Annotated in this window: 115 protein-coding genes, 2 tRNA genes and 3 pseudogenes (2 of these 120 cut by a window edge); 55 read left to right on the plus strand and 65 right to left on the minus strand. The window is 66.6% G+C overall.

Annotated features, from left to right (window positions below):
* The 4 genes from C8D03_RS24970 to C8D03_RS24985 all read left to right on the plus strand — a co-directional run.
* A protein-coding gene (locus C8D03_RS24970; RefSeq protein ID WP_108050682.1) for a class I adenylate-forming enzyme family protein crosses the window boundary here: on the plus strand, positions 1-625 show its 3' portion. 914 nt of this gene lie to the left of the window's left edge; 625 of the gene's 1,539 nt are visible here — the last part of the coding sequence; the start codon falls outside the window, past its left edge; it ends in the stop codon at positions 623-625.
* Positions 626-960: 335 nt separating this feature from the next.
* Entirely contained in the window at positions 961-2,553 is a 1,593-nt protein-coding gene (locus C8D03_RS24975; protein ID WP_108050684.1) for an ABC transporter substrate-binding protein, read from the plus strand.
* A gap of 43 nt (positions 2,554-2,596) precedes the next feature.
* Positions 2,597-3,544, plus strand: a complete 948-nt coding sequence (locus C8D03_RS24980; protein ID WP_108050686.1) for an ABC transporter permease — start codon at positions 2,597-2,599, stop codon at positions 3,542-3,544.
* On the plus strand, positions 3,544-4,431 hold the full coding sequence (locus tag C8D03_RS24985) for an ABC transporter permease (RefSeq protein ID WP_108050688.1): 888 nt from the start codon (positions 3,544-3,546) through the stop codon (positions 4,429-4,431). The genes C8D03_RS24980 and C8D03_RS24985 overlap by 1 nt, the downstream gene beginning before the upstream one ends.
* Before the next feature lie 108 nt (positions 4,432-4,539).
* Here C8D03_RS24985 and C8D03_RS24990 read toward each other — a convergent pair whose 3' ends face one another.
* The 3 genes from C8D03_RS24990 to gcvA all read right to left on the minus strand — a co-directional run bounded on the left by C8D03_RS24990 (position 4,540) and on the right by gcvA (position 8,703).
* Positions 4,540-6,825: a CaiB/BaiF CoA-transferase family protein gene (locus C8D03_RS24990; protein ID WP_108050690.1), complete on the minus strand. Its 2,286-nt coding sequence runs from the start codon at positions 6,823-6,825 to the stop codon at positions 4,540-4,542.
* A complete protein-coding gene (locus C8D03_RS24995) occupies positions 6,822-7,631 on the minus strand; it encodes an enoyl-CoA hydratase/isomerase family protein (RefSeq protein WP_108050692.1) in 810 nt (269 codons plus the stop codon). Before C8D03_RS24995 ends, C8D03_RS24990 begins: the two co-directional genes overlap by 4 nt.
* Positions 7,632-7,785: 154 nt before the next feature.
* Positions 7,786-8,703 carry a transcriptional regulator GcvA gene (gene gcvA / locus C8D03_RS25000; RefSeq protein ID WP_181301240.1) on the minus strand — a complete coding sequence of 306 codons (918 nt, stop codon included), beginning with the start codon at positions 8,701-8,703 and terminating at the stop codon, positions 7,786-7,788.
* A 263-nt stretch (positions 8,704-8,966) separates the two neighbouring features.
* Here gcvA and leuC point away from each other — a divergent pair, with 263 nt between their 5' ends.
* From leuC to C8D03_RS25040, 8 genes are all read left to right on the plus strand, one after another.
* The gene (gene leuC, locus C8D03_RS25005; RefSeq protein ID WP_108050695.1) at positions 8,967-10,379 is read left to right on the plus strand and encodes a 3-isopropylmalate dehydratase large subunit; all 1,413 of its coding nucleotides are present in this window, start codon (positions 8,967-8,969) and stop codon (positions 10,377-10,379) included.
* Between the two features lie 16 nt (positions 10,380-10,395).
* Positions 10,396-11,037: a 3-isopropylmalate dehydratase small subunit gene (leuD, locus tag C8D03_RS25010; RefSeq protein ID WP_210203962.1), complete on the plus strand. Its 642-nt coding sequence runs from the start codon at positions 10,396-10,398 to the stop codon at positions 11,035-11,037.
* Positions 11,034-11,915: an isocitrate lyase/PEP mutase family protein gene (locus C8D03_RS25015; RefSeq protein ID WP_108050699.1), complete on the plus strand. Its 882-nt coding sequence runs from the start codon at positions 11,034-11,036 to the stop codon at positions 11,913-11,915. The genes leuD and C8D03_RS25015 overlap by 4 nt, the downstream gene beginning before the upstream one ends.
* An 85-nt stretch (positions 11,916-12,000) precedes the next feature.
* A complete protein-coding gene (locus tag C8D03_RS25020; RefSeq protein WP_181301242.1) occupies positions 12,001-13,014 on the plus strand; it encodes an ABC transporter substrate-binding protein in 1,014 nt (337 codons plus the stop codon).
* A 2-nt stretch (positions 13,015-13,016) separates the two neighbouring features.
* Complete coding sequence (locus C8D03_RS25025; RefSeq protein WP_248308617.1) at positions 13,017-13,829, plus strand: ABC transporter ATP-binding protein; 813 nt, start codon at positions 13,017-13,019, stop codon at positions 13,827-13,829.
* On the plus strand, positions 13,826-14,578 hold the full coding sequence (locus C8D03_RS25030; protein ID WP_108050704.1) for an ABC transporter permease: 753 nt from the start codon (positions 13,826-13,828) through the stop codon (positions 14,576-14,578). The genes C8D03_RS25025 and C8D03_RS25030 overlap by 4 nt, the downstream gene beginning before the upstream one ends.
* 8 nt (positions 14,579-14,586) lie before the next feature.
* Positions 14,587-15,324 (plus strand): ABC transporter permease, encoded by a 738-nt coding sequence (locus tag C8D03_RS25035; RefSeq protein WP_108050706.1) that lies wholly within the window; start codon positions 14,587-14,589, stop codon positions 15,322-15,324.
* 533 nt (positions 15,325-15,857) lie between these two features.
* Positions 15,858-16,760 carry an MBL fold metallo-hydrolase gene (locus C8D03_RS25040; protein ID WP_108050708.1) on the plus strand — a complete coding sequence of 301 codons (903 nt, stop codon included), beginning with the start codon at positions 15,858-15,860 and terminating at the stop codon, positions 16,758-16,760.
* Positions 16,761-16,794: 34 nt separating this feature from the next.
* On the opposite strand, the gene C8D03_RS25045 is transcribed toward C8D03_RS25040, so the two are convergent.
* From C8D03_RS25045 to C8D03_RS25065, 5 genes are read right to left on the minus strand one after another with little or no spacing between them, the layout of a single operon-like run.
* A complete protein-coding gene (locus tag C8D03_RS25045) occupies positions 16,795-17,589 on the minus strand; it encodes a sulfite exporter TauE/SafE family protein (protein WP_108050710.1) in 795 nt (264 codons plus the stop codon).
* Between the two features lie 57 nt (positions 17,590-17,646).
* Positions 17,647-18,540 (minus strand): MBL fold metallo-hydrolase, encoded by an 894-nt coding sequence (locus C8D03_RS25050; RefSeq protein WP_108050712.1) that lies wholly within the window; start codon positions 18,538-18,540, stop codon positions 17,647-17,649.
* Positions 18,541-18,564: 24 nt separating this feature from the next.
* Positions 18,565-19,023 carry a DUF6691 family protein gene (locus C8D03_RS25055; RefSeq protein ID WP_108050715.1) on the minus strand — a complete coding sequence of 153 codons (459 nt, stop codon included), beginning with the start codon at positions 19,021-19,023 and terminating at the stop codon, positions 18,565-18,567.
* Between the two features lie 7 nt (positions 19,024-19,030).
* On the minus strand, positions 19,031-19,459 hold the full coding sequence (locus tag C8D03_RS25060) for a YeeE/YedE family protein (RefSeq protein WP_108050717.1): 429 nt from the start codon (positions 19,457-19,459) through the stop codon (positions 19,031-19,033).
* Position 19,460: 1 nt separating this feature from the next.
* Entirely contained in the window at positions 19,461-19,682 is a 222-nt protein-coding gene (locus tag C8D03_RS25065; protein ID WP_108051971.1) for a YgaP family membrane protein, read from the minus strand.
* A 262-nt stretch (positions 19,683-19,944) separates the two neighbouring features.
* On the opposite strand from C8D03_RS25065, the gene C8D03_RS25070 reads away from it, so the two are divergent.
* A complete protein-coding gene (locus C8D03_RS25070; RefSeq protein ID WP_181301244.1) occupies positions 19,945-22,122 on the plus strand; it encodes a methyl-accepting chemotaxis protein in 2,178 nt (725 codons plus the stop codon).
* 32 nt (positions 22,123-22,154) lie between these two features.
* Here the strand turns inward: C8D03_RS25070 and C8D03_RS25075 are convergent, their stop codons facing one another.
* From C8D03_RS25075 to C8D03_RS25085, 3 genes are read right to left on the minus strand one after another with little or no spacing between them, the layout of a single operon-like run.
* A complete protein-coding gene (locus tag C8D03_RS25075; RefSeq protein ID WP_108050721.1) occupies positions 22,155-23,234 on the minus strand; it encodes a YeeE/YedE family protein in 1,080 nt (359 codons plus the stop codon).
* A gap of 33 nt (positions 23,235-23,267) precedes the next feature.
* Positions 23,268-23,648 carry an ArsR/SmtB family transcription factor gene (locus C8D03_RS25080; protein ID WP_108050723.1) on the minus strand — a complete coding sequence of 127 codons (381 nt, stop codon included), beginning with the start codon at positions 23,646-23,648 and terminating at the stop codon, positions 23,268-23,270.
* Positions 23,645-23,965: a thioredoxin family protein gene (locus C8D03_RS25085; protein WP_108050725.1), complete on the minus strand. Its 321-nt coding sequence runs from the start codon at positions 23,963-23,965 to the stop codon at positions 23,645-23,647. The genes C8D03_RS25080 and C8D03_RS25085 overlap by 4 nt, the downstream gene beginning before the upstream one ends.
* A 238-nt stretch (positions 23,966-24,203) precedes the next feature.
* On the opposite strand from C8D03_RS25085, the gene C8D03_RS25090 reads away from it, so the two are divergent.
* Positions 24,204-24,773: a thioredoxin family protein gene (locus tag C8D03_RS25090; protein WP_108050727.1), complete on the plus strand. Its 570-nt coding sequence runs from the start codon at positions 24,204-24,206 to the stop codon at positions 24,771-24,773.
* Between the two features lie 7 nt (positions 24,774-24,780).
* Here the strand turns inward: C8D03_RS25090 and soxX are convergent, their stop codons facing one another.
* Both soxX and soxA read right to left on the minus strand, forming a co-directional pair.
* Positions 24,781-25,395 (minus strand): sulfur oxidation c-type cytochrome SoxX, encoded by a 615-nt coding sequence (gene soxX, locus C8D03_RS25095; protein ID WP_108050729.1) that lies wholly within the window; start codon positions 25,393-25,395, stop codon positions 24,781-24,783.
* A 13-nt stretch (positions 25,396-25,408) separates the two neighbouring features.
* On the minus strand, positions 25,409-26,200 hold the full coding sequence (soxA, locus tag C8D03_RS25100; protein WP_465246486.1) for a sulfur oxidation c-type cytochrome SoxA: 792 nt from the start codon (positions 26,198-26,200) through the stop codon (positions 25,409-25,411).
* Positions 26,201-26,417: 217 nt separating this feature from the next.
* On the opposite strand from soxA, the gene soxY reads away from it, so the two are divergent.
* The 13 genes from soxY to C8D03_RS25165 all read left to right on the plus strand — a co-directional run bounded on the left by soxY (position 26,418) and on the right by C8D03_RS25165 (position 37,345).
* On the plus strand, positions 26,418-26,882 hold the full coding sequence (gene soxY / locus C8D03_RS25105) for a thiosulfate oxidation carrier protein SoxY (protein WP_108050731.1): 465 nt from the start codon (positions 26,418-26,420) through the stop codon (positions 26,880-26,882).
* A 56-nt stretch (positions 26,883-26,938) separates the two neighbouring features.
* Positions 26,939-27,268, plus strand: a complete 330-nt coding sequence (soxZ, locus tag C8D03_RS25110; protein ID WP_108050733.1) for a thiosulfate oxidation carrier complex protein SoxZ — start codon at positions 26,939-26,941, stop codon at positions 27,266-27,268.
* A 135-nt stretch (positions 27,269-27,403) separates the two neighbouring features.
* Positions 27,404-29,101: a thiosulfohydrolase SoxB gene (soxB, locus tag C8D03_RS25115; protein WP_108050735.1), complete on the plus strand. Its 1,698-nt coding sequence runs from the start codon at positions 27,404-27,406 to the stop codon at positions 29,099-29,101.
* A 73-nt stretch (positions 29,102-29,174) separates the two neighbouring features.
* Positions 29,175-30,506: a sulfite dehydrogenase gene (soxC, locus tag C8D03_RS25120; protein ID WP_108050737.1), complete on the plus strand. Its 1,332-nt coding sequence runs from the start codon at positions 29,175-29,177 to the stop codon at positions 30,504-30,506.
* Positions 30,490-31,233, plus strand: coding sequence for a c-type cytochrome (locus tag C8D03_RS25125; protein ID WP_108050739.1), 744 nt, complete (start codon positions 30,490-30,492; stop codon positions 31,231-31,233). Before soxC ends, C8D03_RS25125 begins: the two co-directional genes overlap by 17 nt.
* Positions 31,234-31,584, plus strand: a complete 351-nt coding sequence (locus C8D03_RS25130; RefSeq protein ID WP_108050741.1) for a c-type cytochrome — start codon at positions 31,234-31,236, stop codon at positions 31,582-31,584.
* Between the two features lie 105 nt (positions 31,585-31,689).
* Complete coding sequence (locus C8D03_RS25135; protein ID WP_108050743.1) at positions 31,690-32,967, plus strand: NAD(P)/FAD-dependent oxidoreductase; 1,278 nt, start codon at positions 31,690-31,692, stop codon at positions 32,965-32,967.
* Positions 32,968-33,061: 94 nt separating this feature from the next.
* Positions 33,062-33,448, plus strand: a complete 387-nt coding sequence (locus C8D03_RS25140; RefSeq protein WP_108050745.1) for a c-type cytochrome — start codon at positions 33,062-33,064, stop codon at positions 33,446-33,448.
* A 241-nt stretch (positions 33,449-33,689) separates the two neighbouring features.
* Complete coding sequence (gene modA, locus C8D03_RS25145; protein ID WP_108050747.1) at positions 33,690-34,490, plus strand: molybdate ABC transporter substrate-binding protein; 801 nt, start codon at positions 33,690-33,692, stop codon at positions 34,488-34,490.
* A gap of 12 nt (positions 34,491-34,502) precedes the next feature.
* Complete coding sequence (modB, locus tag C8D03_RS25150) at positions 34,503-35,201, plus strand: molybdate ABC transporter permease subunit (protein ID WP_108050749.1); 699 nt, start codon at positions 34,503-34,505, stop codon at positions 35,199-35,201.
* On the plus strand, positions 35,198-36,286 hold the full coding sequence (modC, locus tag C8D03_RS25155) for a molybdenum ABC transporter ATP-binding protein (protein ID WP_108050751.1): 1,089 nt from the start codon (positions 35,198-35,200) through the stop codon (positions 36,284-36,286). Before modB ends, modC begins: the two co-directional genes overlap by 4 nt.
* 139 nt (positions 36,287-36,425) lie before the next feature.
* A complete protein-coding gene (locus C8D03_RS25160) occupies positions 36,426-36,827 on the plus strand; it encodes a winged helix-turn-helix domain-containing protein (protein WP_108050753.1) in 402 nt (133 codons plus the stop codon).
* On the plus strand, positions 36,824-37,345 hold the full coding sequence (locus C8D03_RS25165; RefSeq protein WP_146170285.1) for a ComEC/Rec2 family competence protein: 522 nt from the start codon (positions 36,824-36,826) through the stop codon (positions 37,343-37,345). Before C8D03_RS25160 ends, C8D03_RS25165 begins: the two co-directional genes overlap by 4 nt.
* Before the next feature lie 109 nt (positions 37,346-37,454).
* On the opposite strand, the gene C8D03_RS25170 is transcribed toward C8D03_RS25165, so the two are convergent.
* A complete protein-coding gene (locus C8D03_RS25170; RefSeq protein ID WP_348981711.1) occupies positions 37,455-38,336 on the minus strand; it encodes an acetoacetate decarboxylase in 882 nt (293 codons plus the stop codon).
* 579 nt (positions 38,337-38,915) lie between these two features.
* Between C8D03_RS25170 and ppk2 the strand changes: the two genes are divergently transcribed.
* A complete protein-coding gene (gene ppk2, locus C8D03_RS25185) occupies positions 38,916-39,815 on the plus strand; it encodes a polyphosphate kinase 2 (RefSeq protein ID WP_108050759.1) in 900 nt (299 codons plus the stop codon).
* A 272-nt stretch (positions 39,816-40,087) separates the two neighbouring features.
* Here the strand turns inward: ppk2 and C8D03_RS25190 are convergent.
* A protein-coding gene (locus C8D03_RS25190; protein WP_108046102.1) for an IS5 family transposase occupies positions 40,088-40,842 on the minus strand; the annotation gives its coding sequence in 2 pieces (ribosomal slippage) (positions 40,088-40,509 and positions 40,509-40,842; 756 coding nt in all).
* A gap of 214 nt (positions 40,843-41,056) precedes the next feature.
* Here C8D03_RS25190 and C8D03_RS25195 point away from each other — a divergent pair.
* Positions 41,057-41,287, plus strand: coding sequence for a DUF2798 domain-containing protein (locus tag C8D03_RS25195; RefSeq protein ID WP_108050761.1), 231 nt, complete (start codon positions 41,057-41,059; stop codon positions 41,285-41,287).
* Here the strand turns inward: C8D03_RS25195 and C8D03_RS25200 are convergent.
* Positions 41,247-42,464, minus strand: a complete 1,218-nt coding sequence (locus C8D03_RS25200) for a YeeE/YedE family protein (protein ID WP_108050763.1) — start codon at positions 42,462-42,464, stop codon at positions 41,247-41,249. The two genes, C8D03_RS25195 and C8D03_RS25200, sit on opposite strands and share 41 nt — an antisense overlap.
* A gap of 141 nt (positions 42,465-42,605) precedes the next feature.
* On the opposite strand from C8D03_RS25200, the gene C8D03_RS25205 reads away from it, so the two are divergent.
* Positions 42,606-43,106, plus strand: coding sequence for a DUF302 domain-containing protein (locus C8D03_RS25205; RefSeq protein ID WP_210203963.1), 501 nt, complete (start codon positions 42,606-42,608; stop codon positions 43,104-43,106).
* 33 nt (positions 43,107-43,139) lie between these two features.
* Here the strand turns inward: C8D03_RS25205 and C8D03_RS25210 are convergent, their stop codons facing one another.
* Positions 43,140-43,655: a GlcG/HbpS family heme-binding protein gene (locus C8D03_RS25210; RefSeq protein ID WP_108051974.1), complete on the minus strand. Its 516-nt coding sequence runs from the start codon at positions 43,653-43,655 to the stop codon at positions 43,140-43,142.
* A 115-nt stretch (positions 43,656-43,770) separates the two neighbouring features.
* The gene (locus tag C8D03_RS25215; protein WP_108050767.1) at positions 43,771-44,679 is read right to left on the minus strand and encodes an alpha/beta fold hydrolase; all 909 of its coding nucleotides are present in this window, start codon (positions 44,677-44,679) and stop codon (positions 43,771-43,773) included.
* A 181-nt stretch (positions 44,680-44,860) separates the two neighbouring features.
* On the opposite strand from C8D03_RS25215, the gene C8D03_RS25220 reads away from it, so the two are divergent.
* Positions 44,861-45,448, plus strand: coding sequence for a CGNR zinc finger domain-containing protein (locus C8D03_RS25220; RefSeq protein ID WP_108050769.1), 588 nt, complete (start codon positions 44,861-44,863; stop codon positions 45,446-45,448).
* A 76-nt stretch (positions 45,449-45,524) separates the two neighbouring features.
* Positions 45,525-46,043: pseudogene (locus C8D03_RS25225) on the plus strand (quinone oxidoreductase family protein); the annotation flags it as partial.
* Positions 46,044-46,070: 27 nt separating this feature from the next.
* Here the strand turns inward: C8D03_RS25225 and C8D03_RS25230 are convergent.
* The 3 genes from C8D03_RS25230 to C8D03_RS25240 form a co-directional block, all read right to left on the minus strand.
* Complete coding sequence (locus C8D03_RS25230) at positions 46,071-46,496, minus strand: DoxX family protein (RefSeq protein ID WP_248308618.1); 426 nt, start codon at positions 46,494-46,496, stop codon at positions 46,071-46,073.
* An 84-nt stretch (positions 46,497-46,580) separates the two neighbouring features.
* Entirely contained in the window at positions 46,581-47,048 is a 468-nt protein-coding gene (locus C8D03_RS25235) for a tetratricopeptide repeat protein (RefSeq protein ID WP_108050773.1), read from the minus strand.
* Positions 47,049-47,111: 63 nt separating this feature from the next.
* Entirely contained in the window at positions 47,112-48,083 is a 972-nt protein-coding gene (locus C8D03_RS25240; RefSeq protein WP_108050775.1) for an MBL fold metallo-hydrolase, read from the minus strand.
* 200 nt (positions 48,084-48,283) lie between these two features.
* Here C8D03_RS25240 and C8D03_RS25245 point away from each other — a divergent pair, with 200 nt between their 5' ends.
* Both C8D03_RS25245 and C8D03_RS25250 read left to right on the plus strand, forming a co-directional pair.
* Positions 48,284-48,844: a sigma-70 family RNA polymerase sigma factor gene (locus tag C8D03_RS25245; protein ID WP_108050777.1), complete on the plus strand. Its 561-nt coding sequence runs from the start codon at positions 48,284-48,286 to the stop codon at positions 48,842-48,844.
* Entirely contained in the window at positions 48,834-49,631 is a 798-nt protein-coding gene (locus C8D03_RS25250; protein WP_108050779.1) for an anti-sigma factor family protein, read from the plus strand. Before C8D03_RS25245 ends, C8D03_RS25250 begins: the two co-directional genes overlap by 11 nt.
* A 285-nt stretch (positions 49,632-49,916) precedes the next feature.
* Here the strand turns inward: C8D03_RS25250 and C8D03_RS27025 are convergent, their stop codons facing one another.
* The 3 genes from C8D03_RS27025 to C8D03_RS25260 all read right to left on the minus strand — a co-directional run bounded on the left by C8D03_RS27025 (position 49,917) and on the right by C8D03_RS25260 (position 51,389).
* Complete coding sequence (locus tag C8D03_RS27025) at positions 49,917-50,048, minus strand: hypothetical protein (RefSeq protein ID WP_282568608.1); 132 nt, start codon at positions 50,046-50,048, stop codon at positions 49,917-49,919.
* Between the two features lie 58 nt (positions 50,049-50,106).
* Positions 50,107-50,763, minus strand: a complete 657-nt coding sequence (locus C8D03_RS25255) for a peroxiredoxin-like family protein (RefSeq protein ID WP_108050780.1) — start codon at positions 50,761-50,763, stop codon at positions 50,107-50,109.
* Between the two features lie 68 nt (positions 50,764-50,831).
* A complete protein-coding gene (locus C8D03_RS25260; protein WP_108050782.1) occupies positions 50,832-51,389 on the minus strand; it encodes a carboxymuconolactone decarboxylase family protein in 558 nt (185 codons plus the stop codon).
* A gap of 128 nt (positions 51,390-51,517) precedes the next feature.
* Between C8D03_RS25260 and C8D03_RS25265 the strand changes: the two genes are divergently transcribed.
* Positions 51,518-52,426: a LysR family transcriptional regulator gene (locus tag C8D03_RS25265; RefSeq protein WP_248308619.1), complete on the plus strand. Its 909-nt coding sequence runs from the start codon at positions 51,518-51,520 to the stop codon at positions 52,424-52,426.
* 131 nt (positions 52,427-52,557) lie between these two features.
* Here C8D03_RS25265 and C8D03_RS25270 read toward each other — a convergent pair whose 3' ends face one another.
* Positions 52,558-53,409 carry an arsenate reductase/protein-tyrosine-phosphatase family protein gene (locus tag C8D03_RS25270; RefSeq protein ID WP_248308620.1) on the minus strand — a complete coding sequence of 284 codons (852 nt, stop codon included), beginning with the start codon at positions 53,407-53,409 and terminating at the stop codon, positions 52,558-52,560.
* Positions 53,410-53,465: 56 nt separating this feature from the next.
* Positions 53,466-53,984 carry an arsenate reductase ArsC gene (locus C8D03_RS25275; protein WP_108050788.1) on the minus strand — a complete coding sequence of 173 codons (519 nt, stop codon included), beginning with the start codon at positions 53,982-53,984 and terminating at the stop codon, positions 53,466-53,468.
* Positions 53,985-54,118: 134 nt separating this feature from the next.
* On the opposite strand from C8D03_RS25275, the gene C8D03_RS25280 reads away from it, so the two are divergent.
* Positions 54,119-55,162, plus strand: a complete 1,044-nt coding sequence (locus C8D03_RS25280; protein WP_108050790.1) for an ArsJ-associated glyceraldehyde-3-phosphate dehydrogenase — start codon at positions 54,119-54,121, stop codon at positions 55,160-55,162.
* A 4-nt stretch (positions 55,163-55,166) separates the two neighbouring features.
* Complete coding sequence (arsJ, locus tag C8D03_RS25285; RefSeq protein ID WP_108050792.1) at positions 55,167-56,426, plus strand: organoarsenical effux MFS transporter ArsJ; 1,260 nt, start codon at positions 55,167-55,169, stop codon at positions 56,424-56,426.
* Positions 56,427-56,447: 21 nt separating this feature from the next.
* Here arsJ and C8D03_RS25290 read toward each other — a convergent pair whose 3' ends face one another.
* The 7 genes from C8D03_RS25290 to dctP all read right to left on the minus strand — a co-directional run bounded on the left by C8D03_RS25290 (position 56,448) and on the right by dctP (position 62,375).
* Positions 56,448-56,849 (minus strand): hypothetical protein, encoded by a 402-nt coding sequence (locus C8D03_RS25290; protein ID WP_146170287.1) that lies wholly within the window; start codon positions 56,847-56,849, stop codon positions 56,448-56,450.
* A 118-nt stretch (positions 56,850-56,967) separates the two neighbouring features.
* A tRNA-Glu gene (locus tag C8D03_RS25295) sits at positions 56,968-57,042 on the minus strand.
* A gap of 145 nt (positions 57,043-57,187) precedes the next feature.
* A complete protein-coding gene (recJ, locus tag C8D03_RS25300) occupies positions 57,188-58,990 on the minus strand; it encodes a single-stranded-DNA-specific exonuclease RecJ (protein WP_248308621.1) in 1,803 nt (600 codons plus the stop codon).
* An 80-nt stretch (positions 58,991-59,070) separates the two neighbouring features.
* Positions 59,071-59,514: a type II 3-dehydroquinate dehydratase gene (locus C8D03_RS25305; protein WP_108050796.1), complete on the minus strand. Its 444-nt coding sequence runs from the start codon at positions 59,512-59,514 to the stop codon at positions 59,071-59,073.
* A 33-nt stretch (positions 59,515-59,547) separates the two neighbouring features.
* Positions 59,548-60,843: a TRAP transporter large permease gene (locus C8D03_RS25310; RefSeq protein ID WP_108050798.1), complete on the minus strand. Its 1,296-nt coding sequence runs from the start codon at positions 60,841-60,843 to the stop codon at positions 59,548-59,550.
* Positions 60,840-61,358: a TRAP transporter small permease gene (locus C8D03_RS25315; protein ID WP_108051977.1), complete on the minus strand. Its 519-nt coding sequence runs from the start codon at positions 61,356-61,358 to the stop codon at positions 60,840-60,842. Before C8D03_RS25315 ends, C8D03_RS25310 begins: the two co-directional genes overlap by 4 nt.
* Positions 61,359-61,385: 27 nt before the next feature.
* Positions 61,386-62,375: a TRAP transporter substrate-binding protein DctP gene (gene dctP, locus C8D03_RS25320; RefSeq protein WP_108050800.1), complete on the minus strand. Its 990-nt coding sequence runs from the start codon at positions 62,373-62,375 to the stop codon at positions 61,386-61,388.
* 216 nt (positions 62,376-62,591) lie between these two features.
* Here dctP and C8D03_RS25325 point away from each other — a divergent pair, with 216 nt between their 5' ends.
* Complete coding sequence (locus tag C8D03_RS25325) at positions 62,592-63,278, plus strand: GntR family transcriptional regulator (protein ID WP_108050802.1); 687 nt, start codon at positions 62,592-62,594, stop codon at positions 63,276-63,278.
* 22 nt (positions 63,279-63,300) lie between these two features.
* On the opposite strand, the gene C8D03_RS25330 is transcribed toward C8D03_RS25325, so the two are convergent.
* The 6 genes from C8D03_RS25330 to C8D03_RS25355 all read right to left on the minus strand — a co-directional run bounded on the left by C8D03_RS25330 (position 63,301) and on the right by C8D03_RS25355 (position 69,053).
* Positions 63,301-63,957, minus strand: a complete 657-nt coding sequence (locus C8D03_RS25330) for a hypothetical protein (RefSeq protein WP_108050804.1) — start codon at positions 63,955-63,957, stop codon at positions 63,301-63,303.
* A 183-nt stretch (positions 63,958-64,140) separates the two neighbouring features.
* The gene (gene glpX / locus C8D03_RS25335) at positions 64,141-65,139 is read right to left on the minus strand and encodes a class II fructose-bisphosphatase (protein WP_108050806.1); all 999 of its coding nucleotides are present in this window, start codon (positions 65,137-65,139) and stop codon (positions 64,141-64,143) included.
* Positions 65,140-65,195: 56 nt separating this feature from the next.
* Entirely contained in the window at positions 65,196-66,542 is a 1,347-nt protein-coding gene (locus C8D03_RS25340; protein WP_108050808.1) for a homoserine dehydrogenase, read from the minus strand.
* Between the two features lie 57 nt (positions 66,543-66,599).
* Entirely contained in the window at positions 66,600-67,031 is a 432-nt protein-coding gene (locus C8D03_RS25345) for a hypothetical protein (protein WP_108050810.1), read from the minus strand.
* 115 nt (positions 67,032-67,146) lie between these two features.
* A complete protein-coding gene (locus tag C8D03_RS25350) occupies positions 67,147-68,367 on the minus strand; it encodes an LL-diaminopimelate aminotransferase (RefSeq protein WP_108051978.1) in 1,221 nt (406 codons plus the stop codon).
* 230 nt (positions 68,368-68,597) lie between these two features.
* Complete coding sequence (locus tag C8D03_RS25355; protein WP_108050812.1) at positions 68,598-69,053, minus strand: hypothetical protein; 456 nt, start codon at positions 69,051-69,053, stop codon at positions 68,598-68,600.
* Between the two features lie 117 nt (positions 69,054-69,170).
* Here C8D03_RS25355 and phaC point away from each other — a divergent pair, with 117 nt between their 5' ends.
* Entirely contained in the window at positions 69,171-70,994 is a 1,824-nt protein-coding gene (gene phaC, locus C8D03_RS25360; protein ID WP_108050814.1) for a class I poly(R)-hydroxyalkanoic acid synthase, read from the plus strand.
* A gap of 99 nt (positions 70,995-71,093) precedes the next feature.
* Here phaC and C8D03_RS25365 read toward each other — a convergent pair whose 3' ends face one another.
* Positions 71,094-72,431: an OmpP1/FadL family transporter gene (locus tag C8D03_RS25365; RefSeq protein WP_181301250.1), complete on the minus strand. Its 1,338-nt coding sequence runs from the start codon at positions 72,429-72,431 to the stop codon at positions 71,094-71,096.
* Positions 72,432-72,860: 429 nt separating this feature from the next.
* Here C8D03_RS25365 and C8D03_RS25370 point away from each other — a divergent pair, with 429 nt between their 5' ends.
* Positions 72,861-73,709 carry a fumarylacetoacetate hydrolase family protein gene (locus C8D03_RS25370; RefSeq protein WP_108050818.1) on the plus strand — a complete coding sequence of 283 codons (849 nt, stop codon included), beginning with the start codon at positions 72,861-72,863 and terminating at the stop codon, positions 73,707-73,709.
* A gap of 97 nt (positions 73,710-73,806) precedes the next feature.
* Here the strand turns inward: C8D03_RS25370 and argC are convergent, their stop codons facing one another.
* The 8 genes from argC to C8D03_RS25410 form a co-directional block, all read right to left on the minus strand.
* A complete protein-coding gene (gene argC, locus C8D03_RS25375) occupies positions 73,807-74,742 on the minus strand; it encodes an N-acetyl-gamma-glutamyl-phosphate reductase (RefSeq protein ID WP_108050820.1) in 936 nt (311 codons plus the stop codon).
* Between the two features lie 288 nt (positions 74,743-75,030).
* Complete coding sequence (speB, locus tag C8D03_RS25380; protein WP_108050822.1) at positions 75,031-75,987, minus strand: agmatinase; 957 nt, start codon at positions 75,985-75,987, stop codon at positions 75,031-75,033.
* Positions 75,988-76,020: 33 nt separating this feature from the next.
* Positions 76,021-76,302, minus strand: a complete 282-nt coding sequence (locus tag C8D03_RS25385) for a hypothetical protein (RefSeq protein WP_108050823.1) — start codon at positions 76,300-76,302, stop codon at positions 76,021-76,023.
* Between the two features lie 232 nt (positions 76,303-76,534).
* Positions 76,535-77,290 carry an SDR family oxidoreductase gene (locus C8D03_RS25390; RefSeq protein WP_210203964.1) on the minus strand — a complete coding sequence of 252 codons (756 nt, stop codon included), beginning with the start codon at positions 77,288-77,290 and terminating at the stop codon, positions 76,535-76,537.
* A 106-nt stretch (positions 77,291-77,396) separates the two neighbouring features.
* Positions 77,397-77,876 carry a 30S ribosomal protein S9 gene (rpsI, locus tag C8D03_RS25395; RefSeq protein WP_056802602.1) on the minus strand — a complete coding sequence of 160 codons (480 nt, stop codon included), beginning with the start codon at positions 77,874-77,876 and terminating at the stop codon, positions 77,397-77,399.
* Position 77,877: 1 nt separating this feature from the next.
* Complete coding sequence (gene rplM / locus C8D03_RS25400) at positions 77,878-78,339, minus strand: 50S ribosomal protein L13 (RefSeq protein ID WP_054207811.1); 462 nt, start codon at positions 78,337-78,339, stop codon at positions 77,878-77,880.
* 190 nt (positions 78,340-78,529) lie between these two features.
* Entirely contained in the window at positions 78,530-79,279 is a 750-nt protein-coding gene (locus tag C8D03_RS25405) for a sulfite exporter TauE/SafE family protein (RefSeq protein ID WP_108050825.1), read from the minus strand.
* Positions 79,280-79,293: 14 nt separating this feature from the next.
* Entirely contained in the window at positions 79,294-79,710 is a 417-nt protein-coding gene (locus C8D03_RS25410) for a PaaI family thioesterase (RefSeq protein ID WP_248308622.1), read from the minus strand.
* A 119-nt stretch (positions 79,711-79,829) separates the two neighbouring features.
* On the opposite strand from C8D03_RS25410, the gene C8D03_RS25415 reads away from it, so the two are divergent.
* The 4 genes from C8D03_RS25415 (at position 79,830) to C8D03_RS25430 (ending at position 84,018) form a co-directional block, all read left to right on the plus strand.
* Positions 79,830-80,642 (plus strand): enoyl-CoA hydratase, encoded by an 813-nt coding sequence (locus C8D03_RS25415; RefSeq protein WP_108050829.1) that lies wholly within the window; start codon positions 79,830-79,832, stop codon positions 80,640-80,642.
* A 206-nt stretch (positions 80,643-80,848) separates the two neighbouring features.
* Positions 80,849-81,379, plus strand: coding sequence for a CoA-binding protein (locus C8D03_RS25420; RefSeq protein WP_108050831.1), 531 nt, complete (start codon positions 80,849-80,851; stop codon positions 81,377-81,379).
* Between the two features lie 11 nt (positions 81,380-81,390).
* Positions 81,391-82,668, plus strand: coding sequence for an FAD-dependent oxidoreductase (locus tag C8D03_RS25425; RefSeq protein WP_348981712.1), 1,278 nt, complete (start codon positions 81,391-81,393; stop codon positions 82,666-82,668).
* Positions 82,669-82,740: 72 nt separating this feature from the next.
* Positions 82,741-84,018, plus strand: a complete 1,278-nt coding sequence (locus C8D03_RS25430) for an O-acetylhomoserine aminocarboxypropyltransferase (RefSeq protein ID WP_108050833.1) — start codon at positions 82,741-82,743, stop codon at positions 84,016-84,018.
* A gap of 110 nt (positions 84,019-84,128) precedes the next feature.
* Here the strand turns inward: C8D03_RS25430 and C8D03_RS25435 are convergent, their stop codons facing one another.
* Positions 84,129-85,196: a COX15/CtaA family protein gene (locus C8D03_RS25435; protein WP_248308623.1), complete on the minus strand. Its 1,068-nt coding sequence runs from the start codon at positions 85,194-85,196 to the stop codon at positions 84,129-84,131.
* 191 nt (positions 85,197-85,387) lie between these two features.
* Here C8D03_RS25435 and C8D03_RS25440 point away from each other — a divergent pair, with 191 nt between their 5' ends.
* On the plus strand, positions 85,388-85,597 hold the full coding sequence (locus C8D03_RS25440) for a DUF2842 domain-containing protein (protein ID WP_108050835.1): 210 nt from the start codon (positions 85,388-85,390) through the stop codon (positions 85,595-85,597).
* A 120-nt stretch (positions 85,598-85,717) separates the two neighbouring features.
* Here the strand turns inward: C8D03_RS25440 and C8D03_RS25445 are convergent, their stop codons facing one another.
* Positions 85,718-86,770 (minus strand): polysaccharide deacetylase family protein, encoded by a 1,053-nt coding sequence (locus C8D03_RS25445; RefSeq protein ID WP_108050837.1) that lies wholly within the window; start codon positions 86,768-86,770, stop codon positions 85,718-85,720.
* Positions 86,771-86,904: 134 nt separating this feature from the next.
* Between C8D03_RS25445 and C8D03_RS25450 the strand changes: the two genes are divergently transcribed.
* A complete protein-coding gene (locus C8D03_RS25450; protein ID WP_181301252.1) occupies positions 86,905-88,182 on the plus strand; it encodes a GNAT family N-acetyltransferase in 1,278 nt (425 codons plus the stop codon).
* Between the two features lie 80 nt (positions 88,183-88,262).
* Here C8D03_RS25450 and C8D03_RS25455 read toward each other — a convergent pair whose 3' ends face one another.
* On the minus strand, positions 88,263-90,437 hold the full coding sequence (locus tag C8D03_RS25455) for a GumC family protein (protein ID WP_108050841.1): 2,175 nt from the start codon (positions 90,435-90,437) through the stop codon (positions 88,263-88,265).
* Between the two features lie 192 nt (positions 90,438-90,629).
* Here C8D03_RS25455 and C8D03_RS25460 point away from each other — a divergent pair, with 192 nt between their 5' ends.
* Both C8D03_RS25460 and C8D03_RS25465 read left to right on the plus strand, forming a co-directional pair.
* Complete coding sequence (locus tag C8D03_RS25460; RefSeq protein ID WP_108050843.1) at positions 90,630-91,202, plus strand: polysaccharide biosynthesis/export family protein; 573 nt, start codon at positions 90,630-90,632, stop codon at positions 91,200-91,202.
* Positions 91,203-91,323: 121 nt separating this feature from the next.
* Entirely contained in the window at positions 91,324-92,487 is a 1,164-nt protein-coding gene (locus tag C8D03_RS25465; RefSeq protein WP_108050845.1) for a glycosyltransferase family 4 protein, read from the plus strand.
* Between the two features lie 13 nt (positions 92,488-92,500).
* Here the strand turns inward: C8D03_RS25465 and mdtI are convergent, their stop codons facing one another.
* From mdtI to C8D03_RS26305, 3 genes are all read right to left on the minus strand, one after another.
* The gene (mdtI, locus tag C8D03_RS25470) at positions 92,501-92,839 is read right to left on the minus strand and encodes a multidrug/spermidine efflux SMR transporter subunit MdtI (RefSeq protein WP_108050847.1); all 339 of its coding nucleotides are present in this window, start codon (positions 92,837-92,839) and stop codon (positions 92,501-92,503) included.
* Positions 92,836-93,192 (minus strand): DMT family transporter, encoded by a 357-nt coding sequence (locus C8D03_RS25475; RefSeq protein WP_108050849.1) that lies wholly within the window; start codon positions 93,190-93,192, stop codon positions 92,836-92,838. Before C8D03_RS25475 ends, mdtI begins: the two co-directional genes overlap by 4 nt.
* 196 nt (positions 93,193-93,388) lie before the next feature.
* Positions 93,389-93,700 carry a hypothetical protein gene (locus tag C8D03_RS26305; RefSeq protein ID WP_146170288.1) on the minus strand — a complete coding sequence of 104 codons (312 nt, stop codon included), beginning with the start codon at positions 93,698-93,700 and terminating at the stop codon, positions 93,389-93,391.
* Positions 93,701-93,762: 62 nt separating this feature from the next.
* Between C8D03_RS26305 and C8D03_RS25480 the strand changes: the two genes are divergently transcribed.
* The 4 genes from C8D03_RS25480 to C8D03_RS25495 are packed head-to-tail and all read left to right on the plus strand — an operon-like array spanning position 93,763 to position 97,235.
* Complete coding sequence (locus C8D03_RS25480) at positions 93,763-95,319, plus strand: undecaprenyl-phosphate glucose phosphotransferase (protein WP_108050851.1); 1,557 nt, start codon at positions 93,763-93,765, stop codon at positions 95,317-95,319.
* Positions 95,316-96,578: an O-antigen ligase family protein gene (locus C8D03_RS25485; RefSeq protein WP_108050853.1), complete on the plus strand. Its 1,263-nt coding sequence runs from the start codon at positions 95,316-95,318 to the stop codon at positions 96,576-96,578. Before C8D03_RS25480 ends, C8D03_RS25485 begins: the two co-directional genes overlap by 4 nt.
* A 53-nt stretch (positions 96,579-96,631) precedes the next feature.
* Positions 96,632-96,922 (plus strand): ribbon-helix-helix domain-containing protein, encoded by a 291-nt coding sequence (locus C8D03_RS25490; protein ID WP_108050855.1) that lies wholly within the window; start codon positions 96,632-96,634, stop codon positions 96,920-96,922.
* Positions 96,909-97,235, plus strand: a complete 327-nt coding sequence (locus C8D03_RS25495) for a type II toxin-antitoxin system RelE/ParE family toxin (RefSeq protein ID WP_108050857.1) — start codon at positions 96,909-96,911, stop codon at positions 97,233-97,235. The genes C8D03_RS25490 and C8D03_RS25495 overlap by 14 nt, the downstream gene beginning before the upstream one ends.
* Positions 97,236-97,298: 63 nt before the next feature.
* On the opposite strand, the gene C8D03_RS25500 is transcribed toward C8D03_RS25495, so the two are convergent.
* Positions 97,299-98,117, minus strand: coding sequence for a class I SAM-dependent methyltransferase (locus tag C8D03_RS25500; protein ID WP_181301254.1), 819 nt, complete (start codon positions 98,115-98,117; stop codon positions 97,299-97,301).
* Positions 98,118-98,323: 206 nt separating this feature from the next.
* Between C8D03_RS25500 and C8D03_RS25505 the strand changes: the two genes are divergently transcribed.
* Positions 98,324-98,401: transfer RNA gene (locus tag C8D03_RS25505), tRNA-Pro, on the plus strand.
* Positions 98,402-98,852: 451 nt separating this feature from the next.
* Here C8D03_RS25505 and C8D03_RS26920 read toward each other — a convergent pair.
* A pseudogene (locus tag C8D03_RS26920) lies at positions 98,853-99,419 on the minus strand (SOS response-associated peptidase family protein); the annotation flags it as partial.
* 150 nt (positions 99,420-99,569) lie between these two features.
* Here C8D03_RS26920 and C8D03_RS25515 point away from each other — a divergent pair.
* Positions 99,570-100,604 (plus strand): annotated as a pseudogene (locus C8D03_RS25515) (IS110 family RNA-guided transposase).
* Between the two features lie 227 nt (positions 100,605-100,831).
* On the opposite strand, the gene C8D03_RS25520 reads toward C8D03_RS25515, so the two are convergent.
* Positions 100,832-101,586 (minus strand): IS5 family transposase gene (locus C8D03_RS25520; RefSeq protein ID WP_108046102.1). Its coding sequence is split into 2 segments (ribosomal slippage): positions 100,832-101,253 and positions 101,253-101,586, totalling 756 coding nucleotides; the frame shifts between segments, so codons are not numbered across the junction.
* Positions 101,587-101,910: 324 nt separating this feature from the next.
* Positions 101,911-102,195, minus strand: coding sequence for a DUF7696 family protein (locus C8D03_RS25525; RefSeq protein ID WP_108050861.1), 285 nt, complete (start codon positions 102,193-102,195; stop codon positions 101,911-101,913).
* Positions 102,196-102,666: 471 nt separating this feature from the next.
* Between C8D03_RS25525 and C8D03_RS25530 the strand changes: the two genes are divergently transcribed.
* The gene (locus tag C8D03_RS25530; RefSeq protein WP_108050863.1) at positions 102,667-103,545 is read left to right on the plus strand and encodes a class I SAM-dependent methyltransferase; all 879 of its coding nucleotides are present in this window, start codon (positions 102,667-102,669) and stop codon (positions 103,543-103,545) included.
* Between the two features lie 75 nt (positions 103,546-103,620).
* Here C8D03_RS25530 and C8D03_RS26565 read toward each other — a convergent pair whose 3' ends face one another.
* From C8D03_RS26565 to C8D03_RS25560, 7 genes are all read right to left on the minus strand, one after another.
* Positions 103,621-103,785, minus strand: coding sequence for a hypothetical protein (locus C8D03_RS26565; protein ID WP_181301258.1), 165 nt, complete (start codon positions 103,783-103,785; stop codon positions 103,621-103,623).
* Between the two features lie 447 nt (positions 103,786-104,232).
* Positions 104,233-105,048, minus strand: coding sequence for an ABC transporter permease (locus C8D03_RS25535; RefSeq protein ID WP_108050865.1), 816 nt, complete (start codon positions 105,046-105,048; stop codon positions 104,233-104,235).
* A 2-nt stretch (positions 105,049-105,050) separates the two neighbouring features.
* The gene (locus C8D03_RS25540; protein ID WP_248308624.1) at positions 105,051-105,965 is read right to left on the minus strand and encodes an ABC transporter permease; all 915 of its coding nucleotides are present in this window, start codon (positions 105,963-105,965) and stop codon (positions 105,051-105,053) included.
* Positions 105,962-107,044: an ABC transporter ATP-binding protein gene (locus C8D03_RS25545; protein WP_108051983.1), complete on the minus strand. Its 1,083-nt coding sequence runs from the start codon at positions 107,042-107,044 to the stop codon at positions 105,962-105,964. The genes C8D03_RS25540 and C8D03_RS25545 overlap by 4 nt, the downstream gene beginning before the upstream one ends.
* Before the next feature lie 62 nt (positions 107,045-107,106).
* Positions 107,107-108,162: an ABC transporter substrate-binding protein gene (locus C8D03_RS25550; protein WP_181301260.1), complete on the minus strand. Its 1,056-nt coding sequence runs from the start codon at positions 108,160-108,162 to the stop codon at positions 107,107-107,109.
* Between the two features lie 150 nt (positions 108,163-108,312).
* Entirely contained in the window at positions 108,313-109,611 is a 1,299-nt protein-coding gene (locus C8D03_RS25555) for an NAD(P)/FAD-dependent oxidoreductase (RefSeq protein WP_108050867.1), read from the minus strand.
* Between the two features lie 23 nt (positions 109,612-109,634).
* Positions 109,635-110,703: the 3' portion of an aldehyde dehydrogenase family protein gene (locus tag C8D03_RS25560; protein ID WP_108050869.1), read on the minus strand. 425 nt of this gene lie beyond the right edge of the window; 1,069 of the gene's 1,494 nt are visible here — the last part of the coding sequence; its start codon lies off the right edge, out of view; the stop codon is at positions 109,635-109,637.

Here is a 110,703-nt window from a genome sequence, read left to right on the forward strand (position 1 = left end):
CGAGACCGACGCCTGGTATGCCGAGGGCGGCACTGACGCCGATGCCTGTGTCGGCTGGCCTGCGACCGGGGTCGAGGTCGTGATCAGGACAGACGACGATCGTCAGGCCGCGCCCGGCGACGTCGGCGAGATCCTGCTGCGCGGCCACCAGATGATGGCGGGCACGATCACCACTGGCGGCCGCTACGAGCCGCTGCCGCCCGACGGGTTCCACGAGACCGGCGATCTCGGCTATCTCGATACGCAGGGCCGCCTGCATCTGTCCGGCCGCAGCGCCAACATGATCAAGACCGGCGGCTACAAGGTCGCGCCCGAGGAGATCGAACGCCCGCTTGCCGCGGCGCTGGGTGGCGGCGAGATCGTCGCCTTCGGCGTCCCCTCTGAATATTGGGGCGAGGTCATCGTCGCCGTCGCCGAACGGCCGCAGCCGGGCTGGGAAGCGAAACTTGCCGGCGCCGTCGCGGCGATGACGAGCTACAAGCGCCCGCGCGCGCTGCTCGCCTTCGAGGACCTGCCGCGCAACGCCATGCTGAAGGTCAGCCACAACGCGGCGCGGCAGCATGTGCTGGCGACCCACGAGCTGATCGACGGCCCTCATCCCCGGCTCGTGCCACGCACGCCGTAGGGGCCGAGCCGCAGGGCCCGCCGACGTGAGAGCGTGCCATTCCCGGAACCACGGCCTCGACCCGGATCGGCGCCGCTGCATTCCGCCCGGGAGGACACCGTCCGTCCACAAAACCACACCGACATGAGTTGCCGGACCGCACGCCGATCAGGCGAGTGCATGCGTCCTTGCGACCTGCGCCCGGATCACCGCGTCCACTTGCCGGGCCGAGCGTGCTTGACAGCCGGACGAACGTCCTCTTAGTCTGAACATATAAAATGCATCATCGGCCGTGACGCGACGCCTGAGGCGCCGTGCGCGTTGCCGGAACAGAATGCGACACCGGGGAGGACTGCATGATGGCCTTTGGACACACCCTTCGAAATGTTCTGTCGGCTTCGTTGCTGGCTTTGGGGCTGGCAGCCGCCGTTGCGCCCGCCGACGCTGCGTCGGACAAGACGCTGCGCGCCGTGGTCAACGCCGATCTCAAGATTATCGACCCGACCTGGTCGACGGCCTATGTCACCATCCGCCACAGCTATCTGGTCTATGACAACCTGTTCGCGCTGAACTCGAATTTCGAGCCGAAGCCGCAGATGGTCGACACCTTCACCGTCAGCCCCGACAAGATGAGCTACAGCTTCACCTTGCGGAAGGGCATGAAGTGGCATGACGGCGCGCCCGTGACGGCGGCCGACTGCGTAGCCTCGCTGAAGCGCTGGGCCCAGCGCAATGCGATGGGCCAGCACATGGTCCGCGCCATGGAAGGCTTCGAGGTCGTCGACGACCTCACCTTCAAGATCAAGCTCAAAGACCAGTTCGGCCTGGTGCTGGAAGCGCTGGCCGGCGCCGAGGCCCCCGCCTTCATGATGCCGGCGCGCATCGCCGAACAGCCGATCGACAAGCAGATCACCGACCCCATCGGCTCCGGCCCCTTCATGATGAAGCGCGACGAATGGCAGCCCGGGCACAAGGCGGTCTATGTCCGCAACCCCACCTACATCCCGCGCAACGAGCCGGCCGATTATCTGGCCGGCGGCAAGGTCGCGAAGCTCGACCGCGTCGAGTGGCTCTACATTCCCGACAACAACACCACGCTGTCGGCGCTGCAGGCCGGCGAGATCGACTATTTCGAGGCGCCGCCGCTCGACTTCGTCCAGTTGATGAAGAGCGACCCGAACATCACGGTGCTGACCATCGACAAGCTCGGCGTCCAGATGATGGCGCGCCCGAATGCGCTCTTCCCGCCGTTCGACAATTTCAAGGCCCGCCAGGCGCTGCTGCATCTGGTGAACCAGGCGGATTCGATGCAGGCCGTGGTCGGCGATCCCGATTACTATCGCAAGAGCTGCGTCACCTTCTTCATGTGCGGCTCCGAGAACGAGACCACGGCCGGGGTCGTCGGGCTGACGCCCGATTTCGAGAAGGCCAAGGCGCTGCTCAAGGAGGGGGGCTACAAGGGCGAGCCGATCACCGTCCTGCTGCCCACCGACCGGCCGCAATACCAGGCCGCCGAGAACGTGCTGATCGCCAATATGCGCAAGGCAGGCATGAACCTCGACGTGCAGTCGCTCGACTGGGCGACGATCACCGCGCGGCGTGCCAAGCGCGATACGCCGGACAAGGGCGGCTGGCATCTGTTCGTCACCTCGGCGGGCGGACCGGACGTCGCCTCGCCGCTGGCCAATATCTGGTTCAACTCGCAATGCGCCAAGGCCAATGTCGGCTGGCCCTGCGACGAGGAGCTGACCAAGCTGGTCTCCGACTGGGCCAAGGAAACCGACGCCACCAAGCGCCGCGCCATGGTCGATGCGATCCAGACCCGCGCCTTCGTCTCGGTGCCCTATCTGAACCTGGGGCAATACGTCCAGCCGATCGCCTTCCGCTCCAACATCAAGGGCGTGGTGAAGGCCGGGGTGCCGGTCTACTGGAACATCGAGAAGCAATGAGCGGCTACGGGGACCACCCGACACGCTGGAGCTTCGCCGTCTCATGACCGCCTTCGTTCTGCGCAAACTCGGCTCGACCGCCATCGTCATGATGGTGGTCGCAGTCATCGTCTTCATCATGATCCGGGTCGGCCCGGGCGATCCGGCGGCGGTGATCGCGGGAGAGCACGCCCACACCGAGGATCTCGAGCGCATCCGCAGGAGCCTCGGCCTCGACGAGCCGCTGGTCTTCCAGTTCTATCACTGGGTGCTCAGGCTGCTCGGCGGCGATCTCGGCCAGTCGCTGTTCAGCCGCAAGCCGGTGCTCGAGCTGATCGCCGGGAGGCTCGAACCGACGCTCTCGCTGGCCGCGACCACCATGACCTTCGCGGTCTGCACCGCCGTCCCGCTCGGCATCGTCGCCGCCTGGCAGGTCGGGCGCTGGCTCGACCGCGTCATCATGGCACTCGCAGTCGCAGCCTTCTCCTTCCCGATCTTCATCATCGGCTACGGGCTGGTCTGGGCTTTCGCGCTCAAGCTGCGCTGGCTGCCGGTGCAGGGTTTTCGGCCCCTGTCGCAGGGGCCGGCGCTCTATCTGAACCATCTCGTGCTGCCGTCGCTGACGCTCGGCCTCGTCTTCATGGCGTTGCTGACGCGCATGACCCGCTCGACCATGATCGACGTGCTGGGCGAGGATTATATCCGGACGGCTCGCTCGAAGGGGCTCGGCCAATTGCCCGTCCTGTTCAAGCACGCGCTGAAGAATGCCGCGATCCCGATCGTCACCACCATCGGCAGCGGCATCGCCCTGCTGATCGGCGGCGTCGTGGTCGTCGAGAGCGTCTTCGCCATTCCCGGCATCGGCCGCCTGACCATCGAGGCCGTGACGCAGCGCGACTACCCGGTCATCCAGGGCGTGCTGCTGCTCGCCTCGCTCGCCTATGTCGTGATCAACCTTCTCGTGGACCTCAGCTACGGGCTGTTCGATCCGCGCATCCGAAGTCTGTCGTAATGAATACTGCCAACATCCAGGCGCCGGTCGCTCTCGACTTCACCCCGAAGCGCGCCCATTGGCTGCTCCGCGGCGCCGCGCGCCATGTCACGGTCGTGATCGGCGGCACGCTGATCGCCGCGCTGATCGCGGTCTCGGTGTTCGCACCCTGGATCGCCACGCATGATCCGATCGCGCTGGACGTCACCCAGCGCCTGCGTGCGCCGAGCGCGACGCATTGGTTCGGCACCGACAATCTCGGCCGCGACGTGTTCAGCCGTACCGTCTATGGCGGACAGATTTCGCTGCTCGTCGGACTGAGCGTCGCGTTGCTCACCAGCCTGATCGGCATCGTCTTCGGGCTGCTCGCCGGCATGTATCGCTGGTTCGACGCGGTCATCATGCGGATCATGGACGGGCTGATGGCGATTCCGGCCATCCTGCTCGCCGTCTCGATGATGGCGGTGGCGAAACCCGGTCTGCTGACCGTGATCATCGCCATCACGGTGCCGGAGGTGCCGCGCATGGTCCGGCTGGTCCGTTCGGTCGTGCTGATCATCCGCGAACTGCCTTATGTCGAGGCTGCGACCGCCATCGGCGCGCGCACGCCGCGCCTGCTGTTCCGGCATATCCTGCCCAACGCGCTGACGCCGATCATCGTCCAGGCAACCTATGTCGCCGCCTCCGCGGTGCTGCTCGAATCCTATCTCGGCTTCCTCGGCGTCGGCATCCCGCCGGAAACGCCGAGCTGGGGCAACATCCTGTCCGACGGCCGCAGCTATGTGCAGCTCGCCTTCTGGATCATCTTCTTCCCCGGCATGTTCCTGGGCTTCATGGTCCTGGCGATCAACATGCTCGGCGACGGCCTGCGCGACATGCTCGATCCGAAGCTGGCCCGGCGGTTCTGATGTCATGGCGGGCCTTGTCATGGCGGGTCTGCGGCCCGCCAGATGCGACCTTCGCCTTCGACGGCGCCTTGCACGAAGCGCCCTCGCCCCGCTGAAGCCGTCGACAGCTCAGGGACGCTGCCAGCACTCCGCGGCGCCGGCCGCGACGAGCCGCGCGATCTCCTCCGGCGAGAAACCGCCGACCTCGCCCAGCACCCGCGCCGTGTCCTGGCCGACATGCGGCGCGTCGGCGAAGACCGTCAACGGCGCATGGCGGAGCTGGAACGGGAAGCCCTTGGCGAGCCGGTTCTCTGGCCCCTCGGCCAGCGCGTCGCGCCAGCGCGTGCCGCGCCCGGCCAGCACCTCGGCACCGTCGAGCACCGGCGCCGCCGCGATGCCCTTCGCCGCCAGCACCCGCACCGCGTCCTCGCGGCGCATCGCGCAAATCCAGCCGGCCGGATCGGGACCCAGCGACGCGAGCGCGGACAATTGCTCCGGCGGCACGCTGAGCGCGATCCAGCCGTCGCGTGCCAGGAAGCAGTCCTGCAGCCAGTAGCCGGCCTCGGCATTGCCCCGGCGCGGCGGTTCCGGCGGCTTGACGAAGGCCTCGCCCGCCAGGAAGGCGGTGAGTTCGCGCTGCGAGAGATCGAGATGGGCGCCCTCGCCCGTCCGCCGGCGCTTGAGCCAGGCGGCGGCGACCATGCCGGCGGCGAAGATCGCCACGACCTGATCGGGATAGTTGAGATCCTTGCCGGAGACGACCGGGCCGCCATCGGCATAGCCGGTGAGCCAGGCGAGACCGGCCATCGCCTCGAGCGTCGTGCCATAGGAGACGTAGTTCGCGTCCGGGCCGGTCTCGCCCTGGCTCGACAGCGACGCGAAGATCAGCGCCCCGTTCACCGCGCTGAGTGCAGGATAGTCGATGCCAAGCCTGGTCATGACGCCACGGCGGAAATTCTCCACCACCACGTCCGACTGTGACACGAGCCGCAGGAAGGCAGCGCGCCCCGCCTCCTGCTTCAGGTCGAGGCTGGTGCCGGATTTGTTGCGGTTGGTGTAGCGGAAGAAGGTCGGCAGATCGCTGTCGACGCCACCGTCATCGCCCTGCCAGAACCGGAACGGATCGCGATAGCCGGGCGATTCGAGCTTGATGACCTCGGCGCCGAGATCGGCCAGCAGCGCGCTGGTGGCGGCGCCGGCCGTGATGATGCCGAGATCGAGAACCCGGCAACCCGCCAGCGGCAAGGCGCGGCTTGCGGCGCGCGACCGCGCGGGCATGGCAACCGCAGCCACCGGCTGCGCGTCATCGCAGAGGTCCGCTTCAGCTCCGAGCGCCGGCACGGCTCCCACTGCGAGCACCTCGCCATCCCAGAGCAAGGGCAGGCGCGGCATCGCCACGGCGCCGCCTGTCCCGCTCGCACCGACCATCTGCAAGAACTGGCGCGCGACCAGATGCGGATCCTCGATCAGCTCCGCCACACTGGAAACTGGCCCCAGCGGCAGCCGCGCCGCCAGCGCGCGATCATGGATCTCGTGCCGCGTCAGCTTGAGCAGATGCTCCTCGGCGATGCGGCCGATCTCGCCGGTGCGGCCACGCCGCCCGGCGGCGGTCGCGAAAGCCGGGTCGGCAAGGCGCGGATCGTCGCCGGCAAGCTTCCGCAAGGCCGGCCAATCGGCGTCCTGATAGACCAGCGCCACCCAGCCATCGGCGCAACGCACCACCGGCCAGTCGCCAGCCTGACCGGAGCGGCGCGGCACCGGCTCGCCGGCCGCCGCACAGGCCACGCTCTTCCAGTTCAGCCAGATCGCGGTTTCGAGCAGGCTGACCTGGACGATTTCCGGAGCGCGCGCGCCGCCCTGCTGTCGTGGCGGCAGGCACAAAGCGGCGACGAGCCCGGTCAGTGCCGAAAGCCCGGCCGAATAGGCGAGCTGGTGTCCGCCGAGCCGCAGCGGCTCGCGCGCCGGATCGCCGACGATGTCGAGCATGCCGCCCAGCGCCATCACCGTGAACTCACTGGCCGGCACCCCGGGCGGCACGTCGGCGCCGAGCAGCGAGACCGCGACCACGGCTGTCGGCCGATCGAGCGGCAGTGCCGCGCCGGGCGCGCCGATCTGGGCGGCCGTCGCGGCGTCGGCGATCAGCGCATCGGCTCCGTCCAGCAGGGGCCCAAGCGCCTGGCCATCCGCGGCGATATGCGAGTGCTTGCCGGCGGTGAGGAAAGTGAACAGCCCGCTGTTCTCGCTCGCGCTCTCCCCTGCCCGCAGTGGATCGCCGCCTGGCGGCTCGATCATCAGCACCGTGGCGCCAAGATCGGCGGCGATGCGGCCGGCGAGCATCACCGCCAGGCGCTCGCCGGGCCGAGCCGCCGCCCCGGCGCGCTCGACGATGCGCAGGCCGGCGAGCGGGCGCGTCAAGACTGCCTGCCCTGGCCGAGGTTCTTCTCGCCGGCTGCGAACCGGCCGAGGCCGTCGCGCTGGGCCGTGCTCTTGGCCCGGATCGTGGCATTCGTCGACAGGCCCAGTTCGAACCCGGTCGCGAGATCGCTGATCTGGCCGGGAATCAGGCTGAGCGCCTTGCGGCTTTCGGCGAGCGCCGTGGCGTCGAACTGGCCGATCCGGCGCGCCAGCGCATCGGCCTCCTCCAGCAGATGCGCCCGGGGCACGCTGCTGTTGACCACGCCCCAGCGTTCGGCGGTTTTCCCGTCGATACGGCTCGCGGTCAGGATCATATAGGCGGCATGCTTGGGCAGCAGGCGCAATTGCGCCGCCGGCCCGGCCATGCCGGGATAGGTGCCGAAGCCCATTTCCGGCATGCCGATCTCGGCCTCGTCGGCCGCGATCGCGAGATCGCAGACATGGATCAGCGTGCTTCCGCCGCCGAGTGCGAAACCGTTGACGGCAGCGATGAACACGGCCGGATGGCGGTGGATCGCCATCAGCACCGAGATCCATTCGCGCGAGGGAACCTCGCGGGCATAGTCGGTACCCGTAGCCTCCGCCTCGGCTGCCTCCTTGAGATCGACGCCGCTGCAGAAGCCGGGACCGTTGCCGGTCAGGACGACGACCTTGTGCGTGCCGTGAAGCTGCCCGAGGCGGGCTAGCAAGGCCTGACGCGCGGCCGAATTCATCGCGTTGCGCTTGTCGGGCCGGTTGAGGCGAAGCAGCGCATAGGCGCCGTGATCCTCGAACTGGACGAGATCGTCGCCCGCACTGGAAGTCATTGTCACGGCGTCATTTATCCTGCGGCGGTCAACACAAATATATTATGCATTGTGTATGGCGGAAAGCTAGCCCGTCGACCGGGCTCCGCGGGACAAGCTAGACGAGACGCGACGCGGTACGGCGCCCTTCGACGGTGCCCGATCGCCTGCGGGCCTACACCGCCCCCTCCATCTCCGCCGTCTCTTCCATCTCGGCGGTCTCCTGGACGATCCACTCCTCGAAGGCCCGGATCAGCGGCGAATTCTGGCGCGCCCGCGAGAAGGCGAGGTAATAGGCGTTGGAGGTGCGCACCCGGAGCGGGAGCGGCGCGACGAGCCTGCCGGTGCGCAGATCCTCCTCGACGAAGGCCCGCTGCGCCATGACGATGCCGAGCTCGTCGATCGCGGCCTGATAGGCCAGGGCCGAGTTCTCGAATTTCAGCCCGTTGTTGCCGTCGACGGTGTCGAGTTGCGCCGCCTTGAGCCAGTCTGGCCAGTCGGCGGCCCGGTGCATCGAGCAGAGCAGGACGAAACGGGCGAGGTCGGCGGGCTCTCGTGGCGCCGCGGCGCGAAACAGCCCCGGGCTGCCGACCGGCAACAGGATCTCGCCGAACAGCTTGCGGCAGATCGCGCCGGGAAGCGGAGCCGATCCGGAGTGGATGCACAGGTCGATGTCGTCGCGCTCGAACTCGACCGGCTGGTGCGAGGTCGTGATCTGCACGTCGATATGGCGGTGCAGCGCGTGGAACCGCGCCAGCCGCGGCACGAACCAGCGAATTGCGAAGGTCGGCGGCAGCTTGATGCGCAGCGTGTTGTCATTCGAGCGCGCCCGCAGGCGCTGCGTCTGCGCCTCGATCTGGTCGAAGGCGGCGCGCAGGGCCGCCGCATAGGCTGCCCCCTCCGGCGTCGTCTCGATGCCGCGCCGCAGACGCAGGCACAGCCGGACGCCGACCCAGCTCTCGAGCTGGGTGACATGCCGGCTCACCGCCCCCTGCGTGACCGACAATTCCTGCGCAGCCCGCGTCAGGCTGCCGTTTCGGGCGGTGGCCTCGAAGGCCCTCAAGGCGTTCAGCGGTGGCAATCGGCGTGTCATCTGCTCTGAGTTTTTCTCATGAAATTCTGCGTAAATTGTGCCTTTGCGGCAGCGACGCACAAGATTACGCTCATTCCAAATCAGCCTGCAAATTCCGATCAGATCTCGACGATCGGACGCAAGCCTCAAAAATGAGCCGATGCGGTAAAGCATCGGATCGGGAGGAAAAGTCATGCCACCCCTGTCTGGGGCAAAGGAAGCCTGCGCGCGCCTGTGCTCACCCGAGGGCTTCGCCGGTCGCTTGCGCCATGGCGTCTGACGCGATGGCCGCGCCCGCCACGAGCTTCGACAAGATCTGGGCCGCCCATCTGGTGGCGCGGCTCGACGACGGTCGCGACCTGATCTTCGTCGATCGCCACGTCCTGCAGGAGACGACCTGCGCGGTCGCCTTCGCCGGGCTGAAGCGCGCCGGGCGGAGCGTCGCCCACCCCGAACTCACGATCGCGACGCAGGACCACATCGTCTCGACCGATCCAGGCCGTGACGAGGACAGCAATCCCGGCGGCCGCGAACTGCTGACACTGATGCGGAGCAACGCCTATGCCAGCCGCATCCGGCATTTCGGCGTCGGCGATCCGCGCCAGGGCATCGTCCACGTCATTGCGCCCGAACTCGGATTCGCCCTGCCAGGCAGCATCCTGGCCTGCGGCGACAGCCATACCTCGACGGTCGGCGGCCTCGGCGCACTCGGCATCGGCGTCGGCACCAGCGAGGTCGAGCATGTGCTGGCAACGCAGACGCTGGCCTTGACCCGGCCCGCCAATATGCGCGTGCGCTTCGAGGGCAAGGTTGGCCCCGGCATCACCGCCAAGGACCTGATCCTGCGGGCGATGGGCGAACTCGGCGTCGCCGGGGGACGCGGCTGCGCGGTCGAATATGCCGGCTCCGCCATCGAGGCGCTGACGGTCGAAGCCCGTTTGACCTTGTGCAACATGTCGATCGAACTCGGCGCGCGGCTCGGCCTGATCGCGCCCGACGAGAAGACCTTCGCCTATCTCGAAGGCCGTGAGTTTGCGCCGCGCGGCGAGGCCTTCTCCCGCGCCGTCGCAGCCTGGCGCGGCCTGCGCAGCGACGAGGACGCCGTTTTCGCGCGCGACGTCCTGATCGATTGCGACACGATCGCGCCGCAGGTGACCTGGGGCACGACCCCGCAGGACGTGGCGGGGATCGGGGAGCGTGTGCCGGACCCTGCCGGATTCGCCGATGCGCGGCGTCGCGAGAGCGTCGCGCAGGCGATCCGCTATATGGGGCTCGAGCCGGGCATGAAGCTGGCCGGCATCCCGATCGACGTCGCCTTCATCGGCTCCTGTACCAATTCGCGCCTCTCCGACCTCGAAGCCGCCGCCGCCGTGGTGCGCGGGCGCCGGGTCGCCCCCGGCGTGCGCGGCCTCGTCGTGCCGGGCTCGATGTCCGTGAAGCGCGAGGCGGAGGCCCGCGGCCTGCACGAGATTTTCCGAGCGGCCGGGTTCGAGTGGCGCGAGGCCGGCTGCTCGATGTGCGTCAGCATCAACGAGGACGTCGTCGCGCCCGGCCTGCGCTGCATCGCCACGACCAACCGCAATTTCGAGAACCGGCAGGGCCCGCAAGCCCGCACCCATCTGGCGAGCCCCGCCATGGTCGCGGCCGCCGCGCTCGCGGGGCGGATCACCGATGTGCGCGAGGTGCCCCTGTCATGACCCTGGAGCCTGTCGCGTGAGAGATCCGGTCAGCAGCGTCGAAGGCGTCATGGCGGTGATGCCGCTCGCCAACGTCAATACCGACGCCATCATTCCCTCGGTCTGGTTGCGCACCGCCACCGCCGATCTCGGCAAAGCCCTGTTCGGCGGGCAGCGCTATGACGAGCATGGCGCCGAGCGGCCCGATTTCGTCCTGAACCGCGCGCCCTTCCGGCAGGCGCGCATCCTGCTCGCCGACGAGAATTTCGGCTGTGGCAGTTCGCGCGAGGCGGCGGTCTGGGCGCTGGCCCAGTTCGGCATCGGCTGCGTGCTGGCGCCGAGCTTCGCCGACATCTTCTACGAGAACGCCTTCAAGAACGGGCTCGTGGCCGGGCTGATCGAGCCCGCCACCTATCTCACCCTCAAGGCCACGGCGGACGCCCATGCCGATGCGCCGGTCTTCCGCGTCGACCTGCGCAGCACGACGGTCACCGGCCCCGACGGTCTGTCGCACGCTTTCAGGATCCCGGCCTCCCGGGCGCAGGCGCTGATGCGCGGCGACGACGAGATCGCGATCACGCTGCGCGAGACCGATGCGATCGAGGCTCACTACGCGGCGGCGCGGGCCCGCGCCGACTGGCTCTTCCCACCGGCCCTGGAGCGCGCGCGCACCTCATGACACGTCTCAGCATCCGCGACGCGCTGGCGCGCGAAAATCCGCTGGTCACCCCCCTCGCCCATGACGCGCTCTCGGCGCGGATGATCGAGCAGGCCGGCTTCCACGCCTTCGCCATCGGCGGCTCTGCCCTGCTCGCAGCGCGCCACGCCTATCCCGATATCGGCCTGATCGGCCTGACCGACATGGTCTCCGGCATCAGGGACATCGCCGACGCCTCCAGCATCCCGTTCATCGCCGATGCCGACGACGGCTATGGCGACGTCAAGAGCGTCGCCCGCCTCGTCACGGCCTACGAAGCGATCGGCGTCGGTGGCTTCCTGGTCGAGGACCAGGACCGCGACCGCAAGCAGCAGCGTGCCGACAAGGCGGCGGCCGTCGTCGACGAGGCGGTGATCGAGGCCAAGCTGCGTGCCGCCATGCGGGCCAGGACCAACCCAGAGACCTTCGTCATCGGGCGCACCGACGCCTACGGCCCGCTTGGGCTGGACGCCGCCATGCGCCGCGCGGAGCGCTTCTTCAAGCTCGGCGTCGACGGCGTCTTCATCGCCGGCCTGCGCACGGAGGCGGATTATCGCCGCGTCGGCGCCGCCTTCAAGGGCAGCTACCTGTCGGCCGCAATGTTCGAAGGTGGCGACACGCCCTGGCTCAGCCCCGCCGAACTCGGCGCGATGGGCTTCACGCAGGTCTCGTTTCCGGCGAGCCTGATCTTCCGGGTCGTCGCGGCGATGCGCGACGGGCTGGCGGAGCTGCGCGGCCATGCCGACGGCACCCGGCCGCTCAAGGCCTTGCAGCAGGGCCCGGCCATTCGCGATACCCTGGACAAGGCGGTCGATCTGGCGCGCTGGCGCGCGGTCGAGACGGCGCAGGACCAGGATTGACGGAGACGAAGCGACGACGAAGACGGCCGCCGACCGGCGGCTGGACCATGAAACGATCCGCGCAAGACGGACACGGGAGGAAACCATGACCATGCAGACAGACACGAATCGCAGAATCGACCGGATGGCAGTGCTCGCCGGCGCGGCCCTGTTCGGCCTGGCCCTCGCCGCGCCCGCTTCGGCCGAGGAAATCGTCGTCAGCAATTACGGCGTCTCGGCCAACGGCATGCCCTATGCCGTCGCCATGGAGAAGGGCTTCTTCAAGGAGGAAGGCGCCAACGTCACCGGCATCCTGACCTCCGCCGGCGGCGGCACGACGCTGCGCAACATGCTCGCCGGCAACGCGCCCTATGCCGAGGTCAACCCCAATGCGGTGATCGCGGCGGTGCAGCAGGGCGCCGACATCAAGATCGTCGCCGGCACCGTCCTGACGGTCGCCGAGTTCATCTGGGCGGTGAAGCCTGATTCCCCGATCAAGTCCGTCAAGGACCTGAAGGGCAAGAAAATGGGCTACACCAACCCGCGCTCGACCAGCCAGGCGCTGGCGACACTGGTGCTGCAGTCCGGCGGGCTGAAGACTGAAGATGTCGAACTGGTCAAGACCGGCGGCTTCGGCGAGGGCGTCGCCGCCCTCGATATCGGCCTGGTCGACGTCACGCCGATCCCCGAGCCGCTCTGGGCGAAGTTCCAGTCGAAATACCGCGCCATCGCCAAGGCATCCGACCTGCTGCCGCCGATGGCCAACGTGCTCGGCGTCGCCGCCGGCGCGGGCGCCGCCGGCAAGGACGACTTCATCAAGGGCGTGATCCGCGCCCGCCGCCGTGCCGTCGACTACATGGCCAAGAATCCGGATGAATCCGGCGACATCATCGCCAAGGTCTACAGCCTGGAGCCGGCGGTCGCGCGCGCAGCGGTCAGGAACCTGATCAGCAGCAAGACCAACGGCATCGAGTACTGGGGCGCGGGCTATATCCACATGGAAGGCCTGCAGCGCGCCATCGACGTGCAGAAGATGGTCGGCGCGATCAGCGGCGACATCGACACCGCCAAGCTCGTCGACACCCGCTATCTGCCCGACGACCTGAAGGCCTTGAGGTGACCGTGTCTGCAACTGCGCAAGTCTCGCTGCGCGACGTCGACAAGCTGTTCAGCCGGTCCGGGCGACCGGCTGACACCGTCCACGCGCTCGGCCCCATCAATCTCGACCTGCGGCAGGGCGAGTTCTTCGCCGTGGTCGGCCCCTCCGGCTGCGGCAAGTCGACCTTGCTCGAATTGGTCGCCGGGCTTTCGACCGCGACGCGTGGCGAGGTCGCCTTCGAGGGCAAGCCGATCCGCGACAGGATTCCCGACGGCGTTGGCGTCGTCTTCCAGGAGGATGCCTCGTTCCCCTGGCTGACGGTGCGCGACAACATCGCCTTCGGGCTCCGGCGGATGAAGTTGGCACCGGAGGAGAAGGCCCGGCGGATCGCGAGCGCTCTCGAGATGATGGGGCTCGTCGCCTTCGCCGACAGCTATCCGGCCCAGCTCTCCGGCGGCATGCGCCAGCGCGTCTGCATTGCCCGCACGCTGGTCACCGAACCGCGCCTGATCCTGCTCGACGAGCCCTTCGGCGCGCTCGACCAGCAGACGCGCCTGCTAATGGGCGACGAGGTGCTGAACCTCTGGCGCAAGACCGGCGCGACGGTCTTCCTGATCACGCATGCATTGGACGAAGCCGCCATGCTGGCCGATCGCATCGGCGTGATGTCGGCGCGGCCCGGCCGCCTGATCGACATCGTCGAGACCGGCTGGCCGCGCGAGCGCGACAGCCGGATCGTGCAGGAGGAGCATTTCGGCGCGATCACAGCCCGACTCTGGCGCTCGCTGCGCGCGGAATCGATGAAAGCGATCGGCAAGACCGGGGCGGCGGCATGAGGAGCCCCGTCCTCTGGCGTGTCATCATCATCGCCGGCTTCGTGGCCCTGCTCGAGGTGCTGTGCCTGACGCGTGTGATCGACCGGCTGACGATGCAGCCGCCACACGCCATGATCGCCGACCTCGCCAGGATGCTGCTGTCTGGCTCGCTCAACGCCGCCATCGCCAAGACGCTCGGCAATGCCATGGTCGCCTTCGTCATCGCCATGGTCATGGGCGTGACGAGCGCGATCGTGATCCACCGGCTGAAGCGCGTGCGCGACACGCTGGAGCCGCTGTTCGCGACCTATTACGCCATCCCGGTCTTCGCCTTCTACCCGCTGCTCATTGTCCTGCTCGGGCTGGGCGACGCGCCGCAGATCTTCATCGGCGCGATGCTGGGCGTGGTCGCGGTGATCGTGAACACGCTGAACGGGCTCGACCGGGTCCCCGGCGTCCTCCTCAAGACCGCCCGGATCAACCAGATGACCGCGGCCGAGACCGCCGTCAGGATCACCCTGCCCTATGCCTCGCCCTATATCCTGACCGGCGCAAAACTCGCCGTCGCCTATTCGCTGATCGGCATCATCGGCGCCGAGTTCATCATGTCCAATGGCGGCATGGGGTACGAAATCAGCTTCGCCTACAATAACTTCGACAACGCGACCATGTATCCGCTGATCCTGCTGATCCTGCTGGTCTCGATCTCGATCAACATGCTCCTCGCCCGTTGGGAGAAGGCGCTGATGGTACGGCGGGGACTGCGATGAGATCCGGCATGAACCCGCTCCTGCGCAATACCCTGACGCTCGCGGCGACCGTGCTCGTCGCCTGGCAGGCTCTGTACTGGATCGTCGGCGACGTCGCCCTGCGCTCGCCGCTCCAGACCTTTGCCTTTGCCGGCAAGCTCGTCGCCACGCCGCAATTCGCGGCCCATCTCGCCGAGACCGGCAAGGCCTTCGGACTCGCCCTGCTGCTGGCGATCGCGATCGGCCTCGCCATCGGCTTCACCCTCGGCATGAACCGCTTCCTGAGCGAGGTGCTGGAGCCCGTCCTCGTCGCGCTCTATTCGGTCCCCAAGATCACGCTCTACCCGATCCTGCTGCTGGCCTTCGGGCTCGGCATGTCGGCGAAGGTCGCCTTCGGCGCGATCCACGGCGTCATCCCGATCGCGCTCTTCACCATCACCGCGGTGCGCAACGTCAAGCCGGTCTACATCAAGACGGGCAGCGTGATGGGCCTGAGTCCGCTCGAAACGGTGCGCCGCATCATCCTGCCCGCCGCCCTGCCGGAAATCTTCGCCGGCCTCAGGATCGGCTTCTCGCTGACCCTGATCGGGACGCTGCTGGGCGAGATGTTCGCCTCGCAGCGCGGCCTCGGCTTCCTGCTGATGAGCGCGATCGGCCTGCACAATGTCGAGCTGATCATGGCACTGACACTGCTCCTGACGCTGTTTGCCGGCACGGCCAGCATCGTCCTGCTGGCGCTGAACCAGCGGCTCTATTCCAGGCTCTGAGCTCTCCCGCCGGGCGGCGGGCCGGGATGACGGGCGTCGGTCCAGGGCGCGACAGGTCATCGCGAACACGGCCTGCACGCAAAGCCCCGTCCGGCCTTCGCCGCGGGGTTTTCGATGAGCGATCCCGCAGGGGATGCGCGGAGCCGGGCGACGCGGCTCTTGCCGCGCGCCGGTGTCGAGTGTCGGTGTCGAAGTGTCGAGGCGACGCCAGCTGAGCGCCGCCCGGCTCCGCGCGCGGGTGTCTTTGGCCCGGCGCCGGCCCCCATCCTTGCCTATGGGATGGTGAACCCTCGCCGTCTCCGCGATATCCGGCCTGCGACGGCCGATCCTCGCGAACCCCGCTCCTGCACCCGGCCGCACGACGCCTCGCGACAGCCCCCTTGGTCGGGCACAGCGTGGGCAGAATAGGCATGGAAACGAAGCCCGGGGATAAACCCGGGCGCACTCGCCGCGGATGAACGCAGACGGCAACTCGCTTGCCCGAGCGCTGAAAGCAGATATATTCAGATGTAACGATATATTGGGAGGACGACATGCCAAGCCGACGCGAGATCATGCTGGGTGGCGCGGCCATCGCGCTGGCGGGTTCCGCGCCGGGGGCCATCGCCCAGGTGGTCGCCACGGCCCGGCAAGGGCAACGCGCGATCTCGGTTCTCAGCGACGGCAGCTTCGAGATGCCGCTGTCGATGCTGGCACGTGACGTCGCGCTCGACGCCATCGTGAGCGGGACGGGAAGGACAGGCCCCGTCACCAGCGTGCTGAACGTCACCTGCTTCAGGCAGGGCGATCAGGTCGTCGTGTTCGACTGTGGCTCGGGCGCCCATTTCCTGCCCGGCACGGGCAAGCTCGCCGCCAGCCTGGAGGCAGCCGGTATCGCGCCCGACAGCGTGACGCATGTGCTGTTCACCCATCTCCATCCGGATCACTTCTGGGGCGCGCTCGACGATTTCGACACGCCGCTTTTCCCGAACGCGCGCTGGCTCGCGAGCCGGCGCGAGATCGCCTTCTGGTCGGACCCGGCGATCTATCAGCGCCTCCCCGAGGACCGGCACGCCTTTGCCGCCGGCGCGCAGCGCATCATCAAGGCGCTGGGCGACACGCTGGAACAGCACGACCCCGGCTCCGACTGGCTTCCCGGCGTGGCGGCCTTCGATACGGCCGGTCATACGCCCGGCCATGTCTCGTTCGAACTGAAGGACGCGGACGGGCCGGTCTTCGTGCTCGGCGATGCCCTGACGCATCCGGTCGCATCCTTCGCGCATCCGGAATGGCGCCCGGCCTCGGATTTCGACGCCGATCGGGCGGTCGCGACACGACGGGCCGTGCTCGAGCGGGCAGCGGCCGAACAGGCGCAGGTGATCGGCTACCATCTCGATGGCGGGATCGGACGCGTCGAACGCGCCGGGACCGCCTATCGCTTCGCGCCGGCGCGCTGACATTGGTGGTGTGGCGGACAGCCCCGATGCGGGCTCAGGCCACCAGGCTGGCAAAGCCGCGCCACACGACATAGGCGCCGACGAGCGCGACGATGCCGGCGAAGACCCGCGTCAGCACGGTCTTCTGCGCGGCGAGCCGGTTGGCGACGCTCGTCCCGGCGATTCCGCCCACGAGGCCGCCGCCGATGAACAGCGCGGCGACATGCCAATCAACCAGCCCCGAGAGCGCGTAGGACGTCGCCGTGGTCAGGCCGAAGGCCGTGACCGCGACCAGCGATGAGCCGATCGCCGCGATCATCGGCATATGCGCCGCGCCCATGAGACCCGGCACGATGAGGAATCCGCCGCCGATACCGAAGAAGCCGGACATGCCGCCGACGAGGCCGCCGACGCCGAGAAGCCGGGGTAGCAGGCCGGGCGCACTGGCGCGGGTCAACGGCCTGAAGGCGTCGCCGCTCGCCGGCTTGCGCAGCAGCATGACGCCCGCGATCACCAGCATCAGCAGCCCGAACAGGAGGAGGAGCTTCTGGCCGTCGAAGCGCTTGCCGATGGCCGAGCCGGCCGCAGCGCCGGCGATTCCGGCCGTCGAGAACACCAGCGCGCAGGGCCAGCGGACATTGCCGGCGCGCGCATGGCCGACGAGGTTGGCCAGCGCACTCAGCGCGACGGCGACCGCGCTGGTCCCTATCGCGACATGCGGCGACGCCACGCCGACGACATAGACCAGCAGCGGAACGGCCAGAATGGAGCCGCCGCCGCCGATCAATCCAAGAACGAATCCGACCAGGGAGCCGGAGCCGAGCGAGGCGATGTCCGCTCCGCCGATCATGTCGCGATCTCCGCGCGGCGGCCGAGCCGCCGTGCCATCGAGTTGGGGAAAGACGTTTCAGAGGCCGTTGATCGGCACCTTCAGGAAGCGCTTGCCGCTCTCGTCGGGCTTGGGCAGTTCGCCGGCCTTCATGTTGACCTGCAGCGAGGGGATGATCAGCCTGGGCATATCGAGCGTCGCGTCGCGCGCCTGCCGCATCTTGACGAACTCGTCCTCGGTGATGCCGTCGCGGACATGGATGTTGTGGGCGCGCTGCTCCGCGACCGTCGTCTCCCAGCGGATATCGCGGCCGTTCGGGCCATAGTCGTGGCACATGAACAGGCGGGTCTCGCCCGGCAGAGCCAGGACGCGGCAGATCGAGCGATGAAGCGTGCGAGCGTCGCCACCCGGGAAATCGGCACGGGCCGAGCCGCCATCGGGCATGAACAGCGTGTCGCCGACGAAGGCGGCATCGCCGATGACATGCGTCATGCAGGCCGGGGTGTGGCCGGGCGTGTGCATCGCGAAAGCGGTCAGCCCGCCGATCCGGTAGGTGTCGCCATCCTTGAACAGCCGGTCGAACTGGCTGCCGTCGCGTTGAAACTCGGTGCCCTCGTTGAAGACCTTGCCGAAGGTCTCCTGGACGATGGTGATGTTCTCGCCGATGCCGATCTTGCCGCCGAGCTTCTTCTGCAGATAGGGCGCGCCCGAGAGATGGTCGGCGTGAACATGGGTCTCGATCAGCCATTCGACCTTGAGGCCCTGCGCCGTGACGAAGGCCGCGATCTCATCGGCGGATTCATAGGCGATGCGGCCGGCCGCATAGTCGATGTCCATGACGGAATCGACGATGGCGCAGGCGCTGGAGGCCGGGTCCCTGACGACGTAGCTAACCGTGTTGGTCGCCGCGTCGAAGAAGGCGGTGACCTCCGGCCTGGTCTGGAGGTCGACGGCGTGGGGAATGGCGGACATGACGGTCTCCGTTCTGCGACAGGTTCAGGAGGAGGAACGCGGCAGGAGGGCTTGCGTCCCCTGCGTTCGGGCGAGCCGGCGCGCTGCCGCCATGCCGGCCAGCATCGCCAGGATGAAGACGAGCGCCTCGGCCGTGCCGTAGCCGAGCGCCGTCAGCGCCGGGCCGGGGCAGAACCCGGCCAGCCCCCAGCCGATGCCGAAGATGGCAGGGCCGGCCAGGATGCGGGTGTCGACCGCCGTCGCCGTCGGCAGGCTGTAGCGCTCGGCGAAGACGGGATGCGGACGCTTCAGAACCAGGCGGAACCCGATGAAGGCCACAGCAATGCCGCCGGCCATGACGAAGGCCAGGCTCGCATCCCAGGTGCCGGCCGGGATCGCCGCCAGATCGAGGAAATTGAGCACCTTGGCGGGGTCGGACATGCCAGCGACGAGCAGGCCGACGCCGAAGACCAGGCCGGTCAGGAACTGAAGCAGGACGGGCATCGACGTCTCACAGAAGATGGCGGGTGACGAAGACGGTCGCGATCGCGGTCGTCATGAAGACCAGCACGGCGACGAGCGAGCGCAGCGACAGCCGCGACAGGCCGCAGATGCCGTGACCGGAGGTGCAGCCATTGCCCCAGACGGAGCCGAAGCCGACGAGCAGCCCCGCCAGCACCAGCAACGGCCAGCCGGCCTCGACCGTCTGGACGGGGAACGACCCGGTCACGCCGGCATAGGCCAGCGGGGCGGCGACGAGCCCGGCGACGAAAGCGAGGCGACCGGCGAATGCGCCGTCGGAATAAGGCGGCAGCAGGCGCGAGGCGATGCCGCTGATGCCGGCGATGCGCCCCTCGAATGCCATCAGCATCACGGCGGAGAGGCCGATGAGCCCGCCCCCGACCAAGGAGGCGAGCGGCGTGAAGGCGGTCGCCGTCATGTCAGCGCCGCTCGACCGGGCAGGTGCGGATGCCGAGCAGCGTGTAGGCCGGACAGAAGCGGAAGGCCGCCGTGCCGAGCATCACCAGGCCGACCACGGTCAGCGCGTATTTCCACGAGCCCCAGCCGGCAACCATGCCGGCCAGCGGCGGAACGAAAACGGCGGCGACGAGGACGAGGCCGAGAGCGAAGCGCAGAGCGCGATCAAGGGTGCCGACGTTCATGGAACGATCCTTTCCGAGTAAACATATTTACATTCATATGTTTGAATTCTTCATTGTCAAGCTGCGAGGCAACCGCGCGCATGGCTCCTACGTTCTGCCCGGGTTCGCATCACGATCCGGCACGCCCGTCCGCATCGCGACCCGGCGCGTATCCCGGAGCCGGCGGGCACGCATTGATGCGCCGAGATGCGGCATAAGGCTACAGTTAGGCCTTTTCGAATATCTTCAGTGGCACATCGCCGCAGCATCCCGGAAAGAGCCCATGACCGACATCCTCACGGCCCGGAGTGCGCGCAAGGCGCTGGGCGTCGGCGCCATCATCGGGATCGTGCTCGCGGGCGCCGTGGGTCTCGTCGCGGCGTCCGGCGCCCTGTCGACGCAGTTGCTCGGAAACCGGATCCTGAGCGAGACGATTTCGCGCGAGATGACGAGTTCGCAGGAGATGCTGGCGACGAGCCTCGGCAGCGAGGCCAGGCGCGCCCTGTCGATGGCCAACACGATCGCGAGCAACGCGCAGATCCAGGCGCTTTTCGCCGCAGGAGATCGCGCCGGCCTCGCCGCGGCGACCGTGCCGGGCTTCGGCGCGCTCAAGAGCGCGGATGGCGTGACGCAGCTTCAGTTCCACCTGGCCCCCGCGACATCCTTCCTTCGCGTGCATCGCCCGGAGAAATTCGGCGACGACCTCTCCTCCTTCCGGTTCACCGTGGTGGAGGCCAACAAGACGGGACAGCCGATTCATGGGCTGGAGAACGGGGTCGAAGGCCTCGGTGTCCGCGGCGTCATGCCCGTCCGAGCCGGCACCCGGATGATCGGGACGGTCGAGGTCGGGCTCAGCTTCGGGCAGTCCTTCTTCGAGACCTTCAAGAAGGCGTCCGGCAGCGACATCGCCTTCTTCGTCAAGACCGGCGACGCCCTCGCCCCCTTCGCATCAACCCTGCCCAAGGACACGCAGCTTTCGGAGGAGATGCTGCGCCGCGGCCTCGGCGGATCGACCGAGATCCAGCGCATCGCGCTCGGGGGCCGCGCCAGCGCGATCGTCTATGCGCCGGTCCGCGACTATCGCGGCGACGTGATCGGCAGCTATGCGCTGATTTCGGACATCTCGAGCTTCAGCTCCATCATGGATGCCGCCGCGGTCGCCTCGGGCGTCGTCGCGCTGATCAGCCTGATCGCCGCCATCGCCTGCGCCTGGATGCTGAAGCGCTGGATCGCCAATCCGATCAACCGGATGACGCGCACCATGACGGTGCTGGCGCGGGGCGACCGGAGCGTCGAGGTTCCCTCCCTGTCGCGCCGCGACGAGGTCGGCGAGATGGCGCAGGCGGTGCAGTTGTTCAAGCTCGCGGCGATCGAGAAGGAGCGCATCGAGAGCGCCAAGCTCGACGCCGAGCGCGAGGCCGAGACAGAACGCCAGTCGGCCGAGAGCGAGCGCCAGCGCAACGAGGCGCATCGACAGGAGGCGACGCATCAGCTCGGCATCGTGGTCGAAGGGCTGGGACAGGCGCTCGAGCATCTCGCCGATGGCGACCTGGCCCACAGGATCGATGCGGCGTTCTCGTCCGACTACGTCAAGCTCAAGGCGGACTTCAACGGAGCGATCACCAAGCTCGCCGACACGATGCGGCAGATCGCCTCTAACACGGACAGCATGAAGGCCGGCTCCGGCGAAATCCGCCAGGCGGCCGACGATCTCGCCGGCCGCACCGAGCAGCAGGCGGCCTCGGTCGAAGAAACCGCGACCGCGCTCGACGAGCTGACGGCCACCGTCAGGCAGACGGCCGAGAGCGCGCGCCTCGCCAGCCAGGCGACGCATCAGGTCAAGTCCGAGGCCGAGCAATCGACCGCGATCGTGCGCGAGGCAGTGATCGCGATGGGCGGCATCGAGACATCGGCAGGCGAGATTTCCCAGATCGTCGGCGTGATCGACGAGATCGCCTTTCAGACCAACCTGCTCGCGCTGAACGCCAGCGTCGAAGCCGCCCGCGCCGGGGATGCCGGCAAGGGCTTCGCGGTCGTGGCCTCCGAGGTCCGGGCGCTTGCGCAGCGTTCGGCGACCGCCGCCAAGGAGATCAAGACGCTGATCGAGAGTTCAGCTCTCGAGGTGGCGAAAGGCGTTGCGCTGGTCGGCCAGACCGGCGGCGCGCTCCAGCGCATGGCCGACGGCATCGGCCGCGCGACCGCGCTCGTCGCCGAGATCGCGAACGCGGCCCAGGAACAGGCCTCGGGTCTCCAGGAGGTCAACACCGCCGTCAACGAGATGGACCAGGCAACCCAGCAGAACGCCGCCATGGCCGAGCAATCGACCGCCGCCGCGCATTCGCTCTCGCAGGAGGCGGACAGGCTGGCGCGCCTCGTCTCCTATTTCCGGGTCGAGGACGCTCCCGGCCAGTCGTCCCGCTCCGGCGAAGAGATGCCAGCCGCCTATCGACACGTGGCATGAGGCGCGTCGGATAAGGCGCGCCGCAAACGAGATCAGCGCCAGCGGCTGAGCCAGAGCCCGCGCAAGGAGCCCTCCATCAGGAAGGCGATGCCGAGCCTGGCGCCGATCATCATGCCGGCGATCGCCAGCGGCCAGGACAGTGCCATCATCGAACCCGCCGAAACGCCCTGGCCGATGGTGCAGCCGCCGGCGAGGATGCCGCCGCCCCCCATGAACACGGCGCCGACCAGATGCCGGCGCATCTCGTGGTGATCGTCGAAAGCCTCCCAGCGGAATTCGCGGTCGAACAGCGCCGAGGCGAAGGAGCCGGCGACGACGCCGACGATCGTGCCGATGCCGAAGTCGAGCAGTCCGGCCGGCGTCGTCAGCACGGCGTAGAGCGCCCTGCCGATCGGCGAGACGAAGGTCAGGCTCTGCGCCCGGGGATTGGCGGCAAATTCATCGACGGCAACCCCGGTCGCCCACCATCCCAGCACCACGCCGAGGCCGAGCGTCAGCCCGGCCAGCAGCAACCGCGGCGAGCGCCGCAGGCGTGGATCGACCAGGACGACGGCGACGAGCAGGCCGGACGCCGCAATCGCGATGGCGAGCCTGACATCGCCCGCCCCGAGCCATTTCAGCACCGAGGGCAGATCCCCTTGCACCGAGCCCGGCACGGCCAGGGCGATGCGCTCGATCACGTCGATGCGCAACGGCGCAAGCATGCCGCGCAGCGTGGCATAGGCGGCGGCGCCGAAGACGATCATCACGATCAGGCTGCGCAAATCGCCCGTACCGAGGCGGATAAGCGAACCGAAGCTGCAGGTTCCAACCAGCGCCATGCCGATGCCGAAGAGCGTGCTGCCGAGGAGGATGGCGAACCAGGGCACGGCATTGGGGACATAGGTCGAAAAGCCGGGCGTCAGTTCGCCGCGCCAGACGAGCCACTGCGTGCCCAGCAGCGCCACGGCCAGCGCCAGACCGAAAATCCGCAGCCGCCGGGTATCCCCGCCGATCCAGACATCCTCGATCGCACCAAAAGAGCACAGCCTGGCGCGGCGCGCGGTGAAGCCGCAGGCGGCGCCGATCGCCGCGCCGACCAGCGTCACGGCCCAGGGCGGCAGGGGCGCCATGGGATCAGCGGGATCGCCGCAGGAGGCGGCCGCTCATCGCTCCTCGGCCGCAGGCTTCGGTGGGCCGCAGAAGATGTCGTAGATCACGGAGATCATGCGACGGACATCGTCATTGGCGAGGCTGTAATAGATCGCCTTGCCGTCGCGGCGCGTCGTCACGAGCTGGTCGAGCCGCAGGCGGGCGAGTTGCTGCGAGACCATGGGCTGGCGCAGCGAGAGGATGTTCTCCAGCTCGGTGACCGTGCGCTCGCGCTCCGCCAGAAGGCACAGCAGCAGCAGCCGGTTCTCATGCGAGAGCGCCTTGAGGAAGTCGCTCGCCTTGCGCGCCTTTCTCATCAGAACATCGAGCTCCGGGGAAAACTCCTCGCCGTCGCGCAGTTCGGCTTCGAGGGCCTTGGATACAATCGCGCTCATGGTCGTTCCGTGATCGAGGCTGCGCCGCTCGTGCGCTGGACCGGGTGTGCCATGCCGGCGAGCATCTTGCCAAGCAAGCCCCAGAAGGCGTCGTCCCCGAGATAGCCGGTGATCCGGCCGATCTCGCGGCCCTGGTCCATCAGGACGAAAGTGGGCGCCGCGACGACCGGCTCGTTCAGCCCGGGGCGGCTGTCGCCGCCGGGCCTGACCTCGACACGCTGCAGCGGCGCCTGCCGTCCCTCCGGCGTCAGCGCGTAGACCGGCGCGACCTCGCGCTCGAAGCGCGCGCACCAGGGACAGCCGTCGCGCGTGAACATGACAAGTTCGGCGGCGATGGCGGCCGGCGGCGAGGCAAGCCAAAAAGCCGCCCCGAATACGGCGGCAAGAGCAACGGCGCGCGGAGCGCGGCCAGGGTCTGGGCTCGACATGCCGTTAACATAGTCGTATTCGTATATTTATTCCAGTGCACCCGGCGGGAAGGCTTGCGATCGCCATGACGGCTCGCAGCGGCCGCTTCCGCGGCGGCGGCTCGGGACGACAAGCGGGACGAACGCCATGCTCACGCGCCGCAGCATCCTCGCTACCGGGCTCGCCGCCGGACTGACCGGACCAGCACAGGCCCGCGCGACGCTGGGCGAGGACGGGCTCTACAAGCTGGACTGGTATCTCGAGAGCTTCCTCGACCTCGGCGAAGACCTTGCAGCCGCGACCGCGGGCGGCAAGCGCTTCGCCATTCTCTGGGGTCTCAAGGGCTGCCCGGCCTGCCGGCGCATGCACGAGGTCCATCTCGCCGACCCGAAGACCGAGGCCTATCTCCGCGAGAATTTCGAAATCCTGCATCTGAATATTCTCGGCCAGCGGCCGGTGACCGATTTCGACGGCAGCAAGCTCGGCGAGAAGGCCTTCGCCGCGCGCTACGCCATCGCCGGGACGCCCTCGATCCAGTTCTTTCCGGAGGCCGCGGATGGGCTGGCGGCGCGGGCGCCCGGCGCCCGCGAGGTCGCGCGCATGCCGGGCCTGCCCGATCCGCGCGAATTCCTCGCCATGTTCAGGTTCGTGCGCGAAAATGCCTACCAGCGCGAAGCCTTCGCCGACTGGCTGCAGCGAATGCCAGTCGGCGGCTGAGGCGAGGCTATTTGTTCACCGGCGATTCCGGATCGAACAGATAGGCCATGACATCCTTGATCTGCTGCTCGTCGAGCACCTTGTTCGTGCCGAAGCGCGGCATGTTCGAGCAGGGCACGACGGCCATCGAATTGTAGATCTTGGTGTAGGCGTCCTTCATCGTCTCCGGATCATATTTCCGGTCCTTGCCATAGGCGGCAAGGCTCGGGCCGAGCGTGCCGTAGCTGACCTCTTTCGGATCGAGCTGGTGGCAGGCGAAGCAATTGCCGCCCGCGACCGTGCCCGGCGGGTCGGAGAACTGCCCTCCCCGGCCGTTATTGGCCACAGCATAGCCCTTCTTCCAGTCGCCGAGCAGCTTGCCGTCGGCCGGATAGGAGACCCTGGCCAGCTCGCGCTTGATGATGGCGTCAGACTCCGCCGAAGAGACATTGTTGCGCCTGATGTTGCAGGCCGCCAGCGATTCGTCCGGCGCGATCCGGGCCTGCCATTCCGGCGAGGCCTTGCCGAAGGTCGCCTTGACATAGGCATCGACGGTGGCCTGGTTCGGCTTCTCCTGGGCGAGCGCCGGGCCGCCGATCAGGAGTACGGCACAGGCCAGGGTGACGAAAGCGGTTCTTGTCATCGGTCCCGTCCTCTCAGCGCTTGATCGAAGGCACGTTGATCTCGCCGCCGGCGGCCTGCTTCTGCAGGAAGACGGTCAGCGCGGTCAGGCTGTCGGAGCCGAAATCGGGCACCGGCCAGCGCTGCTGGCGATAGCAGTCCCAGAGCCGGTGCTGCATCGTGCGCAGCGCGCTCTGCGAGACGCGATAGGTCGGCCAGGACGCCATCGTCGCCTGCGCCGCGGGGCCGGGCACCGAGAGGTTCGGCAGCCCCTGCAGACGGATGCGCTTGCCTTCGTCGGCATGGCAGGTGGCGCAGGAGAAATCCATTACGCCGCCGCGGCGGTAGAACAGCTCCTCGCCGACCGCCGCCATCTCCAGTTCCTTGGCGTGAGCGAGCTGCGGCTCGATCTTCATGCCGCTCGACTTGTTGGCGATGAACGCCGTGAGATCCTCGAGATCGGACGCCACGCCCGGCCCCGAGAAACGCCGCTTGACGATGTCGGCCGTGTCGAGCCCCTGCAGCTTGTCCATGCACCAGAGCAGACGCTGCTCGGTGTCCATGACGCGGTCGGCGTCGGCAAAGTGGCGCGGCAGCCTGGCGAAGGCGCCATCGACCTTGCCCGGTCCCTCGCCGAGATCGCAGGCTTCGAGCGAGACCTTCTTGGAACCGCGCGGCTCGGCCCAGAGCGCCTCGCCACGGTCGACCGCGAGGAAGCCGGGATTGGAGAACGGATCCGACAACATCTGCCGGTAGCGCTCGATCTCCTTTTCGCTGTCGTCCAGCGGCGGCGACTGCGCGGTCAGGTGCCCGGCAGCCAGTGTCATGGCAGCCGCCAGCACAGCCGCTCCGATGGTGGGGAGCTTCATCCCTTGCCCTTTCGTTTCCTCGGCCGCCAGCAGGTCGCGGCCTTCGTTACGCATCCCTCTCTGTCGGAGGGACTTTACATTCATAGAAAACAATATCACGATACGTGCAAATGATGATCGCGTGCCGGCCCCGCCGTCAAGAGCGAGACAAGAACATTTCAAAGGAGGAATTCGGATGCCATCCCGCATAACGGGGCTCACCCGCCGCAGCACCCTCACGGCCGGAGCCATGGCCGCCCTCGCCGGGCTGCTGGGGCCGCGTCTCGCCTTCGCCGACGAAAAGACGGTGATGGCGGAGATCAAGAAGCTCTATGGCGACAAGCCGATGGGCACGGGCAAGATCAAGCTCGACGTGCCGGAGATCGCCGAGAACGGGCTGGTCGTGCCGATCAATGTCGAGGTCGAGAGTCCGATGACGGAAGCCGACTACGTCAAGGCGGTCCATGTCTGGGCGGACGGCAATCCGCAGCCCGGCATCGTCAGCTACAGCTTCACGCCGGCTGGCGGGAAGGCCTCGGCGGCGACCCGCATGCGGCTGGCGCAGACGCAGAACATTGTCTGCGTCGCCGAGATGTCGAATGGCGCGCTGCACATGGCCAAGGCCAATGTGAAGGTCACGATCGGCGGCTGCGGCGGCTGAAGCCGGCCTCCCGCACGCCCAACAAGAAACCGACGACCCAAGGCGAGGATTCAGCGATGACCACCAAACCAACCCCGCGCGTACGCGTTCCGGCCAAGGCCGCCGCCGGCGAGCTGATCGAGATCAAGACGCTGATCTCGCACGAAATGGAATCGGGCCAGCGCAAGGATGCGCAGGGCGCCACGATCCCGCGCAAGATCCTCAACAGGTTCAGCGCGATCTTTAACGGCAAGATGTTCTTCGCGGCGGACTGGCATCCGGCGATTTCGGCCAACCCCTATCAGTCCTTCTTCTTCAAGGCGACCGAGTCCGGCGAATTCACCTTCGTCTGGAAGGATGACGACGGCTCCGAATACACAGCGAAGAACAAGCTGACCGTCGGCTGAGCGCCGGCCGGCAGTCTTGACGAGCAGTCCTGCCGGACGGCTTTGGCGAGCGGCACTCAACGATCGCGACGACGCCGCTGGCGCCAACCGGAGGCAGGAATGGCTGGCGCAGCGCGCTTGTCCAAAGGGTGAATCATGGTCTCTCGACGCGAATTCCTGCAAGCGACGGCGGCTGCCGCGGCGCTGACCGCGGCCTCCGGGCTCGGCCCGCTCGGCCGCGTGGCGGCCCAGCAGAAGCTCTCCCAGGCCGATATCCTGCGCTTCGACCCGCTGGGCACGGTGACGATCCTGCATGTCACCGACATCCATGCGCAGTTGATGCCGCTGCATTTCCGCGAGCCTTCGATCAATCTGGGCGTCGGCGAGGCCAGAGGGCAGCCGCCGCATCTGGTCGATGAGGCGTTCCGGCGCTTCTACAAGATCGCGACCGGCTCGGCCGATGCCTTCGCGCTGACATCGGATGATTTCGTCGCCCTGGCGCGCAACTACGGCCAGTTGGGCGGGATGGACCGCGTCGCCACGCTGGTCAGGGCGATCCGGGCCGAACGTGGCGACGACAAGGTGCTTCTGCTCGACGGCGGCGACACCTGGCAGGGAAGCTGGAGCGCGCTCCAGACCAAGGGCCAGGACATGGTCGACGTGATGGCGGCGCTGAAGACCGATGCGATGACCGCGCATTGGGAGTTCACGCTCGGCGCCGAACGCGTCAAGGAGATCGCCGAGAGCTCCAGCGTGGCCTTCCTGGCGCAGAACATCCGCGACAAGGAATGGAACGAGCCAGTCTTCGCGCCGCGCAAGCTCTATGAGAAGGGCGGGGTCAAGGTTGCCGTGATCGGGCAGGCACTGCCACGCACAGCCGTCGCCAATCCACGCTGGATGTTCCCGGACTGGGAATTCGGCATCCGAGAGGAAGAAATCCAGAAGCAGGTCGACGAAGCACGCATGGAGGGCGCAGCGATCGTCGTGCTGCTCTCCCACAACGGTTTCGATGTCGATCGCAAGCTCGCCGCGCGGGTCAAGGGGCTGGACGTCATCCTGACCGCCCACACCCATGACGCGATGCCGGGCATGGTGCAGGTGGCAAAGACCATGCTCGTCGGCTCCGGCTCGCATGGCAAATTCGTCTCGCGCCTCGACATCGCGACGAAGGACGGCAAGGTCTCCGACATCCGCTTCAAGCTGATGCCGGTGTTCTCCGACGCGATCGCGCCCGATCCGGAGATGGCGGCGCTGATCAAGACGGTGCGGGCGCCCTTCGCCGCCGATCTGGCACGCGAGATCGGCCGGACGGAGTCCCTGCTCTACCGCCGCGGCAACTTCAACGGCACCTTAGACGATCTGATCTGCGATGCGATGCTGTCACAGCGCGACGCCGAGATCGCGCTGTCGCCGGGGTTCCGCTGGGGCGGCACGCTGCTGCCGGGCGATGCGATCACCTGGGAGGCGATCACCAACGCCACCGCGATCACCTATCCGAACTGCTACCGCAACGAGATGACCGGCGCGCAGCTCAAGGAGATCCTTGAGGATGTCGCCGACAACATCTTCCATCCGGACCCATATTTCCAGGGCGGCGGCGACATGGTCCGCACCGGCGGTATGGGCTACGCGATCGATGTCGGCAAGCCGATGGGCAGCCGCATCTCGGGCCTCACCCATCTGAAGTCGGGCCAGCCGATCGACGCCGCGAAGACATATGTGGTCGCCGGCTGGGCCAGCGTCAACGAGGGCACGCAAGGCCCGCCGATCTGGGACGTGGTGCGCGACCATGTCGCCGCGACCAGGACGGTCACGATCAAGCCGAACGATGCCGTGAAGGTGATCGGAGCGTGAGCCGCCGCCATGCACCCGCCCCCATGCGCTCGTCCATCTGCACCCGCCCCATCACCCGCGAGGAGATGAGCCGATGACTTCTCCCAGGAACACCCCTCCCGGTAACACCGCTCCCGGTAACACCGCCGGGACAGCCCCCGCCGCCGAAGCCGGCGCGCTCAGCCGCCGCCGCTTCCTCGGTGCCGCGACCGCAGCCGGCGCCGGGCTGGCGGGCGCCGGGCTGGCCCGCGCCGAAGCACCAAAGCCCGACCCGCTGATCACCGAGGTCCAGGACTGGAACCGTTATCTCGGCGAAGGCGTCGACAAGCGGCCCTATGGCACGCCCTCGCGCTTCGAGAAGCATGTCGTGCGCCGCGAGGTGTCCTGGCTGACGGCCGCGCCGGAATCCTCGGTCAACTTCACGCCGCTGCACGAGCTCGACGGCATCATCACGCCCTCGGGGCTGTGCTTCGAGCGCCATCATGGCGGCATCGCCGACATCGACCCCGCCAATCACCGGCTGATGATCCACGGCCTCGTCGACAAGCCGCTGGTCTTCACGATGGAGGATCTCCGGCGCATGCCGCGCCAGAGCCATGTTCATTTCCTCGAATGCGCCGCGAATTCCGGCATGGAATGGCGCGGCGCCCAGCTCAATGGCTGCCAGTTCACCCACGGCATGGTGCACAACCTGATGTATACGGGCGTGCCGCTGAAGCTGCTGCTGGCCGAGGCCGGGCTGAAGCCCAACGCCAAATGGCTGATGCTGGAGGGGGCCGATTCCTCGGGGATGAACCGCTCGCTCCCGGTCGAGAAGGCGCTCGACGACGTGCTGATCGCGTTTGCGATGAACGGCGAGGCGCTGCGGCCCGAGCAGGGCTATCCACTGCGCGCCGTGGTGCCGGGCTGGGAAGGCAATATCTGGGTCAAATGGCTGCGCCGGATCGAGGCCGGCGACATGCCCTGGCAGGCCCGCGAGGAGACCTCGAAATACACCGACCTGCTTGCCGACGGACGCTCGCGCCGCTTCACCTTCATCATGGACGCCAAATCGGTGGTGACCAATCCCTCGCCCCAGGCGCCCCTCAGGCACAAGGGCCGCAACGTACTGAGCGGGCTGGCCTGGTCGGGACGCGGCACGATCAAGCGCGTTGACGTGACCATCGACGGCGGCCGCAACTGGCAGGCGGCCCGGATCGACGGGCCCGTGCTCGATAAGTCGCTGACGCGCTTCTATGTCGATTTCGACTGGGCCGGGCAGGAATTGCTGGTCCAGTCCCGCGCCATCGATTCGACCGGCTATGTCCAGCCGACCAAGGACGAGCTGCGCAAGGTTCGCGGCGTCAATTCCATCTACCACAACAACGGCATCCAGACCTGGCAGGTCCGGCCGAACGGGGAGACCGAGAATGTCGAGATCGGTTGACTCCCGCTTGCGTCGCCGCCTGAGCGTCCTGGCCCTGACGGCATGTGCCGGGCTGACGGTGCTGTCTGTCGGCCCGCTGGTCGCGCAATCGCAGAAGCCGGTTGCCGCCAAGCCCGCGGCCATCGCGCCGGGACCGCATGCCAAGCTTGGCCTCGGGCGCCCTGCCCTGCCCGAGGAGATCAGGGCCTGGGACATCGACGTGCGCCCGGACGGACAGGGCCTGCCGCCCGGCAAGGGCACGGTCAGGCAGGGCGACGAGATCTTCCAGACGCAATGCGCGAGCTGCCATGGCGAGTTCGGCCAGGGCAATGCGCGCTGGCCGGTTCTGGCCGGCGGCCAGGGAACACTGAAGGCGGACCGGCCGGAGAAGACGATCGGCTCGTTCTGGTCCGATCTCTCGACCGTCTACGACTACATCCGCCGGGCCATGCCGTTCGGCAATGCGCAGTCGCTCTCCGCCGACGAGATCTACGCCGTCACGGCCTATCTGCTCTATCTCAACGACATCGTGAAGGACGAGGATTTCGAGCTCTCCGACAAGAACTTCAGCTCGGTGAAGCTGCCCAATGCGGGGGCCTTCTACGAGGACGACCGGGAAACGTCGGAAAAGGCCTTCTGGGGCAAGGAGCCCTGCATGACGAACTGCAAGGCCGAGGTGAAGGTGACAGGCCGGGCCGCCGTGCTGGACGTCACGCCGGACTCCAAGAGTGCCCCGAAGGTCGATTGAATGCAGGGCCGCCGGAGATCCCTGACAGCGACGCTGTCCACCATCGGCCTGTTCGCGCTCGGCGATGCCGGCGGGATGGCCTCGGCAGGACGCGCCCATGCGGCGGGAGACCGGGCGCTCGGCGAATATCTATCGGCGGAATGCGCCACCTGCCACCAGATCAGCGGCCGGCAGCAGGGCGGCATCCCGGCGATCGTCGGGCATCCGGCCGACCAGTTTGTTGCGCTGATGGAGTCCTACAAGGACAAGCACCGCGACAGCCAGGTCATGCGGACGATCGCGGGACGGCTTTCTCGGGAGGAGATCGAGGCGCTGGCCACCTATTACGAAATCCTGCCGCCGCAGAGCTAGCCGCGGGCCGGGGATATACAAGCCGATACACAAGCGTGTGACGACGGGGCAACCGCCGCAAAGACGCCGGCCTATAACGAGAATAAACAACAGGGAGGTTCAGGCATGCATCTCGATCGCCGTACATTCATCCTGTCGGGCGTTGCCGGCAGCGCGACGCTGGGCCTCGGCGCGCCGGCCGTCATCGGGCAGGCGAAGCCGCGCGTCGTCGTGATCGGCGGCGGGGCCGGCGGAGCGACCGCAGCGAAATACATCGCCAGGGACAGCCAGGGCGCGATCGCGGTGACGCTGGTCGAGGAGAACGAGAGCTACCAGACCTGCTTCCATTCCAATCTCTATGTCGGCGGCTTCAAGAGCTACGACGAGATCGTGCATCGCTACGACACGCTGGCGAAGACGCATGGCATCGCGCTCGTCCGGGCGCGCGCCAGCCAGATCGACCGCGAGCGGACGGAGGTCGTGCTCTCGACCGGGGAGCGCCTGCCCTATGACCGCCTCGTGGTCTCGCCCGGCATCGACCTTAAATACGACTCCGTGCCGGGTTGGTCGAAGGAGGCCGAGGAGCGGATGCCGCATGGCTGGAAGCCCGGCCGCCAGACGCAGTTGATCCGGGAGCGGCTCGACGCCGTGCCGAATGGCGGCATGGTCGTGATGATCGCGCCGCCCAACCCCTATCGCTGCCCGCCCGGCCCCTATGAGCGCGCCTCGATGTTCGCCCATGCCCTGAAGAAGGCCGGCAAGACCGACGCGAAGATCGTCATCCTCGATCCGAAGGAGAGCTTCTCCAAGCAGGGCGTCTTCCAGGCCGACTGGGAGAAGCGCTACGGCCCGATGATCGAATGGCTCGGCCCGAAGGTTCATGACGGGATCAAATCGGTCGACCCGAAGACGAACACCGTCGTCACCGGCTTCGAGACCTATACGGACTGCGCCTTCGTCAACGTCATCCCGGCGCAGATGGCGGGCGAGATTGCGCGCGTCTCGGGGCTGGCTCCGGCCGGCGGCTATTGCGCCATCGACGCCGCGACGATGAAATCGACCGTCGATGCCAACATCTTCGTGCTGGGCGATGCCTGCATCGGCGGCGACATGCCGAAATCCGCGTTCTCGGCCAACAGCCAGGCCAAGGTCGCCGCGATGGTGATCCGGGGCGAATTGACCAATGCCCGCACCTTCCCGGCGCGCTACGTCAACACCTGCTGGTCGCTCGTCGACACCGACGACACGATCAAGGTCGGCGGGCGCTACGAGCCCAAGGACGGCAAGATCACCGCGACCGAGACCTTCGTGTCGCAGCCGGGCGAGAGCGACGCGCTGCGCAAGGAGAACCAGGCCGAGAACATGGGCTGGTATGCCGGCATCACCGCCGACATGTTCAGTTGAGCGGACCTCCCGGCACCGCGGCCTCCCGCGCGGTGCACACTCCCGGCCGCGCGCCTGCGCGGCCGCTTTTTCGAGACAGGACGAAGGACGACGCATGAAACTGCTGACCAGCGCCACCCTGATCGCCGCTGCGCTCGCCGCCGGCGCCGCGCAAGGGCAGGACATCGCCGCGGGCGAGCGCTCCTGGAACAAGTGCCGCGCCTGCCACCAGATCGGCGAGACGGCGAAGAACCTCGTCGGCCCCCAGTTGAACGGGCTGATCGGGCGCCATTCCGGAGCGGTGGAGGGCTACAGCTATTCCGCGGCCAACAAGAACTCGGGCATCACCTGGGATGAGGCCGTCTTCGCCGAGTACATCAAGGATCCCAAGGCGAAGATTCCGGGCACCAAGATGATCTTTCCGGGAATCAAGAACGAACAGGAAATCAAGGACCTGACCGCCTTCCTCAAGCAGTACGACAAGGACGGCAAGAAGCCCTGAGGCGTCGCATCCCGGTCGCCGCACGAGCGAACCGGGGCGAGGACGGGCTTACGGCCGGGCTCGCCTACATGTGGCTCGCATTACCGGCCCCTGCCCGGCCCTTCCCTGAAGCGACGGCCTCCTGCCGAAGCCCTCATTTCCGTTTTTCGGCCCGGCATCGTCGCGAAGTCCTCGACCTTTTGCGCGGTTGGCTATATCCATTCGGACAGAGCGAACGGAACCACGAAGGGCCGGAACCATGATGAAGCGTCGGACGATGATCGGGCTTGCGGTTGCGTGCCTGGCAGGGCTCGCGCCCGCGATCGGCACAGCCCAGGCGCAGCCGAAGGAACTGGTGATCTTCGCCGCCGCCAGCCTGAAGAACGCACTCGACGAGGCCACCGCCGCCTGGGTCAGGGAGACCGGCAAGCCGGCGCCGAAGATTTCCTATGCCGCCAGCAACGCGCTGGCCAAGCAGCTCGAACAGGGCGCGCCAGCCGACATCTTCATGTCGGCGGATCTCGACTGGATGGATTATGCGGCAAGCAAGAACCTGATCAGGCCGGAGACCCGCGTCAGCCTGCTCGCCAACCGGATCGCTCTGATCGCGCCATCGGATTCGACTGCCGCCGTGACGCTGGCGCCCGGCGTCGATCTCTCGGCCGCGCTCGGCCAGAACCGCCTCGCCATGGGCAATGTCGACTCGGTGCCGGCCGGCAAATACGGCAAGGCGGCGCTGGAGAAGCTCGGCGCCTGGGACAGGGTCAAGGACAAGATCGCGCAGGCCGACAATGTCCGCGCCGCGCTGCTGCTGGTCTCGCGTGGCGAGGCGCCGCTCGGCATCGTCTACACCACCGACGCCGCCGCCGACCCGAAGGTCAAGGTCGTCGCGACTTTCCCCGAGGAGACGCATCCGCCGATCGTCTACCCCGTCGCGGCGACGAAGGATTCGGCCCATCCGGACGCCGCCGGCTTCCTGACCTATCTGCGTGGCGCCGGTCCCAAGGCCGCCTTCGAGAAGCAGGGCTTCACGGTGCTGAACAAGCCGGCCAATGCCTCCTAGGCCGTTAGCTGCGTGAGCGACTGGCTTTCCCCCGAAGAGTGGACGGCGGTCCGCCTGAGCTTGCTCGTCGCGACCACGGCCATGCTGGCGAGCCTGCCCTTCGGGCTCGCCATCGCACTGCTGCTGGCGCGCGGGCGCTTCTGGGGCAAATCGGTGCTCGACGCGCTGGTGCATCTGCCGCTGATCCTGCCGCCCGTCGTCACCGGCTATCTGCTCCTGATCGGCTTCGGCCGGCGCGGGCCGATCGGCATTTTCCTCCATGACTGGTTCGGCATCGTCTTGTCCTTCCGCTGGACCGGCGCGGTGCTGGCTGCGGCGGTGATGGGCTTCCCGCTGATGGTGCGGGCGATCCGGCTCTCGATCGAGGCCGTCGACCGCAAGCTCGAGGACGCGGCCGGCACGCTCGGAGCGAGCCCGCTCTGGACCTTCCTCGTCGTGACGCTGCCGCTCTGCCTGCCCGGCATCCTCGTCGGCATGATCTTGTGCTTCGCCAAGGCGATGGGCGAGTTCGGCGCCACCATCACCTTCGTCTCCAACATCCCCGGCGAGACGCAGACCCTGCCCTCGGCGATCTACACCTTCACCCAGGTGCCCAATGGCGATGCCGGGGCGATGCGGCTGACCCTGATCTCGATCGCGATCTCGGTGTCGGCCCTGTTTCTCTCGGAGGCGCTGGCGCGGCTGGTCGGGCGTCGGATCGCGGTCGAATGACCCCGCTCATCGAGATTTCCGTCGAACACCGGCTGGGTCGGTTCCAGCTCGACGCCGCCTTTGCCTCGGACGGGCGGCTGACGGCGCTGTTTGGCCGTTCCGGCTCGGGCAAGACTTCGCTGGTCGACATCATCGGCGGGCTGATCCGCCCCGACAGCGGCCGTGTCGTCGTCGACGGGCAGGTGCTGGTCGATACGCAGGCCGGCATCTTCGTGCCCAAGCACCGCCGCCGCATCGGCTATGTCTTCCAGGAGGCGCGGCTGTTCCCGCATCTCAGCGTACGCCAGAACCTGCTCTTCGGGCGCTGGTTTTCGCCACGGGGCGAACCGGCGAGCAGCGACCTTGCCGGCGTACTCGCGCTGCTCGGCATCGGCCATCTGCTGGAGCGGAGACCGGGCGGCCTCTCGGGCGGCGAGAAGCAGCGTGTCGCGATCGGCCGGGCGCTGCTGGCCAATCCGCGCCTGCTGCTGATGGACGAGCCCCTCGCCTCGCTCGACGAGGCGCGCAAGGCCGAGATCCTGCCCTATATCGAGCGGCTGCGCGACGAGGTCGGCATCCCCATCGTCTATGTCTCTCATTCGGTCGCGGAGGTGGCGCGGCTTGCGACCACGCTCGTCACCATCGACCAGGGCCGAGTCACCGCCTGCGGCCCGACCGGGCAGGTGATGTCGCGCCTCGACGTCGCCGGGCTCTCGGGGGCTGCCGAAGCGGGCTCGATCATCGAGGCGCGTGTCGCGGGCCAGGACGAAACCTATGGCCTGACCACGCTGTCGACGCGCGCCGGCCCCCTGCAGGTGGCGCGCAGCGCGATGCCGGTGGGCTCCGCCACCCGCGTCCGCATCCTCGCCAGCGACGTGCTGATCAGCCTGACGCCGCCGGTCGGCGTCAGCGCGCTGAACATCCTGCCCGGAACAGTAGTCGAGATCGGCGCACGGCGCGCGGGCGGCGCCGTCGAACTGCGCCTCGATTGCGGCGGGGAAAGCCTGCTGGCGCGCGTCACCGTGAAATCGCTCGATGCGCTCGGGCTGCAGACCGGCAGCCCGGTCCATGCGGTGATCAAGAGCGTCTCGATCGACGCTCCTTGAGCGCCGCGAGGGCAGGACGACCGGCCGCGCTGCCGCCCTCCCGGTTTTCGCGGGCTGGCCGGGCGCAACGCGACGAAGATGCACTCCCCGGATGTTCCCGCTAAGATCACGATCAAAGACACGCGCAGAAGGTGCCGCCATGCCTCCGAAATCCGCGCAGAACGCGCCAAAGCAGGCTGCCCTGATCAGCGTCCGCGTCGATCTGGCGCCCGCCGGCCGGCTCGGCCCGGGCAAGGTCGATCTGCTGGAGGCGATCGAGGATACGGGCTCGATCTCGGGGGCCGGCCGCGCGATGAAGATGTCCTATCGCCGCGCCTGGCTGCTGGTCGACGAGCTCAACCGGATGTTCAGGCAGCCCCTCGTCGAGGCTTCGCCGGGCGGCGCCAATGGTGGCGGCGCCCATCTGACGCCGATGGGCCGCGAGGTGGTGGCCCATTACCGCGCCATCGAGAGCAAAGCCCTGAAGGCCGCGGCGCTGCATCTCGACGCGCTGCAGGATGCTGCAGCAGAACCGGCGGCCGGACCGACTGCCACGCCGTGACGGCGGCCCGTACGGCCGATCTCGCGATGCAGCTCGACCGGGGCGTCAACAACACCAGCCTCGTCCTCGCCTTCGCGTTCGGCGACCGCCGCATCGTGCTCTTCGTCGGCGATGCGCAGGTCGGGAACTGGCTCGCCTGGCAGGATCTGACATGGGGGACGGGCGGTGGCACCGTGACGGGGCCGGACCTGCTGAAGCGCAGCGTCGACCTGAAGGTCGGACATCATGGCAGCCACAACGCGGCCCTGAAGGCGAAGGGGCTGGAGCTGATGAACGACCCGGACCTCTCGGCCTTCATCCCGGTGAACGAGACGGATACGAAAAAGCTCGGCTGGAAGGAGATGCCGTTGACCGACATCCTCGACGCCTTGCAGGCCCGCGCGGGAGCCAGAGTGGTGCGTGCAGATGCGACCTGGCTGGCGGGAGGCGCAATTCCCGCCGCGCTGGCCCATGGCGGCGGATCTCTCAAAGCCGTCCGCTGCCGACCGAAATTATGGGTCGAGTTCGATATCGGGTGAACGATCGGGCGGTCAGCCCGAAGGGCGAGCGCGTGACGCGGGGGGCGCTCCTGTGCCCGGAGATCAGCTCGTCATGAGCCTCGGCTGCTGCCTCGGGCGGCGCCTGCGGTCACATATCCTGCATGTAGTCGTGAATCTTGCGCCCGAACGGCAGGGTCAGATCGGCGATGAAATGATGCGCGCCCAAAACCCTGCGGACCGGCAGGTCGGCGACCGGCGCGTTCACATGCGGAACGAGATGCAGGCGGCCGGGGCCGATCCATGAGCCCTTCACCGTGATGTCGGTGAGGTTCAGCGCGACGAGCTGACAGATCTCGGGTTCGCCGTCCACTCCGGGGATGATCTTGAGGTTGACCTGGGTCTTGGTCAGGATCTGGGTCGTCTTCACGCCGTTGCCGGCCAGGCTCTCATGCTTGTAGCCCATCGTGCCGATGGCGACCTGCTGGCCGGCATATTCGAGCGTGCCGGTCAGCGTGTCCCTGACCAGTTCGAGCCTGGGATGGGCGTGCTTCTTGGGAAAGCCCCAGATCTCGCGGCCGGCCGCGATCGGCGGCTCGACATCGAGATACATTTGCGAGACGAAATTGACCTCTTCATCGCCGAACTTGCAGGGAATGACGATGCCGGTCTCGGTATAGTTCCCGAAGCCGGAGGAATCCGGCATCTTGATCCACTCGTAGTTGACGATCGGCTGCGCGAGCGGCTCCAGCGGCTCGGGCAAATGGTGCCGGATCAGCTCCGGGTCGGTCTCGTAGCTGATCACCATGTATTCGCGGTCGATGAAGCGGTAGGGCCCGGCAGGATAGCTCGGCCCCGCCAGCGGCATCGAGGGCAGGTCGAGGATGTCCTTGCGATTCATGGTGATGCGTCCCCCTTGCTGTGCGGCCGAGCGGCCATCGATCGGCAGAATGACGCCGGTGATCGACCGGGCGGCATCCGAGGCCAGGAATACGGCGAGCGCCGCCACCTCTTCACTGGTAACGAACTGCATGGTTGGCTGGTGTGCAATAGCACGTCCTCGATGACGTGCTCCTTGGCGAGATCGCGCTCCGCCATGGTCTCGGGGATCTGCTTCTCGACCAGCGGCGTCCAAACATAGCCGGAGCAGATCGCGCTGACCGTGACGCCGACGGTGGCGGCTTCCAGGGCGACCGTCTCGGTCAACCCGGCCTGCCGTGCCTGGCGGCGACATCGGCCGGAAGAAGACCCGCCAAGCCCTGACCAAGCTGCCCGCGGCCCGTCTCAACGAACGGGGAGCGCGGCATGCGCGACGATCCCGCCGGACGGCGCGACAATCGTGGCGCATGACGTCCATCGCGATTGAGAGCGACGCCGAGGGATGACGGAGCGCATGGCCCCGCATCTCCGTCATCGGCAATGGATCGCCGCCGGCAGGTGGACCTGACCGACGCGGCGGCATCGCACCTTCATCTCAACGTCATCGAGGTCCTCGACAATGCCATCCCTCCGATGGCGGACGGCGGTCCATGCCTTGCGGGCGGCCGCGAGACGTCCCCCGATCCCCTCGCCGTCCACTCCCTTTCCCAGAGCAGATTTCAAAGGCCCGATCATGACCATTGATCTTGACCGCATCAAAGCCGAGATCGCAGACAGCTTCGACGAAGAACTCGAGATGCAGCTCGAGGAAGATCGGATCGACGAACTCGTTTCGGAGAATATCGGCCCGACGGGATCGACGCTGGACCGGAAGATCTATTTCCGGGAACTGTTTCGGCTTCAGCATGAGCTCGTGCGGCTCCAGGACTGGATCCAGTACAAGAAGCTCAAAGTCGTGGTCCTGTTCGAGGGCCGCGACTCGGCCGGCAAGGGCGGCGCGATCAAGCGGGTGACGCAGCGGCTCAATCCGCGGATCTGCCGTGTCGTCGCGCTGCCGGCGCCGACCGAGCGCGAGAAGCATCAATGGTATTTCCAGCGCTATGTCCCGCATCTGCCGACGGCCGGCGAGATGGTCCTGTTCGACCGGAGCTGGTATAATCGCGCCGGCGTCGAGCGGGTGATGGGCTTCTGCACGCCGGACGAACTCGAGGAGTTCTTCCGCTCCGCGCCGGAGTTCGAGCATATGCTCGTGCGCTCCGGCGTCATCCTGATCAAATACTGGTTCTCGATCACGGATGAGGAGCAGGAGTTCCGCTTCCAGATGCGGATCGCCGACCCTCTCAAGCAGTGGAAGCTCTCGCCGATGGACATGGAAAGCCGCATCCATTGGGAGGACTACACCCGGGCCAAGGAAGAGATGTTCGACCGGACGCACACGGAACATGCACCGTGGTGGGTCGTCCAGGCCGTCGACAAGAAGAGAGCGCGGCTAAACTGCATCGCGCATCTGCTCGCCCAGATCCCATATGAAGACGTGCCGAAGCAGGACATCATCCTGCCGGAGCGCGTGCGCCATCCCGACTACGCCCGGCATGCCGTGCCGCCGGAGCTCCACGTTCCGAGCCTGTACTGAGCAAGGGCCCAGCGGCGGCAGGCGCGTCTGCGATGGAGACCGCCCGGCGCTTCAGCCGGGCGATGGCACGATCTGGATCTCGACGGAGACGCGCCGGCCCCGTCCGGTGGCGAACGTTCCGGCGATGGGCTGCTGTGCCGCCAGTACGGCCCCCACGATGTGGCGACGAGCCGGCGGTCAGGATCGGATGCAGCACCGTCGCGTCCAGAAGCGCGTCATCCGTGAGGTTCGGATCGCATCGGCAGGCGGTGCCTAGGCTCAGGACTCATTGATCAGAGCCAGAAGATGACGGCTGCGGCGATGCAGATTGCCGAGAAGAAAGTGTGGGCGCATCGATCGTAGCGGGTTGCGATGCGGCGCCAGTCCTTGAGCTTGGCGAAGAGGTTCTCGACCTTGTGGCGCTGGCGGTAGAGCGCCTTGTCATAAGGGTACGGGGTTTTCCGGCTTCGGCTCGAGGGGATGCAGGGCGCGATGCCCTTGGCGGCGAGCGCCTGGCGGAACGGCGTGCTGTCGTAGCCACGATCGGCGATGAGGGTTTTGGCTGGCGGCAGGGCGGCGAGCACGAGGCTTGCGCCCTTGTGGTCGCTCATCTGGCCTTCCGACAGGAGCATGATGATTGGGCGGCCGCTCTCGTCGCAGACAGTGTGGAGCTTGGAGTTCAGCCCGCCCTTGGTCCGCCCGATACGACGGGGAACAGCCCCTTTTTGAGCAGGCTCGCCGCCGTGCGATGGGCCTTGAGATGCGTCGCGTCGATCATGATGCGCTCCGGCTTGGGTCCCTCGCCGGCGAGCCCGGCGAAGATCCGGTCGAAGACGCCGAGCCGGCTCCAGCGGATGAAGCGGTTGTAGAGCGTCTTGTGGGGACCGTAGCCCTTGGGCGCGTCCTTCCACTGCAGGCCGCTGCGGATGATGTAGACGATCCCGCTCACCACGCGCCGATCATCGACCCGTGGCACGCCATGCGAGAGCGGAAAATGCGGCGATATCCGCGTCATCTGCCGCTCGCTCAGCAAAAACAAATCATTCATCACAGCGTCCTCCCAGACACCGTGAATCACAGATCAAACGAATTTAATAGGTCCTGAGCCTAGAGCCTCGCGTCGTTTGGACGGTGAATCCAGGATGTCGAAGGCCTTGGGTACGGGGCAGAATCCGCTGGAGACAGAAGTGTTGTGCGACGGCAACAAGCTCGACGTCGTCAGTCGTCTCATTCCACCGGCGAGACAGCGAGGATAATTACCCATGCTCAGACTCCCAAGACGTTGCTCCCATTCTGTTTTCGGAGTGCGGCAGTCGGGCCTGACCTCGGGGATCGCGGGCGCCATCGCCAGCCTGCCGGCGAACAGCCCAGGCGCATTTGCGTTGCACTGGTCGACATCCTGGCTGATCGCCTGGGGCGTGATGCTGCCGGTCGTGATTTTCGCCGCGCCGCTCATTCGACGGATGGCGATGGCACTGACCGGCGAGGCGTGATGGGGCCCTCCTGACCGAGAAACGGCCGCAGCCGAAGGCCGAGCGCGCTCCCGACGAAGGCGGCCGCGACCCAGACCCAGCCGGATAGGCTGCCCGACGCCAGCGCCGAGAAATAGGCGCCGATATTGCAGCCATCGGAGAGTCGCGCGCCATAGCCCATCAGAAAACCTCCGAGGGCAGCGCCCGCCCATGCCTGCCATGCGCCATCCGAACGCAGCAGAAAGCGGCCGCTCAGCCCGGCCGCGAGGGTGGCGCCGGCCACGATGCCGAAATCCATGACGGAGGTCACATCCGCGAAGACACTGGCCGTGAGCGGGGCCTGGTTGCCGTGCCAGTAGGGCCAGGAGGCCGGATCGAACCCCAACCCTGCCGCCAATTTGGAGCCCCAGAGGGTGAAGCCGGCCGTCTCTCCCCAAGGCCGCCCCGCCAGAACCAGCGTCAGCGCATTCAGCACCGCCAGCCCGACCGCTCCCCCCAGCAAGGGCCAGCGCCTCGTGAGGAACTGGGCGACGGACCGCGGCGCGCTCTCGCGTCCCGGCGCGGGAATTCCGCGAATGATCGCGGCATAAATCGCCAGATGGACAAGCAGTGCCAGCGGCCAGCCCAGCCAATCCTGCGTCGTGCCCGTATTCAACGCGGGCAACCGCCACCAGAAGCCGAGATGCGCCGCCCCGACCCCCGACCCGAGGACGAAGAAGGCAAGCGTCAGGATGAGGCGCGCATTGCCGCCTCCCAGCGCAAACAAGGTGCCCGAGGCGCAACCGCCGCCGATCTGCATGCCGATGCCGAACAACACGGCGCCGACGACGAAGGAGACGCCGATCGGCGTGACGAACCCCGTCAGCGGCAGCCCAAGGACGCTGCCCGCTCCCAGGAGCGGGAAGAAGACGAGACTGGTCAGGGAGAGTGCGATCGCCTGGGCCCGGAAACCACCGAAGTCGTGCTGCTCCAAGGCCGCTCGAAAGCTGCCGGCAAAGCCGAAGGTCGATTGGAACAGGACGAAGCCCAGCCCCGCACCGACGAGCGCCAGGACAGGCTCACGCCAGCCCGCACCCTTGATCGCGGCCAGCGCGACCAGCACGCCCAGCACCAGCGCAGCCGTCAAAATGGGAGCGGATTGCCGAGGCAAGGGCCGCGCGGCCGGCGCCAGGGCGGCGACCTGGCTGGAGGCCGTCATCGACGAGCGCCCGATGCGGCGCGGCGGGCGACCCGTTGCGAGACCGCGACCTCACGAACGAACAGAGGTCCGAGATCGATCACCGACGTCACGCCGTCGTGACTTCGGCGCTCACCGCGGTGCGGTAGAACAGCGGCGTCCGTGATCGACAGGGTGCTGCGAATGACCATCAGAGCCATCTCTCTTGCCTTGGGAATCGCGTGTTGCACGGTCGGTCTTCCGTCCGTTTCAGAAGTTCGCGCGCAAGCCGTCGACGGTTACCGCGTCGTGCGGACGCATCACTCTTTCGACCGGCTGCAGGATCGGATTGCGGCGGCCATCCAGGGCAACGGCATGAATGCCGTCACGCGGGCTTCCGCCAGCGACGGCGCCAAGGCTCGCGGACTCATCATCCGTGGCGACGCCGTCATCGGCGTCTTTCGCAACGATTTCGCCATCAGGATGCTGGCGGCGGATATCGATGCCGGGATAGAGGCTCCGATCCGCCTGCATCTTGTCGAGGAAGCCGATGGCGGCTCGAGCATTCGCTACCAACTGCCCAGCACCGTCTTCGGCCGCTATCCGGGCGACGCGATCAAGGCGCTGGGAGCCGAACTCGACCCGATCTTCGAGAGGATCGTATCCGAGGCTGCGGCACAATAGGCCCGCCCCCGTTCTGGATCAGCCCATCTTGGATCAGTTTGCGGCGGGCAGCTTCTGCCTGATCGCCGCAGCACCTGCCGCGGCGCAGACTTCATCCTTGTCGCCGCCGGGCGCACCGCCGACGCCGATCGCCGCGACGATCTCGCCCTTGGCCCGGATGGCGACAGCGCCAGGCAGCAGAATGATATTCGGCACCGTCAGGAAGGACGAGGCGGCCGGGTTGCTCTTTGCCTTGTCGACGAATGCGCCGAGCGCATCGAACCCGAAAAGGGGGCCGAGCGTTACGGTCGTATAGGCCTTGCGGAAACTGGTCTCCTTCGTATGGACAGTCGCGTGATCGCCCTTGACGAAGGCGCGCAATTCGCCAGACGGGTCCACTACGGCGACGGATACCTTGTAGCCGGCCGCCTCACAGGACTTCAGCGCCTCGTTGGCGGCGTCCAGAGCCAGGGTGAGGGGTAGTTCATAGCCACTGTTGCGAACCTGTGCGCCAGCACAGGCGACATGGGCGCAGACCGCAAGGGCGGTCCACGCAAGAAGGGATTTCATCGCGATCTCCGACGACAGGAAGAATGGGAGCAGGCTGGACAGCGCGGCCGGGCGGAAGGGGCAAACGCCCGGCCGCGCAGCGCCGTCGGTTTGAAGCACACCGACGACGCGGTCCTCACCTCGCCTTGGGAAGGCGAGCGAGGAAGGCGAGCGACACCGCCGCGATGTCTTCGACATGGGTTTCCAGGGCGAAATGCCCGGCATCATAGTGATGCAGCTCCGCTGAGGGCACGAGCGTCTTGAAGAGCTCGGCGCCCTTCAAGGTGAAGTAAGGGTCATTGTCGCCCCAGGCGATCAGGAGCGGCGGCTGCCTGGTCTTCAGATAGTCCTGCCATTTCGGATACTGCGCGACGTTGTCCTGATAATTCCACAGCATCTCGACCTGCAGCGCAGCGTTGCCGGGGCGGTCGAGGCCAGCCTGATCATGGATCCAGGCGTCAGGCGAGAGCCGCTCCTTGCGGGAGGCGCCGTGCGTATACTGGAAACGGGTCGTCTCGGCGGTCAGCAAGGCGCGGACGGGCTGCTCGGTCTGGGCGTTGCGGCCCTGCCAGAAGGGCGCGAGCGCCTTGACGACCTCGGGATTCCAGCCTTCGACATTGGCGACCGCATTCTGGATGATGAAGCCGCGCACGCGTTCGGGGTGTTTCAGCGCCAGCCGGAAGCCGATCGGCCCACCATAGTCCTGCATGTAGATGACATAGCTGCTGGCGCAGACAGCGTCGGTGAAGGCATCGACGACATCGGCCAGCGCAGCGAAGGTGTAGGGGAAGGTGCCGATGCCGGGCGCCGCGCTGTTGCCGAAACCCGGATAGTCCGGCGCGATCACGCGGAATTGCCCTGCCAGAAGCGGGATCAGATCGCGGAACATATGGGAGGAGGACGGAAAGCCGTGCAGCAGAAGCAGCACCGGCGCGTCCTTCGGGCCGGCCTCCCGGTAGAAGATGTCGAGACCCTGCACCGTGACCGTCCTGAACTGGACGGGCGACGGGGAAAGAGCCTTCGGCGCGGCGGCGTGGGCGGTCATGCTGGCTACTCCGGTCAGGGCCGCTGTGGCGAAGGCCGCGCGGCGCGTGAGGTGGGCTATGGCGTTCAAGACAATCTCCGCAACCATTCATTTGGTATTTTGACGGTGTCATTTGCACAAACACCTTTCAAGCCATATTTGACAGGTTACGAATTCGTGATCGCAACGAGGGAAGCGCGCCATGCCGGGGAGATCTGATGCAGCGGGCGAGTTCCGCCATGGCATGCCCTTCGTCGGCGGGCGGCTCTGGCTCGATCTGTTGAACACGGTCATGACCGATGGCGTGACGCGCACCGACGTGATCGCAACGGCGGACGCGGCCTCGACATGGCTTGCCGTCGCCGAGATCGCCGCTCCGGCACGTGGCGTTGCTATTTCAGAAGAATTGGTCGCCCTGCGCGAGAGATTGCGTCCGGCGGTCGATCTCCTGCGCACCGGCGAGCCACTGCCCGCAGCGATGACGGACGCGGTCAATGATCTGCTGGCGCGGATCGCGATCCGTCTGCATCTCGATATGGTCGAGGGCCAGCCGCACTTGCGCTCTCAGGTCGACTGGGGCACGGCCGGGCCGACAGGATTGATCGCGCAGGACTTTGCCCGCTTCGTCTGCGACGCCGAACCCGAGCGTCTGAAGCACTGCGCCAGCCCGGATTGCTCGCTGGTATTCTACGACCAGGGCAAGAACAACACACGACGCTGGTGCTCGATGAGCGCTTGCGGCAACCGCGACAAGGTCGCGCGTTATCGCGCCAGGCAGCGTCGGGCATGACAAGCTGAATCGACGGAACGCGATCGCGCGCCCCGTTCTCTGACGCTCCCATGGCGCGGCCGGCGGGGTCGGCTCCTTTCTGGTGCAACTCGCCCGCCGCCAAGGCGCCGCCCGCATCATCGTTGCCGCAAGTACTCCCGCAAAGCTCGCCTTCGCCAGGACGATCGGTGCCGACGACCTCGCGGACTACAGCCAGGCGGGCTGGGCCGACGTCGTCAAAAGCGCCTCTGATGGTCGCGGGCCCGATGTGATCTATGAATCGGTCGGCGGCGCCATCACGCAAGACAGCCTGGCGATGCTGGCTCCGGGCGGACAGATCGCCATCTACGGCGCGCTGAACATCCGCGGCTTCCAATTCGGCGACGACGAACTCAAGCGCGTGATCTTCATGAACCAGTCGCTGACCGGCTTTGCACTGGCGCCGCTGCTGACGCCTGACAGCCTGAGGCGAGATCTGATGGAACTGTTTGCGCTTGCAGCCGATGGCGAACTCGCCGTGACCATCGATTCCGTCTTCCCGCTCGCCGATGCGCTGGAGGCGCATCGGCGGCTCGAAAGCCGCCGGAGCATGGGCAAGGTCATCCTCGTCCCCTGAAGGATTTCCGGCAGACCGCGTGGCCCATCAGGCAACGCGGTCCGCGAATCTTCCGGCGAGGCCGATCCATCGCCCGACCGGAAGCACGAGGCGGCCGGGGCCTCTCGCAAACAGGATGAGCAACCCGCCTGCGATCGCCAGATCCTTTTCGAAATGCAACAGTTGGTTGCCGTCGGACAGTGCGTTGTGGAAGATCGCCGCCGCCGATAGGCAGAAGACCGCCAGCACCAGCGCCGCATAGCGACTGCCCCAGCCGGCCAGCAGCAAAATCCCACCGCCAATTTCGACGCCGATGGCCGGCAGCAGCAGCCAGCCCGGAACGCCGAAGCTGCTCATATAAGCCATCGATATGCCGATATGGGTGAGCTTGATCCAGCCTTCGTGGAGAAACAGCAGCGCGATCAGCAGGCGCCCGAGCAGAGCGGCGGCGTCGGACGTTTTCGAGATCATCATCGTCTTTGTCCTCGGCGCCGTGAAGAGCCAGCGAGGCCGGCTCTCTGTTGGCGTGATGTGCCGCGCCGGTCGGTCTTGGGCGCCTCAGTGGGTGTTGGGCGCGTCAGTTGGTCCTGGGCGCCGGGCGAGGGCCTTTTCCAGATCCTCGCGTTCCTCGCAGCCCGACGGGCAGAGCTTCTCCAGAGCGGCAAGATTGATGCGCGCCTTGGCGAACTCGCCGGTCTCGACATAGAGCTCGCCCTGATATTCGAGCGCGCCCTTGTGGTTGGGATCGAAGTCGAGCGCCTTGCGATAATAGGTCGACGCCGCCTTCTGGTCGCCGCTCTTGCGCAGCGAAAAACCAAGCAGGTTGTAGACGTCGGCATGCTGGACGCCGGCGTCGACCATGCGGTTGAGATCGACGATCGCGACCTTGAAATCCCTGGCCTTGATCGCCGCCCTCACGGCTGTGAGATCGGGCGCGCCCTTCGTCGGCGTGGTATCCACCGCGAGGGCGGCGGTCGAAAGCGCAAACACGGTGGCAAAGGCAGCGAGAGCAAGTTTGAGGATCATGATTGTCTCCTTGACGAAAGATGGCTGAACAAGCGGCTGCGGCGTGCGGCGGCCCGTTCGAGGTCAGATCGCGGTGGGGGTGAAGCCGTATCCGGCGCCGTCCTTGGCGAAGACGCCGCTGCCCGGGAACGGGAAATGCGCGCCGCATATCGCCATCTTCTCGGCGATGACACGGTCGATCAGCTTGCGGCGCGTATCGACAGCCGTGACGCTGTCCTGATCATAGCTGCCCTGCCAGTCGGGATGCGGCGCGAGCAACGCCGGAACATAGGCAACGTCGTTCGAGATCATGAGCTGCTGGTTTCCAGAGCTGACATGGAAGGCGGCGTGGCCCGGCGTATGGCCCGGCGCCTTGACGAGCCGCACGCCCGGCGCGACCTCCGGCTCGCCATCGACGAGTTTGAAGTTCTTCCAGCCCGGAAACACGGCGTTGATGCGCTGGCCCAGTGGCTTGCGCGCATCCGGCAGCTTCTCGACGCGGCCGGGCTCGGTCCACCATTTGTACTCGGTGGCGGTCACGACGATCTCGGCATTGGGGAACACCGGCGCGCTGGTGCCGCGATTCATCAGGCCGAAGATATGGTCCGGGTGGAAGTGCGAGATCAGGATGGTGTCGATCCTGGCGGGGTCGATGCCCGCAGCCGCCATGTTGCTCATCAGCTTCGTGGCGGTCGGCTGCCATTGCCCGGCGCCCGAGCCGGCATCGACCATGACATAGCGGTCGCCGATCTTGAGAACGACGACGGTCAGCGGAATCGGCATGAAGGCCGTGGTCTGGCCGGCCTTGGCCAGCGCCTCCCTGGTCTCCTCGATCGAGGCATTCCTGATGAAGGCGGGATCGTGCGGCTTCTCCCAGATGCCGTCATAGAGCGCCGTCACCTCGATCGTGCCGACCTTGTAGCGGCGGAAACCAACGGCCGGATCGGGGATGGTCTGCGCCTGTGCCGGCGCAATCCAGTCCAACGGTTTCGCCAGCCCGAAAGCCGCGGCAAGCGAACCTGCGACGAGGGCGTCGCGGCGTGAAAGATGGGTCATCGAGAACTCCCGGATGCCTGACAGCGAGGGCCACAGCGGCCTCGCACAGTCCGGGATGCGCAAGCCGCGCGATTTATTCCGGCGATCACGGAAAAGAACGCGGGAATAAACCGGACGTGATCGGGATCATGCAAGGCAACCGCTAACCTGCGGCCGCCTCGTCCAACCTCGGATACTCTTCGACCGGGTCTTCCTGCACCATGTCCTCCGCCAAGCGCTTCGAGCAGTTGGCGCTGCCTCATCAGGAGGCGGCCTACAATCTTGCGTTCTGGCTGCTGCGTTCGCGGCCGGATGCGGAAGACGCGGTTCAGGAGGCCTATCTCCGCGCCTTTCGCGCCTTCGAGAGCTTTCGAGGCGAGGACATCCGACCCTGGCTCTTCGCCATCCTGCGCAACACGGCCTACCGCATGCTCAACACGCGCCGGCGCGCCGCCAATGTGATTTCTCTCGATGCAAGCCTGCCCGGGCTCGAGCCTGAGAACGGCGCCCAGACCAAGATCGCATCGGATACGCCCTCGGCAGAGGACATCATGATCGGCGAGGCCGAGCGCGATCTCGTCCGCATGGCCCTGGCGGAGCTGCCGGCGGCATTCCGCGAAGTCATGGTGCTGCGCGAGATCGAAGGGCTCGGCTATCGCGAGATCGCCGAGATCACCGGCACGGTCGTCGGCACGGTGATGTCGCGGCTCTCGCGTGGCCGGAACCTGCTGCACCAGTCGCTCGCCCGCAAGATCGGGAAGGATCGCTCCCATGCCCTGTGACCAGCCCCGTGACCGGCTCGGCGCCTATCTCGACGGAGAATTGTCCGAGGCAGATCGCGCAACAGTCGCGCGGCACATTGCCGGATGCCCCGAATGCGCGGCGCTCGTCGCCGCGTTGCGCGAGACCAGTGTCATGGTGTCCGGACTCGGCCGCGAGCCGATGCCGACAGGGCTGTCGTCGCGACTGCAGCAGACCCTGGCGCGGGCATCGGGCGAGCCCAACCCGACAGCGGTGCGACGGGCTCCGCCGCCGCAGCCGGCGGTCAGAGGGATGCCGCCACGGTCGACCGCACCCCGCTTCCTGCAGCAGGCCGCCGTCCTTCTGATGGCTTGCCTGCTGTCCTCGCTGGCAACGTGGTCGTTCGTGACCGGAGCAGACCGCGCGAGCCTGCTCTCGCGCGATCTGCTTTCGGCCCATCTGCGCTCGCTGATGCAGGACAGCCCGATCCAGGTTGCGTCGTCGGATTCACACACGGTCAAGCCATGGTTCGCCGGCAAGGTCGATTTCTCGCCCGAGGTGCGCGATCTGACCGCGGAAGGCTATCCCCTGCTCGGCGGCCGGCTCGACAGCATCGCGGGTCGGCGCGTCGGCGCGCTGGTCTACAAGCGGCGGCTGCATCTCATCAATGTCTTCGCCTGGGGCGCGCCGGACACGCCCGACACCGCCCCTGCCCTGACCGTGCGGAAAGGCTATAATTTGCTGAGCTGGACCCGAAACGGCGTGACCTATGCCGCCGTGTCCGATCTCGACGCGGCTGAACTCGGGCGACTGCCGGACCTGCTCTGACTCCAGCTCCAGCCGGGCTAGGGCATCGGCTTTTCCCGAAAACCGCATTCCACTTTTCGGGCCGAGGCTCCAATGACGTCAACGAAGGCGCGCGCGGCGGCGCATAGGATCGAGCCCGAACAACCGCAAATCAAGCCGCTCACGCGCACAACGCTCTTGTAACCGTCCGGTCAGAGGCGTGACGCCCCAGTTTTCGCAGGCTTGCCGGCGGCTGGACCATCCGCGCGACGAGATCCCGGCGGCGTTTCGTCGCGCGGACGCGGTTCGCTGAGACGAAGCTCTACGTCACGCGGCTCTTTGCCAATCGAGCGAGTGAAAAATGGCCGCCTGTAGCGACTGCCTTGAGTATCGACTCGACACCATCGACGCGCCGGCACCCTCGAGCTTCGCATAGATGACGATGGCGACCTTGTTCATGGGAGCGTCCTTCCGATGGGAGCGAAACCGCGAGGCGGCTTCCTCCGGCGCGCCGGTTTCAGGCGGCCTTCACCTTGCCGAGAGCGGCGAAAGCGTCGGACGGGTCGAGGCGCTTGCGGTAGTCCGGCTCGATGAAGGCCGCGGCGATCAGGCCGCCTTTCGCGACCACGAAGGTCGCCGGCATCGGCAGCGCCCAGGTTCCGTCGCCATTGTGCTCGGGGAGCGCGTGCCCGGCCTTCTCATAGAACGGGCGCACCGCATCCGAGAGCATGAAGCGGATACCGAGCGCGGAGGCGAGTTCGCCGCCGATGTCGGAGAGAACGGCGAAAGCGAGATCGTTCTTCTCGGCCGTCGTCAGCGAGTGGTCGGGCCGCTCGGGCGAAACGGCGACGAGCTCCGCCCCGGCCGCGTGGATGTCGGCGAGCATCGCCTGATAGGCGCGCAGTTCGAGATTGCAGTACGGACACCAGCCGCCGCGGTAGAAGGCGACGATGACGGGCTTCGTCTTGACCAGCCCGGCGAGATCGAAGGGTCGGCCATGAGCGTCGCGCAGCTTCGCCGTGGCAGGCATCCGGTCGCCTGCTTTCGCAGCGTGATCGAGAATGCCGGAGGCTCGCAGGTCCACGATATCACCGGCGATCAGCCGGGCTGCCGTTTCGCCGACGCGGGTTTCCCAGCCGGCGCGGAAGGCATCGAGTTCGGGTTGGAGAGGCATGGTCCTGATCCTGTGTGCGGGGTGGGGCAAGGGAGCCGGCCGCAAGGCCCGGCTCTCGGCTGTTGCAGTCACTCGGCGGCGGCGCGGCGCGGCTTCAGCTCGGGAGCGGCGGGAAAATCGACCGGGATTCTGGTGGTCGCGTGCAGGTAGTTGGTCACGGTCTTGTCGCCGACCACGACGATCGCATCGACGAGGTTCTCCTGCGTCCAGCCGGCGGCGAGGAAGGCGTCGACCAGTTCCGGGTCGGCGTGACCACGGCGTTCGGTGACGTCGCGGGCGAGGCGGGCGAGCGCGTCGAGCCTGGCGTCGAAGGAAGCGCGGCCCGAGCGGATCTCCAGGATCTGGTCGGGCGTGAAGCCGACCATGCCGCCGATCACCGTGTGGGCGGCAAGGCAGTATTCGCACTCATTGACCTGGCTGACGGCAAGGTTGACCACCTCGCGGGCCTTGCCCGTGATGCTCGATTTCGCGTTCTGGAAGGCGAGGTAGCTGCCGAGCGCCTGCTCGGAATGGGCGAGCGTGGCATAGAGGTTCGGCACGAAGCCGAGCTTGCCCTTGAGCTGGTCGAAGATCTGCTGGTTGGCGGGGGTGACGTCTTCGCGGGTGGGGACGTTGATCGTGGTCATCGGGATCTCTCCTTGAATGCGCTGGCGGCGTGTTGCCGTCCGTGGAGAGACAGATGCGCCATTCAGGTTGGCGCGACAACGCGCCTTGATTGGATGGCGTTCATACGTATCGTGGATGAATGTCCGACATGCTTGCGCTCTTCCGAACCTTCATCCGCACCGTCGAGGCCGGTTCCTTTACGGCGGTCGCGCGCGAGCTGAATTCCTCGCAACCGACCGTCTCGCGCCAGATCGCGCTGCTGGAGGACCATCTCGGCTGCCTGCTGTTCCAGCGAACGACCCGGGCGCTGACGCTGACCGATGATGGACGCGTGTTCTACGACCATGCGCAGCGCACGGTGGAAGCCGCCGCCGAGGCCGAAAGCGCCGTCGGGCGGCGCAAGGGCAAGCCGTCGGGAACGCTGCGCCTCGCCTGCGCCGGAGTCTTCGGGCGACTGCACGTGATCCCGCGCTTGCCGCGTTTCCGGGCCCGCTACCCCGACATCGAGATCGCGCTGACGATGAACGACGGCTTCTCCGATCTGGTCGAGGAGGGCATCGATCTCGCCATCCGCGTCGGCGAAACGACGGACGCCTCGCTGATTTCACGCCGGATCGCGACCTCGCGCCGGGTCCTGGTCGCGACGCCGGAGTACCTCGCCTGCCATGACGCTCCCCGGCATCCCGCGGACCTCGCCGGACATGACTGCATCGTCTACGATCGCCTGCTGACCGGCGCGCGCTGGCACTTCGCCTCTTCGGAAGGACAGATCTCGGTGGCGGTCGCCGGTCCGGTCCATGTCAACAACACGGAAGCCGTGCGCGCCTGCGTCCTGCAGGGGCTCGGCATCGGCTATACGCCGATCTGGCATTTTATCGACGGCGAGATCGAGAACGGCAGGCTGGTGGTTCTGCTGCGCGACTTCGAGCCTCCGCCACAACCGATCAGCGCCGTCTACCCCTCCCGCCGCTTCCTTCCCCCGAAGGTGCGCGCCGCGATCGACTACTTCGCCGCCGAGTTCGATCTCGATCCCAGACTCGGCATCACAGCGGTTTGAGCGGACCGGCCTCGATCCAACCGGCATCTTCGGTTACGATGCGCCACTCGATGAGACCGTAGACCATGTTCTGGCGGACACTCTTGGTCGGCTTTGTGAGATCACCACATCGGTCGCGGCGGCCTTGATCGTCACGCGGCCCGCTCCAGCGACCTGTCGGTGGCCCCGTCCATGCGGCCGATCGCCTTCAGTACGGGCTCGAGCTCGGCGAGCCTCATCTGTTCGAACGGCAGGTTGACGAAGGCGGTGACGCGCGCCGTCGAATCTCGATAGCTCTGGAGGAAGGCAGCGCGCCTGGCGGCTTGTGGACCCGACACGGCAGCCGGATCATCCAGGCCCCAGTGCACCCGCATCGGGACGCCGGAGAATGCCGGGCAATCCCCTTCCGCGGCATCGTCGCAGACCGTGATGACAAGATCGAGTTCGGGCGCATCGGAACCAAGGAACTCGTCCCAGGACTTCGATCGCATCGCCGCGATGTCGTAGCCGAGATCGTCCAGCAGGCCGAGGGCTAGCGGATGCGGCGCTTCCTGCGGGCGGCTCCCCGCCGAGAAGGCCAGAATCCGCCCGAGGCCTTCTCTATTGAGGACAGCCTCAGCCATGATCGAGCGGGCCGAGTTGCCAGTGCAGACGACGAGCACGCGCAGCGGCCTATCACTGACGACGAACTCGCGCCGTGCTGGAATGGCTGCGGCCATATTCTCGCATTCTACCGGCCTTTCAGTGCAGCAGGCATCCGACAGGAACGCCAGGAGGGCGTTGGCGCGAGAGGCCTGAGCCGCGAAGATGACGTGCCTCCCCTCGCGGCGTGATATCAACAGGCCGACCTGCTCCAGCGCCCCCAGATGCGTGGAGAGGGTGTTGTGCGCGACAGCAAGCAGGCGACCGATATCGCCGGCCGCCAGACCATGCGGCCGATACCGCATCAGCAAGCGGAAAATCTCCAGCCGCGTCGGCTGCGCCAACGCGGCGAGCAGCGCCACGGCCTCCGGAGAGTCCAACCTCGATGCCTCCAATCTCGATGCGTCCAATCTTGGCGTCACGCTGCATCATCCTTCCTGCCCAGGTCCTTCCCGATTGAGTCGAGCCGGTGCTGTAGCGCCATGCCGTGCAGCGTCGCGAGCGGCAAGCTCGAGAAGATCGAAATCCGGTTGTTGAGCATGCGGTAGGCGTCCGCGAAGGCAAGCGCCTTCTGCACATCCTCGCCTTCGAAGGCGGCGGGATCGGGCAGCGTCCAGAGCGCCAGCATCGGGTTGCCGGGCCAGGCCGGAGGCACGGCATTGGCGGCGGTTTCCGACAGCGTGAAGACGAAGTCCAGTTCAGAAGAGCCGGGTTGCGCGAATTCGTTCCAGCTCTTGGGGTAAAGGCCGGTCAGATCGTAGTTCAGAGATGTCAGAAGCCTGACGACGAAGGGGCTGACCTCCGAGCGTGGCTGGCTGCCGGCGCTGAACACGGTGAACTTGTCACCAGCGAGCCGCCGCATGATGGCTTCCGCCATGATCGAGCGCGCGTGGTTGCCCTTGCAGACGAAAAGGACCTTGAGGGGAGCCGTTTTCATGAATCGACCTCGTCGTGTCGGTTGATGTCGACATATAAACTGCCCTATCAATATGTCGAAGTAAACCGACATATTGACATATTGCCTTCATCCGGGTGATGGACGGTCCAGCAGCATCGGATGGAGCGGGGATCATGCGGGTCGGTATCAACGGCATGGGGCGCATTGGGCGCCTGGCTCTGCGGGCGGCGCTCGGCGCGGTCCAACGGCAGAGCGATGATCCGCGTGCCGGCAACCGGCTCGACGTCGTTCATCTCAACGAGATCAAGGGCGGGGCGGCAGCGACCGCCCATCTGCTCGAATTCGACAGCATGCAGGGGCGCTGGCGAGCCGATGTCGGCCACGAAGGCGAGAACTCCATCCGGATCGACCATCGGCGGATGAGGTTCACCGCCGAGGCCGCGCCGGGCGACGTCCCGTGGGGAGACCTCGGCGTCGACGTCGTGCTGGAATGTACCGGCAAGTTCCTGACGCCGGCTGCGATCGAGGGCCATCTCAAGCGTGGCGCCAAACGCGTCATCGTGGCCGCGCCGGTCAAGGATGTGTCGGTCCTGAACGTCGTCATCGGCATCAACGAGCACCTGTACGACCCTGCCAGGCACCCGATCGTCACGGCCGCCTCATGCACCACCAACTGTCTGGCGCCGGTGGTGAAGGTCGTGCACGAGAACCTGAGAATACGGCACGGACAGATCACCACGATCCATGATCCGACCAACACGAACGTCGTCGTCGATGCACCCCATAAGGACCTGCGCCGGGCACGCTCCGCGATGCTCTCCTTGCAGCCGACGACGACGGGAAGCGCGACCGCGATTGCGCTGATCTACCCCGAGCTGAAGGGCAAGCTCGACGGCCACGCCGTGCGCGCGCCTGTGCTCAATGCCTCCCTGACCGACTGCGTCTTCGAATTGGAGCAGCCGACGACGGCTGCCGAGGTGAACGCCCTGTTCGAGGCCGCGGCCAAGGGGCCCCTCGCCGGCATCCTCGGCTTCGAGCCGAGGCCCTTGGTCTCGATCGACTACCAGCGCGACACGCGTTCTGCGATCGTCGACGGGCTTTCGACACTCATCACCGACGGGACGATGCTGAAGGTCTACGCCTGGTACGACAACGAGATGGGCTATGCCTGCCGCATGGTCGACCTCGCCTGCCATCTCGAACAGGCCGGGATCTGAGGCGGTGCAGAATTCCGCCGCCAGCCGGGGCACGCGCAACTACGCCATCGTCACAGCCGCCTATTGGGGCTTCACTCTGACGGACGGCGCGCTGCGCATGCTCGTGCTGCTGCACTTCTTCCGGCTCGGCTACTCGCCCTTCACACTCGCCTTCCTGTTTCTGCTCTACGAGGCGGCCGGCATCGCCGCCAACCTGATCGGCGGCTGGCTCGCGGCGCGCTACGGCATCACGCGGATGCTCGCCATCGGGCTCTCCATCCAAATCCTCGGCTTCGCCCTGCTCTCGGGCTTGTCGCCAAGCTGGACTGCTGCGGCCTCGGTGGCATGGGTCGTGATGGCTCAAGGGGTCTGCGGCGTGGCCAAGGACCTGACCAAGACGGCCTCGAAATCGGCGATCAAGCTGGCCGAGGCTGCCGCGAAGGCAGAGGACTCGGAGGGCCGCCTGTTCCGCTGGGTCGCCTGGTTCACGGGCTCGAAAAACGCGATGAAAGGCATCGGCTTCTTCCTGGGCGGGCTGCTTCTGGAGTCGCTGGGGTTCAGGGTAGCGCTCTGGACCATGGCGGCCCTGCTCGCGCTGATCCTGCTGGGCGTCGTCACGTCACTACCGCCGATGCTCGGCAAGGCCAAGGCCAGCAAGAACACCCGCGAGCTGTTCGCCAAGAGCCGGGGCGTCAACCTTCTGGCGCTCGCGCGCGTCGCGCTGTTCGGAGCCAGGGACATCTGGTTCGTCGTCGGCGTGCCGGTCTTCCTCTACGCATCGGGCTGGACCTTCACGATGGTCGGCACATTCCTGGCACTCTGGACCATCGGATACGGACTCGTGCAGGCCGCCGCGCCGGCCTTCGTCAGGCGAAGCTCCGACGGGTTGTCGGCCGAGGTACCGGCCGCACGGCTCTGGTCGCTCGGCCTGGCCCTCGTGCCGGTCGCCATCACGGCCATGCTCGCCAGCGGGTCCGGCCTGCGGCCGGATCGTGTTCTCGTCGTCGGGCTATGCCTGTTCGGATTCGCCTTCGCCGTGAACTCCTCGCTCCACTCCTATCTGATCCTGGCCTATGCCGGTTCGGAGAAATCGGCAGAAGACGTCGGCTTCTACTACGCAGCCAACGCGTTGGGGCGCTTCGGAGGCACGCTTCTCTCGGGACTGCTCTATCAGGCGGGCGGCTTGTCGGCCTGCCTCGGCGGGTCTGCCCTCATGCTCACGGTCTGCTTCATTGCGACGTTGGCGTTGCCAGGGCGCGACGCAGGGACCTTCGGCCGCCCATGACGTGGCGCCTTCCCCTCTGGTTCAGGCCGAGGTGAAGGCCTCCGCGTCATCGGCGGCGAGGATCTCCTGGTACACGCGGTCGGCGACGGCTCGGATCGCGTCGGCAGGCAGCAACTGGAGCCTCGTCACGCGTGAAGGGCGGGAACTGCAGCGTTGAATGCTGTCCTTGGCGAAGCCAATCAGGTGCTCGATTTGAGGATGCATCTCCAGCCAACGGTGGCGTGCCCAGGCACCGCTGCTCGTCCCGAGCGCGATCTTCAAAACGGACCGTCCGCCGACTTTGCGGCGTTCAGCCGTCCATGACAGCGCGAGCTCGCCAGACAGCGTCGCCGCGACCCGAGCAGGCAGATCGCGGATGTAGCTGAAACCGCCCTCAGGGCGCTTCACGAGATACAACATTCCGAAGGTTGAAGAGCGGCGCATCAGCACCTCGTTCGGCGCTGATTCATACCAGCATTCCTACCAAGGAACCTACCAGAGCCGATTTCGACTCTTTTTCTGTCAGAAATTTCGTTAAAACTCAACGACTTAGCCACATAAGTGGCGCGACCTACGGGAGTCGAACCCGTCTCCCCAGCGTGAAAGGCTGGTGTCCTAACCGATAGACGAAGGTCGCAGGCTTCCGAACCGCTGGGGCCCGTGGCGAAGCGGGGCGAGGTATAGTGGCAGGCTTGCCGCTCTGCAAGCCGTGAGTTTCCGGTTCCTGTGGTCAATTGCCGGAACGGCCGCCATCCCGACCGTGCCCTGTCGGCATCGGCCGTTCACGCCGGCCGCGCCAGGTCGAGGACGCGCAGTTCGGCCGTCTCATTGCCGCCCCAGCGATTGAGGGTCAGGGTCGCGGCGAGATGGACGCTCTCGCCCCGCGCCGCCAGCAGGGCCCGGCCGAGCGGCTCCTGCGCGACACGGAAGGCGATGCCGCCGACCGTCGCGCCGTCGCCGCTCCTGAGCTTGACGCGGACATGCCCGCCGCTGCCGATCTCGACCGCATCGGTCAAGCGGTGGGCGGGGAAAACGAAGACCGGCTCGGGGCTGCCGGCACCAAAAGGGCCGGCCTTGTCGATCTCGGCGAGCAGACGCGGCGTGGCGCCGCCGGCGCTGAGGGCGGCATCGACCAGCAGCGCCTCGGATTCGCTGGCAGTTCCGACTTCGGCGGCGAGGCGCTCGATCAGGAAGGCGTGGAAGGCCGGGCCCTGCCCGGCCGCCAGCGTGACGCCGGCCGCCATGGCGTGTCCGCCACCCTTGACCGCGAGCCCGGCCTCGACGGCAGCACGAACGGCACGGCCGAGATCGACGCCGGCGACAGAGCGGCCGGAGCCAGTCGCACCGCCCTCCCCGTTCAGGGCCAGCGCGAAGGCCGGCCGGCGGAAACGCTCCTTCAGCCGCGCCGCGACGAGGCCAACGATGCCGGGATGCCAATCGGCCGCGCCCGCGAGCAGGACGGGTAGGCCGGCATCGCGCATCAGGGCATGCTCGGCCTGCGAGGTCGCCTCCAGCACGGCCTGACGCTCGATCTCCTGCCGCTCCTGGTTGAGGCGATTGAGTTCGGCGGCGATACCGCGTGCCTCGATCTCGTCATCGGTCAGCAGGAGGCGCGCGCCCAGGCCTGCGTCGCCGATGCGGCCGCCGGCATTGATGCGCGGGCCGAGCAGGAAGCCGAGATGCCAGGGCTGCACCGGCCCGTCGAGCCCGGCAACGTCCATCAGCGCCGCCAGCCCCGGCCGGGCGCGGCCGCGCAGCATGGCGAGGCCCTGGCGGACGAAGGCGCGGTTGAGGCCGCGAAGCGGCACGACATCGGCCACCGTCGCCAGCGCCACGAGATCGAGCGCGGCGAGCAGATCGGGCTCGCTGCCGCGTGCCGCCCAGACGCCCTGGCGGCGGAGTTCGGCCCGCGTCGCGACCAGCGCCAGGAAGACGACGCCGGCGGCACAGAGATGGCCCAGCCCCGAGAGATCGTCCTGGCGGTTCGGATTGACCAGCGCCTCGACCTCCGGCAGCCGCTCCGGCGCCTGGTGATGGTCGAGCACGACGACGTCGAGCCCGAGCCGTTTCGCCTCCGCCAGCGGCTCATGGCTCGTCGTGCCGCAATCGACGGTGACGAGCAATGTCGCGCCCTCGGCCGCGAGCTGGCGGATCGCCTCGCTGTTGGGGCCATAGCCCTCGATCAGCCGGTCGGGGATATGGATGCGCGGGTGGGCGCCGGCCTGCGTCAGGAAACCCGCCAGCAGCGCCGCGGAGCAGGCACCGTCGACATCGTAGTCGCCGAAGATCGCGACCTGCTCGCGCGTCGCGACCGCCCTTGCGAGGCGGGCCGCGGCCGGGCCCATGTCGATCAACGTGCCGGGATCGGGCAGGAGATCGCGCAGCTTCGGTTCGAGATAGAGCGCGGCCTGGTTGGGCTCGACGCCGCGCCCCGCCAGCAGCCGGGCGAGGATGTCGGGGATGCCCTCGAGCTGCGACAGCGCCTCGGCGCGGCCCAGGCCCGCGGCATCGAGCCGGTCGCGCCAGGGCCGGCCCAGTGCGGAGCGGGTGACGCCGAGAAAGGCGCGGGGTGGTTCGAGACTCATGGGCAGAGGGCGTCGCGCAGGCGCACCCATTCGTCAACCGTGGCGTTGCGGGATACCGGGCGCGGGGCGGTTCTGCGGCGTCAGGCCGCGCTGGCGCGAACCAGATCGCGCACCGATCGGACAGCGACCGCATAGCCCTGCGCGCCGAGCCCGGCGATGATCGCGGTCGCGGCCAGCGAGACATAGGAGCGGTGATAGATCGGCTCGCGGCGATGGATGTTGGTGATGTGCAGCTCGATGATCGGGCCGGAGAACATCTTGAGCGCGTCGAGGATCGCCATCGAGGTGAAGGTGAAGGCGGCGGGGTTGATCACGATGGCGCAGCCGCCGTCGATCGCCTCGTGAATCCAGTCGATCAGCTCGTATTCGCGGTTCGACTGGCGGAACTCCAGGGGAGCGTCGCCGGCAGCCTCCCGGCACATCGCCTCGACCTCCGCGAGCGTCGTCGAGCCGTAGAGATGCGGCTCGCGCGTGCCGAGGCGGTTCAGGTTCGGGCCGTTGAGGACGTAGATCGGCTTGGTCACGAGAGCACCTGTGATGTGTTTGGATTCCGCCGATCAGCCCGGATAGCCCATCAGGCGCGGCAGCCAGAGGACGAGGCCCGGCATGAAGGTGATCAGCGCCAAGGCGGCGATCATCGCGAAGAGGAACGGCATGCATTCCCGCACGATGTCCCTGAGCGGCACGCCGGTGATGTTGTTCATGATGAAGAGCAGCAGCCCATAGGGCGGCGTGATCAGCCCGAGCATGATGTTGACCACCACGACGACGCCGAAATGCACCATGTCGATGCCGAGCGCCTTGGCCGTCGGAATGAAGACCGGCACGACGATAAGAAGGATCGCGGTGCCCTCCAGCAGGCAGCCGAGGACCAGCAGGACAGCGTTGACGAGCAGCAGGAAGCCGATCGGGGACAGGTTCCAGCCCGAGAGCAGCACCTTGAGGCTCTCGGGGATGTTCTCGATCGTCACGACATAATTGAACACCAGCGCCCCGGCGATGAGCATGCCGATCGAGGCCGTCGTGCGGGCGCTGTAGGCGAGCGAGCTGTAGAAGGCCCCCAGCGACACGCTGCGATAGAGCAGCGCCGAGACCGCCAGCGCATAGGCTGCCGCGACCGCAGCCGCCTCGGTCGGCGTCGTCGCGCCGCCATAGATGCCGCCGAGCAGTACGACCGGCATCATCAGCGCCGGAAAGGCGCGCCAGGTGATGCCCGGCCATTCGCGCAGCGGAATCGGCGGCTCGACCGGGAAGTTCCGCTTCTTGGCGGTGAAGCCGACGATGCCCATCTGGACGCCGGCCATCAGCAGGCCGGGCACGACGCCGGCGAGAAAGAGGAAGCCGATCGAGGCATCCGAGACCAGGGCGTAGAGCACCATCGGGATCGAGGGCGGGATGATCGGCCCGATCACCGAGGAGACGGCCGTCAGCGCCGCGGCGAAGCTCGGCGGGTACTTGCCGTCCTTGGTCATCATCGCCTGCATCATGCGCCCGGTGCCGGCGGCATCGGCGATGGCCGAGCCCGACATGCCGGCGAAGATCACGCTCTGGACGATGTTGACCTGGGCCAGCCCGCCCCGGAAACGCCCGACCAGCGCGTCGCAGAAGCGCAGCAGCCGCTCCGTCATCGAGCCGATGTTCATCAGCTCGGCGGCGAGGATGAAGAGCGGCACCGCGAGGATGACGTAGTTCGTATACATGCCGTTGAGCAGCTGCTCGGCGGCGATGCTGAGATCCTGGCCTGCGAGCAAAAGGTAGAAGATCGAGCCCGCGATCATGGCGTGGCCGATCGGCAGGCCGAGCAACGACAGCGTGACGATCGCGAGGATGCAGAGCGAGAACGGGCTGGTCATACGCCCGATCCCGCCTTGGTCGGATCGAAGGCCTCCGGCGCGGTTCCGCGCAGCGCCTGCCAGCCGAGCCATAGATAGCGGCAGATGGCCGCCACGGCGAAGGCGAGATAGATCGCATAGACCCAGTTGAACGGCAGCTTCAGATAGGCCGTGCGCTCGACCTTCATGAAGGAGACGTAGTCGACCATCGCCGGCAGCGAGATGGTGTAGAGCACGACCAGAGCGGCGGCCGTGACCACCGCCATCACCCGCCGGGCGCGGGCACCGACCGCGCCATAGATAATGTCGAAGCGGATTTCCTCGCTTTCGCGCGTGACGAAGGCGGACCCGAACAGCACGATCCAGAGCCAGAGGATCACGCTGATCTCATGCGTCCAGCCGATCGGCAGGTTGAGCAGGTAGCGGAAGACGATCTGGAGGATGAAGACGGCGAACATGCCGCCGAGCATCAGCACCAGAACATTCTCGGCGCGGCGGGACAACCACCCGCCGAGCCCCTTCAACCGATCCGTCACACCCAAGCCCTCCCCGCTCCGAACGCCTCAGAGCGCGTTGATCTTCTCGACCATGCCGGGCTTCCAGCTCTTGGCGAGATCGGAGGCGAGATACTTCTTCTGGGCGAAGTCGCGGAAGGCGGCGACATCGGGCGTGTAGACCTCGAGCCCCTGCTTCTTGAAGAAGTCGACCAGTTCCTTTTCCTTGTCGAGATGCTGCTTGGCGCTCCAGTCCATGGCGGCATCGGCCGCGGCCTGGAAGGCAGCCTGCTTCTGCGGCGACATCGCCTTCCAGATCCGGTCGGTGACGCAGAGCAGGTCGAAGCCGACGAGATGCGAGGTCAGCACGATCTGCGAGGAGACCTCGTAGAACTTCATGTTCTGGACGTTAGGCAGCGGGTTGTCCTGGCCGTCGATCGCGCCGCTCTGCAGGCCGGTATAGACCTCGGCATAGGCCATCGGCGTCGGGTTGGCGCCGATCGACTGGCCGAGGAACTGCCAGGCGTCGCCGCCGGGCATGCGCAGCTTGATGCCGGCCATGTCGGCGGGCGTCATGATCTTCTTCTTGGGCTTCAACCCGACCTGACGGGCGCCGAAATAGGTCGGCCCGAGAATCTTGATGTTGAGCTTGTCCTCGGCGGCCTTTTTGAGATCGGCGCCGACATCGCTGGCGAAGACCTTCTTCAGGTGGTCGGCATCGCGGAAGAGATAGGCCGAGGTCACGATCGACCATTCCGGAATCTGGTTCGAGACGTCCTGCGGCGCGATGTTGCCCATTTCGAGGTTGTTGCGCTGCATGGCGACCAGTTCGGTGCCCTGCTTGAACAGGTTGCCGCCGTAATAGGGCTGCAGCGTGAAATCCTCTTTGATGGCATCGCCGAAGCGCTTCATCATCTCGGCGCGGATGTCCTGCTCGGAGAACACCGCCGAGAAGCGCAGATTGGGCTTGGCCTGCGCCAAAGCGCGCCCGCTCAAACCAGCCCCCGCAACGGCCGCGCCGCCAGCGATCAGCGCACGCCTGTCGATTTCAAAAGCCATGACGAACCTCCCCTGTAAGCGGACTGTGACGCCGCCTTGTGGGGCGCACTATCGCCGCGAGTCCGCCGACGCGCAACATGGATTTTTTATTTCATATGATGTTTCGTATTTTGCCATATGAATTGATCCACCAGCGGGTTCAGCTATGATGAGACCTCCTTCGCTGCGGGAGCCGTCGTTCCGGCTGCGTGGGAGACTGCAATCCAAGGCCAGATCATGCTCAGCATCACGCCACCGCCCCCCTCGATCGGCGAGACGGCCTACCGGCGCATCCGCTCGGACATCATCTTCGGGCGGCTCGCCCCGGGGCAGAAGCTCAAGCTCGAGGTGCTGCGCGAGAGCTACGGGGCGAGCGTGAGCACGCTCCGCGAACTGCTCAACCGCCTGGCATCGGAGGGGCTGATCGAGGCCGAAGGCCAGAAAGGCTTCGTCGTCACGCCGGTTTCGGCCACGAATCTGCGCGAGATCGCGGCGATGCGCCTGCTGCTCGAAGGCCACGCGCTGGCGCAGTCCTTCGAGGCCGGCGACATGGAATGGGAGGGACGCGTCGTCGCAGCGCATCACAAGCTCGCCTTGATGGAGCGGCGCATGCTGGCGCGCGACCGCGGCGAGCCCGAACTCTGGAAGCGCTATGACTGGGAGTTCCACCATGCGCTGATCTCGGCCTGCGGCTCGCAGGTGCTGCTGGAGACGCATGCCGCGATCTACGACAAATATCTGCGCTACCAGATGGTGGCAGTGATCTTCCGCGGCGAGATCGCAGCGCAGGAGCACCAGACCCTGCTCGACTGCGCGCTGCGCCGCGACACGGCGCAGGCCGCCGCCGTGCTGGCGCGCCATGTCGATGGCTGCGTCGAGCACACGCTGGCGGGAGGAACACTGCCGCACGGGATCGAGGGATAAGGCACCGGGCGGAGACGCGCCCTCAGGGGCCGACCACGGTTCCGCGTGCGCGCCCACCCGCCACGCGGCAGGAGCAGCCACCCCCGATCACGGCGAGGTCGATCAACTGGCAGGTCCGCACCGGAGTCGCACAATAGCCGCCGATCGCGCCGGAGACCGGCGCCGCGTAGACGCGGTAACGGTAGACATAGGGATCGGCGTAATAGGGCGAGACCGCTGCGGCGCCGATCGCCGCTCCCGCGACAAGGCCGGCGGCACCCCAGCCCCAGCCCGAATCCCAGCCGCGATAGTAACCGGGATGCCCCCAGCCCCGGCGCCAGCCCCAACCGGAGCGGACATAAGGCCGGCCCCAGCCCCCGCCATGCCAGCCTGCGCCACGCCAGGAATTGCCGCGCCAGGAATTGCCGTGCCAGGAACTGCCGCGCCAAGAACTGCCGCGCCATCCTCCGCCGCCATACCGTCCTCCGCCGCGCCAGCCCGACCCTCCCCAGGCTCCGCCGCGCCAAGCTCCGCTGCCGCCTTGCCATCCGCCGCCTTGCCATCCGCCACCGCGCCATCCCCCGCCGCCGGGAATGAACGTGCCTCCCGCGGCGTCGCGCCCGCGCTGGGCGGCGGCGTCCTGGGCGCTGACGATGACGAGGGGGGCGATGGCGGCTGCGAGCAGAAGGACGTGACGCATGGCACACTCCTACGACGAGACCGCCTCAGAATAGCGCAAATCGCGCTGGCCGTATCGTCTTTTGACAGCCGCCGGCCGGTCGCGACCGGGCCGGTGCAGAGCCGCCTAAACGACGATGGCCGGGACGAGCCCGGCCATCGGAATGCAAGCTGCATGCGCGCGACGGCCCCGGCCGTCGGCGGCTCAGTCGAGCTTGAACTTGCCGAAGTCGCGGTGTTCGCCATGGATGCGGCGCACCGTGCCGGTGATCGAGCGGTAGACGATGGTCTCCGTCTCGATGACGTCGCGGCCGAACTTCACGCCCTTGAGCATGCCGCCATCGGTGACGCCGGTCGCGCAGACGATGGTGTCGCCGGACGCCATCTCCTCCATGCTGTATTTCTTGTTCGGGTCAGAAATGCCCATGGTCAGGGCGCGGGCGCGCTTCTCCTCGGTGTCGAGGATGAGGCGGCCCTGCATCTGGCCGCCGACGCAGCGCAGAGCCGCTGCCGCCAGCACGCCCTCGGGCGCGCCGCCGATGCCGAGATAGAGATCGATGCCGGTCTTGTGCGGCTCGGTGCAGTAGATCACGCCGGCGACGTCGCCATCGGTGATGAGGCGGATCGAGCAGCCGGTCTTGCGGACCTCCTCGATCAGCTTGGCATGGCGCGGGCGGTCCATGATCAGCGTCGAGATCTCGCTCGGCTTGACGCCCTTGGCCTTGGCGAGCGCGTGGATGTTGTCGGTCGCCGAAGCGTCGAGATCGACGACACCGCGCGCATAGCCCGGGCCGATCGCGATCTTGTCCATGTAGACGTCGGGCGCGTTCAGGAGCTTGCCGGCCTCGGCCATCGCCATCACCGCGATGGAATCGGGCATGTCCTTGGCGCAGAGGGTGGTGCCTTCCAGCGGGTCGACGGCGATGTGGACCCGGGGCCCCTGACGCGTGCCGACCTTCTCGCCGATGAAGAGCATCGGCGCCTCGTCGCGCTCGCCCTCGCCGATGACGATCTCACCGTCGATCGGCAGGCGGTTCAGCTCGCGCCGCATCGCGTCGACCGCCGCCTGGTCAGCCGCCTTCTCGTTGCCGTGACCGCGCAGGCGCGCAGCCGAGACCGCGGCGCGCTCGGTGACGCGCACCAGTTCCATCGAGAGATAGCGCTCGATGATCTGGGAGGAGGAAATGCGGAGATCGTCGGACATGAGCGGTTCCCTTTGTTTCGGCAATCGGCAGTCGCCGCGGCGTGGCGGCCGACAGCCTACTCCCGTTCGATACGGATGACTTGCGGCGGTTCGGCGATGTGGCCGTCGGCCGACACCTTGTCGAGCGCCGCGCGGATCGCGGCTTCGCTGGTGGCGTAGGTGATCAGCACGACCGGCACCGGCGCGCCGGAGCGCCCGCCGGGATCCTGGGCCGCTGCGGCGGCGGAGCGCCGCTGAACGATGCTCTCGAGCGAGATGTCGGCCTCGGCCATGCGGGTCGCGATGCCGGCCGCAGCACCCGGCCGGTCGGCAACCGCGAGGCGGACATAATAGCCGCCCTCATGACGCTGCATCGGCGCGCGTGTCGCGGTTTCGAGCCGCGCCACCGGCAGGCCGAAGGGCAGCCCCGCCGTGCCGCGCGCGACATCGGCGATGTCGGCGACGACGGCCGACGCCGTCGGGTCGCCGCCGGCGCCGGGGCCGACGAGGGTGAGTTCGCGGACCGCATCGGCATCGACGGTGACCGCGTTGAGCACGCCCATCACCTGCGCGATGGCAGAGGATTTCGGCACCATGGTCGGATGGACGCGCTGCTCGATGCCGGTCTTGGTCCGCTCCGCGACGCCGAGCAGCTTGATCCGGTAGCCGAGCTCGTCAGCCATCTTCAGGTCGAGCGGCGCGATCGAGGAAATGCCTTCGACATGAATCGCTTCGGCGTCGATCTTCGTGCCGAAGGCGAGGCTGGTCAGGATGGCGAGCTTGTGAGCCGTGTCATAACCCTCGACATCGAAGGTCGGGTCGGCCTCGGCATAGCCGAGGCGCTGGGCGTCCTTCAGGCAGGCCTCGAAGGTCAGCCCCTCCAGCTCCATGCGCGAGAGGATGTAGTTGCAGGTGCCGTTCAGGATGCCATAGAGCCGCGTGACGTTGTTGCCGGCCAGCGCCTCGCGCAGGGTCTTCACGACCGGGATGCCGCCGGCGGACGAGGCCTCGAAGGCAAGCGCCGCGCCGTTCTCTTCCGCCAGAGTGGCGAGTTCGATGCCGTGATGGGCGAGCAGCGCCTTGTTGGCCGTGACGACGGATTTGCCGGCAGTCAGCGCAGCCTCCACGGCCGCCTTGGCCGGGCCGTCCGAGCCGCCGATCAGTTCGACCAGGCAATCGATCTCGCCCGATTTCGCCAGTGCGACCGGATCGTCGAACCAGGTCAGGCCGCCGAGGTCGACGCCGCGATCACGGTTGCGGTCCCGGGCCGAGACGGCGGTGACGCGGATGGCGCGGCCGCAGCGTGCGGCCAGCGCATTCTCCTGCCGGCGCAGGATGCGCAGCACAGAGGCGCCCACCGTTCCGAGGCCGGCAAGGCCGATTCGCAGGGGCTGGGAGGCGGTCTGGGCGGTCGCGACTGTCATGGGCGCGGCGTCGCATGCGCGGCCCCTGCGAGTCAACGGCGAAGCCCTTTTTCAAGCTCACCCGAAGCGGCAGACCACCTCGGCGGCCAGCCGCTTCAGTTTTCCATCGGCGAAGGTCAGATGGATGCGCAGCAGATTGGTGCCGAAGGCCGTGGCCTTGATCGTGTGCAGCGCCTCCAGCGTGTCGCCGGACCAGGTCGTGGCATTCTCGATCGCGGGCGTCCAGAACCAGGGACGCGGCGGGACGATCGCGATCGTCGCGAGGATCTTCTCGGCCGCTGCCTGGTCGATACCGACCGGGATATGACGCCCGACGATCTCGGTCGCGTCACGGCCGCATTCGCGCGCCGTGGTCGCCGCCAGCACCTCGGCGACGAGCGCCGAATCCGTCTGCGGCACGCGGCCGCGCGAATAGTCATAGGTGGTGACGAGGCAGATGAGCGCGAACAGGCCGACCCCGACCCCGATCAGACGGCCCTTGCTGAACATCGCGCGCTGCAGCCCCTCACCGGACGAAGCTGTCCGTGGCGAGGGGTTCCCATGTTTTCAGGGCGCGGTCCAGTCTCGTGCGCGCTTCTCAGGATTGCAGGCGGAGGTTGATACCCTACCCTGCCTTCGGCATCTGGATGACGTTGTGCAGCGTGTGATCCGCCGTCTTGAGGAAGCGGCCGACATTGCGGGCGGCCTGGCGGATGCGCTGCTCGTTCTCGACGATGGCGATGCGGACATAGTCGTCGCCATGCTCGCCGAAGCCGATACCGGGCGCGACCGCGACCTCGGCCTTCTCGATCAGCAGCTTCGAGAATTCGAGCGAGCCGAGATGGCGGAACTTCTCCGGGATCGGCACCCAGGCGAACATCGAGGCTTTCGGCGCCGGGAACTCCCAGCCCGCCTTGCCGAAACTCTCGACCAGCGCGTCGCGGCGCTTGCGGTAGATGTCGCGCATCTCGCGGATGCAGTCGTCGGGGCCGTTGAGGGCCGCTGCCGCCGCGACCTGGATCGGGGTGTAGGCGCCGTAGTCGAGATAGGATTTCACCCGCGCGAGAGCAGCCAGGAGCCGCTCGTTGCCGACAGCGAAGCCCATGCGCCAGCCCGCCATCGAGAAGGTCTTCGACATCGAGGTGAACTCGACCGTGACGTCCATTGCGCCCGGGACCTGCAGCATCGAGGGCGGCGGGTCGTTCTCGTCGAAATAGACCTCGGCATAAGCGAGGTCGGAGAGCAGGATCAGCTCGTGCTTCTTCGCGAAGGCGACGAGATCGCGGTAGAAATCGAGCGAGGCGGTATAGGCGGTCGGGTTCGCCGGGTAGCAGGTGACGAGCGCGATCGGCTTCGGCACCGAATGGATCATCGCCCGCTCCAGCGCCGGAAAGAAGGCCGGCGTCGGCTCCGCCGGCACCGAGCGGATGACACCGCCCGCCATCAGGAAACCGAAGGCGTGGATCGGGTAGCTCGGATTGGGCACCAGCACGACGTCGCCCGGCCCCGTGATGGCCTGCGCCATGTTGGCGAAGCCCTCCTTGGAGCCCAGCGTCGCGACGACCTGGGTGTCGGGGTTGAGCTTCACGCCGAAACGGCGCTCGTAATAATTCGCCTGGGCGCGACGCAGGCCGCCGATGCCCTTGGAAGCGGAGTAGCGGTCGGTGCGCGGCTTGCCCGCCGTCTCGACCAGTTTCTCGATGACATGCTTCGGGGCCGGCAGGTCCGGATTGCCCATGCCGAGATCGACGATGTCGACGCCCTTGGCGCGCTCGGCGGCCTTGATCTTGTTGACCTGTTCGAAAACATAGGGCGGCAGGCGCTTGATGCGGTGAAAATCGGCCATTTCGAACAGTTCCTTCGCCGGAGCCGGCAAATCCCAAACCAAATCCCAAACAGAGCGAAGCGCGCCGCCGGCCTCTTCCGGCGCCGCCTTCCGCAGAGCCCGATTCAGATCGTTGCGCCGCAGGTGCCTCGCGCCGCATCTTTGGTCACGACAGTCCCAAAAACGCAAGATTCAATCAGAGCCGAATATGGCAGAGCGATGCTTGCGCGGCGCTGCCGCGGCTTCTGCCCTCAGTTGGTCGGCAGCGTGGCCGGCTTGGGCGGCGGTGTCGCACCCAGCGACTTGGCCTGATTGCCGGCCGCCTCGTTGGAGAGGCGCTTGGCATCGAGCTCGGCCTCGATCTTCTTGAAGGCGGCCCTCGGCTTGCAGCCCTCGTTGGGTTTGCGGCTCTCGGGTGTGAAGGTGAAATGGGCCGCCTGCCCGGCCGGAACGAAGGGAGGAGGCGCCGGCCCATCCCCCTGGCAAAGCGGATCGACCGGAAAAGTCCGGCCGATCGGCATATAGGCGGGATCGGACGGACGGGTTTCCTGGACGAAGGGCTTGGACTCCTGCGGCGTCGTCGCCATCCCGGCCGCTTCCGCCACCACCTTGCCCGCCTCGCCCGCACAGCCGGCCGCGGCGACGCCCAGCGTCGCCAGAAGCAGCAGCGCCGCAAGCGGCTTTTTGGTCGGCAGGTCGAACGGCATGGCGTGATCCGGCAGGTTGCGGAATTCTCTTTGTAATCGATATCCGCTACGTCCTTAATAGGACCAAAATGGGGAGCAAGCAGCATCCCCACAGAAGACTGCGACGGGGAGAGCGCGATGAACCGGCGAGCGGACGAGAAGCCCGCAGATGCAGCCGCCTCAGCCGAGGCGCCGGTGCCGGATTTCGACCAGTTCGCGCAGAACATGGGCCGCCTCGTCGAGGAGTACGGCAAGGTGACGGCCGCCTATCTCAAGCCGATCGAGCGCGGCGAGGCGAAGGGCGGCCAGGCCGACGAGGCCAGCGAAATGGTCAAGACGCTCGGCCGAGTCGCCGAGAAATGGGTTTCCGACCCGCGCAAGATCATCGAGGCGCAGGCCTCGCTCACCGGCGACTTCCTCGAACTCTGGAGCAGCATGCTCAAGCGCGCCGGCGGCGAGGAGGCGAAACCCGTCGCCGAGCCCGACCAGCGCGACGCCCGCTTCGCCGACCCGGACTGGTCGGCGCATCCGATCTTCGACTTCGTCAAGCAGGCCTATCTGATCGGCTCGCGCTGGGCCGAATCGATGGTCGACAAGGCCGACGATCTTGACCCGCACACCCGCGAGAAGGCGCGCTTCTACGTCAAGCAGATCGCCAGCGCGCTATCGCCCTCCAACTTCGTCGCGACCAATCCCGAACTGCTGCGCGAGACGCTGCGGCAGAATGGCGACAACCTGGTGCGCGGCATGAAGATGCTGGCCGAGGACATCGAGGCCGGCGGTGGCGAACTCAAGATCCGGCAATCCGACCCTGGCGCCTTCAGGATCGGCGTCAACATCGCCGCCACGCCCGGCAAGGTGATCTTCCGCGACGACATCATGGAGCTGATCCAGTACGCGCCGTCGACCGAGACGGTGCTGAAGCGCCCTCTCCTGATCGTGCCGCCCTGGATCAACAAGTTCTACATCCTCGATCTCAACGCCGAGAAGAGCTTCATTCGCTGGTGCGTCGCGCAGGGGCTGACCGTGTTCTGCATCTCCTGGGTCAACCCGGACGAGCGCCACGCCGCCAAGGATTTCGAGAGCTATATGCGCGAGGGCATCTTCTCGGCGCTCGATGCGATCGAACAGGCGACCGGCGAGACGAAGGTCAGCGCGATCGGCTACTGCGTCGGCGGCACGCTGCTCGGCGTGACGCTGGCCTATATGGCCGCGATGAAGGACAAGCGCATCGACAGCGCGACCTTCTTCACGACGCAGGTCGATTTCTCGCAGGCCGGCGAGCTCTCCGTCTTCGTCGACGAGGACCAGATCCGCGCCGTCGAGGAGCAGATGACCAAGAGCGGCTACCTCGACGGCGCGCGCATGGCCGGCGCCTTCAACATGCTGCGCCCCAACGACCTGATCTGGTCCTATGCCGTCAACAACTACCTCAAGGGCAAGGCGCCGACGCCGTTCGACCTGCTCTACTGGAACTCCGACTCGACCCGGATGCCGGCGGCGAACCATTCCTTCTACCTGCGCAACTGCTATCTGGAGAACAAGCTCTCGAAGGGCGAGATGAAGATCGGCGGCAAGATGCTCGACCTGAAGAAGGTCAGGATTCCGGTCTACAATCTCGCGACCCGCGAGGACCACATCGCCCCGGCGAAGTCCGTCTTCACCGGCTCGCAGTGCTTCGGTGGCCCGGTCGACTACGTCGTGGCCGGCTCCGGGCATATCGCCGGCGTGGTCAACCCTCCGGCCAAGGTGAAGTACCAGTACTGGACCGGCGGGCCGCCGGAGGGCGCCTACGAGACCTGGTTCAAGGGCGCGCAGGAACACCCCGGCTCGTGGTGGCCCCACTGGTTCGGATGGCTCGAGAAGCAGGCGCCGAAGCGTGTGCCGGCGCGTATACCCGGCAGCGGCGAATTGCCCGCGCTGGAAGACGCACCCGGAACCTATGTGCTTAAGAAGGCCTGAGCGGACGCTGGCCATAAGCCGCGGCCGTCATTCCGGACGCTCGATACAAAAAAGCCGGCCTTCGGGCCGGCTTTTTCATCGATGGCGACAGGCGCGGCGTCAGAACTTGCGGACGACCGGCTGCGCGGGAATCGTCTCCGCCGGATTGTCCCAGCGATAGGTCAGGCCGGCCGAAAGGATGTGGATATAGGGCTTGGCCTCGGCGCTGAAGAAGACGGGGCCCTGCTGCGGATGGGTTCCGCCGTAGTTCACCGTCGCCTTGGTGACGTGGATATAGCTGTAGCCGAGATCGAGCTTCAGCTTGTCCGTGGCCTGGTAGCTGGCACCGGCCGAGAGCCAGAGCCGGTCATTGTCCGAGATGAACACCGTGCGGTTGGTGTCGTTCACGGCAGAGAGCTCATAGGCGACACCGGCGCGCAGGGTCAGAGCCTGATTGTATTTGTATTCGAGGCCGCCGCTGAAATACCAGCTATCGTCATAGACGAAGTTGAGGCTGCTGATCGGCGTTCCGGTGATCTCGCTGACGATCGGGATGCGGCGGAAGCGGCTCCAGTTCGTCCATTCGACTCCGAGATGTGCCTGCCACTGGTCGTTGATGACCTGCGACACGCCGAAGACGACCGAGTCCGGCAGGTTGAGGTTGGCCTTGATCGGCGCTACGCCGGCAACGGTCGAGATTGTGCCCTCGAGCGTCTGCCGGATCGAGGAGCGATAGGCGATACCGATCGTCGTCCCCTGCAGCGGCGTCAGCGTCGCACCGACGCGGAAGCCGTAATCGACCGAGTCGCCCTTGAGGATCTGGTTGGGAGCGCCCGGACCGATCGCCGTCGCGAGCGTGGCGCCGGTCGCGTTCTTCAGATTGGTGCTCAGATACTGGATCTGGAAGGCGGCGCCGATCGAGAGCCAGTCATTGACCTTGTAGCCGACCGTCGGCGAGACGTTGACCGTGCGCAGCGTCGCCGAGCGGCCATAGACTTGGCCGGCATAGACCTGATTCTCGGGCTTCGAGCGCAGGCCGAAGGGCGCGCCCGTCGTCATGCCGACCCAGAACCGATCGGTGAGCTGCCAGGCCGAGTAGGAAGCCGGGATGAAGGCACCGTCACCACCGATGTTGCCGCCGCCGTTCTGGATCGGGCTGGCGGGCCCCAACGGCGAGCCGAGCCTGGTCGTCGAAGTCGGCTCATAGGAGCCGTTGGCGTTGAGATAGGTGAAGTTCCACTGGCTGTTGCGGCCGGGGAACATCGTGATCGTCGCGGGGTTCCAGGCCATCGAGCCCATTCCGATGCCGCCCGCGGCCGCGCCGGCATAGGCCATGCCCAGACCCTCGGCGCTCTGGCCGCTGCGGACGGCGAAGGAACTCGCCGACGCTGCGCCGGCGGCAAGAAGAGCCGCCGCGGAAACCGTGGCCGCAGCTGCCTTGCGAACGATGCCCTTCATGAAATCCATCCCGTCTCTTGTTTCTTAGGGGCCAGGCTGCCCCGCTCGATCGCGAGCATGGCGTGAGCCGTTTGCCGCCGCAATGCTCGCCTTGAATGCCCAAAATCAGCTCAGCCTGTGCATGTTTCCGTTACGGAATGCTAAAAAAGTCCGCCGAGATCGGCGATTTTGCACGACGCCGAACGGCCTTCTTTCTGAAAGCGATCGTTTATATACGAACTATCGCCGTTTTCCGGAGGCGTGGCTCGAAACCGGGCAGAGGCGCACACTTCGCCGGCATACCGCTTTCGGAACACACGTTGCATTCTCGCAACAACAGGAACGACTGCAGCATGCAGCGGACCCATGCGTGTGAACGGGCTTGTCTTTGGCCGCGCCATCCGGTCAGGATCGCGCCCCAATTAGATCGTTTGAAACGGGGGAAACGACGTGAAACTGCTACGCTACGGTGCGCTCGGCCAGGAAAAGCCCGGCCTCCTCGATGCCAAGGGCGCTCTGCGGGACCTTTCGGGCTCCATCCCGGACCTCGCCGGCAAGACCCTGACCTCGTCCTCGCTGGCGAAGATCAAGGCACTCGACCCCGAAACGCTGCCGCTGGTTTCGGGCTCGCCGCGGATCGGCGCCTGCGTCGGCGATGTGCGCAACTTCATCGCGGTCGGCCTCAACTTCGCCGACCATGCGGCCGAGACCGGCGCCGCGATTCCGGCGGAGCCGATCCTCTTCAACAAGGCGCCGAACTGCATCGTCGGGCCCAATGACGACGTCATCATCCCGAAGAACTCTAAGAAGACCGACTGGGAGGTCGAGCTCGCGATCGTCATCGGCGATGGCGGCTCCTATATCCCGGAAGACAAGGCTCTTGCCGCGATCGCCGGCTTCTGCGTCTGCAACGACGTCTCGGAGCGCGAGTTCCAGACCGAGCGCGGCGGCCAGTGGGCCAAGGGCAAGGGCTGCCCGACCTTCGGTCCGCTCGGCCCCTGGCTGGTGACGCCCGACGAGGTCAAGGACATCCAGAACCTCGCCATGTGGCTCGAAGTCGATGGCGAGCGCGTCCAGAACGGCTCGACCAAGACGATGATCTTCGGCGCCGCCTATCTCGTCCATTATATCAGCCAGTTCATGCGGCTGGACCCGGGCGACGTCATCACCACCGGCACGCCTCCCGGCGTCGGCCTCGGCTTCAAGCCGCCGCGCTTCCTGAAGGGCGGCGAGGTCGTCAAGCTCGGCATCGAAGGGCTCGGCACGCAGCAGCAGAACTTCCTGGCCTATCAGGGCTGAGGATCATTCCGGTCTGAAACGGAAAAGGGCCGCGCGAGCGGCCCTTTTCTTGTTTGTGGATCGAAGCTCTCCCCCAATGGAAGACGGGAAAAGCGCGTCACTTCTCCGGAAGGCCCAGCATCAGGCGGATGTTCTGGACGGCCGCGCCCGAAGCGCCCTTGCCGAGATTGTCGAGCTTCGCGACCAGCACCGCCTGGCGCAGATTGTCGTCGCCGAAGACGCGCAGCTCCAGCCTGTTGGTGTCGTTCAGCGATTCGGGCTCGAGCTTGCCACCGGCCTGGGCCGCGGGCACGACGCCGACATAGGTCGAGCCGGCATAATGCTCGGCCAGCGCATCCTCGAGATCGGCGGCCTTGGGCTTGCCCGGCAGCATGTCGAGATGCAGCGGGATCGAGACCAGCATGCCCTGCCGGAAATTCCCGACCGATGGAACGAAGATCGGCCGCCGCGTGAGCCGCGCATATTCCTGCAGTTCGGGCAGGTGCTTGTGTTTCAGCCCGAGGCCGTAAAGCTCGAAGGCCGGCGCCGCGCCCGCCTCATGGGCCTCGATCATGCTCTTGCCGCCGCCGGAATAGCCCGAGACCGCATTGATCGTGACCGGATGGTCCTGCGCCATCAGCCCGGCATCGACCAGCGGCCGCAGCAGGGCAATGGCGCCCGTCGGATAGCAGCCGGGGTTGGAAACCCGGTTGGCATTGGCGATCCTGGCCGCATGGCCGTGCTCGAGCTCGGCGAAGCCATAGACCCAGCCCGGCGCGACGCGATGGGCGGTCGCGGCATCGACGATCTTGGGCGACGCGCTGCCCAGCTCGTCGGCGAGTGCGACCGATTCCTTCGCTGCATCGTCCGGCAGGCAGAGCACGACGAGATCGACCTCCGCCATCATCGCCTTGCGGGCGCCCGGGTCCTTGCGCAGCTCGGTGGCGATGCTCTTGACCACCACCTCGGGCACGGCCGCCAGCCGGTCGCGGATGCCGAGGCCGGTGGTGCCGGCCTCGCCGTCGATGAAGATGGATTTCAGGTTCTGGCTCATCTGGACCCCCGATGGGTGCGAAAGCGAGGTGCTCGACTGCAAAAAAGTGCTTGGCCGGCTTCAGGCATAAAAAAACCGCGCTCGGGGCGCGGTCGCGGACGGTCTGGCCAAAGGCCGAGCGTCATCGCGGTCGCGCAGGGGCGGCCGTGACGGTGCGACGTCGGGACAAGTTCGTGATCATGGCGCTGGATATGATGGAGGGACGGCTCGCTGTCAATCATACGATCTCCCCGCGCCTCGATTTGATAGGCGCGGGAATCGGTTGGCGGGTTTAGCTCGCGAACTGATTCAACCGGCTTTCTTCAGCGCCAGCGCCTGGATGTAATGCTGGACCAGCGCCGACCCCGCGATTGCGGTCGCGTCGGCATGGTCATAGGGCGGCGAGACCTCGACCACGTCCATGCCGCGGAAATCGAGATCGCGGATGCCCCAGACCATGCGCAGCGCCTGAGCCGAGGTGAAGCCGCCGGCGACCGGCGTCCCCGTCCCCGGAGCGAAAGCGGGGTCGATCGCATCGATGTCGAAGGTCAGATAGGCCGGCCCGGTGCCGACCCGCTCGCGGATGCGCGCAATCGTCCCGGCCACGCCGAGCTCATGGGCCGCATAGGCGTCGAGCACTTCGAGCCCGCAATCGCGCGGGGCGACCGTGCGCAGGCCGATCTGGATCGAGCGGTCGGTGTCGATCAACCCCTCGCGTACGGCCTCCAGCACGAAAGAGCCGTGGCTGATCGCGCCGACGCCGTCGTCCCAGGTGTCCTGATGGGCGTCGAACTGGACCAGCGCCAGCCGGCCATGGCGGGCGACATGGGCGCGCAGCAGCGGCAGGGTGATGAAATGGTCGCCGCCCAGCGTGACGAGATGCGCACCCGAGGCGAGGATGCCGGCGGCCTCCTGCTCGATCGCACGGGCGCAGCCTTGCAGATCGCCGCGCGGCAGCAGGCAGTCGCCATAGTCGACAGCCGCGAGATGCAAGAAGGGATCGATGCGCGAGGGATATTGCGCATCGCCATCGAAGATCACGCTGGCGCGACGCAGCGCCTGCGGCCCGAAACGCGTGCCCGGACGGTTCGAGACGGCGAGGTCGAAGGGCACGCCCCAGATCACGAGATCGCAGCCCGAGACGTCCTTGGAATAGCGGCGACGCATGAAGGACAGCGCCCCGGCATAGGTCGGGTCCTGGGCCGGCCCTCGCCTGTCGCCGGTGAAGGCGTGGTCGATCGGCGGCGTATCGGCGGGCTCGGTCATGTCAGCAATCCGGAAAGGCAGTTTTTTCGGGAGTCAGCGGCGAGGTCCGGCGAGCCAGACATAAAGGCACCAGGGCAGGATCAGGGCGAGGCCGGAGAGCACCAACCGCAGCGTCGTCCAGGCGACCGGGTGCTGCAGTGCGCGGCCGTCAAGCTCGGGCACGCCATGGATCAGCCCGAGCGCGAAGGCCGGCGCGAGAAAGATCACCAGAGCGTTGCCGATGCGGCGGCGGCGCGGCAGGTCATGGCGTGCGAGCGCGATGAGGGCCGGCGCGGCGATCATGCCGAAGGCGATGAGGATCAGAAGGACGCGCATGGGACTCCAGCCGGCGGGGTCGGCTGGGGATGTAGCACGAAGTGGCAGTAGCACCAGCCGTTGCAGAGCGCGGGGAACCGCTCTCCTGTAAGGAGCGGGGTAGGGGTGAGGTGTCGGCCGCTCGACCAGCAGGGCTTGGGCTTCCAGGAAGCAGCGGTGAAGTCGCGGCCCAAGCGCCCAACGGCCGACCCCTCACCCTGCCCTCTGCCTACGGGAGAGGGTTCCCCGCGCCCTATCTCCCCCCGCCAACGCGCAGGATCGCGCCCGTCACATAGGACGCGGCATCGGACAGCAGGAAGAGCACCGTCTCGGCGATCTCGTCGGCGGTCGCGGCGCGCTGGAGCGGGACCAGCGGCGCGATGCGGGCGACACGGCCGGCATCGCCGGTCGAGGCGCCGTGGATCTCGGTCTCGGTGATGCCCGGCGCCACGGCATTGACGCGGATTTCCGGCGCGAGCTCCTTGGACAGGCCAATGGTAAGGCTGTCGATCGCGCCCTTCGAGGCGGCATACCAGACATATTCGCCGGCGCCACCAACCGACGCCGCGACCGAGGAGATGTTGACGATCGCCCTGCCCTTCGCGCCGGTGCTGGCGCGCAGCGCGCGAGCCGCCTCGCGGGCGACCAGAATCGCGCCGGTGACATTCACGTCGATGCAGGTGCGGATCACGGCGGCATCGGCTTCGGCGAGCGGGCTCGACTTGCCGGTGATGCCGGCATTGTTGACGACGTGGGTCAAGGGCCCGAGCGCCGCCCTGGCCTCGGCGAAGACGCGGACGATGTCGGCCTCCGCCGCCATGTCGCCCGGCAGGGCCACGGCCTTCGCGCCAGCCGCCTCGCAGGCTGCGACGACGGAAGCCGCCGCACCCGCCGCGCTCTGATAGTTGACCGCGACGTCATAGCCGCGCTGCGCGGCCATGATGGAGATCGCGGCGCCTATGCCGCGGCTGCCGCCGGTGACGAGGAGGACGGGGCGGGTCATGGTCATCGTGTCTTTCCTGCGGCTGCGCTCGCAATGACGGCGCGGACAGACAATACGAAAAGGGCGGCTCTTGCGAGCCGCCCTTTCCACATACCGGGTGATCGAAAAACGATCAGCGCTTCGAGAACTGGAAGCTGCGGCGGGCCTTGGCCTTGCCGAACTTCTTACGCTCGACGACACGCGAGTCGCGGGTCAGGAAGCCACCCTTCTTGAGCGGGCTGCGAAGCTCCGGCTCGTAGAAGGTCAGCGCCTTGGAGATGCCGTGGCGCACCGCGCCGGCCTGGCCGGAGAGGCCGCCGCCCTTGACCGTGACGACGACGTCGTACTGGGTCAGGCGCTCGACCAGGATCAGCGGCTGCTGGAGGACCATGCGCAGCACGGGGCGCGCAAAGTAGACCTCCTGGTCACGGGTGTTGACCGTGATCTTGCCGGTGCCGGGCTTGATCCAGACGCGGGCGATGGCGTTCTTGCGCTTGCCGGTGGCATAGGCGCGACCCTGCGCATCGACCTTCTTGACGTGGACGGGAGCGTCCGGCTGCGCGGTCTTGGCGACCTGGCCGAGCTGCTCGAGAGACTGAAGAACCTCGGCCATATCAGACCCTCGCATTCTTGCTGTTGAGCGCGGCGACGTCGAGCGCCTCCGGCGACTGGGCTGCGTGGGGGTGCTCGGCGCCCTTGTAGACGCGCAGGTTGCCGAGGATCTGGCGGAAGAGCGGGCCGCGGGGCAGCATGCGCTCGACAGCCTTCTCGACGATGCGCTCCGGGAAGCGACCCTCGAGAATGAACTTGGCGGAGCGCTCCTTGATGCCGCCGGCATAGCCGGTGTGGTGATAGTAGACCTTCTGGTCGCGCTTGCGGCCGGTCAGGACGACCTTGTCGGCATTGATGACGATGATGTTGTCGCCGCAGTCGACATGGGGGGTGTAGGCCGCCTTGTGCTTGCCACGCAGACGCAACGCCACAACTGCGGCGAGACGGCCGACGACGAGCCCGGAGGCGTCGATCACAACCCACTTCTTTTCGACATCGGCGGGCTTGAGCGAGATGGTCTTCATCGCGGGCACCCTTCGGAGCGTTGAGAAAAAAGGACAAGCCACCTTGAGACCGGCGGCGGTGTGGGGCGGTGGATAGTCGCGCGCCCAGCTTCTGTCAATCGCTGAATTCATCGTGTTTTTCGGAAAAACGCATAAATCCGAATGCGATAGAAGAAACGGTATCCAAATACCGCAAACTCCGGTCGCTGGTTCAGCCGGCGTGTCGCAGGGCCTGCACGACGATCAGCGATCCGCCCAGCAGCACGACGCCGTCGAGAATCCAGGCATGGGCCGCCAGCGACAGGCCGCCCGTCAGCCGCCTGGCGAGAAAGGCGCCGGGAATGGCGCACAGCCCGATCACGCCGGCCATGATCCAGGCCGGCCAGGGCAACGCGCCCTGCCAGAGGAACACGGCCGATTTGACGATACCGACCGGCAGCGAGATCGCGGCATCGGTCGCGATCACCGCCATGCCGGACAGCCCGGCCGCGAGCAGCATCGAGATCAGGAAGATGCCGGACCCCGAGGTGCCGCCGACGAGCAGGCCGTAGCCGCCGCTGGCGAGAGCGAGGCCGGCATCGCCGAGATGGCCGTGCCGCCGCGCCATCAGGCGCCGCGCCGGCACGAGCACGATCAGGACGGCGCCGATCAGCAGCATGGCGCCCGGGCCCGACAGCAGGGTGTAGCCATAAGCGCCCAGCGCGGAAAACGGCAAGGCGAACAGCGAGACGATGCCGGCCCGGCGCCAGTCGAGATGGTCGCGAAAGGCGACGAGCCGGCTGCCATTGGTGACGAGCGCCGAAAGGCCGATCACCGGCACGACCGCCTCGGCCCCGATGAGCGGAATCAGGACGGGCGGCAGAAGCAGGCCGGTGCCATAGCCGGCGACCCCGCCGACGACAGACGCCAGAAGCGAGGCCAGGCCGACCAGCGCATATTGCAGCAGCGTCACCTCGGCCATGCGAGCCCGCCCCGCTAGCGCTCGGCGGGAATCGAATAGGTGCCCGTCGCGTGGCCGACCATCTCGCTCTCACCCTGAGAGAACAGCGAGACCTCACCTACGGCGAGCCGCTTGCCGAGCTTGAGCAGCCTCGCCTCTCCGATCAGCGCCGCCTTGCCCGGTTTGCGCAAGAAATTGAAGTTCAGGCTCGTGGTCACGGCGAGCGCGACAGGACCAATCTGGCCGAGGATCGCGGCATAGAGCGCGAGATCGGCCAGCGCCATCATGGTCGGGCCCGAGATCGTGCCGCCGGGCCGCAGATGCTTCTCGTGATAGTCGCAGCGCATGCGGGCCGTCATCGGCCCGACCTCCTCGACGAAATAGGTGCGCCCGCCGATGTGAAGCTGCGGGAAGACCTCGTCGAGATAGGCCTCGAGGTCGGAAGCGGTCATGCGGTTGGTCATGTCGGGCAGTCCGGCGCAGCCTGAGAAGCGGAGATGCCCCTTGCAGCATGGGGGAGCCCGGCGGACAATACGCCAAAATGCAAAGGGAAACGCCAAAGGTCTCCGCCATGAACGCCCATCACAGACCCGATGCCGCCCCCGCGCTGCGGCGCGAGGATGCAGACGGCATCGCCACGCTGACGCTCGACAGGCCGCAATCGCGCAACCCGCTGAGCGAGGCGATGCTGGCTGCGCTCGCAGACGCCCTGACCGCGATCGGCACCGACCGCACGGTCAAGGCGGTCGTGCTGGCGGCGGAAGGCCCGGTCTTCTGCGCCGGCCACGACCTCAAGGAGATGAGCGCGCACCGCGCCGATCCCGATAGGGGCCGCGCCTATTTCGCGGACATATTGGGGCGCTGCTCGGCAATGATGCAGCAGATCACCGCCCTGCCCCAGCCGGTGATCGCCGCCGTCGAGGGCACGGCGACAGCGGCCGGCTGCCAGCTCGTCGCGAGTTGCGATCTCGCTGTCGCCGGCGAGGCCGCCCGCTTCTGCACACCCGGCGTCCATATCGGCCTGTTCTGCTCGACGCCGATGGTGGCGCTGACACGCAACCTCGCCGCCAAGCACGCGCTGGAGATGCTGCTGCTGGGTGAGATGGTGCCGGCCACGGAAGCCGCGCGGATGGGGCTGGTCAACCGTGTCGCGCCAGCAGGCGGCGCACTGGCCGAGGCGCAGCGGCTCGCCGCCGTGATCGCCTCGAAATCGCCGGCGACGATCAAGGTCGGCAAGCGCGCCTTCTACGAGCAGCGTGAGATGGGCCTCAAGGCGGCTTACGACCATGCCAGCGCGGTGATGGTCGAGAACATGCTGGCGCGCGATGCGGAGGAAGGCATCGGCGCCTTTGTCGAGAAGCGCGCGCCGGTGTGGGAGAGCTAAAACAGCAACTGCGAAAAGGATACGCGGGGAACCCTCTCCCGGAGGGAGAGGGCAGGGTGAGGGGTCGGCCCTTGGACCCGTGACGCGATAGCCCAACCGCCGCCGATATCCAGCCACCGATATCTGGCCTACACCTCACCCCTGCCCGTCTCCTTACAGGAGAGGGGTTCCCCGCGCCCCTACGCCGTTTGAACTGAGCTTTTTCTATGACCCACGATGCCTACCCCGACAGCCAGATCCGCGAGATCCTCAAAAGCGTGAAGCGCATCGCGCTCGTCGGCGCCTCCGCCAGCGAGGCCCGGCCGAGCTGGATCGTGACGAAATATCTGATCGACCGTGGATACGACGTCATCCCCGTCAATCCCGGCCTCGCCGGCCAGACCCTGCTCGGGAAGACGGTCTACGCTTCGTTGAAGGAGATTCCGGGCGCGATCGACATGGTCGAGATATTCCGCAATTCGGAAGCGGCAGGGCCGATCACCGACGAGGCGCTGACACTCGATCCGCTGCCGAAGGTCATCTGGATGCAGCTTTCGGTGCGCAATGACGAGGCTGCCGCGCGGGCCGAGGCAAAGGGCATCACGGTCATTATGAACCGCTGCCCCAAGATCGAGTATGGCCGATTTTCCGGCGAAATCGGCTGGCAGGGCATCAATTCGCGGCTGCTGTCGTCGAAGAAGCCGGTCCTGGCCGGCAAGGGCTTCCAGAAGCTGACGATCCACCGGCCGGGGACGTAGAGAAAAGCGTCATGGCCGGGCCCGCCCGGACCATGACGCGCAGCGGGGGCAAGGCGATGCGCGACCTCACCACCACCTGCTGTATCGCCGGAGGCGGCCCCGCCGGGATGATGCTCGGCTTCCTGCTGGCGCGGGCGGGCGTCGACGTGATCGTGCTGGAGAAGCATGCCGACTTCCTGCGCGATTTTCGCGGCGACACCATCCATCCCTCGACCCTGCAACTGATGCACGAGCTCGGCCTGCTCGAGGATTTCCTGAAGCTGCCGCACTCCGCCCTGTCGAACATCGCGATGCGGTTCGGGACCGAGACGATCCAGTTCGCGGATTTCTCGCATCTGCCGGTCGCTGCTCCTTTCGTCGCGATGATGCCGCAATGGGATTTTCTCGATTTCCTGGCCGATCGCGGGCGCGAGCAGCCACGCTTCACATTGATGATGAGCGCCAAGGCCGAAGCGCTGATCGACGAGGCTGGCAAGATCACCGGCCTCACCGGCCAGGATGGTTCCGGCCCATTCTCGATCAGGGCGGACCTCGTCGTCGCCGCCGATGGACGCCGTTCCGACATCCGGGCAGCATCGGGATTGAAGAGCATCGATATCGGCGCGCCGATGGACGTGCTCTGGTTCAGGCTGGCGCGAGAGCCCGGCGACCCCGACCAGACCGGCGGTCAGGTCGCGAACGGGCGGCTTCTGGTGACGCTGGACCGTGGCGATTACTGGCAGAGCGCCTTCGTTATTCCGAAGGGCAGGTTCGAGGCCATGCGCGCGGCGGGGCTGCCCGCTTTCCGCGAGAGCATCGCGAAGCTTGCTCCCTGGTTCGCCGACCGCATGCAAGCGATCCAGGACTGGGACCAGATTAAGCTCCTGACCGTCACCGTCGACCGGCTCGAACAGTGGTGGCGACCCGGCCTGCTCTGCATCGGCGACGCGGCGCATGCGATGTCGCCGATCGGCGGCGTCGGGGTCAATCTCGCGGTTCAGGATGCGGTCGCGGCGGCCAATCGCCTCGCCGCTCCGCTCCGCGAGAAGCGCCTCGGCGATGCCGATCTCGCAGCCGTGCAGGAGCGCCGCGAATTCCCGGCCAAAGCCACGCAACGCATCCAGGTAATTGCGCAGAACCGCATCATCTCGCCGCTGCTGGCCCGCACCGAGAGCGATGCGCCGCTCGGGCCGCCCTTCCTGGTGCGGCTGTTCGACTGGCTGCCGCTGCTGCGGCGCATCCCGGCGCGGCTCGTCGGCATGGGCGTCCGGCCCGAGCATATCGGGCCCGACCTCGCACCCCGCCCCTGAATTGACGCCCTCCGGAGCGTTCGTTAAAACGAACGCAATGTCTCGCATTCAGAAGATCGCAGGGAGTACGCCATGACCGACCGCGCACCGGGGTTCCACACGCTCGCCATTCATGCGGGTGCCGCACCCGATGCGGCGACGGGCGCGCGCGCCACGCCGATCTACCAGACGACCAGCTTCGTCTTCGACGATGTCGACCATGCGGCCTCGCTCTTCGGGCTGCAGGCCTTCGGCAATATCTACACCCGCATCGGCAACCCGACCAACGCGGTGCTGGAAGAGCGCGTCGCGGCTCTGGAGGGCGGCACCGCGGCACTCGCCGTCGCATCGGGCCATGCGGCCGAGTTCCTGTGCTTCCACGCGCTGATGCAGCCGGGCGACGAGTTCGTTGCGGCGCGCAAGCTCTATGGCGGCTCGATCAACCAGTTCAATCATTCCTACAAGAACTTCGGCTGGAACGTGATCTGGGCCGATTCCGACGATCTGGACGCTTTTGCCGCTGCCGTCACACCCAAGACCAAGGCGATCTTCATCGAGTCCATCGCCAATCCGGGCGGCGTGATCGTCGACATCGCCGGCATCTCGGCGATCGCGAAGAAGCACAACATCCCGCTCATCGTCGACAACACGATGGCGACACCCTACCTGATCCGCCCCTTCGAGCACGGTGCCGACATCATCGTGCATTCGCTGACCAAGTTCCTGGGCGGCCACGGCAATTCGATCGGCGGCATCATCGTCGATGGCGGCTCGTTCAACTGGGTCGGCGACGAGCGCTACCCGATGCTGTCGAAGCCCCGGCCGGAATATAACGGCATGGTGCTCGGCGAGACCTTCGGCAATTTCGCCTTCGCCATCGCCTGCCGCGTGCTCGGCCTGCGCGACATGGGCCCGGCGCTGTCGCCCTTCAACGCCTTCATGATCCTGACCGGCATCGAGACCCTGCCTTTGCGCATGCAGCGGCATTGCGAGAGCGCGCTCGCGGTCGCGACGCATCTTTCGAAGCATCCGGCGGTGGAGTGGGTCAGCTATCCCGGCCTGCCCGGCGACACCTATCATGATCTCGCCAAGCGCTATTCGCCCAAGGGCGCCGGCGCGGTCTTCACCTTCGGGCTGAAGGGCGGCTATGACGCCGGCGTCAAGCTCGTCACCGAGCTCAAGCTGTTCTCGCATCTCGCCAATATCGGCGACACGCGCTCGCTGGTGATCCACCCGGCCTCGACCACCCATCGCCAGCTCACCGACGAACAGAAGACGGCGTCCGGCGCCGGCCCGCAGGTGATTCGCCTGTCGATCGGGCTGGAGGATGTGCAGGACCTGATCGACGATCTGGATCAGGCGCTGGCCTGAGCGGCACCTATCTCATGGTCGCCCTTGTCCCGACCATCCACGTCTTCGCCGGTCGAGCGTCGTGTTCAAGACGTGGATGCTCGGGACAAGCCCGAGCATGACGAGGTGGGTCAGGCGTGGTGCATGCCGCGCATCCGCACGCCATGCACCACGCCCATCGCCAGCACCATGAAGGCCAGCGCCTGATGCGCGAGGCCGGCCCAGAGCGGCACGACCAGCAAAAGCGTGACGATGCCCAGCGCGGCCTGCGCCAGCGTCAGCCCGGCAATCGCCGTAGCGCGTCTCGCGCCGCCTGAGCCCGGAGCGCTGCGGCGCAGGGAAAGCGCGTGCCAGAGCGCCAACGCCAGCAAGAGATAGGCGCCGAGGCGGTGGTTGAACTGCACCAGCACGGCATTATCGACGAAATTCTCCCAGAACGGCGTCTGGACGAACAGGGCCGCAGGCGGCGGCACCAGCGCACCGTCCATCAGCGGCCAGGTGTTGTAGGTCAGCCCGGCCTTCGAGCCGGCGACGAGACCGCCGAGCGCGATCTGAACGAAGATCAGCAGCAGCAATGCCAACGCCCATCCGCGCCCCCTCGCCTGCTCGCTGCGCCGCGCCGGCGTCAGCCAGGTCGCGAAAGCGACGACCGAAGCGAAGAACAGCGCCGCAAAGCTCAGATGCAGCGTCAGCTTGACCGGCGCGACCGCGACCATGCCGGGCTCCAGTCCCGAGGCCACCATGATCCATCCGATCGTGCCCTGCAGGCCGAGCAGCAGCCCCATGCCGAACAGGACCAGCACCTGCCGCCAAGGCAGCAGGCGGCGGGCCGCGACGACCAGGAAGCCCGCGAGATAGACCAGGCCGATGAAGCGGCCGAGCTGGCGATGGCCCCATTCCCACCAATAGATGAACTGGAATTCGCCGAGGCTCATGCCCTCGTTCAGGAGCCGGTATTGCGGGCTCTCGCGGTATTTCCCGAACTCGCTCGCCCAGGCCTCGGCCGAGAGCGGCGGCAGCGCGCCGGTGATCGGCTTCCATTCGGTGATGGAGAGGCCGGAACCCGTCAGCCGCGTCGCGCCACCGACGACGACCATGACGAAGACGAGAGCCGCCACGATCCAGAGCCAGCGGCGGATGCCGGCGTGGCTCGCGCCGCGCGCCGTCTCGGAAACGGGTCTATCGAGGGCTATGGTCACGGGTGCGGGGCCTTGCGTCGCATCGGGCGCGCTTCACAAGCGCGGTCGCAGGTGACAGATAGTCCGCGCGCCGGGGCGAAGACAACGCCCGCATTGCCGCAGGCCGGCTGGCGCGGGATCATTGTTGCCGCATCGGCTGCACCGAAAACCGCATTCCACTTTTCGGGCCGATGCTATGGAGAGACCGCAGGATGAGGCAGACCCACCGCAAGCTGATCGGCACCGTCGCGATCCTGGTCTTCGTCTGCGTCTATGCGCTTGTCGCGATGGCGCTGGCACAGGGCCGGATCACCGAGGCGCCGAAGCTCGTGCAGACCATCGCCTATGTCGTACTTGGCCTCGCCTGGGTCCTGCCGCTGCTGCCGCTGATCCGGTGGATGGAGCGGAAGGACGGGGTCTGACGGGCTCGGTCGTCATGCTCGCCCTTGTGGCGAGCACCGACGTCTTGAACACAGGTCTCGACCAGCGAAGTCGTGGATGGTCGGGACAAGCCCGACCATGACGGCATGCGCCGCCGCCCACTACCCCACACTCAGCCGCCGCCCCCGGTTCCACAGCAGGAACGGCAGCCCCGACAACAGCGCGCGAACGGCCGCCTCGCTCTGGTGCAAGCCATTGAGCGAAACGCGCGGCAGCGCGTGCGGATGCGCGGCGTGCCCCGCGAAGAGGTGCCCCGGCCGCGTTGTGACTGCGCTGGCGAAGCCGGCCTCCCGCACCAATGCGAACTCGCGCGGCCCGGCCGAGGTGGGGTCGCCGACCGGATAGGCGAAATGCCGGACGGGGATGCCGAGCTCCGCTTCCAGCCGCGCCTTGCCCTCGACGATCTCCCGACGCGCAAAGGCCGCATCATGCTTCGCCAGCATCGGGTGGCTCAGCGTATGGGCGCCAATGGTTACACCGGGCGCACCGGCCAACGCGCGCAACGTCTCCCAGGGCAGACATTCGCGCTCGACCAGCGCGGCGGCATCGATCCCGGCCTGGGCTGCAAGATCGGAAATCGCTGCCAGCAGAATCGCTTCCGGCTGCTTGCGCAGGCGCCAGTAGAGCCTGTCGAAGGCCTGCTGCTTCTCGGCGTCGCTGCCGGCGCGGGCGCTGAAGGGGCCGTCCGGCAAGGCCAGCGCCACGGCCGGGAGGACCCGGATCGCCTCCTCCAGTTCCAGCCACCAGAGCCTGGCCGTGCGGTCGGCGAACCCGGTCGTGACGAAGAGCGTCCACGGCGCGCCGTGCTTCGCCAGCACGGGCCAGGCCTGTTCGACATTGTCGCTATAGCCGTCGTCGAAGGTCAGTGCGACGAAGAAGCGGCCCTTACGCGGAGCGGACAGGCGGACGAGAGCCTCGTCGAGGGAGACCAGATCGTAGCCCTCGGCGCGGATCAGCCGGAGCGTCATGTCGAGGAAGCCCGGCGTGATCTCCAGCAGGCCGTTCGGGCGAAAGCCGCCCTCGCCGCGAGGCCGGACATGGTGCAGCGTCAGGATGGCACCGGCGCCCTGTGCCAGCCCCCTGCCCCAGCGGTCGGCAAGCGTCGCCGCGATCGCTCCGAAGACGGCGGAGAAGGCTGTGTGACGCAGGTTCATCTGTCCGTTCCGCGGCAACCGCTCGCTAACGCTGTTCGCCGATGCCGGCGTCGAGGCAGCGCGATCTTGCCCAGTCCGTTCACAATAGCGGGTTAAGGAGGCGGCACTGTCCAAATCCCGAGGCCCGGCCATCCATGTCCAGTCTTGCCGAGTCCAGTCTTGCCAAGTCCAATCTAGCCGAGTCCAGCAGTGCCGAGCGCGCGTCGGCCCCGCGCCTGACGGAAAGCCGCGGCGCCTCCGGCGCGCAAGCCTGGCACAGCGTCACGGTCAGCCGCGAGATCGCCGCCGTCGAGGCTGACTGGCACGCGATCGAGGCGCGGGCGCTGGTGACGCCCTATCAGGCCTATGGCTGGGTCCGCGCCTTCGTCGAGACGGTCGGCGCAGCCGATGGCATGGACTTCCGCCATGTCGTCGTCCGGGATGCAGCAAGCGAGCCGCTGGCGATCCTGCCGCTGGTCATCACGCGCCGCAACGGCATCCGCTTCGCCGAATTCATCGGCGGCAAGCACGCCAATTACCATATGGGGCTCTATGCGCCCGCCTTCGCCGCCGCGCTCGACGCCGGAGCGGCGCGCCTGCTGCTCTCCGAGATCAGCGCCGCGATCGGCAGGCTCGACGCCTTCATCTTCGTCAACCAGCCGACGCAGTGGCAGGGCCTCGCCAATCCGCTCGCGGCGCTCGCCGCCGGACCGAGTCCGAGCGGAGCATACAAGCTCGCCCTCGTCAGCGGCGATTGCGACGGCACGCTGCGGCGCTCGATGAGCAGCCACGCCCACAAAAAGCTGAAGAACAAGCGCAACCGCTTCACCGGCTTCGGACCTTCCGCGCTGGTCAGGGCGCACAGCCCCGCCGAGATCGCGCGGGTCATCGATGCCTTCCTGCTGCAGAAAGCCGCCCGTTTCCGGATGATGGGTCTGCCCGATCCCTTCGCTTCACCGGCCGTCCGCGCCTTCATCGAACGTGCCGCACAGCCGGACGGGGACCGCCCCGCGGTGCTTGAACTGTATTCGCTCGACCTCGCCGGCCATTCGGTCGCGACCTATGTCGGCGCCGTGCAGGCGACGCGATTCTCCGGCATGGCGACCTCCTTCGACATGGAAAGCGAGGCCGCCAGGACCAGCCCCGGCGAGATCCTGCTGGTCGACCTGATCAAGCTGAAATGCCGCGAGGGGATCACCGTGTTCGATCTCGGCGTCGGCGAGGCGCGCTACAAGACCACGATCTGCGACGAGCGCGACGAACTGGTCGACAGCTTTCTGCCGCTGACCGCAAAGGGACATGCCTTCACCGGCATCGCCCGCGCCAAGCGCTGGGCCAAGCGCCGGATCAAGGCTTCGCCGGCCGCCCTGAAGCTGGCGCATCGCGTCTCTGGCTGGCTGAACCGGGGCCGCGCGCGAACGGTCGAGGATTAGCGCAGGCCGCGTCTCGAGAGGCCTCACATCCTTGGAGGCGCCAGCCTGCGGCGCTCCTCGGGACAAGAGCTCGGATACGCTCAGACCGGCGCGGGGTCGCGCTCGCGCAGGCCGCGCAGCACCGTGCCTTCCGGCGCATCCAGCATCAGCGTCACCGGGACCTTGGCCAGATCGGCCAGGCGATAGGCCGCCTCGACGGCGTGGCCGTTGCCGAACTGGCCGGCCATGACGAGCCCGCCCTGGGCGCAACCGGCCAGTGGGGCCAGCACCGACGCCTCGTCATTCGAGGCGGCGGCGACCAGAACCCAGTCATAGGTCTCGCAGAGCGCGTCCAGCGCGACCTCGACGAGATCGGAGGCGGCGAGCACGGCTGCCCGGCCGGCCCGGCCGGGGCCGATGCGGTGCAGCCGCGAGCCTTGCTCGCGCGTGATGATGTCGGAGAACAGCGCCTCGCCGGCGAGCAGTTCCGAGAAGCCGGGCTGGCTGCGGCCCTCATCGGCAGCGAGGTCGACGATGATGCAGCGGCAACGTTGCGACAGCAGTTCGGCCAGGTCGTGCGGCGTGGTCGCGCCCTCGCCGGCGCCATCCAGCACGAGCACCATCGGCGCCATGCCGCGCGCGGGCTCCTCGATGCGCTCGGCCAGATCGGCCAGCGTTTGTTCGGGATGGGCGAGATCGAGCGTGATCTGGCCGAGGCGGCCGCCATGCGTCAACAGGCCGGCCACGCGCTCGCGGCGCGGATCGACCTGGTTCTCCTCGGTCCTTGCGGCTCCGCCGCCGACCCAGCCCGGCGCCCGGCGGGGCTGGGGCATGGGCGCATCACGGCGACCGTTGAGCAGCTCGCGCGACACCACCGTCGCCAGCGAGGCGAGAAAGGTCGCCAGCGTCGCCACCAGCACCGTCGGCAGCTTCTTCGGGAAGGAGGGCTCGGTCGGCTCGACGGCGCGCGAGATCACGCGGGCGTCGGCAGGGGTCGCGTTCTGGGTATCGCGGGCTACGGCCTCGCGGTAACGCAGCATGTATTGCTCGAGCTGCTCGCGCAGCGTGCGCGCCTCGCGCTCCAGCGCCCGCAACTGCACCTCGCTGTCATTGCCGGAGGAGACGTTCTTCTTCTGGCCGTCGAGTGCGGCCGTGAAGCTCTCGACGCGCTGTCCGGCGATCCTGGCCTCGTTCTCCAGCGTCCGCACCGTGCGCTCGGCGGCGGCGCGAAGCTGCCCTTCGAGATCGGCGAGCTGGGCGTTGAGCTCCTTGATCCGGGGATGCTCCGAGAGAAGATTGCGCGATTCGAGCGCGATCTGGGCGCGCAGATTGACGCGCTGCTCGATCAGCCGGCGGACCAGTTCGTTGTTGGCGACGTCGGGGATCTCGAAGGTGCGGCCCTGCTTGATCGCGTCGCGGATCAGGCCTGCCTTGGCCTGCGCCTCGGCCTGCTGGCTGCGGGCCGCGGAGAGCTGCGTCGACAGGTCGCCAAGCTGCTGGGCGTTGATCGTGGTGTTGTTGGCGCCGACCAGCAGGCCGTTGCGCGAGCGGAAATCCTCGACCTTGGCCTCGGCCTCGGCGAGGCGCTTGCGCAGCGGCTCGATGGTGGTCGAGAGCCATGAGGAGGCGCTGCGGGCGGTGTCCTGCTTGGCGGCTTCCTGCAGCTCGAGATAGGCGTTGGCGATGATGTTGGCGCCCTTGGCGGCGAGTTCCGGGTCCTGCGAGGTGAACTCGACTGCGACAATGCGCGAGCGCCCGACCGGATAGACCAGCAGCCGGTCGAAATACTTCTCCAGCACCCGGTCTTCGGGCGAGCGGTCAGCCGGATGACCGCCGAGGCCGACCAGGACACCGATCTTGCGCAGTGCGTTCAGGGCGCCGGCGCCGGAATCGAATTCGGCATTGCCGACGAGTCCCATGCGCTTGATCGCCTCGCGGGCGAGGTCGCGCGACATGATGATCTGAACCTGGCTCTGCACGGCCTCGGCGTCGAACTGGCCCGTACTGTCAGGCAAGGCCTGCCCCGGCAGCGCGAAGAATCCGCCGCGGTTCTCGAGCAGGATGCGGGCCTCGCCGGTATATCGCGGCGAGACGAGATTGACGGCTACGAAGGAGAGACCGAAGACCGCCAGCGTCGGCCCGATGATCCAGGCCTTGCGCCGCTTGATCGCGACCCAGAGCGCGGAGAGGTCGAGCATGTCGCCGCGGCCGTCACCGTCGCGCACGGGCTGCTCGCGGACCTGCTCCCTGACGTGGCTCTCGGTGTGAGCGGTCATGACCCATCCATTCACGCAAAACTCTCGCGCCCTGGACAGGACGCAGCGTCAATGAAAGCGCAGTAAGGTTAGTGCAGGGTTAAGAACGCGGCGAAGCGCCGTGCCGATCCGGGCCGAACCCGTCCTCCTGAAGCCTTTGTTAACCATATCGCGCCCATGCTCCGGCAGGGTTCCGCATGGGTATCGCTTGTGATGAGTCGACGTCTCGCCTCTCTCGCCTTGGCCGTCGCCATGAGTGCTGCCTTGACGGCGGGCGCATGCGCGCCGCGCTATGCGCCGTCCGACTACGCGCTCGCGCAGCCGGCCGGGCCCTACCGCCTCGCGAGCGGCGACCGCCTGCGCGTCATCGTCTTCGGCCAGGACAATCTCTCGAACATCTATGCCGTGGATGGCTCGGGCAAAATCGCGATGCCGCTAATCGGTTCGGTCGAAGCGCAGGGACGCACGACACTGCAACTGGAGAAGGCGATCGAAGCCAAGCTGCGCGGCGGCTTCCTGCGCGAGCCAAAGGTCTCGGTCGAGGTCGACACCTACCGCCCCTTCTTCGTGCTCGGCGAAGTGACGAATTCCGGCCAGTTCCCTTACGTCCACGGCATGACCGTGCAGACGGCGGTGGCCATCGCCGGCGGCTTCACGCCGCGCGGCCAGCGCGCCTATGCCGAGGTGACGCGGCAGGTCGAGGACCAGCTCGTGACCGCGAGCGTGCCGATCACCTATGCGGTGCAGCCCGGGGACACGATCGTCATCAAGGAACGCTGGTTCTAGCGCATTTTTCGATCCAGACGGATCGCTCGAATACTCCCGTCTTTTGTCTCAACGCGTTTTCTTTACGCGAGCCGGTACCGCCTTCGCCCGAAAACGCTCCAAGCCCGTCCGGAGACCCCTGATGACGGACGCCTCGCTGCCGCGGCTGCGGATCCTGCACGTTTTCCGGGCGCCGCTCGGCGGGCTGTTCCGGCATGTGCTCGACCTCGCGCGCGGCCAGGCGGAGCGCGGCCACGATGTCGGCATCTTCTGCGATGCCACGACCGGCGGCAGCCGAGCCGACGATGTCTTCGCCGAACTCTCCGACAAGCTGACACTCGGCATCACGCGCGTGCCGATGTCGCGCTATCCCAGCCTTACCGACGCCAGGGCCCAGATGAGCACGATCGCGCTGCGCTCGCGGCTCGCGCCCGACGTCGTCCACTGCCACGGCTCGAAGGGCGGGCTCTATGGCCGGCTTCCGGCGATCGCCAACCCCTGGCGGCGTTACATCACCGCCTACACCCCCCATGGCGGGAGCTTCAATTACAAGCCCGGCGGAACCGAGCACAAGATCTACATGACGGTGGAGCGGCTGCTCGAAGGCGCCACCGACATGTTCCTGTTCGAGAGCCGCTTCATCGTCGGACGCTTCGAGGCCCATATCGGCCATCTGCCACGCACCGACCATCGCATCGTGCTGAACGGCATTTCGGACCCGGAATTCGAGCCGATCGACCACACCGACGCGACGTTCGACTTGGTCTATCTCGGCGAATTGCGCTCGGCGAAAGGCATCGACACGCTGATCGATGCGCTCAGCCTGCTCAAGAGCCGTGACGCGTTGACGCCGCGCATCCTGATCGTCGGGTCCGGCCCCGACGAGGCGGCACTGCGGGCGCTGACCGTATCGCGCGGCATCGCCGATCAATGCGTCTTCGAACCACCGGGCCCGATCCGGCGGGCGCTGTCGCGTGCTCATGTGATGGTGGTGCCGTCGCGGGCGGAATCGCTGCCCTATGTCATCCTGGAAGCCGCGGCCGCGGCTCAGCCGCTGGTCTCGACCAATGTCGGCGGCATCAACGAGATCTACGGGCCACGCCACAGGGACCGGCTGATCCCGACCAACGACCCGGCCGTGCTCGCCGACGCGATTCGCAGGATACTGGCGACGCCGGACGCCGAACGGCGCGCCGAAGCGGCCGATCTCGCCCAGCATGTGCGGCAGCACTTCCGGCTGGATTCGATGATCGACGGCGTGCTCACGGCCTATCGCGACGCCCTTGCCAGGCGGGCCCGAGGCTGAGCGGCCGCTGAACCTACAGCAGCTTGAGCGCGACGACGCCCGCGAGGACCGGCCCGATGCCGGCCCAGCCCGTCGGCCTGATGCGCTGGCCGAAGGCGAGCGCGCCGACGATCGCGGTGACGACCAGCCCCGCTCCGCCCCAGACGGCATAGGCGACGGAGAGATCCATGCCGCGGATCGCCTGGGCGAGCGCGGCGAAGGCGCCCGTCACCAGCACGATCCCGAGCAGGCCGCGGAGTCGGTGGCGCAGGCCGTCGGAAAGCTTGAGCAGGCAGGAACCCGCAACCTCGAGCACAACCGCCAGGGCGAGCCAGGCGATGGCGAAGCTCTGCGGTATCAGGGGGGCGATCATGCCGACCTCCCCTTCGGCTCGTCGGCGGGAGCCTCGCCGACACCGCGTTCAAGCAGCAGGATGCCGGCCAGGATCGCGGCGAGCGCGAGCAGGCGCCCGGCACTGAGATGCTCGCCGAAGAGCAGATGGCCGGCGGCGGCGATCCCGACGATGCCGAGCCCCTCCCAGACGGCATAGGCGACGGCGAGCGGAATGACGCGGAGCGCGATGCTGAGCAAGGCGAAGGACAGGCCGATCAGGCCAAGCGGCAGAAGCGCCACCAGCCAGGGCGCCGAGACGACCGACTTCAGCGCAGCCGCCGCGACGATCTCGACGGCGATGGCCGCGAGCAGGAAGAACCAATGGGTAGACATGTTGCACACGGGCGAAGCCGGCGCTGGGCGTCACGGGTGAGACGCTGAGGCAGCCAGGCAAGAGTTGGAGTTTGAATCAGGTCCGGATCAAGAAAGGCTTTCGGCGGGCACCCCGCGAAAGCTGCACAGCGCCGGCCTGCCGATCCAGAAAGGATCGCAGGCATGATCGCGCAGAAATGTGCTTCTCAGACACTCATCACGCTGACATATAGCCTCGACATTGCTTTTCGTCAACCTGAAACGACTTCCGGATGATTTTCGACGCGAGAATTCGAGTAAATTCGTGCCCGCCAAGCTCCAGCCAATACATTGATCGTCCGAGGAAAAACGCACCTTTCAACAGAACCTGACCGAGACCTTCGGCGCCCCCCATTTCGGGACGCGATCCGGCCTCGGGAATGACGGCCCGGGACGGGGCTGGCGGTTGCGCTGCCAGGAGAGTGCGTGCCGAAACAGCGACCGGTCCGGTTAAGCCTTCCGTGAGCATTTTCCGGTAGGTCAGCAGCATGATCGGCAGGCCGACGAAGGCAACGCGCCCGCCATGCCGACAGCGACCAGGGATTTGACGTCATGGGTGCCTTCGATGTCCGCGATCTGCTCAAGGCGGACGCCGCCGGCTCGGTAACATCCGGCAGGGTCAGGCCCGCGAACACGAGCGACGGCACGCGCGTCTTCCATCCGCTGGCCGAGCAGATCGCCGCCATGCCGGTCAAGCCGACGCTGTCGCCCGTGATGATCGAGGGGCTGGTGCGCCTGCTCGACGTTCTGGCCGTGACCGGCGCCGGCGCGCTGGTCTACTGGCTCTATGCCGCCGGCAATGTCGACAACAGCCTGCCCTACCAGATCACGATCCCGGCCATGGCGATCGGTGCGCTCGCCATCTTCCAGGCGCTGCATCTTTATCATGTCGGGGCGCTGCGGAATTTCATCGCCATGGCGGTCAGGCTCGCCAGCGGCTGGAGCCTGCTCTTCCTGATCACGCTCGCCGCCTTCTTCTTCCTCAAGGCCGGCGACCAGGTCTCCCGCGTCTGGCTGCTCGGCTTCTATGGCGCGGGCGCCGCCGCCCTGCTCGGCGAGCGCCTGCTGGTCACGCTCGGCGTGCGGCATCTGACGCGCAGCGGACGGCTGGAACGACGCACCGCGATCGTCGGTGGCGGCGAGGCCGGCGAGGCCCTGATCCGCGCGCTGGAAGCGCAGCGCGACACCGGCCTGCGCATCTGCGGCATCTTCGACGATCGCAATGACGACCGCTCGCCCGACCTCGTCGCCGGCTACCCGAAGCTCGGCACGATCGACGATCTGGTCGAGTTCGCCCGGCGCACCAAGCTCGACCTCGTGATCTTCACCCTGCCGATCTCGGCCGAGACGCGGCTGCTTGGGATGCTGCGCAAACTCTGGGTGCTGCCGATCGACATCCGCCTCTCGGCGCATATGTCGAAGCTGCGCTTCCGGCCGCGCTCCTATTCCTATTTCGGCGCGGTGCCGGTGCTCGACGTCTTCGACCGGCCAATCGCCGATTGGGACATCGTGGTCAAATGGCTGTTCGACAAGATCGCCGGCACGCTGGCGCTGATCGCGCTCTCGCCGGTGATGCTGGCGACGGCGATCGCGATCAAGCTCGATTCGAAAGGCCCCATCCTGTTCCGGCAGAAGCGCTACGGCTTCAACAACGAGCTGATCGAGGTGCTGAAGTTCCGCTCGCTCTACCATGAGATGACCGACCACAAGGCAGCGCGGCAGGTCACGAAGGATGATCCGCGCGTCACCCGCGTCGGCCGCTTCATCCGCAAAACTTCGATCGACGAGCTGCCGCAACTGCTCAACGTCGTGCTGCGGGGCAATCTCTCGCTGGTCGGCCCGCGCCCGCATGCGATCCACGCCACCGCCTCGAACCGCGCCTATGAGCAGGTCGTCGACGGCTATTTCGCGCGCCACAAGGTCAAGCCCGGCATCACCGGCTGGGCGCAGGTCAATGGCTGGCGCGGCGAGACCGACACCGAGGACAAGATCCAGCGCCGCGTCGAGCACGACCTCTACTACATCGAGAACTGGTCGGTGCTGCTCGACCTCTACATTCTCGTGAAGACGCCGCTGTCGCTGCTGACCAAGACCGAGAACGCCTATTGAGCGCGTTCGCCGACAGCGCCGGGCAGGAGCCGCGCCGCCGCGGCAGCCTGCGCATCTCCCATGCCTCGCTCAAGCGCGGTGTGCTCTGGCTGCTGACGGCGTCGAGCGGGCTCGCGCTGATCGAACCCTCGCCCTATGAGCTGGTCTTCCTGCTCGCCGTCCTCGTCTTCGCCCTGACCGGCATCCGCTTCTCGCAGAAGCTGCTGCCGATGGCGCTGCTGCTGCTGCTCTATAACATCGGCGGCACCTTCTCGCTGATCCCCTGGATGGACGACGCGGCTGCGGTGCGCTTCACCGCGGTCTCGGTCTATCTGATGGTGACCGCGATCTTCCTCGCCGCGATCATGGCCGACGATGCGCTCGGCCGGCTCGAAACGCTGCGCAGGGGCTATCTCTTCGCGGCCTGGGGCGCGGGGTTCGCCGGCGTTCTCGGCTATTTCGATATCGCCGGGCTCAGCTCGATCTTCTCGCTCTACGGGCGCGCGTCAGGCACCTTCAAGGACCCAAACGTGCTCGGGCCCTTCCTCGTCCTGCCGATCGTCTACACGCTGCAGCATATCCTGACCGGCCGGCTCGGCCTGACCCGCGGCCTTCTGGTGATGAGCGTGCCGCTGGCGGCCCTGTTCCTGACCTTCTCGCGCGGCGCCTGGGGCAATCTCGTCGCCGCGGCGCTGATGATGATCGCGCTGACCTTCCTGACAGCGCCGAACGCCGCGGGGCGGGCCCGCATCGTCGCGCTGACGCTGACGGCGCTGGGCCTCGTCACCGTCGCGCTGCTGGTCGCGCTCTCCTTCGAGAGCATCCGCAGCGTCTTCGAGGTACGCGCCAGCCTCGACCAGAGCTACGACCAGGGCGTCACCGGCCGCTTCGGCAACCAGCTCCGCTCGATCCCGCTGCTGCTGGACGAGCCCAACGGCTTCGGCCCGCTGCGCTTCCGCTGGCTGTTCCCGGAGGACCCGCACAACGTCTACATCAACGCCTTCGCCTCCTATGGCTGGCTCGGCGGCATCTCATGGCTCGCCCTGATGGCGGCGACCTGTCTCGTCGGCTGGCGGCTGGTGTTCCAGCGCTCGCCCCGGCAGAGCCATGCGATCGTACTGTGGTCGGTGCTGTTCGTCACGATCCTGCAGGGCCTGCAGATCGACACCGACCACTGGCGCCACATGTACCTGATGCTCGGCCTGATCTGGGGGCTGGCGGCGCTGCCTGTGACGCCGGCGACGATGCCAGCCATGCCCTCTCCAACCCGCGCCGCTTGAGGCAGGGTCGGATTTTATGCTACCTATTGCCTCCTGGACAGGAGCGCAACGCGATGCAGACCGCCGAGAAGATCAGCATCACCATGACGCCGGAGATGATGGTGGAGGTGCGCGCCAGCGTCGCGGCGGGGGAATATGCCTCGACCAGCGAGGTGCTGCGCGATGCCGTTCGCGTCTGGCAGCGCCTGCGCGCCGAGCAGGCCGAGCGGCTGGCGTCGATTCGCGCCCGTGCGGAACGCGCTGTCGGAGACCTGCGTCCGAGCCTGACCGGACAGGAGATCAAGGACCGCCTCTCCTCCCTTCACGCCGAAACCGTGAAGGCGCATCGGAATGAAGCGGTATAGCGTCGCCTACCGCGAAGAGGCTGCGAGCGATCTGGCCGCTATCTATCGCTGGGTCTATGAGGCGAGCCTCGACCCGATCACTGCCGAGCGATTCCTGCAGCGCATCCTGACGCTGTGCGAGAAAATCGGCGGCATGCCCCATGGCGGCAGGCCTCGCGACGATCTGCTCGCCGGCCTGCGGACATTTCCGTTCGAGAAGCGCGTCGTCATCGCCTATCGCATCGAGGGCGAGACTGTCGAGATCACCAATGTCTTCCATGGCGGCCGCGATTATGACGCGCTCTACCGCGCGGAGGACGATTCCGAACGCTGAGCATGCCGCCGCATCCCTCTTCGGCGAGCGCGATCGGAACCGGGCCCAACGCCCGACGGGTGCTCAGCCCCGGTCCTTGCGCACGACGACATAGGCGTAGGTCGTCACGAAATCCCAGCCGACCTTCGCCGAGAGCGCGTTGAAGCCGTGATCGAGCTGCTTCAGGCCGGGGACGCGGTCGAAATAGCCATGGCCCCAGAAGCGCTGGATGTGCAGGTCGGTGAAGCCGGCACGGTTGAGCATCGGCGCGAGCTGCTTGCGGCTGCCACGGCACCAGTCGTAGAGCGCCGGGAATTTTGGGTCGCCGCCGCCGTCGCGCCTTGCCGGGAACATCGCATGCACGACGGCGCGCGAGACGCTCTCCGGGAGCACGTGGTTGAGGGCGAAGGCCGGAGCCCACAGCGTCGGAAAGAAGGCGAGCGCGACACCGCCCGGCGACAGCAAAGCGTGGATGTTGGTCCAGGCGCGCTCCACATCGGCGACATGCTCGAAGACCATGCGCGAGACCATGAGATCGTAGCCACCGCGCGCGATGTCCGGCTCGGAGAGGTCACCCGCAATGTCGAAGCGCGCGGTCCGGAGGCCGGCCGGCGTCAGCGCCAGTTCGCCGGGATCGATGTCGTTGACGATGAGATCGATGCCGCGACGCTTCGCCTGCTCGGCCGTGAAAAGCGGGTCACGCCCGCCGCCGATCTCGCAGACCCGGCGCAGGCCGAACTGCCGCGTCAGGCGCAGGATGGTCTCTTCGTAGTGGTCCCACGCCCATTGCGAGTGCCAGTCGGGTGCGAGCTCACGGAAGAAGGCCTCGAACGAGCCCGGGGGGTTCGCCAGGGCGCGCATCGAGGGGCGCGCCGGGGTCGCCGTGACTGTCGCCAATGACATGGTCTTCTCCGCCTGCGTAACCTCCCGTCCCACGAAAACCATGCCGGCATCGCCTCGGCACCGCAATCGGAGAATTAATCGACGGTTAATGCGGAGGGAGCCGGACTGTGCCGCGTCGGCGCAGATCACGATAACCGGCGATCGACGTGAATCAGACGCGCAAGCACGTTGCATCCGCGCCGCCCCCCCACTATAAGCCGAGCCGTCGGAGCGTAGCGCAGCCCGGTTAGCGCACTTGTCTGGGGGACAAGGGGTCGGAGGTTCGAATCCTCTCGCTCCGACCATAAATCCCAAGAAAATCAAACTGTTAAGAGCGCTCTCGCGACAAGGTCAGCTGCGAGACAGGGAACAAAACGGGCACAATCCGCCCCTATCGGGACAGAAAATTCCGACAAACGTTCTGCGGCCGTTCGAGAATCTCATGAGGGCCGATGAACGCCCGCCGGATCGTCGAGCCCGCGGTATCTGGATTTGCCGCGGCGGCGCGGTGGGCGCTCAGGTTCGGCGCCTCTGGCTCCGACAGTTCGGCTAGGCCGGCCCCTTTCGCTCCAACGCCTCTTGTCGCCTGAGAAGATCGTCGAGGCGTTCTTGTTGCTCGGCGAGCCTTGCCGAAATCCTCTCTTCCGTGGCAGCGCCGGAGGCACCAGTCGCCTGCTCGGTCAGATTCTCGATGTTTCGCCGGAGCAGCGCGATAAGCTCTTCGAGATTGTCGATGTCAGCCATTGTCGGGGACCCGTCCTTCTTGCCGCCACGCACCACGATCTGAAGCGCGCCATCAGGTAATGGACGCTGAAGTCCCCCTGCCTGTTCCAAGGGGGCTGTCATCCAGACCTCGCATTCCTCGGGCGCCGTCAGGATGACAGGAATCGCTTTCGGATGAATAGCCTTGACCTCGGCGTTCGGGTCTGTGGTCCGGAAGGCATAGAGATCAGCTTCAACCTCACCGTCTTTCAGCTTGTGCACGCTCTTCCACTGCAGCGTCCAAATTCCGACGAAGAAGGCCATCGGCCTTCCCTCGCCGAAGGCGAATCAGATGTCGCCGCCCTCGGCCTTGTTGAACTCGCTGAAGCTGGTGAACGGCACCGGGCAGCGATGCTCGAGGCCGAGCCAGCGGCGTCAATGCGGGCTTTTGGTGTTCGGACATTGGTCACGCCCGGATCAGCCTTCTTGCCTTTGAGGGCAAAGACGGGAGACGGCATGCCCCAACGCTTTATTGCGAGCGCAGGACCACCCTTTTCGGTTCGGATCATCGGCGCCTTCATAGTCCGGGAAGATGCCCGGCTGCGGCGCAATCTGGGCCATCACGTCGAAGGTCGCGAAAGGCGACTGATCGCGTCGACGTTCCGGGTGTGGCCGTAGATGGGGTGATTGCGATTGCCGCCAGCCGGTGCAGCCTGCAGTTCGAAGCCGCCATCCCGGCGGCTCACGGGGAGCCACATCATGTAGCATTTCGTGGGACTGGATGTGTCGCTGGCCGAGACCGCCATCTGCATCGTGGATCAAGATGGGATCATCGTTACAGAGGGTAAAAGCCCGTCCGATCCGGAGGCCATTTCAACCTGGCTAAGCGATGCAGGCATTGAGATCGACCGGATCGGGCTTGAGATCGGCGGGTTGTCTCGCTGGTTGTGCATTGAGTAAAAGGCTGGCGGCTGGCCCGCGTTCTGCATTGACCCTCGCCGCCTGCGAGGCGTCACGAAGACGATGCCGGTGAAGACAGATCGCAACGATGCGCGCGCGATTGCCCAGGTTATGCGTGTCGGCTGGTTCAACATCGTCCACATCAAAAGCACTCAGTCGCAGGAGCTGCGCATGCTCCTGGCCAATCGCAAAGCGCTCCTCACCAAGCAGATCGATATCGAGAACGAGATCCGTGGGACGCTTCGCGTCTTTGGCCTGAAGCTGTCTGGCCGGATCCAGCATGCTGTGTTCGAGCCGCGGGCCTCAGAGCTTCTCGCCGATCACCCGCGACTGGCCGCCATAGTGCAGCCGATGTTGATTGCCCGCGCCGCTCTTCGCGATCAGTGCGCTGTCCTGCACAGGATGCTGCTGCAACTCATCAGGAAGGATGAAGTCTGCCGCAGGCTGATGACGGTTCCGGGCGTGGGAGCACTGACGGCCATCACCTTCGTCACCACTGTCGACGATCCGGCTCGTTTTGAACGGTCGCGGGATGTCGGTCCACACCTCGGCCTGACACCGCGCAAGTATGCTTCCGGCGAGGTCGATCGCAACGGGGCAATCTCTAAATGCGGTGACGGCCTGTGTCGCTCCACGCTGTCTCAGGCCTCGCTGCCGCTATTGACCCGCACCAAGCGCTGGTCCTCGTTGAAGGCTTGGGGCATGTCGGTGGCCAAGCGAAGGGGACTGCGTCGCGCGGTCGTCGCGGTCGCTCGCAAGCTCGCCATCATCATGCATCGGATTTGGACTGACGGGGCCGAGTTCCGTTGGTTCCGCGAGGAGGCCACAGCCTGGACGATGAGGTAGACGAGCTCCGCCGCGTCGGCGGACGGGCGTCCGCGAGGACAAGGTCGAGGTGACTGCGCTGCAACCTTTGTGCACTTAGCCCGCGTTTCTGTAGATAGCAGCCCCCCGATCATCGGACCACATTCCTGAGGCGGCCAAAGCGCCGACCTCGCAGACAAGAGCGAGCCTCGCGGTCACCATTGGGGAGTTAACGCCCGGTTCTCGGAACTAGGCTCAGGACTCATTGATCAGAGCCAGAAGATGACGGCTGCGGCGATGCAGATTGCCGAGAAGAAAGTGTGGGCGCATCGATCGTAGCGGGTTGCGATGCGGCGCCAGTCCTTGAGCTTGGCGAAGAGGTTCTCGACCTTGTGGCGCTGGCGGTAGAGCGCCTTGTCATAAGGGTACGGGGTTTTCCGGCTTCGGCTCGAGGGGATGCAGGGCGCGATGCCCTTGGCGGCGAGCGCCTGGCGGAACGGCGTGCTGTCGTAGCCACGATCGGCGATGAGGGTTTTGGCTGGCGGCAGGGCGGCGAGCACGAGGCTTGCGCCCTTGTGGTCGCTCATCTGGCCTTCCGACAGGAGCATGATGATTGGGCGGCCGCTCTCGTCGCAGACAGTGTGGAGCTTGGAGTTCAGCCCGCCCTTGGTCCGCCCGATACGACGGGGAACAGCCCCTTTTTGAGCAGGCTCGCCGCCGTGCGATGGGCCTTGAGATGCGTCGCGTCGATCATGATGCGCTCCGGCTTGGGTCCCTCGCCGGCGAGCCCGGCGAAGATCCGGTCGAAGACGCCGAGCCGGCTCCAGCGGATGAAGCGGTTGTAGAGCGTCTTGTGGGGACCGTAGCCCTTGGGCGCGTCCTTCCACTGCAGGCCGCTGCGGATGATGTAGACGATCCCGCTCACCACGCGCCGATCATCGACCCGTGGCACGCCATGCGAGAGCGGAAAATGCGGCGATATCCGCGTCATCTGCCGCTCGCTCAGCAAAAACAAATCATTCATCACAGCGTCCTCCCAGACACCGTGAATCACAGATCAAACGAATTTAATAGGTCCTGAGCCTAGGCGAATGGAACTTCACGACCCGTTTTCCCACCCGTTGCGCTACGGCGCCCCCCTGCCGCAGGTAGGTGGCCTAAGGCGGTTTTTGGCATCTAACTTCGCGCCGGCGAGCAAGCTCAGGCGCACCGGCCAAGCCTGCTCACGTCAGCTCCGCCACATGTAGAGAACAGTGGTCTCGGGGTTAGAGCAGATAGATGCCGAGGCCAACGACGATAACGACGACGGTCACCCACGGGGATGCGTCGAGGGACAGACGCTTGCCGTTCACGCTCCAAGCCGGGCGTTGATCGCGCGAAGCCGCTGGATATCCGAGCAAATGAAGGCCACCTCGGCCGATCCGCGCACAGCCGTGAGCGAGCGCGATCGGCAGGGATGATCACCACCACCATTCAGCATCACGTCGAGACGGAGCGTCGGAAGCGAACTCAGGAACTCGATCTCACAATCGTGCCGGTAGCGCTCCGAGCATTTGGAGATAATCGCCCCGGTTAATTTAGATCTTACAAAGGCGGAGTCAGAGAATTCAGTCATCTTCACAAATTTGAACATTTGGGTTCTCCAAACAGACAACCCTTCACAACCTTTGATTGTTCCTTCGATTTGTTGGATGTCGCAACGACAGACCAGGTGGTAATCGCGTTCATCGCCCGCTCGGGTCTGTGACGCGCCGTTTGACCTGCCGGCCCTGGGGAGAATGCGCGGTCCGACTTCCGCTTTCCACCCTCTTGAAGACCTTCGGACCGACCGCTAAAGGGCGATTTTCAACGCGCTTGGCAGAACGGTTTGCGCTAGCAACCGCAATCAGACAAGAGATTGCACATCGTGTCACGTTACCCCGCTGCCATATCTCGGGTTTCGTATGCTGAATGTGCGCCGAAGGGGAAGCCTGCGGCTGCTGCCCGCCAGAACCTTACGTTGCGGCAACCAAAGATAAAGTAATTGACGCTGCGTCAGCCAAGGGGAATGCAATTGCATGTCCCGCATAAAGTGTTACCGTCGGGCGAATCCTAGCGGAGCAAGATGTCGGTGAACGTTAAAACTTTAGTACAAGCCGTCGTTCCGCGCCCCATCATCAATCGAGGAAAGTTGGTAAAGTCGTCGACCGCGATAAGGAAAGCAAAATTTGCTTTAGAGAACGCTTCTCATGAACCAAAATGGTTGCAGATTTCCCAATTAGAAGATCTAAGATCTGAATATCCTGTATCATATTTTTGGGACGACACTAATATTCGAGGTCCAGAGACCGAACGCGTACAACCTTTGCTTAAAAAATTCGGGTTACAGCCAAAGAAACTTATAGAGATTGGTGGAGGCCCGGGCTATGAGGCATGGGCGATGGCAAATGCTGGCCATCAAGTGACATGTGTCGATCTTTTTGACGAATTAGATCCTTTGGCGGCTTCGGCAGGGGTAACAAGCGTTATCGGAGATGCTTCGAATACGGGCTTACCCTCTAATTCGTTTGACGGTTATTGGTCTTTCAACAGCTTCGAGCATTTGCATGACCCGGACGCTGCCCTTAAAGAGGCCTGGCGTCTGGTTAAGAATGGCGGCTTGGTTCATATCAATTTCGCTCCGATATACAATTCCCCTCTGGGCTTGCACGCTCACTATGAAATCGGTGTTCCATATTGCCAACATCTTTGGAATACGGACGATCTGGCAAAATTTGTGAGCGCTAAAGATCTTTGGAATCTGAATGGTATGTCTTTATACGACTACCGTTATCTTTGGAGTAATAATTCGAATATTTTCAAGACGCTTAGCCTATCCGAAGAAAAGGATTACCACGGACTTGAATTGATATCGAGATTTCCGAGCTGCTTCGCTCACAAGAGCCGTGACTTGGATTATTTCACGACTTCGAAATTGGTTATTACTCTCCGTGTTTCGAAATAGATTAGGCCCAGCGGCGGAACCGCACCCGTAATCCCTCTATCAGAGCTCTGCAGTTCCTTAGCTTTGATGGGGTGATTATTCGTCATTGCCCACACGCCGCCGCTCGACCGGCACCGACCCGGCCGCGAGCATGTCCGCCTTGCCGCCATCGATCAAGGTCAGGCCGGTCAGGGATGGCGGCAGGTCGAGTGGACGACCGGAGTTGAGATCGGGGAGATGGCGGCGCAGCGTATGCCGCATTTTGCGGCTTTCGTGCCGAGTTCAACGGATCCCGAGGGCATCCCCCGACGACGATGCACAGCAGGCCGCCGATCAGCACGCCCGGCCCCGTATTTGCGCGCCGATACCGTCAGCCGTGCATCACCGCTGCGCTCGCAGACATGGCAGCGAAAGCGCACAGCGACATAGGGATAATCGCTTAGCGGCATGTTTTCGTTCAGCCGCGGTGGCCCGGCTGGTGACATGATCCCGGCTCTCGGGCGGCGATTATATACTTGACGCAAAATCAAATGATTGAGGCATACCGGTTCTCGGGTGGCAGAGAACCGGTCGGCGTTGTTATGGGCGCAAGCCGCTTCGGTCGCTGTCGAGGCGCCGCGGAGGTTCAGCCAGCATGCGCCCGCGGGTGCAGCGCCCTGCAGCATCGGCTTTCTCGAAACCGCATTCCACTTTTCAGGCCGCTGCGCCTCAACTCTCCGGTTTGCCCCACAACTGCGAGACCCCCAGAAGCAGCGAGGTGATCACGATCATGATCGTCGAGATCGCCGCGATGGTCGGGTCGATCTGGTCACGCAAAGCCATGAACATCGCGCGCGTCAGCGTCGAGTTGTCGCCGCCGGAGACGAAGAGCGAGACCACGACCTCGTCGAAGGAGGTCAGGAAGGAGAGCAGAGCCGAGGTGACGATGGAGAAGCCGATCTGCGGCATCGTCACCTGCAGGAAGGCCTGGGTACGCGTCGCACCAAGGCTGCGGGCGACGCGCTCCTGGTCGAGATCGAAGCTCTTCAGGGCCGAGCCGACGATCATCATCACGATCGGGACGGCCAGGATCGTATGCGCCAGCACGATGCCGATGAAGGAGTTGACCATCTTCAACTGCACGAAAGCATAAAACAGCGCGATGCCGACGAGGATGACCGGGACGATGGTCGGGGTCAGCAACGCCAGGATCGCAACGCCTGCGAAGCGCAGCCGCGAGACATGCAGCCCATAGGCGGCGAGCGTCCCGACCGGCGTCGCCAGCAAGGCCGTGCAGAGGCCGGCCTTAAGCGAGGTCATGGTGGCGGCCATCCAGCTTCCCGAGGAAAAATAGGCCTCGTACCAGCGCAACGACCATTGCCGCGGCGGAAACTCCAAATATTGCGAGTGCGAGAACGACATCGGGATCACGATCAGCGTCGGCAAGGCGAGAAACGCCAGAACCAGCACGCCGAGGCCGTAAAGCCAGAGCCGCGACCTGTGCGTGATCTGCGTGTCGCTGGCGGGACGATCGAGCCAGCTCATGCTCAGTGGCCTCCCCCGAACAGGCCCGCACCGCGAGACAGCCGCGCCGCCAGCACCAGCACGACGAGCGTGATCACCAGAAGGACGACGCCAAGCGCGCTTGCCGCGCCCCAGTTGAAGAACAGCTCTATGTCGTTGGCGATGCGGTTCGAGACCATCGTCACCTTGCCGCCACCGAGCATGGCCGGCGTCACATAGAAGCCGAGGCAGAGCACGAAGACGAGGGCGGAGCCGGCGGCGAGCCCTGGCAGCGACAGCGGAAAGAACACGGTCCAGAAGCCATGGGCCGGGGTCGAGCCGAGGCTCGAGGCGGCGCGCAGCAGGTCACGATCAATCGCCCGCATCGTGCCGTAGAGCGGCAGGACGAGGAAGGGCAGCATGATATGGACCATGCCGACCAGCGTGCCGCCGACATTGTGGACGAGTTGCAGCGGTTCACTCCAGAGGCCGAGCTGGATGCCCCAGGTGTTGATCAGCCCACTGCGCTGCAGCAGCACGAGCCAGGCATAGGTGCGCACCAGGAGCGAGGTCCAGAACGGCAGCAGGACCGCGATCATGCAGAGATTGGCGGCACGGCGCGGCAGTTGCGACAGGAAATAGGCGAGCGGATAGCCGAGCAGGATGCAGATCGCCGTGGTCAGCAGGCTGATCTCGAAGGTGGTGCGGAAGGTCCGGCCATAGGAGGGCTCGGCCAGCATGCGCCGGTAGTGCTCCAGGCTCGGCGCGCCGGCATCGTCGAAGAAGGACAGGCCGAACAGCCAGCCGACCGGCAACAGGACCATGACGGTGACGAGCAGGAGGGCCGGCGCCGCCAGCGCAGCCAGTCCCAGCCGCTCGCGCCAGTGGTCGCGGCGCAGCGCGGCGGCGTGGAAATCTCCGCCATCCTCCGCGGCGATGCCGAGGCCCGGCGCACTCACGCCGGCACCCTCCCCTCGTCGACGAGCAGGACCGTGTCGCTGACCGCGATGCCGACCGTGATCGCGGAGCCGGCGGCCGGCGGCGGGGCATCGTCGCCGCGCGTGGCCATGCGGAGGCTGACCGGGCTGCCATCGGCAAGCACAAGCTGCAGCAGCAGCGTCTCGCCCTGATAGATCGCGTTCTGGACCTTGCCTTCGAACCGATTCATCGCCTCGCTCTCGCTGCCGTCGAGGATGCGCAGCCGTTCCGGCCGCAGCATCATCACGCAGCGACCTCGGGCGACCGGGACATTCGGCGCCCGAATGTCGGAGCCGGCGGCGTGACAGATGCCATCGACGACCTCCACCTCCAGAAAGGAGGACTCGCCGATGAACTCCGCGACGAAGCGGCTGCCGGGCTGGTCGTAGATCGCGCGCGGCGTGTCGATCCGGGCGATCCTGCCGCGATCGAGCACGGCGATGCGGTCCGACATCGTCAGGGCCTCGCGCTGGTCGTGCGTGACATAGACGGTGGTGGTGCCGAGCCTGTCATGGAGCTGGCGCAGCTCGATCTGCATGCGCTCGCGAAGCTGCTTGTCGAGCGCCGAGAGCGGCTCGTCCATCAGGATGATGCGCGGCTCAAAGACGATGGCCCGGGCCAGCGCGACGCGCTGGCGCTGGCCGCCGGAAAGCTGGGTGATGCTGCGGCCGCCATAGCCGCCGAGCTGGAACATCTCCAGGGCGGCCTCGACGCGCCTTGCGATCTCGGGCGCCGGCACCCGCCGCAGCCGCAGCGGAAAGCCGACATTGCGCGCGACATCCATGTGCGGAAACAGCGCATAGTTCTGGAAGACCATGCCGATCTCGCGCTTGTGCGGCGAGAGCCGGACGACCTCGCGCTCGCCGATGCGGATGCTGCCCTTGTCGGGCCGCAGGAAACCGGCGATCGCCATCAGCAGCGTCGTCTTGCCGGAGCCGGACGGGCCGAGCAGGGTCAGGAATTCGCCGGGCCTGACGTCGAGATCGACATCGTCGAGCACCGAAACCGCGCCATAAGCCTTGCTCAGGCGCCGGACGGCGATGGGCAGGGCGTTGCCCATCGCAGGAGCGGAGGGAGCCGCGGCCGTCGGCGCCGCCAACTCCCCGGGGTTGGCCGCCTGCCTCATTCCGTCAGCATGTTCTGGTAGGCCGCCGAGGCCTGGGCCTCGAACTTGGTGTACCAGTCGAGATCGATCGGCAGTTGCTTGGCGGCGTTGTCGGGGTGGGACGGCAAGGTCTTGGCATAGGCCGCCTCGATCAGGCCGAGCTCGTAGGCCTTCTTGTTGGTCGGGCCGTAGGTGATGTATTTGGTGAATTCGGCCTGGTATTCCGGCTTGCTGATCTCGGCGAGGAACTTCATCGCCAGGTCCTTGTTGGGCGCGCCCTTGGCAATACCGTAGCAGTCATAGTCGAGCAGCGCCTGGTTGAAGGTGTAGGCGACCTTGGCGCCATCCTTGGCGGCGACATCGAAGCGGCCGTTCCATCCGGTGATCATGTCGACCTCGCCATCCTTCATGAGCTGGGCGTGCTGGGCACCGGACGCCCACCAGACCGCGACATGAGGCTTCAGCTCGCGGATTTTCTTGATTGCGCGCTCGATGCCGCCGGGCTGCGACAGGACCTCGTAGACCTTCTCCGGCGGCACGCCATCGGCCATCAATGCCGGCTCGAGCGAGCCGGCGACGCCCTTGCGGTAGGAGCGCTTGCCCGGAAACTTCTTCACGTCCCAGAAATCGGCCCAGCTCTGCGGACCGTTCTGGCCGTAGGTCTTGGTGTTCCAGGCGAGCACCGTCGAGAACACGTCGCCGCCAACGCAGTAATCCTGCGCGGTACCGGGGATGAAATTCGAGGTGTCGATGACCTTGTAGTCGAGCTTTTCGAGAATTCCCTCGGAGCCGGCGCGGGCCGCGCTGCCGGAGCCACTGGCGACTATGTCCCAAGTCACGGCGCCAGCCTTCACCTTCAGGCGCAGATCGGCGATGCCGCTATAGGTCTCCTCCTTGAGCTTGATGCCGAGCTTCTTGGCGGCGGGCACGAACAGGGCCTTGCTCTGCGCCTCCTGGTAGGAGCCGCCGAAGGAAACGACGGTGAGCTCCTGCGCGAAGGCGGGCATCGCGCCGGCCAAGCTCAGGAGAAGGGCGAGAGTCGATCGCGACGGCAGGATCGGCTGGCACAGCATGTCATGTCTCCTGATCTGAACCACACATGTCCATCGGCGGTCGCAAGGCCGCCAAAGCGCCCCGTCCCACCTCTGTCAGCGTAGAGAATTTGTGGAAATTGGACTGCCCATAAGGTCCATTCTGAGAATTGGGGGAGTCCAATCGACTACTCAGCGGGCGAGCCGGTCGCGCCAGCGGTAAAACAGCACCGAAGGCGCGAGGAACCATGGATTGCCGCTGTAGAAAGGCCTCGTCTGGAAAGGCAGGCCATCGAAAGCGGTCGCCCCTTCCGGCAGGCCGAGCACCTGCTGGCCGAGGCGCATGCCGAGATAGCTCGCCATGCCGACGCCCGAGCCGCAGTAGCCCATCGCATAGTGGATGCCGTCATGGCGGCCGATGTGCGCCAGTTCGTCGAAGGTATAGGCGACGAAGCCGCACCAGGAATGACTGATCCGCGTCGTCGCCAGCTCCGGGAAGATCGCGCTCAGATCGGCATGGAGCTTCGGCCCGCTGCGACGCGGATCGGTTTCGCTGAGCGAGACCCGTCCGCCGAACAGGATGCGCCGCCGGTCCGGCGAGGCGCGGTAGTAGTAGACGACCTTGCGCGTGTCGCTGACGATGCGGTTGCGCGGCATCAGGCGGTCCATCAGCGCGGGATCGAGCGGCTCGGTCGCGATCATGTAGCTGCCGATCGGAATGACGCGACGGCGCAGCCAGCCGGTCAGCGGCCCGGTATAGCCATTGGTGGCGACGACGACGTCGCGCGCCTGGATCGTGCCACGCGGCGTCTCGACCACGAAGCCCTGTCCCGAGCGCGTGATCGCGGTCGCCGGGCAGAACGGCACGAGTTCGGCGCCGGCGACCATGACACGTTCGAGCAGGCCCTGATGATAGCGCGCCGGATCGAGGGAGGCATGCTCGGCATAGAGCGCGCCGCCATGATAAAGGTCCGAACCGATCTCGTCGCGCTGTTCGGCGCGCGGCACGACATGGCAGGCGACAGCGAGGCCCTTAGGCTGGTTGTCGACCTGCCGCGCCAATTCCTCGTATTGTCCGGGGGAATGGGCGGCGTGGAAGCGCCCGGCCACGCGGAAATCGCAGTCCAGCCCCTCATCGCGGATGAACGCGCCGATCCATTTCAGCGAGCGGCGCCCCTCCTGCAGGATCGCGACCGCCCTCGCCTCGCCATGGCGCCGGGTCAGCTCCGCAAGCCCCGGCTTGATGCTGGTCGAGATCTGGCCGCCATTGCGCGTGCTGCAGCCGAAGCCCGCGGCTTCCGCATCGAGCACCACCGTGCTGCGCCCGCTCCGCGCGATCTGGAGTGCCGCATGCAGGCCGGTATAGCCGGAGCCGACGATCACGACATCGGCCTGCTTTGGAGGCTCCGATGGCGCCAGCTCGGGCCGCGGAACCCCGTCCCACCAATAGGGCGCCGCCTTGAAATCGGCGGTGAACAGCTCGCTCGACATTCCGTCTCGTCCCCCCGGCCGGCTCAGAGCCGCGCCACCACACTCTTGAGCTTGCAGTAGCTGCGCAAGCCCGCCATGCCCTTGGCCCGCCCGAAACCCGATTTGCGGTTACCGCCGAACGGCATGGCGACGCCCCCGGCAAAGAACTCGTTGATGTAGACCTGCCCCGCATCGACGGCCCGGGCGAAGCGCCAGGCCTGGGCATGGTCGCGGGTGTAGATGCCGGCCACCAGCGCATAGGAGGTCGCATTCGCCGCCGCGATCGCCTCCTCCAGCCCCGACACGATCTGAACGGTCAGGACCGGGCCGAAAATCTCCTCCTGCACCAGCGGGTCGTCCAGGCCCCGCGCCAGGACGATGGTCGGACGGTAGAACCAGCCGCCGCCGCAGTCCTCCGGCCGAACGGTGCTGCCGCCGGTCAGGATGCGGTTGCCGGCGGCTCGTGCCCGCTCGACATGCGACTCGATGCGCGCGAGCTGCTGCACTGAGTTGATCGGCCCGATCGCGGCATCGCCCAGACCATGGCCCAGCGTCATCGCCTCGACGCGCGCGACCAGACGGCCAAGCACGTTCTCCGCGATCGCCTTCTCCACGATCAGCCGCGAGCCGGCCGAGCAGATCTGGCCGGCATTCTCGTAGATCGCGCCGATCACGCCCTCGATGGCCGTCTCGATCTCGCAATCGGCCATGAGCACCACTGGCGATTTGCCGCCGAGTTCGAGCTGCAACCGTGTCGCATGCTCGGCCGCCGCCCGCATCACGCGCTGGCCGGTGGCGACCGAGCCGGTGAAGGTGATGTGGTCGATGCCGGGATGAGCGACGAGCGCCGCGCCGGCCTCGGCGCCGGTTCCCGCGACAACGTTGAGCACGCCATCGGGCAGGCCGGCCTCGTGCAGCAATTCGGCCAGCATCAGCGTGGTGAAGGGCGTCTGCTCGGCCGGCTTGACGACCAGCGTGCAGCCGGCGGCGAGTGCCGGCGCAATGCCGCGTGCGGCCGTCGACAGCGGATAGTTCCAGGGCACGATCTGCGCGACGACGCCGACCGGCTCCTCGATCGTCACGCCGAGATAGTCCGGCCCGAGCGGCACGCTG

It is taken from the genome of Bosea sp. 124 (assembly GCF_003046175.1).
Classification (GTDB): Bacteria; Pseudomonadota; Alphaproteobacteria; order Rhizobiales; family Beijerinckiaceae; genus Allobosea.

Bases quoted from the DNA above. Each gene is read 5' to 3' on its own strand.
- C8D03_RS24975 (WP_108050684.1), top strand. From the start codon at position 961: ATGATGGCCTTTGGACACACCCTTCGAAATGTTCTGTCGGCTTCGTTG.
- C8D03_RS24980 (WP_108050686.1), top strand. From the start codon at position 2,597: ATGACCGCCTTCGTTCTGCGCAAACTCGGCTCGACCGCCATCGTCATG.
- C8D03_RS24985 (WP_108050688.1), top strand. From the start codon at position 3,544: ATGAATACTGCCAACATCCAGGCGCCGGTCGCTCTCGACTTCACCCCG.
- C8D03_RS24995 (WP_108050692.1), bottom strand. From the start codon at position 7,631: ATGACTTCCAGTGCGGGCGACGATCTCGTCCAGTTCGAGGATCACGGC.
- gcvA (WP_181301240.1), bottom strand. From the start codon at position 8,703: ATGACACGCCGATTGCCACCGCTGAACGCCTTGAGGGCCTTCGAGGCC.
- leuC (WP_108050695.1), top strand. From the start codon at position 8,967: ATGGCCGCGCCCGCCACGAGCTTCGACAAGATCTGGGCCGCCCATCTG.
- C8D03_RS25015 (WP_108050699.1), top strand. From the start codon at position 11,034: ATGACACGTCTCAGCATCCGCGACGCGCTGGCGCGCGAAAATCCGCTG.
- C8D03_RS25020 (WP_181301242.1), top strand. From the start codon at position 12,001: ATGACCATGCAGACAGACACGAATCGCAGAATCGACCGGATGGCAGTG.
- C8D03_RS25030 (WP_108050704.1), top strand. From the start codon at position 13,826: ATGAGGAGCCCCGTCCTCTGGCGTGTCATCATCATCGCCGGCTTCGTG.
- C8D03_RS25035 (WP_108050706.1), top strand. From the start codon at position 14,587: ATGAACCCGCTCCTGCGCAATACCCTGACGCTCGCGGCGACCGTGCTC.
- C8D03_RS25040 (WP_108050708.1), top strand. From the start codon at position 15,858: ATGCCAAGCCGACGCGAGATCATGCTGGGTGGCGCGGCCATCGCGCTG.
- C8D03_RS25045 (WP_108050710.1), bottom strand. From the start codon at position 17,589: ATGATCGGCGGAGCGGACATCGCCTCGCTCGGCTCCGGCTCCCTGGTC.
- C8D03_RS25050 (WP_108050712.1), bottom strand. From the start codon at position 18,540: ATGTCCGCCATTCCCCACGCCGTCGACCTCCAGACCAGGCCGGAGGTC.
- C8D03_RS25055 (WP_108050715.1), bottom strand. From the start codon at position 19,023: ATGCCCGTCCTGCTTCAGTTCCTGACCGGCCTGGTCTTCGGCGTCGGC.
- C8D03_RS25060 (WP_108050717.1), bottom strand. From the start codon at position 19,459: ATGACGGCGACCGCCTTCACGCCGCTCGCCTCCTTGGTCGGGGGCGGG.
- C8D03_RS25065 (WP_108051971.1), bottom strand. From the start codon at position 19,682: ATGAACGTCGGCACCCTTGATCGCGCTCTGCGCTTCGCTCTCGGCCTC.
- C8D03_RS25070 (WP_181301244.1), top strand. From the start codon at position 19,945: ATGACCGACATCCTCACGGCCCGGAGTGCGCGCAAGGCGCTGGGCGTC.
- C8D03_RS25075 (WP_108050721.1), bottom strand. From the start codon at position 23,234: ATGGCGCCCCTGCCGCCCTGGGCCGTGACGCTGGTCGGCGCGGCGATC.
- C8D03_RS25080 (WP_108050723.1), bottom strand. From the start codon at position 23,648: ATGAGCGCGATTGTATCCAAGGCCCTCGAAGCCGAACTGCGCGACGGC.
- C8D03_RS25085 (WP_108050725.1), bottom strand. From the start codon at position 23,965: ATGTTCACGCGCGACGGCTGTCCCTGGTGCGCGCGCTTCGAGCGCGAG.
- C8D03_RS25090 (WP_108050727.1), top strand. From the start codon at position 24,204: ATGCTCACGCGCCGCAGCATCCTCGCTACCGGGCTCGCCGCCGGACTG.
- soxX (WP_108050729.1), bottom strand. From the start codon at position 25,395: ATGACAAGAACCGCTTTCGTCACCCTGGCCTGTGCCGTACTCCTGATC.
- soxA (WP_465246486.1), bottom strand. From the start codon at position 26,200: ATGACACTGGCTGCCGGGCACCTGACCGCGCAGTCGCCGCCGCTGGAC.
- soxY (WP_108050731.1), top strand. From the start codon at position 26,418: ATGCCATCCCGCATAACGGGGCTCACCCGCCGCAGCACCCTCACGGCC.
- soxZ (WP_108050733.1), top strand. From the start codon at position 26,939: ATGACCACCAAACCAACCCCGCGCGTACGCGTTCCGGCCAAGGCCGCC.
- soxB (WP_108050735.1), top strand. From the start codon at position 27,404: ATGGTCTCTCGACGCGAATTCCTGCAAGCGACGGCGGCTGCCGCGGCG.
- soxC (WP_108050737.1), top strand. From the start codon at position 29,175: ATGACTTCTCCCAGGAACACCCCTCCCGGTAACACCGCTCCCGGTAAC.
- C8D03_RS25125 (WP_108050739.1), top strand. From the start codon at position 30,490: ATGTCGAGATCGGTTGACTCCCGCTTGCGTCGCCGCCTGAGCGTCCTG.
- C8D03_RS25130 (WP_108050741.1), top strand. From the start codon at position 31,234: ATGCAGGGCCGCCGGAGATCCCTGACAGCGACGCTGTCCACCATCGGC.
- C8D03_RS25135 (WP_108050743.1), top strand. From the start codon at position 31,690: ATGCATCTCGATCGCCGTACATTCATCCTGTCGGGCGTTGCCGGCAGC.
- C8D03_RS25140 (WP_108050745.1), top strand. From the start codon at position 33,062: ATGAAACTGCTGACCAGCGCCACCCTGATCGCCGCTGCGCTCGCCGCC.
- modA (WP_108050747.1), top strand. From the start codon at position 33,690: ATGAAGCGTCGGACGATGATCGGGCTTGCGGTTGCGTGCCTGGCAGGG.
- modC (WP_108050751.1), top strand. From the start codon at position 35,198: ATGACCCCGCTCATCGAGATTTCCGTCGAACACCGGCTGGGTCGGTTC.
- C8D03_RS25160 (WP_108050753.1), top strand. From the start codon at position 36,426: ATGCCTCCGAAATCCGCGCAGAACGCGCCAAAGCAGGCTGCCCTGATC.
- C8D03_RS25170 (WP_348981711.1), bottom strand. From the start codon at position 38,336: ATGCAGTTCGTTACCAGTGAAGAGGTGGCGGCGCTCGCCGTATTCCTG.
- ppk2 (WP_108050759.1), top strand. From the start codon at position 38,916: ATGACCATTGATCTTGACCGCATCAAAGCCGAGATCGCAGACAGCTTC.
- C8D03_RS25195 (WP_108050761.1), top strand. From the start codon at position 41,057: ATGCTCAGACTCCCAAGACGTTGCTCCCATTCTGTTTTCGGAGTGCGG.
- C8D03_RS25200 (WP_108050763.1), bottom strand. From the start codon at position 42,464: ATGACGGCCTCCAGCCAGGTCGCCGCCCTGGCGCCGGCCGCGCGGCCC.
- C8D03_RS25210 (WP_108051974.1), bottom strand. From the start codon at position 43,655: ATGAAATCCCTTCTTGCGTGGACCGCCCTTGCGGTCTGCGCCCATGTC.
- C8D03_RS25215 (WP_108050767.1), bottom strand. From the start codon at position 44,679: ATGACCGCCCACGCCGCCGCGCCGAAGGCTCTTTCCCCGTCGCCCGTC.
- C8D03_RS25220 (WP_108050769.1), top strand. From the start codon at position 44,861: ATGCCGGGGAGATCTGATGCAGCGGGCGAGTTCCGCCATGGCATGCCC.
- C8D03_RS25230 (WP_248308618.1), bottom strand. From the start codon at position 46,496: ATGATGATCTCGAAAACGTCCGACGCCGCCGCTCTGCTCGGGCGCCTG.
- C8D03_RS25235 (WP_108050773.1), bottom strand. From the start codon at position 47,048: ATGATCCTCAAACTTGCTCTCGCTGCCTTTGCCACCGTGTTTGCGCTT.
- C8D03_RS25240 (WP_108050775.1), bottom strand. From the start codon at position 48,083: ATGACCCATCTTTCACGCCGCGACGCCCTCGTCGCAGGTTCGCTTGCC.
- C8D03_RS25245 (WP_108050777.1), top strand. From the start codon at position 48,284: ATGTCCTCCGCCAAGCGCTTCGAGCAGTTGGCGCTGCCTCATCAGGAG.
- C8D03_RS25250 (WP_108050779.1), top strand. From the start codon at position 48,834: ATGCCCTGTGACCAGCCCCGTGACCGGCTCGGCGCCTATCTCGACGGA.
- C8D03_RS27025 (WP_282568608.1), bottom strand. From the start codon at position 50,048: ATGAACAAGGTCGCCATCGTCATCTATGCGAAGCTCGAGGGTGCCGGC.
- C8D03_RS25255 (WP_108050780.1), bottom strand. From the start codon at position 50,763: ATGCCTCTCCAACCCGAACTCGATGCCTTCCGCGCCGGCTGGGAAACC.
- C8D03_RS25260 (WP_108050782.1), bottom strand. From the start codon at position 51,389: ATGACCACGATCAACGTCCCCACCCGCGAAGACGTCACCCCCGCCAAC.
- C8D03_RS25265 (WP_248308619.1), top strand. From the start codon at position 51,518: ATGCTTGCGCTCTTCCGAACCTTCATCCGCACCGTCGAGGCCGGTTCC.
- C8D03_RS25275 (WP_108050788.1), bottom strand. From the start codon at position 53,984: ATGAAAACGGCTCCCCTCAAGGTCCTTTTCGTCTGCAAGGGCAACCAC.
- C8D03_RS25280 (WP_108050790.1), top strand. From the start codon at position 54,119: ATGCGGGTCGGTATCAACGGCATGGGGCGCATTGGGCGCCTGGCTCTG.
- C8D03_RS25290 (WP_146170287.1), bottom strand. From the start codon at position 56,849: ATGCGCCGCTCTTCAACCTTCGGAATGTTGTATCTCGTGAAGCGCCCT.
- recJ (WP_248308621.1), bottom strand. From the start codon at position 58,990: ATGAGTCTCGAACCACCCCGCGCCTTTCTCGGCGTCACCCGCTCCGCA.
- C8D03_RS25310 (WP_108050798.1), bottom strand. From the start codon at position 60,843: ATGACCAGCCCGTTCTCGCTCTGCATCCTCGCGATCGTCACGCTGTCG.
- dctP (WP_108050800.1), bottom strand. From the start codon at position 62,375: ATGGCTTTTGAAATCGACAGGCGTGCGCTGATCGCTGGCGGCGCGGCC.
- C8D03_RS25325 (WP_108050802.1), top strand. From the start codon at position 62,592: ATGCTCAGCATCACGCCACCGCCCCCCTCGATCGGCGAGACGGCCTAC.
- C8D03_RS25330 (WP_108050804.1), bottom strand. From the start codon at position 63,957: ATGCGTCACGTCCTTCTGCTCGCAGCCGCCATCGCCCCCCTCGTCATC.
- glpX (WP_108050806.1), bottom strand. From the start codon at position 65,139: ATGTCCGACGATCTCCGCATTTCCTCCTCCCAGATCATCGAGCGCTAT.
- C8D03_RS25340 (WP_108050808.1), bottom strand. From the start codon at position 66,542: ATGACAGTCGCGACCGCCCAGACCGCCTCCCAGCCCCTGCGAATCGGC.
- C8D03_RS25345 (WP_108050810.1), bottom strand. From the start codon at position 67,031: ATGTTCAGCAAGGGCCGTCTGATCGGGGTCGGGGTCGGCCTGTTCGCG.
- C8D03_RS25350 (WP_108051978.1), bottom strand. From the start codon at position 68,367: ATGGCCGATTTTCACCGCATCAAGCGCCTGCCGCCCTATGTTTTCGAA.
- C8D03_RS25355 (WP_108050812.1), bottom strand. From the start codon at position 69,053: ATGCCGTTCGACCTGCCGACCAAAAAGCCGCTTGCGGCGCTGCTGCTT.
- phaC (WP_108050814.1), top strand. From the start codon at position 69,171: ATGAACCGGCGAGCGGACGAGAAGCCCGCAGATGCAGCCGCCTCAGCC.
- C8D03_RS25365 (WP_181301250.1), bottom strand. From the start codon at position 72,431: ATGAAGGGCATCGTTCGCAAGGCAGCTGCGGCCACGGTTTCCGCGGCG.
- argC (WP_108050820.1), bottom strand. From the start codon at position 74,742: ATGAGCCAGAACCTGAAATCCATCTTCATCGACGGCGAGGCCGGCACC.
- speB (WP_108050822.1), bottom strand. From the start codon at position 75,987: ATGACCGAGCCCGCCGATACGCCGCCGATCGACCACGCCTTCACCGGC.
- C8D03_RS25385 (WP_108050823.1), bottom strand. From the start codon at position 76,302: ATGCGCGTCCTTCTGATCCTCATCGCCTTCGGCATGATCGCCGCGCCG.
- C8D03_RS25390 (WP_210203964.1), bottom strand. From the start codon at position 77,290: ATGACCATGACCCGCCCCGTCCTCCTCGTCACCGGCGGCAGCCGCGGC.
- rpsI (WP_056802602.1), bottom strand. From the start codon at position 77,876: ATGGCCGAGGTTCTTCAGTCTCTCGAGCAGCTCGGCCAGGTCGCCAAG.
- rplM (WP_054207811.1), bottom strand. From the start codon at position 78,339: ATGAAGACCATCTCGCTCAAGCCCGCCGATGTCGAAAAGAAGTGGGTT.
- C8D03_RS25405 (WP_108050825.1), bottom strand. From the start codon at position 79,279: ATGGCCGAGGTGACGCTGCTGCAATATGCGCTGGTCGGCCTGGCCTCG.
- C8D03_RS25410 (WP_248308622.1), bottom strand. From the start codon at position 79,710: ATGACCGCTTCCGACCTCGAGGCCTATCTCGACGAGGTCTTCCCGCAG.
- C8D03_RS25415 (WP_108050829.1), top strand. From the start codon at position 79,830: ATGAACGCCCATCACAGACCCGATGCCGCCCCCGCGCTGCGGCGCGAG.
- C8D03_RS25420 (WP_108050831.1), top strand. From the start codon at position 80,849: ATGACCCACGATGCCTACCCCGACAGCCAGATCCGCGAGATCCTCAAA.
- C8D03_RS25425 (WP_348981712.1), top strand. From the start codon at position 81,391: ATGGCCGGGCCCGCCCGGACCATGACGCGCAGCGGGGGCAAGGCGATG.
- C8D03_RS25430 (WP_108050833.1), top strand. From the start codon at position 82,741: ATGACCGACCGCGCACCGGGGTTCCACACGCTCGCCATTCATGCGGGT.
- C8D03_RS25440 (WP_108050835.1), top strand. From the start codon at position 85,388: ATGAGGCAGACCCACCGCAAGCTGATCGGCACCGTCGCGATCCTGGTC.
- C8D03_RS25445 (WP_108050837.1), bottom strand. From the start codon at position 86,770: ATGAACCTGCGTCACACAGCCTTCTCCGCCGTCTTCGGAGCGATCGCG.
- C8D03_RS25450 (WP_181301252.1), top strand. From the start codon at position 86,905: ATGTCCAGTCTTGCCGAGTCCAGTCTTGCCAAGTCCAATCTAGCCGAG.
- C8D03_RS25455 (WP_108050841.1), bottom strand. From the start codon at position 90,437: ATGACCGCTCACACCGAGAGCCACGTCAGGGAGCAGGTCCGCGAGCAG.
- C8D03_RS25460 (WP_108050843.1), top strand. From the start codon at position 90,630: ATGAGTCGACGTCTCGCCTCTCTCGCCTTGGCCGTCGCCATGAGTGCT.
- C8D03_RS25465 (WP_108050845.1), top strand. From the start codon at position 91,324: ATGACGGACGCCTCGCTGCCGCGGCTGCGGATCCTGCACGTTTTCCGG.
- mdtI (WP_108050847.1), bottom strand. From the start codon at position 92,839: ATGATCGCCCCCCTGATACCGCAGAGCTTCGCCATCGCCTGGCTCGCC.
- C8D03_RS25475 (WP_108050849.1), bottom strand. From the start codon at position 93,192: ATGTCTACCCATTGGTTCTTCCTGCTCGCGGCCATCGCCGTCGAGATC.
- C8D03_RS26305 (WP_146170288.1), bottom strand. From the start codon at position 93,700: ATGCTGCTGACCTACCGGAAAATGCTCACGGAAGGCTTAACCGGACCG.
- C8D03_RS25480 (WP_108050851.1), top strand. From the start codon at position 93,763: ATGGGTGCCTTCGATGTCCGCGATCTGCTCAAGGCGGACGCCGCCGGC.
- C8D03_RS25490 (WP_108050855.1), top strand. From the start codon at position 96,632: ATGCAGACCGCCGAGAAGATCAGCATCACCATGACGCCGGAGATGATG.
- C8D03_RS25495 (WP_108050857.1), top strand. From the start codon at position 96,909: ATGAAGCGGTATAGCGTCGCCTACCGCGAAGAGGCTGCGAGCGATCTG.
- C8D03_RS25500 (WP_181301254.1), bottom strand. From the start codon at position 98,117: ATGTCATTGGCGACAGTCACGGCGACCCCGGCGCGCCCCTCGATGCGC.
- C8D03_RS25525 (WP_108050861.1), bottom strand. From the start codon at position 102,195: ATGTTCAAATTTGTGAAGATGACTGAATTCTCTGACTCCGCCTTTGTA.
- C8D03_RS25530 (WP_108050863.1), top strand. From the start codon at position 102,667: ATGTCGGTGAACGTTAAAACTTTAGTACAAGCCGTCGTTCCGCGCCCC.
- C8D03_RS26565 (WP_181301258.1), bottom strand. From the start codon at position 103,785: ATGCGGCATACGCTGCGCCGCCATCTCCCCGATCTCAACTCCGGTCGT.
- C8D03_RS25535 (WP_108050865.1), bottom strand. From the start codon at position 105,048: ATGAGCTGGCTCGATCGTCCCGCCAGCGACACGCAGATCACGCACAGG.
- C8D03_RS25545 (WP_108051983.1), bottom strand. From the start codon at position 107,044: ATGGGCAACGCCCTGCCCATCGCCGTCCGGCGCCTGAGCAAGGCTTAT.
- C8D03_RS25550 (WP_181301260.1), bottom strand. From the start codon at position 108,162: ATGCTGTGCCAGCCGATCCTGCCGTCGCGATCGACTCTCGCCCTTCTC.
- C8D03_RS25555 (WP_108050867.1), bottom strand. From the start codon at position 109,611: ATGTCGAGCGAGCTGTTCACCGCCGATTTCAAGGCGGCGCCCTATTGG.